Origin of the sequence: Bacillus salitolerans (assembly GCF_042680805.1) — a bacterium.
GTDB lineage: Bacteria > Bacillota > Bacilli > Bacillales > SA4 > Bacillus_CJ > Bacillus_CJ salitolerans.
The window spans coordinates 1-115,343 of record NZ_JBHUEM010000028.1; the positions used below are offsets into that span (position 1 = coordinate 1).

General features: G+C 37.5%; 116 protein-coding genes, 3 pseudogenes and 1 riboswitch (1 of these 120 running past the window's edge). Of the genes and pseudogenes, 79 read left to right on the forward strand and 40 right to left on the reverse strand.

The features are described 5' to 3' along the window. The first annotated feature begins 525 nt into the window (after positions 1 to 525). A riboswitch (TPP riboswitch) is annotated at positions 526 to 640 on the forward strand. A gap of 189 nt (positions 641 to 829) precedes the next feature. Beyond that, a complete protein-coding gene (gene thiC, locus ACFSCX_RS15575; RefSeq protein ID WP_377929176.1) occupies positions 830 to 2,608 on the forward strand; it encodes a phosphomethylpyrimidine synthase ThiC in 1,779 nt (592 codons plus the stop codon). A gap of 25 nt (positions 2,609 to 2,633) precedes the next feature. Next, complete coding sequence (locus ACFSCX_RS15580; RefSeq protein WP_377929177.1) at positions 2,634 to 2,804, forward strand: serine protease; 171 nt, start codon at positions 2,634 to 2,636, stop codon at positions 2,802 to 2,804. Between the two features lie 445 nt (positions 2,805 to 3,249). Here the strand turns inward: ACFSCX_RS15580 and ACFSCX_RS15585 are convergent, their stop codons facing one another. Then, positions 3,250 to 3,417: a hypothetical protein gene (locus ACFSCX_RS15585; RefSeq protein ID WP_377929178.1), complete on the reverse strand. Its 168-nt coding sequence runs from the start codon at positions 3,415 to 3,417 to the stop codon at positions 3,250 to 3,252. 180 nt (positions 3,418 to 3,597) lie between these two features. Between ACFSCX_RS15585 and ACFSCX_RS15590 the strand changes: the two genes are divergently transcribed. Then, complete coding sequence (locus ACFSCX_RS15590; RefSeq protein ID WP_377929179.1) at positions 3,598 to 4,044, forward strand: DUF6376 family protein; 447 nt, start codon at positions 3,598 to 3,600, stop codon at positions 4,042 to 4,044. Positions 4,045 to 4,251: 207 nt separating this feature from the next. Here the strand turns inward: ACFSCX_RS15590 and ACFSCX_RS15595 are convergent, their stop codons facing one another. After that, positions 4,252 to 4,743: a hypothetical protein gene (locus ACFSCX_RS15595; RefSeq protein WP_377929180.1), complete on the reverse strand. Its 492-nt coding sequence runs from the start codon at positions 4,741 to 4,743 to the stop codon at positions 4,252 to 4,254. Positions 4,744 to 5,159: 416 nt separating this feature from the next. On the opposite strand from ACFSCX_RS15595, the gene ACFSCX_RS15600 reads away from it, so the two are divergent. From ACFSCX_RS15600 to ACFSCX_RS15610, 3 genes are all read left to right on the forward strand, one after another. Further along, positions 5,160 to 5,483 carry a hypothetical protein gene (locus tag ACFSCX_RS15600; protein ID WP_377929181.1) on the forward strand — a complete coding sequence of 108 codons (324 nt, stop codon included), beginning with the start codon at positions 5,160 to 5,162 and terminating at the stop codon, positions 5,481 to 5,483. Between the two features lie 73 nt (positions 5,484 to 5,556). Continuing rightward, positions 5,557 to 6,099 (forward strand): hypothetical protein, encoded by a 543-nt coding sequence (locus tag ACFSCX_RS15605; protein WP_377929182.1) that lies wholly within the window; start codon positions 5,557 to 5,559, stop codon positions 6,097 to 6,099. Between the two features lie 37 nt (positions 6,100 to 6,136). Further along, entirely contained in the window at positions 6,137 to 7,264 is a 1,128-nt protein-coding gene (locus tag ACFSCX_RS15610) for an amidohydrolase family protein (RefSeq protein WP_377929297.1), read from the forward strand. A 71-nt stretch (positions 7,265 to 7,335) separates the two neighbouring features. On the opposite strand, the gene ACFSCX_RS15615 is transcribed toward ACFSCX_RS15610, so the two are convergent. Then, the gene (locus ACFSCX_RS15615; RefSeq protein ID WP_377929183.1) at positions 7,336 to 8,100 is read right to left on the reverse strand and encodes a YibE/F family protein; all 765 of its coding nucleotides are present in this window, start codon (positions 8,098 to 8,100) and stop codon (positions 7,336 to 7,338) included. After that, the gene (locus ACFSCX_RS15620) at positions 8,100 to 9,227 is read right to left on the reverse strand and encodes a YibE/F family protein (protein WP_377929184.1); all 1,128 of its coding nucleotides are present in this window, start codon (positions 9,225 to 9,227) and stop codon (positions 8,100 to 8,102) included. Before ACFSCX_RS15620 ends, ACFSCX_RS15615 begins: the two co-directional genes overlap by 1 nt. A 649-nt stretch (positions 9,228 to 9,876) precedes the next feature. On the opposite strand from ACFSCX_RS15620, the gene ACFSCX_RS15625 reads away from it, so the two are divergent. Then, complete coding sequence (locus ACFSCX_RS15625) at positions 9,877 to 11,169, forward strand: ATP-binding protein (RefSeq protein WP_377929185.1); 1,293 nt, start codon at positions 9,877 to 9,879, stop codon at positions 11,167 to 11,169. Positions 11,170 to 11,928: 759 nt separating this feature from the next. On the opposite strand, the gene ACFSCX_RS15630 is transcribed toward ACFSCX_RS15625, so the two are convergent. Then, positions 11,929 to 13,959 (reverse strand): molybdopterin-dependent oxidoreductase, encoded by a 2,031-nt coding sequence (locus ACFSCX_RS15630; RefSeq protein WP_377929186.1) that lies wholly within the window; start codon positions 13,957 to 13,959, stop codon positions 11,929 to 11,931. A 136-nt stretch (positions 13,960 to 14,095) separates the two neighbouring features. On the opposite strand from ACFSCX_RS15630, the gene ACFSCX_RS15635 reads away from it, so the two are divergent. From ACFSCX_RS15635 to ACFSCX_RS15670, 8 genes are all read left to right on the forward strand, one after another. Next, complete coding sequence (locus tag ACFSCX_RS15635) at positions 14,096 to 14,959, forward strand: SDR family oxidoreductase (RefSeq protein WP_377929187.1); 864 nt, start codon at positions 14,096 to 14,098, stop codon at positions 14,957 to 14,959. Positions 14,960 to 14,962: 3 nt separating this feature from the next. Beyond that, positions 14,963 to 15,784 (forward strand): arylamine N-acetyltransferase, encoded by an 822-nt coding sequence (locus ACFSCX_RS15640; RefSeq protein WP_377929188.1) that lies wholly within the window; start codon positions 14,963 to 14,965, stop codon positions 15,782 to 15,784. Positions 15,785 to 15,858: 74 nt separating this feature from the next. Beyond that, on the forward strand, positions 15,859 to 17,190 hold the full coding sequence (locus ACFSCX_RS15645) for a polysaccharide biosynthesis protein (RefSeq protein ID WP_377929189.1): 1,332 nt from the start codon (positions 15,859 to 15,861) through the stop codon (positions 17,188 to 17,190). Positions 17,191 to 17,744: 554 nt separating this feature from the next. Then, the gene (locus ACFSCX_RS15650; RefSeq protein WP_377929190.1) at positions 17,745 to 18,128 is read left to right on the forward strand and encodes an SDR family NAD(P)-dependent oxidoreductase; all 384 of its coding nucleotides are present in this window, start codon (positions 17,745 to 17,747) and stop codon (positions 18,126 to 18,128) included. Between the two features lie 89 nt (positions 18,129 to 18,217). Continuing rightward, entirely contained in the window at positions 18,218 to 19,720 is a 1,503-nt protein-coding gene (locus ACFSCX_RS15655) for a serine hydrolase domain-containing protein (protein WP_377929191.1), read from the forward strand. A gap of 90 nt (positions 19,721 to 19,810) precedes the next feature. Continuing rightward, complete coding sequence (locus tag ACFSCX_RS15660) at positions 19,811 to 20,380, forward strand: GNAT family N-acetyltransferase (RefSeq protein ID WP_377929192.1); 570 nt, start codon at positions 19,811 to 19,813, stop codon at positions 20,378 to 20,380. 399 nt (positions 20,381 to 20,779) lie between these two features. After that, positions 20,780 to 21,511: a 5-formyltetrahydrofolate cyclo-ligase gene (locus ACFSCX_RS15665; RefSeq protein ID WP_377929193.1), complete on the forward strand. Its 732-nt coding sequence runs from the start codon at positions 20,780 to 20,782 to the stop codon at positions 21,509 to 21,511. After that, a complete protein-coding gene (locus ACFSCX_RS15670; RefSeq protein ID WP_377929194.1) occupies positions 21,511 to 22,071 on the forward strand; it encodes a GNAT family N-acetyltransferase in 561 nt (186 codons plus the stop codon). Before ACFSCX_RS15665 ends, ACFSCX_RS15670 begins: the two co-directional genes overlap by 1 nt. Positions 22,072 to 22,089: 18 nt before the next feature. Here ACFSCX_RS15670 and ACFSCX_RS15675 read toward each other — a convergent pair whose 3' ends face one another. Together ACFSCX_RS15675 and ACFSCX_RS15680 are read right to left on the reverse strand one after the other, a co-directional pair. Continuing rightward, the gene (locus ACFSCX_RS15675) at positions 22,090 to 22,596 is read right to left on the reverse strand and encodes a CBO0543 family protein (protein WP_377929195.1); all 507 of its coding nucleotides are present in this window, start codon (positions 22,594 to 22,596) and stop codon (positions 22,090 to 22,092) included. Positions 22,597 to 22,992: 396 nt separating this feature from the next. After that, entirely contained in the window at positions 22,993 to 23,121 is a 129-nt protein-coding gene (locus ACFSCX_RS15680) for a YflJ family protein (protein ID WP_377929196.1), read from the reverse strand. Positions 23,122 to 23,250: 129 nt separating this feature from the next. Between ACFSCX_RS15680 and ACFSCX_RS15685 the strand changes: the two genes are divergently transcribed. Both ACFSCX_RS15685 and pyrH read left to right on the forward strand, forming a co-directional pair. Next, positions 23,251 to 23,661 carry a GNAT family N-acetyltransferase gene (locus ACFSCX_RS15685; RefSeq protein WP_377929197.1) on the forward strand — a complete coding sequence of 137 codons (411 nt, stop codon included), beginning with the start codon at positions 23,251 to 23,253 and terminating at the stop codon, positions 23,659 to 23,661. A 191-nt stretch (positions 23,662 to 23,852) separates the two neighbouring features. After that, positions 23,853 to 24,587 (forward strand): UMP kinase, encoded by a 735-nt coding sequence (pyrH, locus tag ACFSCX_RS15690; RefSeq protein ID WP_377929198.1) that lies wholly within the window; start codon positions 23,853 to 23,855, stop codon positions 24,585 to 24,587. 542 nt (positions 24,588 to 25,129) lie between these two features. On the opposite strand, the gene ACFSCX_RS15695 is transcribed toward pyrH, so the two are convergent. Beyond that, positions 25,130 to 25,597 (reverse strand): hypothetical protein, encoded by a 468-nt coding sequence (locus tag ACFSCX_RS15695; protein WP_377929199.1) that lies wholly within the window; start codon positions 25,595 to 25,597, stop codon positions 25,130 to 25,132. Positions 25,598 to 25,785: 188 nt separating this feature from the next. Between ACFSCX_RS15695 and ACFSCX_RS15700 the strand changes: the two genes are divergently transcribed. The 6 genes from ACFSCX_RS15700 (at position 25,786) to ACFSCX_RS15725 (ending at position 30,716) form a co-directional block, all read left to right on the forward strand. After that, positions 25,786 to 26,385 (forward strand): TetR/AcrR family transcriptional regulator, encoded by a 600-nt coding sequence (locus tag ACFSCX_RS15700; RefSeq protein ID WP_377929200.1) that lies wholly within the window; start codon positions 25,786 to 25,788, stop codon positions 26,383 to 26,385. A gap of 5 nt (positions 26,386 to 26,390) precedes the next feature. Beyond that, positions 26,391 to 27,245 (forward strand): ABC transporter ATP-binding protein, encoded by an 855-nt coding sequence (locus tag ACFSCX_RS15705; protein ID WP_377929201.1) that lies wholly within the window; start codon positions 26,391 to 26,393, stop codon positions 27,243 to 27,245. Beyond that, on the forward strand, positions 27,242 to 27,961 hold the full coding sequence (locus ACFSCX_RS15710) for a fluoroquinolone export ABC transporter permease subunit (protein WP_377929202.1): 720 nt from the start codon (positions 27,242 to 27,244) through the stop codon (positions 27,959 to 27,961). Before ACFSCX_RS15705 ends, ACFSCX_RS15710 begins: the two co-directional genes overlap by 4 nt. A 4-nt stretch (positions 27,962 to 27,965) precedes the next feature. Next, positions 27,966 to 28,685, forward strand: a complete 720-nt coding sequence (locus ACFSCX_RS15715; RefSeq protein WP_377929203.1) for an ABC transporter permease — start codon at positions 27,966 to 27,968, stop codon at positions 28,683 to 28,685. A 104-nt stretch (positions 28,686 to 28,789) separates the two neighbouring features. Next, positions 28,790 to 29,161, forward strand: a complete 372-nt coding sequence (locus ACFSCX_RS15720) for a DnaJ family domain-containing protein (protein WP_377929204.1) — start codon at positions 28,790 to 28,792, stop codon at positions 29,159 to 29,161. A gap of 451 nt (positions 29,162 to 29,612) precedes the next feature. Further along, the gene (locus ACFSCX_RS15725) at positions 29,613 to 30,716 is read left to right on the forward strand and encodes a nitric oxide synthase oxygenase (protein ID WP_377929205.1); all 1,104 of its coding nucleotides are present in this window, start codon (positions 29,613 to 29,615) and stop codon (positions 30,714 to 30,716) included. Between the two features lie 36 nt (positions 30,717 to 30,752). Here the strand turns inward: ACFSCX_RS15725 and ACFSCX_RS15730 are convergent, their stop codons facing one another. Next, positions 30,753 to 30,899 (reverse strand): hypothetical protein, encoded by a 147-nt coding sequence (locus ACFSCX_RS15730; RefSeq protein ID WP_377929206.1) that lies wholly within the window; start codon positions 30,897 to 30,899, stop codon positions 30,753 to 30,755. A 125-nt stretch (positions 30,900 to 31,024) separates the two neighbouring features. On the opposite strand from ACFSCX_RS15730, the gene ACFSCX_RS15735 reads away from it, so the two are divergent. After that, positions 31,025 to 31,801, forward strand: a complete 777-nt coding sequence (locus ACFSCX_RS15735; RefSeq protein WP_377929207.1) for a DUF4397 domain-containing protein — start codon at positions 31,025 to 31,027, stop codon at positions 31,799 to 31,801. A 575-nt stretch (positions 31,802 to 32,376) separates the two neighbouring features. Here the strand turns inward: ACFSCX_RS15735 and ACFSCX_RS15740 are convergent. Both ACFSCX_RS15740 and ACFSCX_RS15745 read right to left on the reverse strand, forming a co-directional pair. Next, positions 32,377 to 33,090 carry a nucleotidyltransferase domain-containing protein gene (locus tag ACFSCX_RS15740; protein ID WP_377929208.1) on the reverse strand — a complete coding sequence of 238 codons (714 nt, stop codon included), beginning with the start codon at positions 33,088 to 33,090 and terminating at the stop codon, positions 32,377 to 32,379. Positions 33,091 to 33,095: 5 nt separating this feature from the next. Beyond that, positions 33,096 to 33,641 carry a GNAT family N-acetyltransferase gene (locus ACFSCX_RS15745; RefSeq protein ID WP_377929209.1) on the reverse strand — a complete coding sequence of 182 codons (546 nt, stop codon included), beginning with the start codon at positions 33,639 to 33,641 and terminating at the stop codon, positions 33,096 to 33,098. A gap of 324 nt (positions 33,642 to 33,965) precedes the next feature. Here ACFSCX_RS15745 and ACFSCX_RS15750 point away from each other — a divergent pair, with 324 nt between their 5' ends. Continuing rightward, a complete protein-coding gene (locus tag ACFSCX_RS15750) occupies positions 33,966 to 34,565 on the forward strand; it encodes a DUF2087 domain-containing protein (protein WP_377929210.1) in 600 nt (199 codons plus the stop codon). A 197-nt stretch (positions 34,566 to 34,762) separates the two neighbouring features. Continuing rightward, complete coding sequence (locus tag ACFSCX_RS15755) at positions 34,763 to 35,749, forward strand: HD-GYP domain-containing protein (protein ID WP_377929211.1); 987 nt, start codon at positions 34,763 to 34,765, stop codon at positions 35,747 to 35,749. Positions 35,750 to 35,768: 19 nt separating this feature from the next. Here ACFSCX_RS15755 and ACFSCX_RS15760 read toward each other — a convergent pair whose 3' ends face one another. Beyond that, complete coding sequence (locus ACFSCX_RS15760; RefSeq protein WP_377929212.1) at positions 35,769 to 35,990, reverse strand: DUF1128 domain-containing protein; 222 nt, start codon at positions 35,988 to 35,990, stop codon at positions 35,769 to 35,771. Positions 35,991 to 36,223: 233 nt separating this feature from the next. On the opposite strand from ACFSCX_RS15760, the gene ACFSCX_RS15765 reads away from it, so the two are divergent. Both ACFSCX_RS15765 and ACFSCX_RS15770 read left to right on the forward strand, forming a co-directional pair. Beyond that, positions 36,224 to 37,045 (forward strand): YihY/virulence factor BrkB family protein, encoded by an 822-nt coding sequence (locus ACFSCX_RS15765; protein WP_377929213.1) that lies wholly within the window; start codon positions 36,224 to 36,226, stop codon positions 37,043 to 37,045. 241 nt (positions 37,046 to 37,286) lie between these two features. Then, the gene (locus ACFSCX_RS15770) at positions 37,287 to 37,523 is read left to right on the forward strand and encodes a hypothetical protein (protein ID WP_377929214.1); all 237 of its coding nucleotides are present in this window, start codon (positions 37,287 to 37,289) and stop codon (positions 37,521 to 37,523) included. Between the two features lie 32 nt (positions 37,524 to 37,555). Here ACFSCX_RS15770 and ACFSCX_RS15775 read toward each other — a convergent pair whose 3' ends face one another. Beyond that, positions 37,556 to 37,702 (reverse strand): BH0509 family protein, encoded by a 147-nt coding sequence (locus ACFSCX_RS15775; RefSeq protein WP_377929215.1) that lies wholly within the window; start codon positions 37,700 to 37,702, stop codon positions 37,556 to 37,558. A 136-nt stretch (positions 37,703 to 37,838) separates the two neighbouring features. Next, the gene (locus ACFSCX_RS15780) at positions 37,839 to 39,008 is read right to left on the reverse strand and encodes an MFS transporter (RefSeq protein WP_377929216.1); all 1,170 of its coding nucleotides are present in this window, start codon (positions 39,006 to 39,008) and stop codon (positions 37,839 to 37,841) included. A gap of 187 nt (positions 39,009 to 39,195) precedes the next feature. Between ACFSCX_RS15780 and ACFSCX_RS15785 the strand changes: the two genes are divergently transcribed. Next, the gene (locus ACFSCX_RS15785; RefSeq protein WP_377929217.1) at positions 39,196 to 39,579 is read left to right on the forward strand and encodes an OsmC family protein; all 384 of its coding nucleotides are present in this window, start codon (positions 39,196 to 39,198) and stop codon (positions 39,577 to 39,579) included. Between the two features lie 40 nt (positions 39,580 to 39,619). On the opposite strand, the gene ACFSCX_RS15790 is transcribed toward ACFSCX_RS15785, so the two are convergent. Together ACFSCX_RS15790 and ACFSCX_RS15795 are read right to left on the reverse strand one after the other, a co-directional pair. Next, positions 39,620 to 41,059, reverse strand: a complete 1,440-nt coding sequence (locus ACFSCX_RS15790; RefSeq protein ID WP_377929218.1) for an MDR family MFS transporter — start codon at positions 41,057 to 41,059, stop codon at positions 39,620 to 39,622. Between the two features lie 145 nt (positions 41,060 to 41,204). After that, the gene (locus ACFSCX_RS15795; protein ID WP_377929219.1) at positions 41,205 to 41,624 is read right to left on the reverse strand and encodes a pyridoxamine 5'-phosphate oxidase family protein; all 420 of its coding nucleotides are present in this window, start codon (positions 41,622 to 41,624) and stop codon (positions 41,205 to 41,207) included. A gap of 145 nt (positions 41,625 to 41,769) precedes the next feature. On the opposite strand from ACFSCX_RS15795, the gene ACFSCX_RS15800 reads away from it, so the two are divergent. The 3 genes from ACFSCX_RS15800 to ACFSCX_RS15810 all read left to right on the forward strand — a co-directional run bounded on the left by ACFSCX_RS15800 (position 41,770) and on the right by ACFSCX_RS15810 (position 45,921). Continuing rightward, entirely contained in the window at positions 41,770 to 44,169 is a 2,400-nt protein-coding gene (locus ACFSCX_RS15800; protein ID WP_377929220.1) for a S8 family serine peptidase, read from the forward strand. Between the two features lie 235 nt (positions 44,170 to 44,404). Beyond that, complete coding sequence (locus ACFSCX_RS15805) at positions 44,405 to 45,007, forward strand: YczE/YyaS/YitT family protein (protein ID WP_377929221.1); 603 nt, start codon at positions 44,405 to 44,407, stop codon at positions 45,005 to 45,007. Positions 45,008 to 45,102: 95 nt separating this feature from the next. Continuing rightward, positions 45,103 to 45,921, forward strand: coding sequence for a YfkD famly protein (locus tag ACFSCX_RS15810; protein ID WP_377929222.1), 819 nt, complete (start codon positions 45,103 to 45,105; stop codon positions 45,919 to 45,921). Between the two features lie 57 nt (positions 45,922 to 45,978). Here ACFSCX_RS15810 and ACFSCX_RS15815 read toward each other — a convergent pair whose 3' ends face one another. Together ACFSCX_RS15815 and ACFSCX_RS15820 are read right to left on the reverse strand one after the other, a co-directional pair. Then, complete coding sequence (locus ACFSCX_RS15815; protein WP_377929223.1) at positions 45,979 to 46,353, reverse strand: hypothetical protein; 375 nt, start codon at positions 46,351 to 46,353, stop codon at positions 45,979 to 45,981. Between the two features lie 59 nt (positions 46,354 to 46,412). After that, on the reverse strand, positions 46,413 to 46,781 hold the full coding sequence (locus ACFSCX_RS15820) for a CPBP family glutamic-type intramembrane protease (RefSeq protein WP_377929298.1): 369 nt from the start codon (positions 46,779 to 46,781) through the stop codon (positions 46,413 to 46,415). 226 nt (positions 46,782 to 47,007) lie between these two features. Here ACFSCX_RS15820 and ACFSCX_RS15825 point away from each other — a divergent pair, with 226 nt between their 5' ends. The 3 genes and pseudogenes from ACFSCX_RS15825 to ACFSCX_RS15835 form a co-directional block, all read left to right on the forward strand. Next, entirely contained in the window at positions 47,008 to 47,403 is a 396-nt protein-coding gene (locus tag ACFSCX_RS15825; RefSeq protein ID WP_377929299.1) for a thiamine phosphate synthase, read from the forward strand. A 215-nt stretch (positions 47,404 to 47,618) separates the two neighbouring features. Further along, complete coding sequence (locus ACFSCX_RS15830; RefSeq protein ID WP_377929224.1) at positions 47,619 to 48,068, forward strand: DUF6843 domain-containing protein; 450 nt, start codon at positions 47,619 to 47,621, stop codon at positions 48,066 to 48,068. A 421-nt stretch (positions 48,069 to 48,489) separates the two neighbouring features. Next, positions 48,490 to 48,775, forward strand: a pseudogene (locus ACFSCX_RS15835) (ABC transporter transmembrane domain-containing protein); the annotation flags it as partial. Here the strand turns inward: ACFSCX_RS15835 and ACFSCX_RS15840 are convergent. Together ACFSCX_RS15840 and yfkAB are read right to left on the reverse strand one after the other, a co-directional pair. Beyond that, positions 48,770 to 49,615, reverse strand: coding sequence for a mechanosensitive ion channel family protein (locus ACFSCX_RS15840; protein WP_377929225.1), 846 nt, complete (start codon positions 49,613 to 49,615; stop codon positions 48,770 to 48,772). The pseudogene ACFSCX_RS15835 and the gene ACFSCX_RS15840 overlap by 6 nt on opposite strands. A gap of 4 nt (positions 49,616 to 49,619) precedes the next feature. After that, the gene (yfkAB, locus tag ACFSCX_RS15845) at positions 49,620 to 50,750 is read right to left on the reverse strand and encodes a radical SAM/CxCxxxxC motif protein YfkAB (RefSeq protein ID WP_377929226.1); all 1,131 of its coding nucleotides are present in this window, start codon (positions 50,748 to 50,750) and stop codon (positions 49,620 to 49,622) included. An 82-nt stretch (positions 50,751 to 50,832) separates the two neighbouring features. On the opposite strand from yfkAB, the gene ACFSCX_RS15850 reads away from it, so the two are divergent. The 3 genes from ACFSCX_RS15850 to ACFSCX_RS15860 all read left to right on the forward strand — a co-directional run bounded on the left by ACFSCX_RS15850 (position 50,833) and on the right by ACFSCX_RS15860 (position 53,455). Beyond that, positions 50,833 to 51,027, forward strand: coding sequence for an SE1561 family protein (locus tag ACFSCX_RS15850; protein WP_377929227.1), 195 nt, complete (start codon positions 50,833 to 50,835; stop codon positions 51,025 to 51,027). 441 nt (positions 51,028 to 51,468) lie between these two features. After that, the gene (locus ACFSCX_RS15855) at positions 51,469 to 53,004 is read left to right on the forward strand and encodes a fumarate hydratase (protein WP_377929228.1); all 1,536 of its coding nucleotides are present in this window, start codon (positions 51,469 to 51,471) and stop codon (positions 53,002 to 53,004) included. A gap of 148 nt (positions 53,005 to 53,152) precedes the next feature. Further along, entirely contained in the window at positions 53,153 to 53,455 is a 303-nt protein-coding gene (locus ACFSCX_RS15860; protein ID WP_377929229.1) for a hypothetical protein, read from the forward strand. 119 nt (positions 53,456 to 53,574) lie between these two features. Here ACFSCX_RS15860 and ACFSCX_RS15865 read toward each other — a convergent pair whose 3' ends face one another. Then, on the reverse strand, positions 53,575 to 54,066 hold the full coding sequence (locus ACFSCX_RS15865; protein ID WP_377929230.1) for a hypothetical protein: 492 nt from the start codon (positions 54,064 to 54,066) through the stop codon (positions 53,575 to 53,577). Between the two features lie 189 nt (positions 54,067 to 54,255). Between ACFSCX_RS15865 and pdaA the strand changes: the two genes are divergently transcribed. The 3 genes from pdaA (at position 54,256) to rlmD (ending at position 57,490) form a co-directional block, all read left to right on the forward strand. Further along, on the forward strand, positions 54,256 to 55,062 hold the full coding sequence (gene pdaA, locus ACFSCX_RS15870) for a delta-lactam-biosynthetic de-N-acetylase (protein WP_377929231.1): 807 nt from the start codon (positions 54,256 to 54,258) through the stop codon (positions 55,060 to 55,062). 161 nt (positions 55,063 to 55,223) lie between these two features. Continuing rightward, entirely contained in the window at positions 55,224 to 56,093 is an 870-nt protein-coding gene (locus ACFSCX_RS15875) for a DNA-3-methyladenine glycosylase family protein (RefSeq protein ID WP_377929232.1), read from the forward strand. Between the two features lie 14 nt (positions 56,094 to 56,107). Then, positions 56,108 to 57,490, forward strand: coding sequence for a 23S rRNA (uracil(1939)-C(5))-methyltransferase RlmD (gene rlmD, locus ACFSCX_RS15880; RefSeq protein WP_377929233.1), 1,383 nt, complete (start codon positions 56,108 to 56,110; stop codon positions 57,488 to 57,490). A gap of 405 nt (positions 57,491 to 57,895) precedes the next feature. Here the strand turns inward: rlmD and ACFSCX_RS15885 are convergent, their stop codons facing one another. Then, entirely contained in the window at positions 57,896 to 58,474 is a 579-nt protein-coding gene (locus tag ACFSCX_RS15885) for a hypothetical protein (RefSeq protein ID WP_377929234.1), read from the reverse strand. Between the two features lie 273 nt (positions 58,475 to 58,747). On the opposite strand from ACFSCX_RS15885, the gene ACFSCX_RS15890 reads away from it, so the two are divergent. The 3 genes from ACFSCX_RS15890 to ACFSCX_RS15900 all read left to right on the forward strand — a co-directional run bounded on the left by ACFSCX_RS15890 (position 58,748) and on the right by ACFSCX_RS15900 (position 62,394). Beyond that, positions 58,748 to 60,778, forward strand: a complete 2,031-nt coding sequence (locus ACFSCX_RS15890; protein ID WP_377929235.1) for a sensor histidine kinase — start codon at positions 58,748 to 58,750, stop codon at positions 60,776 to 60,778. Further along, positions 60,779 to 61,426, forward strand: coding sequence for a response regulator transcription factor (locus ACFSCX_RS15895; RefSeq protein WP_377929236.1), 648 nt, complete (start codon positions 60,779 to 60,781; stop codon positions 61,424 to 61,426). It begins immediately after the preceding gene. 536 nt (positions 61,427 to 61,962) lie between these two features. Next, positions 61,963 to 62,394 (forward strand): hypothetical protein, encoded by a 432-nt coding sequence (locus ACFSCX_RS15900; RefSeq protein ID WP_377929237.1) that lies wholly within the window; start codon positions 61,963 to 61,965, stop codon positions 62,392 to 62,394. A 395-nt stretch (positions 62,395 to 62,789) separates the two neighbouring features. Here the strand turns inward: ACFSCX_RS15900 and ACFSCX_RS15905 are convergent, their stop codons facing one another. Further along, entirely contained in the window at positions 62,790 to 63,344 is a 555-nt protein-coding gene (locus ACFSCX_RS15905; protein ID WP_377929238.1) for a TetR/AcrR family transcriptional regulator, read from the reverse strand. 296 nt (positions 63,345 to 63,640) lie between these two features. Here ACFSCX_RS15905 and ACFSCX_RS15910 point away from each other — a divergent pair, with 296 nt between their 5' ends. From ACFSCX_RS15910 to ACFSCX_RS15945, 8 genes and pseudogenes are all read left to right on the forward strand, one after another. Further along, positions 63,641 to 65,584 (forward strand): efflux RND transporter permease subunit, encoded by a 1,944-nt coding sequence (locus tag ACFSCX_RS15910; protein ID WP_377929300.1) that lies wholly within the window; start codon positions 63,641 to 63,643, stop codon positions 65,582 to 65,584. Positions 65,585 to 65,586: 2 nt separating this feature from the next. Further along, a complete protein-coding gene (locus ACFSCX_RS15915; protein WP_377929239.1) occupies positions 65,587 to 67,389 on the forward strand; it encodes a YhgE/Pip domain-containing protein in 1,803 nt (600 codons plus the stop codon). A gap of 804 nt (positions 67,390 to 68,193) precedes the next feature. Beyond that, positions 68,194 to 68,484 carry a DUF6407 family protein gene (locus ACFSCX_RS15920; RefSeq protein ID WP_377929240.1) on the forward strand — a complete coding sequence of 97 codons (291 nt, stop codon included), beginning with the start codon at positions 68,194 to 68,196 and terminating at the stop codon, positions 68,482 to 68,484. Between the two features lie 81 nt (positions 68,485 to 68,565). After that, on the forward strand, positions 68,566 to 70,026 hold the full coding sequence (locus ACFSCX_RS15925) for an NADP-dependent isocitrate dehydrogenase (RefSeq protein ID WP_377929241.1): 1,461 nt from the start codon (positions 68,566 to 68,568) through the stop codon (positions 70,024 to 70,026). 1,013 nt (positions 70,027 to 71,039) lie between these two features. Then, positions 71,040 to 72,545 (forward strand): malate:quinone oxidoreductase, encoded by a 1,506-nt coding sequence (locus ACFSCX_RS15930; protein WP_377929242.1) that lies wholly within the window; start codon positions 71,040 to 71,042, stop codon positions 72,543 to 72,545. Between the two features lie 542 nt (positions 72,546 to 73,087). Then, a complete protein-coding gene (locus ACFSCX_RS15935) occupies positions 73,088 to 73,813 on the forward strand; it encodes a YwaF family protein (RefSeq protein ID WP_377929243.1) in 726 nt (241 codons plus the stop codon). Positions 73,814 to 73,977: 164 nt separating this feature from the next. Next, on the forward strand, positions 73,978 to 74,619 hold the full coding sequence (locus tag ACFSCX_RS15940; RefSeq protein WP_377929244.1) for a hypothetical protein: 642 nt from the start codon (positions 73,978 to 73,980) through the stop codon (positions 74,617 to 74,619). Positions 74,620 to 74,954: 335 nt separating this feature from the next. Next, positions 74,955 to 75,062: pseudogene (locus ACFSCX_RS15945) on the forward strand (catalase); the annotation flags it as partial. Between the two features lie 820 nt (positions 75,063 to 75,882). Here ACFSCX_RS15945 and ACFSCX_RS15950 read toward each other — a convergent pair. The 3 genes from ACFSCX_RS15950 to ACFSCX_RS15960 form a co-directional block, all read right to left on the reverse strand. After that, positions 75,883 to 76,371 carry an NUDIX hydrolase gene (locus ACFSCX_RS15950; RefSeq protein WP_377929245.1) on the reverse strand — a complete coding sequence of 163 codons (489 nt, stop codon included), beginning with the start codon at positions 76,369 to 76,371 and terminating at the stop codon, positions 75,883 to 75,885. 180 nt (positions 76,372 to 76,551) lie between these two features. Then, positions 76,552 to 77,040 carry an SRPBCC family protein gene (locus ACFSCX_RS15955; RefSeq protein WP_377929246.1) on the reverse strand — a complete coding sequence of 163 codons (489 nt, stop codon included), beginning with the start codon at positions 77,038 to 77,040 and terminating at the stop codon, positions 76,552 to 76,554. 2 nt (positions 77,041 to 77,042) lie between these two features. Then, positions 77,043 to 77,375, reverse strand: a complete 333-nt coding sequence (locus ACFSCX_RS15960; protein WP_377929247.1) for an ArsR/SmtB family transcription factor — start codon at positions 77,373 to 77,375, stop codon at positions 77,043 to 77,045. Positions 77,376 to 77,908: 533 nt separating this feature from the next. On the opposite strand from ACFSCX_RS15960, the gene ACFSCX_RS15965 reads away from it, so the two are divergent. The 10 genes from ACFSCX_RS15965 (at position 77,909) to ACFSCX_RS16010 (ending at position 88,570) form a co-directional block, all read left to right on the forward strand. After that, the gene (locus tag ACFSCX_RS15965; RefSeq protein WP_377929248.1) at positions 77,909 to 78,055 is read left to right on the forward strand and encodes a hypothetical protein; all 147 of its coding nucleotides are present in this window, start codon (positions 77,909 to 77,911) and stop codon (positions 78,053 to 78,055) included. Positions 78,056 to 78,251: 196 nt separating this feature from the next. Beyond that, complete coding sequence (locus tag ACFSCX_RS15970) at positions 78,252 to 78,971, forward strand: GntR family transcriptional regulator (protein ID WP_377929249.1); 720 nt, start codon at positions 78,252 to 78,254, stop codon at positions 78,969 to 78,971. Positions 78,972 to 79,034: 63 nt separating this feature from the next. Then, on the forward strand, positions 79,035 to 80,207 hold the full coding sequence (locus ACFSCX_RS15975; protein WP_377929250.1) for an iron-containing alcohol dehydrogenase family protein: 1,173 nt from the start codon (positions 79,035 to 79,037) through the stop codon (positions 80,205 to 80,207). Positions 80,208 to 80,326: 119 nt separating this feature from the next. After that, positions 80,327 to 82,072, forward strand: a complete 1,746-nt coding sequence (locus tag ACFSCX_RS15980) for a thiamine pyrophosphate-binding protein (RefSeq protein WP_377929251.1) — start codon at positions 80,327 to 80,329, stop codon at positions 82,070 to 82,072. Continuing rightward, the gene (locus tag ACFSCX_RS15985) at positions 82,072 to 82,998 is read left to right on the forward strand and encodes a bile acid:sodium symporter family protein (RefSeq protein WP_377929252.1); all 927 of its coding nucleotides are present in this window, start codon (positions 82,072 to 82,074) and stop codon (positions 82,996 to 82,998) included. Before ACFSCX_RS15980 ends, ACFSCX_RS15985 begins: the two co-directional genes overlap by 1 nt. After that, positions 82,995 to 83,951 (forward strand): SDR family oxidoreductase, encoded by a 957-nt coding sequence (locus ACFSCX_RS15990; protein ID WP_377929253.1) that lies wholly within the window; start codon positions 82,995 to 82,997, stop codon positions 83,949 to 83,951. Before ACFSCX_RS15985 ends, ACFSCX_RS15990 begins: the two co-directional genes overlap by 4 nt. A gap of 56 nt (positions 83,952 to 84,007) precedes the next feature. Beyond that, positions 84,008 to 84,826 carry an SDR family oxidoreductase gene (locus ACFSCX_RS15995; protein WP_377929254.1) on the forward strand — a complete coding sequence of 273 codons (819 nt, stop codon included), beginning with the start codon at positions 84,008 to 84,010 and terminating at the stop codon, positions 84,824 to 84,826. A 383-nt stretch (positions 84,827 to 85,209) separates the two neighbouring features. After that, entirely contained in the window at positions 85,210 to 85,386 is a 177-nt protein-coding gene (locus tag ACFSCX_RS16000) for a helix-hairpin-helix domain-containing protein (RefSeq protein ID WP_377929255.1), read from the forward strand. Between the two features lie 55 nt (positions 85,387 to 85,441). Next, the gene (locus ACFSCX_RS16005) at positions 85,442 to 86,149 is read left to right on the forward strand and encodes a DNA alkylation repair protein (RefSeq protein ID WP_377929256.1); all 708 of its coding nucleotides are present in this window, start codon (positions 85,442 to 85,444) and stop codon (positions 86,147 to 86,149) included. A 348-nt stretch (positions 86,150 to 86,497) separates the two neighbouring features. Beyond that, on the forward strand, positions 86,498 to 88,570 hold the full coding sequence (locus ACFSCX_RS16010; protein WP_377929257.1) for an ABC transporter permease subunit: 2,073 nt from the start codon (positions 86,498 to 86,500) through the stop codon (positions 88,568 to 88,570). Positions 88,571 to 88,791: 221 nt separating this feature from the next. Here the strand turns inward: ACFSCX_RS16010 and ACFSCX_RS16015 are convergent, their stop codons facing one another. Continuing rightward, a complete protein-coding gene (locus tag ACFSCX_RS16015) occupies positions 88,792 to 89,145 on the reverse strand; it encodes an ArsR/SmtB family transcription factor (protein WP_377929258.1) in 354 nt (117 codons plus the stop codon). Next, positions 89,145 to 89,564, reverse strand: coding sequence for an SRPBCC family protein (locus tag ACFSCX_RS16020; protein ID WP_377929259.1), 420 nt, complete (start codon positions 89,562 to 89,564; stop codon positions 89,145 to 89,147). The genes ACFSCX_RS16015 and ACFSCX_RS16020 overlap by 1 nt, the downstream gene beginning before the upstream one ends. 310 nt (positions 89,565 to 89,874) lie before the next feature. Between ACFSCX_RS16020 and ACFSCX_RS16025 the strand changes: the two genes are divergently transcribed. After that, on the forward strand, positions 89,875 to 90,270 hold the full coding sequence (locus tag ACFSCX_RS16025) for a VOC family protein (protein ID WP_377929260.1): 396 nt from the start codon (positions 89,875 to 89,877) through the stop codon (positions 90,268 to 90,270). A gap of 124 nt (positions 90,271 to 90,394) precedes the next feature. On the opposite strand, the pseudogene ACFSCX_RS16030 reads toward ACFSCX_RS16025, so the two are convergent. The 3 genes and pseudogenes from ACFSCX_RS16030 to ACFSCX_RS16040 all read right to left on the reverse strand — a co-directional run bounded on the left by ACFSCX_RS16030 (position 90,395) and on the right by ACFSCX_RS16040 (position 92,954). Then, a pseudogene (locus ACFSCX_RS16030) lies at positions 90,395 to 90,765 on the reverse strand (VOC family protein). Positions 90,766 to 90,997: 232 nt separating this feature from the next. Beyond that, entirely contained in the window at positions 90,998 to 92,251 is a 1,254-nt protein-coding gene (locus ACFSCX_RS16035) for an ATP-binding protein (RefSeq protein ID WP_377929261.1), read from the reverse strand. Positions 92,252 to 92,441: 190 nt separating this feature from the next. Beyond that, on the reverse strand, positions 92,442 to 92,954 hold the full coding sequence (locus ACFSCX_RS16040; RefSeq protein WP_377929301.1) for a DUF3231 family protein: 513 nt from the start codon (positions 92,952 to 92,954) through the stop codon (positions 92,442 to 92,444). 366 nt (positions 92,955 to 93,320) lie between these two features. On the opposite strand from ACFSCX_RS16040, the gene ACFSCX_RS16045 reads away from it, so the two are divergent. The 3 genes from ACFSCX_RS16045 (at position 93,321) to ACFSCX_RS16055 (ending at position 95,786) form a co-directional block, all read left to right on the forward strand. Then, positions 93,321 to 94,028, forward strand: a complete 708-nt coding sequence (locus ACFSCX_RS16045) for a M48 family metallopeptidase (RefSeq protein WP_377929262.1) — start codon at positions 93,321 to 93,323, stop codon at positions 94,026 to 94,028. A 331-nt stretch (positions 94,029 to 94,359) separates the two neighbouring features. Beyond that, positions 94,360 to 95,262 (forward strand): alpha/beta fold hydrolase, encoded by a 903-nt coding sequence (locus ACFSCX_RS16050; RefSeq protein ID WP_377929263.1) that lies wholly within the window; start codon positions 94,360 to 94,362, stop codon positions 95,260 to 95,262. A 71-nt stretch (positions 95,263 to 95,333) separates the two neighbouring features. Then, on the forward strand, positions 95,334 to 95,786 hold the full coding sequence (locus ACFSCX_RS16055) for an NUDIX hydrolase (RefSeq protein WP_377929264.1): 453 nt from the start codon (positions 95,334 to 95,336) through the stop codon (positions 95,784 to 95,786). Between the two features lie 818 nt (positions 95,787 to 96,604). Here the strand turns inward: ACFSCX_RS16055 and ACFSCX_RS16060 are convergent. The 3 genes from ACFSCX_RS16060 to ACFSCX_RS16070 all read right to left on the reverse strand — a co-directional run bounded on the left by ACFSCX_RS16060 (position 96,605) and on the right by ACFSCX_RS16070 (position 100,081). Next, positions 96,605 to 97,405 carry an HAD family hydrolase gene (locus tag ACFSCX_RS16060; protein WP_377929265.1) on the reverse strand — a complete coding sequence of 267 codons (801 nt, stop codon included), beginning with the start codon at positions 97,403 to 97,405 and terminating at the stop codon, positions 96,605 to 96,607. 418 nt (positions 97,406 to 97,823) lie between these two features. Next, positions 97,824 to 99,032: an MFS transporter gene (locus ACFSCX_RS16065; protein WP_377929266.1), complete on the reverse strand. Its 1,209-nt coding sequence runs from the start codon at positions 99,030 to 99,032 to the stop codon at positions 97,824 to 97,826. A gap of 176 nt (positions 99,033 to 99,208) precedes the next feature. Beyond that, the gene (locus ACFSCX_RS16070) at positions 99,209 to 100,081 is read right to left on the reverse strand and encodes an EamA family transporter (RefSeq protein ID WP_377929267.1); all 873 of its coding nucleotides are present in this window, start codon (positions 100,079 to 100,081) and stop codon (positions 99,209 to 99,211) included. Between the two features lie 418 nt (positions 100,082 to 100,499). Here ACFSCX_RS16070 and ACFSCX_RS16075 point away from each other — a divergent pair, with 418 nt between their 5' ends. Beyond that, positions 100,500 to 101,066 (forward strand): GNAT family N-acetyltransferase, encoded by a 567-nt coding sequence (locus ACFSCX_RS16075; RefSeq protein WP_377929268.1) that lies wholly within the window; start codon positions 100,500 to 100,502, stop codon positions 101,064 to 101,066. 263 nt (positions 101,067 to 101,329) lie between these two features. Here ACFSCX_RS16075 and ACFSCX_RS16080 read toward each other — a convergent pair whose 3' ends face one another. The 3 genes from ACFSCX_RS16080 to ACFSCX_RS16090 form a co-directional block, all read right to left on the reverse strand. Continuing rightward, positions 101,330 to 101,572 carry a hypothetical protein gene (locus ACFSCX_RS16080; protein ID WP_377929269.1) on the reverse strand — a complete coding sequence of 81 codons (243 nt, stop codon included), beginning with the start codon at positions 101,570 to 101,572 and terminating at the stop codon, positions 101,330 to 101,332. A gap of 116 nt (positions 101,573 to 101,688) precedes the next feature. Beyond that, positions 101,689 to 102,258, reverse strand: coding sequence for a hypothetical protein (locus ACFSCX_RS16085; protein WP_377929270.1), 570 nt, complete (start codon positions 102,256 to 102,258; stop codon positions 101,689 to 101,691). A 164-nt stretch (positions 102,259 to 102,422) separates the two neighbouring features. Then, the gene (locus tag ACFSCX_RS16090; RefSeq protein ID WP_377929271.1) at positions 102,423 to 103,157 is read right to left on the reverse strand and encodes a helix-turn-helix transcriptional regulator; all 735 of its coding nucleotides are present in this window, start codon (positions 103,155 to 103,157) and stop codon (positions 102,423 to 102,425) included. Between the two features lie 168 nt (positions 103,158 to 103,325). Between ACFSCX_RS16090 and ACFSCX_RS16095 the strand changes: the two genes are divergently transcribed. The 4 genes from ACFSCX_RS16095 (at position 103,326) to ACFSCX_RS16110 (ending at position 107,266) form a co-directional block, all read left to right on the forward strand. Continuing rightward, entirely contained in the window at positions 103,326 to 104,276 is a 951-nt protein-coding gene (locus ACFSCX_RS16095; protein WP_377929272.1) for a carbon-nitrogen hydrolase family protein, read from the forward strand. Between the two features lie 325 nt (positions 104,277 to 104,601). Beyond that, entirely contained in the window at positions 104,602 to 105,549 is a 948-nt protein-coding gene (locus ACFSCX_RS16100; RefSeq protein ID WP_377929273.1) for a sigma-70 family RNA polymerase sigma factor, read from the forward strand. A 177-nt stretch (positions 105,550 to 105,726) separates the two neighbouring features. Next, positions 105,727 to 106,161 carry a VOC family protein gene (locus ACFSCX_RS16105; RefSeq protein WP_377929274.1) on the forward strand — a complete coding sequence of 145 codons (435 nt, stop codon included), beginning with the start codon at positions 105,727 to 105,729 and terminating at the stop codon, positions 106,159 to 106,161. Positions 106,162 to 106,345: 184 nt separating this feature from the next. Then, complete coding sequence (locus ACFSCX_RS16110) at positions 106,346 to 107,266, forward strand: hypothetical protein (RefSeq protein ID WP_377929275.1); 921 nt, start codon at positions 106,346 to 106,348, stop codon at positions 107,264 to 107,266. Between the two features lie 53 nt (positions 107,267 to 107,319). Here the strand turns inward: ACFSCX_RS16110 and ACFSCX_RS16115 are convergent, their stop codons facing one another. Then, positions 107,320 to 107,466: a hypothetical protein gene (locus tag ACFSCX_RS16115; protein WP_377929276.1), complete on the reverse strand. Its 147-nt coding sequence runs from the start codon at positions 107,464 to 107,466 to the stop codon at positions 107,320 to 107,322. A 246-nt stretch (positions 107,467 to 107,712) separates the two neighbouring features. Here ACFSCX_RS16115 and ACFSCX_RS16120 point away from each other — a divergent pair, with 246 nt between their 5' ends. The 7 genes from ACFSCX_RS16120 (at position 107,713) to ACFSCX_RS16150 (ending at position 113,983) form a co-directional block, all read left to right on the forward strand. Next, the gene (locus tag ACFSCX_RS16120) at positions 107,713 to 108,474 is read left to right on the forward strand and encodes a TatD family hydrolase (RefSeq protein ID WP_377929277.1); all 762 of its coding nucleotides are present in this window, start codon (positions 107,713 to 107,715) and stop codon (positions 108,472 to 108,474) included. A gap of 17 nt (positions 108,475 to 108,491) precedes the next feature. Then, positions 108,492 to 108,665, forward strand: coding sequence for a hypothetical protein (locus ACFSCX_RS16125; protein WP_377929278.1), 174 nt, complete (start codon positions 108,492 to 108,494; stop codon positions 108,663 to 108,665). Between the two features lie 171 nt (positions 108,666 to 108,836). Beyond that, positions 108,837 to 109,565, forward strand: a complete 729-nt coding sequence (locus ACFSCX_RS16130) for a hypothetical protein (RefSeq protein WP_377929279.1) — start codon at positions 108,837 to 108,839, stop codon at positions 109,563 to 109,565. Between the two features lie 139 nt (positions 109,566 to 109,704). Then, the gene (locus ACFSCX_RS16135) at positions 109,705 to 111,375 is read left to right on the forward strand and encodes an SWIM zinc finger family protein (RefSeq protein WP_377929280.1); all 1,671 of its coding nucleotides are present in this window, start codon (positions 109,705 to 109,707) and stop codon (positions 111,373 to 111,375) included. A gap of 115 nt (positions 111,376 to 111,490) precedes the next feature. Next, on the forward strand, positions 111,491 to 111,700 hold the full coding sequence (locus tag ACFSCX_RS16140; RefSeq protein ID WP_377929281.1) for a hypothetical protein: 210 nt from the start codon (positions 111,491 to 111,493) through the stop codon (positions 111,698 to 111,700). Between the two features lie 87 nt (positions 111,701 to 111,787). Next, the gene (locus ACFSCX_RS16145; protein WP_377929282.1) at positions 111,788 to 112,006 is read left to right on the forward strand and encodes an FmdB family zinc ribbon protein; all 219 of its coding nucleotides are present in this window, start codon (positions 111,788 to 111,790) and stop codon (positions 112,004 to 112,006) included. Positions 112,007 to 112,483: 477 nt separating this feature from the next. Further along, a complete protein-coding gene (locus tag ACFSCX_RS16150; RefSeq protein WP_377929283.1) occupies positions 112,484 to 113,983 on the forward strand; it encodes a vWA domain-containing protein in 1,500 nt (499 codons plus the stop codon). Positions 113,984 to 114,207: 224 nt separating this feature from the next. Here ACFSCX_RS16150 and ACFSCX_RS16155 read toward each other — a convergent pair whose 3' ends face one another. Both ACFSCX_RS16155 and ACFSCX_RS16160 read right to left on the reverse strand, forming a co-directional pair. Next, positions 114,208 to 114,552 carry a hypothetical protein gene (locus ACFSCX_RS16155; protein WP_377929284.1) on the reverse strand — a complete coding sequence of 115 codons (345 nt, stop codon included), beginning with the start codon at positions 114,550 to 114,552 and terminating at the stop codon, positions 114,208 to 114,210. Positions 114,553 to 114,683: 131 nt separating this feature from the next. Then, complete coding sequence (locus tag ACFSCX_RS16160) at positions 114,684 to 114,968, reverse strand: hypothetical protein (RefSeq protein WP_377929285.1); 285 nt, start codon at positions 114,966 to 114,968, stop codon at positions 114,684 to 114,686. Positions 114,969 to 115,162: 194 nt separating this feature from the next. On the opposite strand from ACFSCX_RS16160, the gene ACFSCX_RS16165 reads away from it, so the two are divergent. Further along, positions 115,163 to 115,343, forward strand: the 5' portion of a protein-coding gene (locus tag ACFSCX_RS16165) for a transposase family protein (RefSeq protein WP_377929286.1). The gene runs 53 nt beyond the window's last position; the window shows 181 of its 234 coding nt (coding positions 1–181); it begins with the start codon at positions 115,163 to 115,165; its stop codon lies beyond the right edge, outside the window.

A 115,343-nucleotide genomic window follows, 5' to 3' on the forward strand; every position in this document is an offset into this window, starting at 1 on the left:
TCTTCTTCTTCACTCTAACCACCTCCTATTCACCAGAATCGACACTTTTAGTGTACTTTTATAACCTAGTTCGTGTCCAAATGAATAAGGGGGCTTAAAAGAAAGTTGCTGATAACCAAAAAAGTTGTTGATTAATACGAAAAGTTGCTGATAAAATCAGAAAGTTGCTGATAAATTTCAAGGAGTTGCTGATAAAATAACGGAAGTTGCTGGTAGACCTTAAAATGATAAAAAAGAAGATGTTTTTTTAATGGTACGAAAGCAAATTTTCCTCTATTGTGACTCTATCCTTCAATATAATTCTTTAAAATCGTAAAAAGTAACCCTTTTTCAGTAAAATAATTAATAGGTATAACCTTCCTAATGATATCAGGGAATGACATACATCAATTACACTTTCTGTTGATTGTCTGGCTTTCTAAGCAACTATGAGCAAGTGAGAAATGATCCATTTACCAGTCTATAAAATAAAGATTGGATAATTTAGTCATATATGCTATTTTAGAGTAGTAAAATTTAATAAAAGTAAATAACTAGGGGTGTCCATGAGCATGGACTGAGAATGAAACGCGTAAAAGTTTCTAAACCCTCTGGACCTGATCTGGATCATACCAGCGTGGGGAAGTTTTGGATACATACGATAACTAATAGTAAATTAGTGCTGTTTTGTTATAAAATCCAGGTCCGTATATTTATATGTGGCCTGGATTTTTTTGTATGTAAAAAGCATGTTCTCTATTTTGAAGTCTCATTTTCTATACTTTTTGAGGTTCTTCAAGAAAGCGTGGTACTAGGTCTTGTTCCAAATCAAAACAAGGGAGAGATCGTCATGCAGAAGAGTAATTTGAAAGAAATGAACATTGCATTAATGTCAAGTTTTCCAGGTAGTAAAAAGGTGTATGTAGAAGGGTCAAGACCTGATGTACGAGTACCAATGAGAGAGATAAGTTTATCTGCTACCACAGGGTCTTTTGGAGAAGTAGAGAATGAACCAATTCGAGTCTATGACACGAGTGGTCCTTATACTGACCAAAACTATAAGCTAGATATAAAAGAAGGACTTCCTCAAATAAAGAAAAACTGGATACTTGAACGTGAAGACGTAGAAGAATATGATGGTCGTGAAATAAGGCCAGAAGATAATGGGATGAAAGAAGACAAGAATCCAATGATGCAAGAGTTTCCTGGATTAAGAAGAACCCCAATACGAGCAAAACAAGGTGGAAATGTGACACAGCTTCATTATGCGAGAAAGGGTATCATTACCCCTGAAATGGAATACATAGCCATACGTGAAAACGTATCAGCAGAATTTGTTCGTGAGGAAGTAGCGATGGGTCGTGCAATTATTCCTTCCAATATTAATCATCCAGAAGCAGAACCAATGATCATCGGGCGTAATTTTCATGTAAAAATTAATGCAAACATCGGGAATTCCGCTGTAACCTCTTCGATTGAGGAAGAAGTGGAGAAAATGACGTGGGCAACACGTTGGGGTGCCGACACACTCATGGATCTTTCAACAGGTAAAAATATTCACACAACACGTGAATGGATAATTCGTAATTCTCCAGTACCAGTAGGGACTGTACCAATTTATCAAGCTCTTGAAAAGGTAAATGGAATTGCTGAAAACTTAACATGGGAAATCTATCGAGATACGTTGATTGAACAGGCCGAACAAGGAGTAGACTATTTTACAATTCATGCGGGTGTATTATTACGATACATACCGATGACCGCCAAGCGTATGACAGGGATCGTTTCACGAGGTGGATCGATTATGGCACAATGGTGCTTATACCATCATCAAGAGAATTTCCTCTATACACATTTTGAGGAAATTTGTGAAATTATGAAAGCCTATGATATTGCCTTTTCACTTGGTGATGGATTGCGTCCTGGTTCGATTGCGGATGCAAACGATGAAGCTCAGTTTGCCGAATTAGAAACATTAGGAGAACTAACGGATATTGCGTGGAAGCATGATGTTCAAGTGATGATTGAAGGACCTGGGCATGTTCCAATGCATAAAATTAAAGAAAATATGGATAAACAACTAGAGATTTGTAAGGAAGCTCCGTTCTATACGTTAGGTCCATTAACAACTGATATCGCACCTGGATATGATCATATAACATCTGCTATTGGAGCTGCCATGATTGCTTGGTATGGAACAGCCATGCTATGTTATGTAACACCAAAAGAACATCTAGGATTACCAAACAAAGATGATGTCCGTGAGGGTGTAATCACCTATAAAATTGCTGCACATGCAGCAGATCTTGCAAAGGGGCATCCAGGAGCACAAAAACGTGATGATGCCTTATCCAAAGCACGTTTTGAGTTCCGTTGGCGTGATCAATTTAATCTTTCATTAGATCCAGAAAGAGCCATTGAGTACCATGACGAGACATTGCCGGCAGAGGGCGCGAAAACAGCACATTTTTGCTCAATGTGTGGTCCAAAATTTTGTAGCATGAGAATTTCTCAGGACATCCGTGAGTATGCAAAAGAAAAAGGGTTGGATACCATAGAAGCAATTGATGAAGGAATGAAAGAAAAGGCAGAGGAATTCCAAAAGTCTAATGGGACAGTCTATCAGTGATAAAAACTAGAGGGGGCCTTGCATGATGAATAACGCCCAAATCATAATCAATGAAATTACTTGTTTAAAGAAAAAGATTCAAACGCTCGAGCAAGAATTGAAGAACATTCAACAGAAATGTGACCATGATTTTAACGGTGATTCCTATAGTCGGATTTGCAGTAAATGTTCGATTGTGGAGGTTCTATATTATTAAATTTGTAGACAACAATGTGATAATCATAGGAGTTTCTTTATCTATATAATAAATAATGACCATACATTTATTGAAAATATGTATGGTCATTTTTCTTATGTTTTATCCCGCTCCAACTGGCGCTAAGACCCCCACTTCAAAACTTTAGATGAATCGAGAAGTTTAAGTGGGGGATAAGCGCCAGTAAGAACCCGATTGGTTCAACTATCAATCAGTGTGGGATGAGGAAAACCCCCACTGATTGAAGTTTCACTTTATTGTGCCATAGTTACGTTATTCTTTAGTAGTCCGGCTCCATGGCCCAGCCAAAATGAAATGTCGGCGATCTTTGCCAGTTCATCCTACTCGAGGTCATGTTCCTAAATGAATAAAAGGGAAAAGCGCCCTATTTCTTATTTACGGAAAAAGAGTCAGTTAGTTTTCTAATCTGAATACCGAAAATAAACTAAAATCTCCAATTTAAGAATACATATCCAATAATTCCAATGATAAATGCGAGTAATCCAATAAATGTGAACAACCGATTATTCATTTTACTTTGGTTATTCTTTTTAAAGAAGATGCTAACAATGGCAACGACTACAAAAATAATTCCAATCCAAAATCCATCCATTATAATCACTCCTAAAAAACAATGAGGTTAATACTTCATACGAACATTTTAAGTAAACGTTTCACCTAATACAGTGTAATTTTAATCCATTACAATAATTCGGAAACTATTTACATGGATATACGTATATAGAAGGGCATAAGAAAGATTCTTGAAATGAAGATATTGGAGGGTGAGAAAGTGAAAAAGCAGGTAGTAGCTATTTCTATGGTACTCATGTTGTTTCTGGGAGGATGTTCTTTACTAGAGGGTGTAAATAACACAGTAAACTATGTGAATGAAGCAACAGATTATATTCAGGAAGTAAGTATTTTTGTGAAAGAAGTTCCGGCTCTAGCTGAGCAAGCTGTTAGTGATGAACAGGCATTAGTGGAGTTAGAAACAAAACTAGTTGAGATGAAGGATGATATGAAAGCATTTAATGAACTTCAAGCACCAGAGATTGCATCGAAACTTCATCAGCAAATAATGGAACATAACCAACAAGCAGTGGAAGGTATTGATTTGTACTTAAATAATATAAAAGATGGAAAGCTGGATCCATCGGTTCTAAAAAATAATCAAGTCTTTGAGTCCTTACAGGAAATAACAAACACACTTGACCAAATAAAGAAGTTAGGTCAATAAGAACAAAGGGGCATTACCTAAATATAACGTTTTCTCTTTTGGCGTGTTAAATGAAGGAACGATCAACAAATAACAGCTTACATCACATACAAAAACACAAGTAATGTAACATCGTAAAAAGGAGCAGGATATAATTTTCCTCGCTCCTTTACTTCTTCAACCAAAGCTGGTTTAAATTAAGTAAAGTTTATTCACATACAATAAAATCTACTTTTTTACTTCCTTAAGCCATTCCTCCGAGCCATCTGTTAAAACAACTTTTATATCCTCATTTTCGTTTACACTTAGGTGGTACCAGACCCGTTCAGCACCGACATCCACCTCTATCATTTTCGCTTCATTATCACCTACATAAACTTTTTCATGTCTGGGTTCCGTTAATGTTCCGCACCAAATATATGGTTTACTTTCTAATAAGGCTGACCACTTACCATTGCAACTAGTAGTTTTATCCCAAACCCAGTCATTATTCACTTTATTAAAATGCACAATTTGTAGATGGTTGTTGTTTTGTTCGTCGCCTTTAGTGTAAGAAGTAAAAAGAATGATATGATCTTCCTCTACTTCCTTAACTAACCTATAGTCATCAACATCTTTAAGTTCTTTCATTTCTTTATGAAAAACATCTTCCATCGTATTATCTTTGCTGCATCCTGTAATTAAAATAGCCAACAGAAAAATAAAAAGAGTTCTTTTCAATTTTTCAACCCCCTTCATACTACTATCTTAACATAATATTTTTAGACCTTATTAAACCTTACTGCAAAGGTTAGTTGAAGAAGGATTAGATTTTTACTTTTTTCAATTACTAATGGTTGTTCATATAAGTATTATATTTCACTCCTACTTTAGCAAATGAATTCGCAGGCTGAGAATTACTGTTCTAACTTTGTTAATTGAAATTCTATGTTGTTGATCATTCACTTGGAAATACAACCAAAAAAACATGACCCTAAATCATATGCGATTTAAGGGCCTATTTTAATTGTTATATCGTGTTTTGCATCTCAAATGAGAACTCGTTAACCTAAATATAGGTAGTTATTTATTTGGAACTTTTTGGTGGGTGAATCGTAAATACATATAACAAAGAATAAGGAAGGGGAATTTTCCATATGAAAAACATAGTAAGGATTCTTATAACATTATCGGCTTTACTGTTTGTAAATTACATTATTACGTTACTATTCTCTGTTAAATTTATTGATTTTGCATTTGTTGTTGGTTTACTAGGAATTATTTGCATTAAATTCTTTAGCTCAACTGGGGGATACACTAGTAGACAGATGGATGTTATGATTCAAGCGCAGACAGGCATCAAACAAGACGAACAGAAGCAGTCTTTTACACCATCTATTAGTTTTTACACCGCGATTATTTATACAGTGGTGTCTGCCGTTGCAACTGCCATTTACTATAAAGATTATTTTATTGGGTAGGTAGAAGAAATAATAGAAGGAATTAGTCGAAAAGGCTCGTATTACATGTATAAGGAAAACATGGAGGTACTAGATGAACAAGCCCTACAATATCATACTCCTCTTCGTGTTGTTAACAAACATCATGATGGGGTTCCTTTTATTTCAACAAAATTCACTACTTACTGAATATAAACAGAAGATTACGAGTCTAGAAGTACGTTTGGAAGACTTAGATGATGCAATAGAGGAACAAATGATTCCTAGTTTAAGGGAGCTTCAGCATAAAGATAATTGGGAAGTTCGGGATGTTTTTATAAAAAATGGAAAACGGATACTTGGTGTTATGCCAGACCCTGGTCTTAGGGCTGGGAAAGTGTTTGGCTATATTTTTAGCTTCAGCGAGCCATTTGAAACCTTTACAGGAAAAGAACTAGCGATTTATGCTTATCATAAGGAGACTGGTGATAGAATAATCGCTGTTGCACCTAAGATAATAACGGAATTATCCACAGGCTATCCAAGCTTAGAACGATTTACTGCAACGTTTGAAATTCCAATTGGTGGATTGTGGCGTTATGAAGTTGAAATTGACGGTGAATATTATGCAGATGTGGTCCTACAGATAAACGACTAGCCTCAATGTTTAAGGAGGAGGTAGAACCGTGAAGAGAATGGTTCAGGTAATAGCTTTCATAGTCATTATTATTGGATTATGGGCTCTATTACTTCTAAACAAGGGAGTGCAGATTATCCATGCTGTGGATTATCATCCAGATAGTGACATAGCAGAGAAAATCAAAAAACTACGGAAACAAGCAAATCTTGATGAACCTTTATATGAGGTATATCAAGATATACCTGTCATTGATGTGCATAATCATGATGTTAAGTATTTAGATATGACTGAAACACGGGGGCAAGAGTCAAGTGATTCTCTTATAGAAGTATGGAAGGAATATGGGATTGATAAAACTGTGTTATTTGGGGATGTATCTGAACCATCTGCAATCGTTACGGACAAGCTTTCTTGGAAATACTATCAAAAATATCCAGACCTTATCATCCCATCTTTTGCTGGCTTTCCGATTGCATCTAATGGAAACGGACCAGAAATGGTGGAGGAAATGTTAGAACAAGGGTACTTAGCAATCGGTGAGATCTATGCAGCATCTACTTATTCTGAAGCCGCCAATGTCATTTGGAAGGGGGAGCACCCATATTGGGGTGAGTTTCCCAAAATATATGAGCTTGCAGCAAGATATAAAGTGCCCATACTATTACATATTGATCCACCAAGCGGGACACCCATTTTGCATTTAAAAAAAGCGTTAACAAATCATCCAGACACCTTATTCGTATTTGCCCATGGGAATGTGTATACTTCTCCGCAACAACTCAAGAGTCTACTGGATGAATTTGAGAATTTGTATATTGACTTTTTTGCTGGTTTTACTCGTTTTAATCAGTCTAGCAATTATTCCCTAGAGGATTTTATCCCTGTCATTGAATCACATGCTGATAGGTTTTTTATGGGTACTGATTCAGGATTTGATATTGGCTTGGAAAATTCGTACCATGCTTTGTACGAAACATTACATATGCTTAGTCCCGAAACGGCTGCAGGTGTTGCCTACCAAAATTATGAGAGATTAATTGAAGAGCAAACGCCTTCGGAATATCAGGTGAATAGAATTAAAGAATTGTGTAAGAAGTTGGGGATAAATAATAAAACATACGAAATAAACAAGCGTGAGGCAAATGAGTTAATATTCCAGTTGGAAAAACTCTCCAAAGAATGACAGCGGTGAATAGCAAAAGAGGAGGTAAAATAAAGTGACCTCCTCTTCTTTCAATCTTTTACGGAACTAATCTACATTTTTTCTTTTATTTTCACTAAGTAAGTGGCAGTAATCCAGGAAGCAATAGGAATAACAAGAGCAACACCAATCCCAGCGCAAAGTATCGTGATCAACTCAGCACTAAATATTTTCGAATTAACAATTTCTCCTACGGAATAGGATAAATCCTTAAACCAGATAAGCAAGGCTAAGTAACTCCCAAAGAAAGCGAAGAATAAAGTATTCGTACTCGTACCTAATATATCTTTTCCAATTGATAATCCAAAAGTAAATAACTCTTTTCTGCTAATAGAGGGGTGATGATAAAAGGCTTCACGCATAGGTGATGTGATGGAAATGGCAATATCGATAATAGCACCAATTGTACTCATAATGATCATCGAGGTTGCAATTTTTACAAAATCGATTCCAATGGTAAGCGAATAAATGCTAATTTCCTCAATTTCCTCTTCTCCAAATCCTTGTATCATCATAGTTTCAGTAACAATCACAATAAAAAGTAATAGAATAGCTGTCGTAATGATACTGGAAATGAAAGCTGTTATGGTTTTATTATTCACTTTATTTATGTAAAAAAGATTAATGCAGCTAATGATCACACATGCAACCAATGTTAGAATAATCGGATTTGCCTTCGGATCGGTCATTTCAAGGATGGTCAGAAACAGAACACCAAAGTTTAAGAACAGTGCAATAAAAGAACGTGCCCCTTTTTTCCCACCAACAAGGACCATCAATATAAACAATATCGTTGTTAGTACTACTAATACATTCATTATCTTTCCCTCTTTTGATTAATGAAATAGATGGCAGTAAATAAACCAATTGGAATCGTTAATACAATGCCGATGCCCCCGGCTAGGGCCCGAGCTAATTCTAGTGTGAGGTTTATAGATAGGGTAAAGCCCAGTGGGGAGGCATTCTTCAAGTATAAAATAAGCATAGGAATGGAGCCGCTAATATAGACAAAAAATAAGATATTCGTCATCGTTCCCATTATATCTCGTCCAATATCTAACCCGGATTTTTTTAGTGCCCCGACAGATATGTTAGGATCCCTTTCATACAATCCAAATATCGAAGAAGACATGGTAATTGCAACATCCATGACAGCTCCTAAAGACCCAACCAATACGCCAGCCATAAACACGACTTGAGGAGCACGAGTGAGAAACTGCATCCCTTCATAGCGGAGCCCCATTTCGGACGATAAAGATAGCGAAAGATATGTAATCCCGAGCGAAGTAAACGTTCCGAGCAATGTCGCAATTACGGCTGCATATGTTTTTTCGTTAAAGCCGTTAACGAGTAACAATGATAGGACTGTGAATAATATGGCACTTATACTACATATCAAAAGTAAAGGGATGTTTGGTGTATGGATGTAAGTATCTAAGGCATAAGAGAGTATAAAAGCATTCATGACCAAACTGATGATTGAGAGCAGTCCTTGTTTTTTTCCAACCATGAGAAGGGTGAGAATAAAGATCCAGGCTATGATTAAAACATGTTTATCACGCTTAACGTCTGTTATTGTACCCGTTAATTCTGACTCCTTAAAAGAATTAGAATCAATCGAAACAAATAGCTCATGTCCTCGTTTATATTTATGGTCGTTAGCACCAGAGGCTGAATACTCATTTGTTAGCTTGATAAGCTGCCCCTCTTGTTCTCCATTTTTTAGAATTCCAATGAGATGCTGGGTGAATAGTTGATCTTGATTATCATGGATGTCAATGATTTCAATTGAATCAACTAAATTGATATGGATGACTTTTGCAATGGGCCTTTCATAGAAGGAATGATTGTTGTTTACAAAAATAATCGTAGAAAGTACGAAAACGATCGTAAGTGAGTAGTACAACAAGTGCTTTTTAGTACATTTTTTAAAGAAATCAAACAAAACAATCCCTCCTTTATTGGGATGAAAAAAAGAATGTCATAGAGAAACGAATCCACATCTTTGTTTTCTCCTCCTCTTTGAAATATTGAGTTTTTCAAAGGGGAAGAGGTCCAAATAATTCGATTGAAAATATATGGGTGTGAGAAGGATAAGTCTCCTCATAAAATATATTGTTAAACTAAAACAAGAGAGGAAAAAAGCTGTAATTAAGCTATGAATTTTTTGTTACCATGTTCATCACCTGGATCGAGAATATCCGAAGCAATTGAACTACCTACTAAACTAATTTCTTGTATAGCTTTGGTATAAGCATGGTCAGATATAAAATAACTTGAACAGAAGTAAATTATAATCAAAATCGAAAAGGCTACATACCTTTTCAAATAATCTCTTCCATCTAAGTTATATCTACATTATATACCGGATTTATCAACTAAATTAGTTTCTCTATAGAAAAGGAGATACATAAATAAATTACCGGAAAATATTCAATTTGAACATTCACTGATTAGGTGTAAAGATCTACATAAAAAATGCAGAAGGTGTCGAATATGGTCTAATACTTTCTAGTGCTCAAGACTTCTTTTTAACTAGAAAATATAGTAAAATTTTACTATATTTACTATCCTATTAAAGGTGGTGTTTTGAAATGCCATCAGATATAAAAGATTTGTTACTCAATTTATTTTTTGTGATCTCTTTACCGCTGATTTTTCATTTTTTGTTTGAAAAACGCTTTAGAGGAATTGCGAATAAACAACTTTTTACAGTGGTATGCGCGTTATCCATTATCACTGTCGTTTTTAATCCTGTGGAATTTGATGATGGGATTATGTATGATTTAAGACAAATTCCGATTTGGCTTGGAAGCTTATACGGTGGGCCGATTTCAAGTGCCATACTTATCACTACCTTACTTTTGGTCAGGTCATTTTTTGGTGGGGACGGGATTGTCATTGCGATGATAATTTCAGTCCTTCAGTTAGTCATTGTTTTCTTCTTTTGGAGAAGGTTTTTAAACCTAAATACATCTCAAAAGGTTTTGACTGCGACCGCGCTAACATTCATGTCTTCCACAGGCTCTATTCTACTATTGAAATTTTTATATGATTATGACACAGATATTTCGATTACTGTGAAATATGTACTAGTTCAAACGATCGGTATGACTGTCATGTCCTACTTATTTGAAACACTTACACAAAATATTTATCTACGAGAAGAGTTACTAAGGTCTGAGAAAATGAAGGTCGTCAGCCATTTAGCATCAAGTATTTCTCATGAAGTTCGTAATCCTTTAACCGTTGTCAGGGGATTTATTCAATTGCTGTACCAAGAGGAAGTTCCATGGGCAAAACAACGAGACTATTTAAAGGTGTCTATGGATGAGATTGATAGGGCGGACAAGATTATTCGAGATTATTTAACATTTGCAAAGCCAGCACCTGAACAATCAGCATGTCTAAATTTGGCTACAGAAATAGAGCATTCTGTTAATGTCGTCATGCCTTTAGCTAATTTACATGGTGTTAGTATTAACATGAAACTCTTCACGGAATATGTTGTTGGTGATTCGGCTCAGGTTCAACAGTGCATTATCAATATTTTGAAAAATAGTATTGAAGCAATGGCAAATGGTGGAACGCTTGATATTACGATGAATAGGTTGAATCTGTACCATTTTCAAATAGAAATTGCTGATACGGGTACGGGGATGAGTGAGGAACAAGTAAGGAGACTAGGGGAACCGTATTTTACAACTAAGGGTGTAAAAGGTACAGGTCTTGGGATGATGGTTGTGTTTCGAATCATCGAAGCATTAAATGGTTCTATTCACGTTGAGAGTGAACTGAACAAAGGAACCAAAATGATAATTACGTTTTCGAAAAATTACGCAGGCTCCATTTCCCATGAACAATTAACCAAACATGTTCAAATATAAAAAATGCCAAGAGCTGTATAAAAAGAAAATAGCTTGGCTATGATGGGGTTATAAGGTATTCCCCCTTATAATAATTTCTCCTTGATCTGCCGAATCGGTAGATCTTTTTTTTGTAAGTTTTGATCATTGATATTGAAAAGCGTCTTATTTAGCATGAAAAAGTTTCTATGTAAATTAAGAGAATTGTTTACTATTACACGAATCAAACTGTCCAATAGAACCCTGTTCAAAGACATTTCATTCGCAAATGGGCATCAAAATACCCAATAAAAGACATCTGAACGGACCGTATATCGAGATAAGGTAGGGGACATCCGACATATCCTTACTTATTACCATTGTGCAGTGTGTGGTAAAGTGAAAATGGCTGTCGAGATTTCTTGACAGCAAGGGACACATAACATACATGAAAATATATACTACTCCCAAGCTGCCACGTTAATGTTTTCCTCATTTCGAAAACCCCTTCTTCACTAGTTTCGAGTAGTATATCTGATCCTACTAGTACAGTATCATGATTGTGAACATTCGAACATCAAGGAATCCCATAAATCACTCTTAGAGGAGTGTTAGCTTTGAAGTGCAAGTATCTAACTATTGAAGAAGGAGATAGAATAATATGATCCGAATTAAGCTTCCTTCTTCAATGTGTTTTTACCAGTATTATCCAATAATACAAATGATTTCTTTGAAATAGATTGCTCTTTTTGAAGGATCACTTGTCTCACTTTCTTCTTATGAGCGTAGTGATAGTTTGGATCAGAACATCTTACGAACTTCAACCCATGCAGAAAAAAAGGTTGCCCCTCCACCCATATCAGACAATCGCTGTGAGGTTAAAAAGTTAACAGAGCTGATGCTATGTTCAGGGTCATCCCACCATAACCCTTGTGTAAGAGCCATTCCTGGTAATATTTCCTCTGTAATCTTTAATGTCATTGCAATAGAACCAAGGTCGTTATAAACAGTAACAGTCTCTCCATCGAGTAATTCCCTTTGACTTGCCTCATTTGGGTGGAGATAAAGGAGCGGTTTACCCTCCATTTTTTTTAACTCATCCAGATTTGAAAACGTTGAATTTATAAATTGGTGATTCGGACCAGAAATAAATTGAAGCTTGAATTTATCACTTTCTTGTATGGGTATATAGGTTGGAACCGGAGGAAGTCCATGTAATTTCATTCGCTCAGAATACAATTCTATTTTTCCAGAAGGTGTCGGAATGGTATGAGGGAACGTGCTAGCTTCAGGTATGGAAAGCTTGATGATTTTTTCCTTTTGAAGTCTCTCATACGTAATTCCCGATAAAAATGGACTGTTTTTATGATCGAGTGCTTCACGCAGCATTTCTTCCTCTGTGATTTGAAACTCTGGTCCTGTAAATCCCATGCGGTGAGCAAGCTCTTTAAATAAGGTGAAGTTTGATTTACTTTCAAAATAAGGCTGCATAATTGGCTCATTAAGCTGCAAATACAAATGCCAATAGGATTTATAGAGATCCAAGTTCTCGAAATGGCTCGTAGCTGGGAGGACGAGGTCCGCGTATTTACACGTATCTGTTAAAAACAGATCATGTACAACTGTAAATAAATCGTCTCTTACTAAGCCTTTTCGTACCTTTGTTTGATCAGGTGCAACCTGAGCAGGATTGCTGTTGTATACAAAGAGCCCGAAAATGGGTGGATCCTCATGAATCAATGCGTCACCTATCTGATTCATGTTCACCGTGCGAACATTTGGACTAGGACGTAGGTCAGGACGTTGTAGTTTTTCCATATTATATTGATAAAAAGAACCGTTCCCTTTCAAGGCGCCCCCGCCCCTTATTCCCCACTGACCAGTTAGGGCAGGGAGGCAAGTAATGGTTCGAATCATCATCCCACCATTTTCATGGTGCTGAAGTCCATTTCCGATACGAATAAAGGAAGGGGTAGTGTTCCCGTATAGTTTTGCGAGTTTCATAATGTCTTCTTCTGAGACGCCAGTAATGGCCGATACATATTCAGGTGTATATCGTTCCGATTCTTTTTGCAATTCATCAAAGCCGGTTGTAAATTGATTGACAAAGTCATAATTTACGAGGTTATGAGAAATTAGCACATTCATCATGCCAAGTGCTAACGCCGTATCAGTTCCTGGTTTTAGTTGAATAAACCAGTCTGCCCATTTTGCTGTCCGATTTTGATGCACATCAATGACGACAATTTTTGCTCCGTTTTTACGTGCTTGATTAAAATAAAGGACTTGGTGCATATTGGTGCTAAAAAGGTTACATCCCCATACAATAATTAGTTTTGCGTGTACCGTTTCCTCCGGGTCAATCCCAACCGGAAACCCCATCGTGTATTTATAGCCAGCACTTGCGGCAGAATTGCAGATCGTTCGATCAAGATGACTAGCTCCTAACCGGTGGAAATAGCGTCTGTCCATCCCATCACTATTTAACAACCCCATATTTCCATAAAAGCTGTATGGGAGAATACTCTCTGCTCCATGTAAATCGATGATAGAGGTAAACTTTTCTACTATGAGGTTATAGGCTTCGTCCCAAGAGATTCTTTCAAATGAATGATCCCCTTTGGCTCCTATTCGTTTAAGCGGGTATTTAAGCCGAGCGGGGTGATGAACCCTTTCTGGAAACTTTCGAGCCTTATGACAAATAACACCATTTGTGATAGGGTGGGCTTTGTCACCAGTCACAGAGGTGATGGTGTTGTCATCTATCGCTACGGTCAAACCGCATGTATCTGGACAGTCAAGCGGGCAAACAGATCGATGCTTTGTAACCATTGGTTTTCCATCCCCTTACTCATTATTATAAATTATCTCCATTTTACCATTATCTTCTATTGGAAGGATGATAGAAGGACTATTTACAATAAAAAAAGAATAGTATAAGGAAGCAAATATGAAGGACGGTGATAGTATGAGCAAAAAAGTAGCGATTATTACAGGGTGTTCAAGTGGATTTGGATTGATGAGTGCACTCGAATTAGCACAAAGTGGATTTCAGGTCGTTGCTACAATGAGGGATCCTAATAAATCGACAGAACTACTTACACAAGCGGAGAAAGAACATGTAAAAGAACATATTACAGTCTTTCCATTAGATGTAACTTCGAAGGAATCGATTGAAGGTTTGATGGAGTATATAAAGAGTCTTCCTTCTGTTGATGTGCTTGTGAACAATGCAGGATTTGCCGTTGGAGGATTTTGTGAAGAGTTAACGATCGAAGATTATCAGGAGCAGTTTGATACAAATTTCTTTGGAGTCATCTCGGTGACGAAAGCCGTTCTCCCTTATATGAGAGAGCAACAGAGCGGGAGAATGATCAATATTAGCAGTATTAGTGGACGAATCGGTTTTCCCGGTTTATCACCTTATGTGTCATCGAAATTTGCACTGGAGGGATTTAGTGAGGCATTAAGCTTTGAAGTTGCACCTTTTGGCATTGATGTTGTGCTTGTGGAGCCTGGCTCCTATGAGACTAGCATCTGGTCTACCGGTACGAAACTACGAACAGACCATTCATCAAGGGAAGACTCACCTTACTATTTTTACTTAAAAGCAATCCTAAAGAATTTACATAAGGCTAAGCCAAAATACGGAGATCCCCGTGAGGTTGCTAGATTAGTTGCTAGCATTGCTTCTCAAAAAACAAAGCCAGCTTTAAGATATCCAGTTGGAAAAGGGGTTAAAACTTCGATCAGGTTAAAACATATCCTTCCATCGAATCAAATGAAATCAATCGTTACAAAGAAACTATTAGGTTCAAAAGTGGGTGACTAAGTCATGGATTGGAAGAGAAAGTATCTATCCTTTTTGGAGGTGGAGGAAAAAGCTCCTACCTATGGATATTTAGTCGAGCTTATTCAAGCTCACATGCAAAAAGTGTCATTCGATTTATGCAGTAAAATTCATTACTTTCTCCATCAAGAGGAAAATGGATGGTTAACTCCACCAATCGAGGTATTTGTTCAAAACTTATATGAAAAAGGCTTTGGTGGAAATTGCTTTATTCTAAATCCGAGCTTTAAGCAATTAGTAGAAGCACTAGGTTACTCGGTTCATCTTGTAAGGATTCCGGCCGGTCATGTCGCGATGTGCGTAACGATTGAAAATAAGCAGTATTATGTGGATGTTGGCTACTCGGTACCCATTTTCGAACCAGTGAAGCTAGGGAAAAACTCTTCTTACCATGCATGTGGAGAGGACGTGTACATCACGAAGGAAAGTGAGAACAGCTACATAATCGATAGGCACCGAAACGGAGCAAGTTTTGTTAAAAAGACAATTGATCTTACTCCCATTGAAATGGATGATTTAGCAAGTGATATTGCTGATTCGTACAAGGATGTTAATGATAACCGGTTTATGAGAAGAGTGACAGCAACCGTTTTTAAGGAAGGTATAGCCTATTCGGTTGCCAATAATATTCTGTATGTAGCAAGTAATAAAGAATCGAAAGAATATGTTTTTGAAAGACGCGAAGATTGGATGAAAATGATGAAGGAAACTTATTCAATCAAAGAAAAATACATAAACGATGCACTAGCCTTTCTAGAGGATCGGGGAGTTCATTTGTTCAAGCAGTCATGTAAAAACTTTGGGTGAAAATTTTATAGATATTATCTCAACTTGTCTCATATATAAATAAAGTAATTATTTTAGAGACAGGGAGATAAGACATGAAGACATTTTTTAAAGGATTTCTCTTTCTTGCCGTGGCAGCGTTCATTGGGGAATGTTTGGAGTTTGTCATTAACCTCGTGCTTGCGAGACAGCTAGGTGAGCATGGGCTAGGTATATATATGACCATTTTACCTTCGTTGTTTTTAGTTGTTATCATTGCTAGCTTAGAATTGCCAATCTCGATTTCAAAGTTTATTGCTGAGAAGGAAGAGAGATTTCATCGAAGCTTGATGAAGCATGCGACGAATCTGGCTGTTAAATTCATGTTTGTCTTTATGGGTGTGGTCCTCATCATCCTGCCACATGTATCATTTTTTGATAACTACCATCCGCTTGTAAAATGGCTGTTTGTCATCATTATCCCGATTATTTCAATATCCTCTCTTGCAAGGGGATACTTTATGGGAAAACAGGATATGAGTAAAATCGCTATCTCCAATTTTCTCCGAAAAGTAGTGCAGCTCATTCTTTTAGTATTTTTATATCAGCTCTTTTCGTTTGACTTTGATACGTCCATTTTAATTGCCCTTTGTACTTTAATTGGAAGTGAGCTCATTGTATTTGTGTATTTGATCCATGCCTTTTTCATTAAATGGCAAACCATTAAACAAGAGAAGTACACGGTGATGACAAAGAAAGAGGCAAGGGGAAATCTACTAGCAGTTTCGATTCCGACAACTGGCATGAGAATCTTTCATTCTGTCACACATGCGATTCAGCCGTTCTTGATTAAGGCAGCTCTTTTGAAAGCAGGTCTATCAGAGGGAGTAGCGACAGAGCAATTCGGATTGATGGCTGGTGTTGCAATGAGTATCGGTTTCTTCCCAGCCTTCATTGCTCACTCCTTACTAATTGCCTTGATCCCGGCAGTCTCTGAAGCTTATGAACATAAAGATAGCTCAAAGCTCCAAAGGCTGCTCCAACAAGTGATGTTGATTACGTGTGCATACGGAATACCAGCAGTTATTCTCTTTTACTTTTTTGCAGAGCCTTTAACCCATATTTTCTTCGAATCTTCGTCGGCAACACTGTATCTAAAGCTACTCTGGCCGTATTTCTTATTACATTTTTTTGTGATTCCTTTGCAGGCATACTTAATTGGCTTAGGTCTTGTCAAGGATGCTTTATATCATGCAATGTGGGCAACCATGTTATCGTTTGTGGCCATGTACATATTAGGGTCTATGCCACATTTGCAAATGCAGGGAGTCATTGTTGGGATGAACTTCGGTGCGGTGCTCATGACGTTGCTGCATTATTTAACCATTTGCAAGAAAATTGGGTTATCGATCCATTTGCAGTTTCCAGTTGATAAAAAAGTAATCTAAGTGTGTAGGCCAAATCGGTTTGATTTGGTCTATTTAGTTGCTTAGGAAATGTTAAAAGCTCAGCATTTGTGGATAACTTAGTGATGTGCGTAGTAATCCGGCTCCAGCGCCCAGCCAAGATGAAATGGTGACGATCTTTGCCATTTCATCCTACTCGAGGGAAAAAGAAAAATCACTTTTTCCTTGGTCAAATGTTCCTTGAAGAGTAAAAGGGAAAGAGCGCCCTGAGCCTTTTGTTCCTCAAAGAAAAGTATAAAACTTATTACATAATATTGTGTATACATGGGACACCGCGTAACAAAACAAACCTATAAGGACTTGGTTCTAGACAAGTTCACTACCGTAATAGCCATTAATTGTTACAGTATTTATAACTATACGAACGACGTATAGACTAATTGGTAGAATTTAGTATACTCAAATTAGAACGTCCGTTCAGTTTAAGTAAGGAGTAACATTTTGATGAAGAGACGTTATGACAGAGAGAATGCAAAAAACGAAATAATAGAACATGCTTCCCTTCTATTTTCACAAAAAGGATATAATCAAACATCATGAAGGAACAAGGATTTGGCCATATTGTTAACACGTCATCTGCTGCAGGTCACGGTCCATCACCTGTGTCAGCAGCTTACTCAACTACAAAGCATGCTGTTGTTGGATTACTACATTATGAAGCAGAAGAATTCGGTATTAAAGTAAGTACGCTTTGCCCAGCATTCGTTGATACCCCTATCTTTGGTAAAGCAAAAGCCATTAATATCGATAAAAACGTCATACAAAAACAATTGAAAAAGCAAAAAATGATGACACCAGAGAAGCTCGTTAAAATTACGCTTGATGGCGTTCATAATAATAAACCAATCATCTGTCCTATGCCAATGCGTAAAACGATGGATATTGTGTTTGCAATGATTCCCCTTTACACTATGCTCTAATGAGACTAGTTTGTAAGGTTAGTAGAGAAGCATGAAAATCACCGTAATATGGTGTGCACTCGAAATGATAAAAAGGGGGGGAAGTACCTTTGAAACAGAAAATATATCTATTCCTTCTTCTAGTGTGGATAGGGAGCTTTTTACCTGAATCGCAGCTTCTTGAAACCTATGCAGCAACAGATACTATGCAAGAAAAGATTAGTCTTATCGAAGAAGAAATACAGAAGAACATGAATATACACGACATCCCAGGAATGGCATTTGCCCTAGTGGATAAGAATGGAACGATATTTGCTAATGGTTTTGGCATACTAGATGTAAGAGATGACTCTAGTAAAATAGATGAGTATACAAATTTTCAGCTAGGGTCTTTATCCAAAGTGTTTACATCATTAGCCATCATGCAGCTTCAAGAAAAAGGTGATATAAACATCGAAAAACCAGTAGTGGAATATCTCCCATGGTTTTCGATTAAAGATTCTTTCTTGTCTAATCAAATAACCATTAAACATTTACTCAACCATTCTAGTGGTCTACCAGGAAGACTAAATGTGCACGATGTAGACACGATAGACAGACAAGAAATTATACGTGCAGTCAAACAGAAACTTAATGGTGTTATATTGGTGGGCAAACCTGGAGAAGTCTATGAGTACACGAATATGAATACGGACTTATTACAGCTTGTTATCGAGGAAGTGACAGGTGAATCATTTGAAAATTATATGAATGAACAGATTTTCAAACCGCTTGAAATGAATCGAACGGGATATTTTACGTATCAAGATCGTCAATTAAATAATACAGCCACTGGACACCGTTATCACTGGGGAGATTTGCGCCCCTATAAGGAAGAGCTCGTATATGCAACATCTAATTCAGCTGGTTTGTCCTCCAATGTTCGAGACTTAGCTAATTTTATGATCATGCTATTAAATGATGGAAAACAGGATACAAAATCTCTGGCTAGTGCTAATAGTATAGCTGAAATGTTTCAACCGAATGATTGGGGAATTGGCTATAACTGGTATATTTACCCGCATAATGTGTATATGGAAGGCGGTCTACCTAGCTTTACATCTACAATGGTTCTTGCTGCAGATCAATCCTTTGGGTTTGTCCTACTATCTAATTCCAAACAAAATATAACTCTGCATACTGGCTTTAATCTATTTAAAATACTCAATGAACAAACACCAACAACTCTAGCAGTCTCTGATTTTCCAAAAATAGATTATGATGCCAAAATTATTCTGACAATCGTAATCATGATTGGCATAGTGCTAGTCTGGACAGTAACTTTATTAGTATATCAATTAATAAAAGGGTCTAAAAGAATTGCCTTTAGTAGGCCAGGGGGTAAAAAATCTATTTTTCTATTATTGATCCTTTCTCTGTTTTTAGGAATCATGACCTACATTTACGTCATACTGCCTTATTACATCGGAGTTCCCACGTTATATGACTTTAAAAAGGAACCTGATTTTATTATGGGAATATTGTTATTTACGATCATCTATTCAGTCTATTCCTTGTGTTTATGCTTCAGGATTCTTTTCGTGCGTAACGTTATAAATGATCATGTAGTATGAATTGTGAGGTAAGAAAATCTTATTTACGGAAATTTTGAAATAGACTACCATTTATAGGAATATATTGATAAAGAATGGTGGAAAACAATCATGAGTTTTTTCATTAGAAAAGGTACACGTATCGATCTACAAGGAATTGATGAACTAGTTAAGTTGGTTAAAGAGAACCTATTAGAGCAACATATTTTTCAATGGGATGATAATTATCCGAATAAAGAGTATTTAGAGCATTGCATTCATGAAGGAGATCTTTATGTTTTAGAGGATGATCAGGATATAAAAGGAATTGTTGTACTCAATGAGTGGCAGTCTCAAGAGTGGGAAAGCATCCATTGGACAGAAGGTAGCCCCCTTGTTATCCATACGCTTTGTATCCATCCGAAAGACCAGGGAAAAGGGATTGGCAAACAACTCCTTCTATTTTGTGAAGACTATGCTAAGAAGAATGAATATGACCATATTCGGTTAGATGCTTTCGCAGGGAATAAAACGGCATTAGGTTTATACGAAAAGTACGGCTATGAGTATAGGGGAGACGTACAATTTGACTTTAAGCCTGTTGGGCATGAAACATACCGTTGTTATGAAAAAGCGCTAGGTGGCAAGGTTTTTATAGGGAAAAGTTCTGATAAAACTGTGGAAGTAGCCGATAAAAAGTGACTAGTTGATGATAAAAGCTAGGAAGTTGCTGATAAGGAAAATAGTTGATGATAAACAGTAAAAGTTGCTGAAAAAATAAGGAAGTTGACGATAAAAAACAGCTAGTCGCTGATAAAATCAATAAAGCTGCTGATAACGATCAATTTCTGAAATAAATCAGTTGTTTTTTCCTGCGAATGAATTAATTATGCAATGAAATCTTGTCTAATGGATAAATATGAATAAATCTTTCAAACTATATTGATTAAATTCTGAATATTTGATACAATAAAACATATTTTTAATGAGCTATATTTTTATATAATATTGTTTACAAAATGCTGTGAGTGAATGCTAATGTTCATTTACGGCATTTTTTTAGCGTTAATGGCTCTATTTTCACATAAAGGTTGGATCGAGATGACAGTGAAAGATGAGATACGACATAAGGTTTGGAGTGTATTAACTGAGCAAAAATTAGGCCGATTTCCTTTTCCGCTAACGGGGCGGATTCCTAACTTTAAGGGAGCCGAGCAGGCAGCCCATCATGTTGTTCAATTAGACGTTTATAAAAGGGCAAAGGTGATCAAAGTAAACCCCGATTCACCACAGCTGCCACTTAGGGCACAAATCATTCGGGATGGTAAAACTCTATTAGTGCCGACACCAAGACTAAAAGCAGGATTTATTATGGTAAAACCTGAATGGGTTCCAAACGGGGAAGAGAGAAAAGCTGCAAGTTTAAGCCATATTCATGCATATGGAAAGGTGATCCCGTTAAAGGACATGCCTATGATTGATTTAATTGTAGTAGGATCTGTGGCTCTTCATAAGGATGGTCGTAGAATTGGCAAGGGAGAAGGCTATGCAGACCGGGAATATGCAATTATTCGGGAGCTAGGTAATCCTGAAGTACCCGTTATTGGAACGGTACATAGTGTACAAGTTGTCACAGATGACATTCCAAAGGATCCGTATGATTTAACCGTGGATTATATCGCCACAGAAGCCGTTATTTTCAAAACAGATAGCCCATATGAGAAACCGCCAGGGATTTTTTGGGAACGTGTTACGGATCAGGAAAAGGAAGAGATGCCGGTTCTCGAGGAAATCTATCAACTCATTGAAGAAAGAAAAAAGAGGGATTCTTGATGATACTATATGGTGAAAGAGTACAACTTCGGTTTCTTGAACGAAATGATGCAGAAGAGTTTTTAGAGCTTTTGTTGAAAAATAAAGACTACTGGGGAAGATATGAACCACTACGAGATGAAGCTTACTATACGTTAGAAAAGCGGGCAATTGAGATTGAGGAAAATTATAAAGATGCCAGTAATGGACGAGGCTACAGTTGGGGAATCTTCATTGATAAGGGTAACACGTTAATCGGTGATATATCTCTTTATGGAGTTAAACCAACTCCGTTTTCATCAGGCTCTGTTGGATATTCCATCGACTATGACCAAGCGGGAAATGGCTATGCGACAGAAGCATTACGTCTTGTCTTAGCCTTTGCCTTTGATTATGCTCAATTACACCGAGTCCAAGCCGGGGCAGCCCTGGATAATGAAGGATCCATTCGAGTGTTAGAGAAAGTCGGATTTATTCAAGAAGGGATTTCGAGGAAGAATTTAAAAATAAATGGGGAATGGAAAGACCATTATCAGTACGCAATAATTGATGAGGATTGGCAGCTACAAAAAGAAAAATGACCGTGTCAAAAGACTCGGTCATTTTACATTATACTCAAAAATGATCAACAAGGAGCATATGATTGGAATTGAAGTAAGAATGGCGAGGAATGGCTTTACATAATGAAGCCGTAGCATAATATACATGGTTGGGTAAAAGAAAAATTCCCATAAAAACGAATAACCCTCATAAAATTTGATATAGCCCCACTTGTAGGCAAACCATTCGATAATAATGGACCCTGCGACCCACTTTCCGATATAGTACAGTTGCTGCGTTTTATCTTTATGATCTGGATAATGGTGTAGAAATAGTAGGGAAATGGCGGGGAGCGTAATAAACGTATATAACGTATTATTAATGAAGTGACTAATGAATGGCTTTTCAAGTACCCAAAGCTTCTTTAAGCTATGTGCAATAAAGAGGTAGAATAGATTCATCATCGATATATAATACATGGTGGGCAAATAATCGTGAATTCTTTTGAAGCCTCTCGAAAATAGTGAGGCAATTACGAGTCCTGTTGCACATAACAAATGGTACATAAAGAAGCCCTTTCTTTTAATAAATTTGGTGGCGAATAGTACTATTATCATATTTTCCAAAAATAGGGGTTGTATTCACGAGGTTTGATACTGGGAATTATTTCCAAAGTATAAAACATACGTATTCAAAAAAAGAGAGCCCGACTAACAAGGTTTGCGAATCAGGCTTTTGTGCATATGCATTAATTGGTTGTCTTGAAAGGCTCATCGCCTTCAACAGGTTTGATCGATAATTCACTAGATGTTGATGACGATACTGACTTGAATAACACTTGCTGTATAAAGGGAATCACCTCTTATTTTTTGTTTTTAGTATATGAAATAGTAGAGGAGCCACGTGTCATGTATCGCACACTTTTTGTATTTGTCAAAATGGTGACGATTAGTAGGAGTCGATTATTTTTTCCTGTTTAAAAGGTTGATTAATACATGTGTTTTATAAAGCTCGAGCTTTTTGCCCTCGTAATAACGTATGCCTTCTTTTTTTAGTTCACAAATCAACCAACCTTTACTTCCGATGTGCATCCAACTCAATCCTTTCTTAGTAAAGTGTAGGAATGGACCTATCCTAATTTGAAGGGCTTTCATTGTATCAGTGAGACAATCTGTATGAAAAGTGATATGAACCACTTTTTGAAAAGAGGAGGGGATCTAATGAAATATATAACTGATATAACGAACATAAATGAAGGTATGCTTGAAGGGGGATTTTTTGATGGATGGCCTAATCCACCTTCTACACATACACATTATCGAATATTACAAAACAGCTTTCGGTTTATTGCGGCCATTGATGAAGATACAAATCAAGTCATCGGCTTTATAACGGCAATTAGTGACGGAGTGCTTTCAGCCTATATACCACTACTAGAGGTACTTCCTTTCTATAAGAATAGAGGTATTGGATCTAAGTTAGTGAAAATGATGTTAGATGAATTAAATAGCTTATATATGATCGATTTACTGTGTGATGCAGAATTACAACCGTACTATGAAAAACAAGGAATGAGTAAAGCACAAGGAATGATGAAGCGATATTATGAAAATCAACATGGTGAATTGTAAAAATGAGTTAATAACCTATTGCATTTGATAAGTAGAGTCATTATAATTTAATAGATTAATCATTACAGGTGGAAGGGGAGTGTTTTGAATGAAAAAAATTTCGTTAATTCGTTCACTCCTTTTTCTTTTTCATTGAAGCAAGGGCTGTTGCCTTTGCTTCTTTTTTTTACCCATTTTCGAAAGGAGAGAGAATGATGAAGTATAATAGGGTGTTAATTAAGCTAAGTGGTGGAGCATTAGGGGGAGAAGGAGAAAGCTTTGATCCGGACCGATTAAATCACATTGCTAATGAAGTTCTATCTATTGTCGAGATGGGAATTGAAGTCGCCATCGTAGTGGGTGGGGGGAACATTTTCAGAGGAAAGCAAGCCGAGATATGGGGGATCGATCGGGTTGAGGCTGATAATATTGGAACGCTTGGTACGATAATCAATAGTTTAATGTTAAGGGGCGTACTAAAAAGCCAGACGAAAAAGGAGGTACGCGTGATGACGTCGGTGCCTGTCTCATCTGTAGCGGAGCCATACATTAGACTACGAGCCATTCACCACCTAGATAAAGGATACGTTGTGATTTTTGCTGGAGGAAATGGGCAGCCATTTGTAACAACGGATTACCCGAGTGTGCAACGGGCGCTAGAAACAAACTGTGACGCGATTTTAGTTGCAAAGCAAGGGGTAAACGGTGTATTCACAAGTGATCCAAAACTGGATGTCCATGCTAAAATGTACGACCATCTTAATTATGAAGACGTGATTACCAACAATCTTCAAGTCATGGACCAATCTGCTTTTCTGTTGGCAAGAGATTATAACTTGCCGATTCATGTATTCAATTTTGATGACGCTGGTGTCATGAAGCAAATTTGTGAAGGGCTGCATGTCGGAACGCTGATAAGTCAAGAGAAGACGGTTCTTTCATCATAGATAAGAAGCAACGAAAAAAGAGATGAAAAAGTAATCTCAGGCTGTCGAGAAGGTCTCGGCAGCCATTTTTTACTTTCTAACACAATATATGGTGGTTGTGTAGTATGCCTCATTTATTCTAAAAAGGGAAAACATCCGACAATATTTCCATAAGAGATGTTCTCAAAGACATTTTGAGGGTCTAAGTCGAGTGAAATGTCTCAGAGAGGTGTTCTCAAAGACATTTTGATGGTTTAAGACGAGTGAAATGTCGGTTAGGAGGATCCTATTGGTTATTTTAAGGAGTTTTGATTGTGAAATCTATTTCGAATATTTTAGGTTTTCCCACAAGAAAAAGAGATGAAATAGTCATCTCCTTTTTCGCTGTACTATTAGGGAGTATAAGTTTCTAGTGTTTACCTTGTACGATGTTCTCGCGTAATCTCGCTCCAGCGCCCAAATGCTCGAGATCAATAAACTTAGAAGAAAATAAGGGAATATTAATGTCAATATTACACTTTTGCTCTGCCAAAGGATAAATGGGAATTTGCTCCTTTTGTTCCTTAAAACCCTCGTCCAAGTATATTGAAAAAGCTCGAATCATCATTCGGTTCTTGTAAATCCATTGCATTATGATAACGGCCTTGAATATTGGCTTTTGTCATAAGATTTAGAACGAGCGCCCAAAACTCTTGTTGTTCGTCTGCTTTTTCAACCAAATCTATTACCAATGGTGAAAGGGCACCATAAATATCACTTATTTTTTCTTGATGTAACGCTAATGTCTCCTTTGCCCCTTCTTCCATAAGGAGAGTTTTTATTTCAAGTGTTTCCATTAAGTTTTGAGATCGACCAATGTGAAAGGAGTGGCTACACAAATTTAATAGATTTGACCTAAGAGAAGCCTTTTGTTCAGCACTGATACCTAGTGAATCCATCTTTGAAATGATCTTATGACGTAGATCTTCTACCTCGCGATCTATTGCATCCTTTGCTATTTTTAAGATAGGAATATCTTTATATTGTTTCAACTTTTCTAACCTCGCTAACATCTGTCTTACAAACATTATAGCAATGGTAATAGAACAATTCGTATAGGAATTCCAACTTTTTATGACAGATTCGTGATGGTAATTGTTTACAGAGTCGAATAGAATGGTATATATTATTTATGAATAAAAAATAAAAATATTCATATGTTCAAAGAAGGAGATAGAAAATGGTTCGAGGATTTAGTGAAAAAGAGCGAGAGATGATCAAACAAAATTTAATCGACGAAGGAAAACTTTTATTTGACCAATATGGATTAAAGAAAACAAGTGTAAGTCAAATTACAAACAAAGTTGGAATTGCGCAAGGCTCCTTTTATCTTTTCTATTCATCAAAGGAGGAATTGTATTTTGATATTGTGGAGCAAGAGGAGCATGCGATAAAAGAACTGCTTATGGAGGATTTATTGGACCCAGCCATCAATTCCGAGAAATTTACAATCATCCTTATAAGGTCATTGAAGCTGATTGATGAAAATCCCATTCTTAGAAGATTATTTTTAGAGAAAGAGTTTGAACAAATGGTTCGAAAGCTTCCAGCAGAAAAGGTAGAGCAGCACATTCAAAATGATGGATTTCTATTAACTCCATTAATTGAAAAGTGGCAGTCGGAGGGACGGGTCATTAAACAAGACCCACATGTTATCGGAGCGATGTTTCGTGCCTTTATTTTGCTCGCTCTCCATAAGAAAGAAATTGGGGAAGAGATTTTCGATGAAACGATTTCACTAATTGCTGAAAGTTTAGCGAATCGAGTGTTTAAGGAGTGAACGAAATGATAAAGGTAGAAAACCTCTCCTATCGATATCCAAGTAAAAAGGAGGAAACGTTAAAGAATATATCCTTTCAGGTAAAGAAAGGAGAAATTTTTGGATTTCTAGGTCCTTCTGGTGCGGGAAAAAGTACAACCCAGAAAATCCTAATTGGTATTTTAAAGGATTACAAGGGAAGTGTATCAGTCTTTAACGAGGAGCTATCGACATTGGGCTCAAATTATTATGAAAAAATAGGCGTGGCTTTTGAGTTTCCTAATTTTTATGGGAAACTCACTGCCTATGAAAATTTGAAACTGTTTCAGCGATTATATGCAGGGAAAACGGCAGAACCAATGGGTCTTCTTAAAAAGATGGGGCTTCTACAAGATGCACATGTTAGATTTTCGAATTACTCGAAGGGGATGAAAATGAGACTGAATTTTTGCCGCGCCCTTCTCAATAATCCTGATCTCATCTTTTTAGATGAACCAACTTCTGGACTTGACCCGGTCAATTCTAAAATCATGAGGGAATCGATTCAAGAATTGAAAGAACAAGGTAAAACGATTGTACTAACGACACACAATATGCATGTAGCAGACGAGATTTGTGACAAAGTGGCATTTATGGTAGACGGACAAATTTCGTTAATAGAATCACCTAATGCCTTAAAGATACAAAAAGGAAAGAAGCAGCTTGAACTTATGTATTTACAAGACGGTTCTATGGAAAAGGCTGAGTTTAGCCTACAAGGAATTGGGGAAAACACTGAGTTTTTACAAACGATAAAAAGGCATGAAATCATCACGATGCATACACAGGAGGCGACACTTGAAGATATATTTATCGAAGTGACCGGGAGGAAGCTCCAATGAATCTATCATTACGCCGATTAGCTATTGGAATTTGGTCAGACATGATTTTTCAAGTGCGGCATGGCTTCTATGCGGCTTATATGGTCGTGAGTACATTGTATATTGTTCTACTAACCTTTATCCCTCATGGCTACCAAGAAATGGCAAGTGTACTGATTGTGTTTTCAGATCCATCTTTCATAGGCTGTTTTTTTATTGGAGCTATCATTCTGCTCGAAAAAGGTCAAGGAATCTATGACTCCTTGTTTGTAACTCCCTTTCAAATTGCCGAGTACTTACTCTCGAAGCTATTTTCGTTAACGTTTCTATCAATCATATCTAGCTTGGCTATTATAGGTTTTAGTATAAGCGGCATCGTAGTAGATTATAGACCGATCGTAATCGGAATTTTTCTTAGCTCTCTGTTTTTTACCTGCATAGGCATCATTCTTGCGGTTCGAGTCAAAACAGTGAATCAGTTTCTATTAAGTTCACCGCTCGTCTTAATCGTTTTCTTCATTCCAGTTCTAGAAACGACCATGAGTCTAAACCTTAAGTGGACATCGATTTTACCTAGTTATGCGGGGATTTTACTCATACAAGGCGGGTTTGAACCTCTATCAGTGAACGAATGGACATATGGAATCGGCAACTTGGTCGCTTGGATCCTAGTAGGTTTTTATCTGACGTATCATTCCTTTTATAAGTATATTGTTTTAAGAATAGGAAGTGGATAACGATATGCAGAGAATCTTAGCTTTATGGATGAGTGACATGAAGAACATTCTAAGAGATAGTATTTTACTAATTGGGCTAATTGGTCCAATCCTGTTTTCATTATTGGTTAAATTTGGACTACCGAGCTTAGAGGACTTTCTTTTTGATCAATATAACTGGGAGTTAGTGCCGCATTATCCATTTATTTTAAGTATCGTTTTACTAATGACACCATTAACAGTAGGTATGCTGATGGGATTCATGCTTCTTGAGGATCGGGATGAAAACATGCTGTTATATTATTCTGTAACACCTCTCACCAAATCGGGTTACTTGCTATATAAAACCGCATCAATTATGATGGTGACATTTCTCGTTTCTTTTATGGTGATTTACCTCTGTAACTTATTAGACATTGAGCTAGTTTGGTTGTTGCCTATAAACTTACTTATTTCTCTTGAAACCCCGATTATCGCGCTATTTATTGCGAGCTTTGCTAGCAATAAGGTAGAGGGACTTGCTCTATCGAAGGTCACGAGCGTTCTGTTGATCGTACCATTTGCGGTGTATTTTATGGATTCAAGCTGGGTGTATGTCGCAGGACTCTTACCTCCATATTGGATTACGTTTTCGATGCTCCGTATTGGAACAAGTGATTTTTGGATGCTAATTGTTGGAGGACTGCTCGTTCATCTCATTTATTTAGGCGTGTTGAACCGGATTTTTCAGCGGAAGATAGAATAAGCGTTGTGGAATTCAAAAAATTGTAATATTTTACAAGGTACAATGTGACTTTTTCCACTATACTATTAGTAGAGGTAAACCTACTTAGAAAGAGGTGGAGGAAGGTGGATTACGGGTACTTAGCTTCAGAGGATAAAATTAGAAGAGCGTATGAAGATGGTGATTTTAAAAACCTACCAGGGTACGGAAAGCCACTTGTATTAGAGGATTTATCTAGTATTCCACAAGAATTAAGAATGGCTTACAAAATGCTCAAAAATGGGGGTTATAACCCAGAGGAGCATAAGCTAAAGAGTGAAATCAAGACAATTGAGGATTTAATGGCAGTGAGTCAAGATGACCACCAAAAATCCATTTTTCAAAAGCAGCTTAATGAAAAAACGATTCGTTTAAACAGCCTTGTGAAAAAAAGACAAATCTCCAATTCCTCCGCTTTTAAGGATTATGGGAATAAGGTGTACAATAAATTTAAATAAAGAGATTGAAAAGTGTGGTAGATTACCACACTTTTTTTTATTAAGAGAGTATAAAAGTTTCAGCAAGAGAATGGGCCAATGACTTGGAATCCAGCTCCAGCGCTCAGCCAGGATGGAAAGGCGACGATCTTTGCCATTTCATCCTATTCGAGGTCAAAAACCTGTCATGAATATTAGGGAAAACCACCCTTTTTTCATGACAGGTTATTTGCTCTGCCTGAGGTTAAACGGGGCACCATGAGCCTTTTGTTCGCTCAATGAAATTCACATATAAATGGTAATTATGGTTATCGTTTTAAATAGGACAGCAAATCTTGGTACTAGCCAAGTTTTTCTAATGTTTGGGGAATATGTTGGAATCCATTTGTCCTTAGTTGTTCACATTCCTGACGTAACAGCTATTTAGTGGGATGCTATACTTAAGTCATTGCTTAGAGGTAGGTGAATACAATTGAAGTCTAATCCTTTACTTTTAAAGGCTGAAGAGTTTATTAGAGCGTGTTATAAGGAACTTGGTAAAAGTGAACAAGATATAAAAAGTCGTCTTTTTATGATAAAACAATCCATATTATCTACTGGAACGTATGAACAGACAACAGAAGAACTTACACATGGTGCAAGAATGGCATGGAGAAATAGTAATCGATGTATCGGAAGATTGTTTTGGAACTCCTTGCATGTAATCGATGAAAGAAAGCTAGACACTGAAGAAGAGGTTAGAGAAGCACTCTTTCATCATCTTGAGTATGCAACAAATAATGGGAAGATTCGACCGACGATTACTATCTTTAAACCATCAAGTGAGGAAACAGTACCTGCTATTCGGATATGGAACCACCAGCTTATCAGATATGCAGGCTACGAAACAGACAGCGGCATTCTTGGCGATCCCCACTCCTTATCGTTTACAAAGCAATGTCAGGAGCTTGGCTGGGTAGGGGAAGGAACCCATTTTGATATATTACCACTAGTTATTCAGATTGGGACGAGTGAACCAGTTTGGTATGACATTCCGAAAGAGCTTATAAAAGAGGTTCCAATTCGTCATCCGGAACGAACAGAATTTGAGGATCTTCAGCTAAAATGGTATGCCGTTCCCTTTATCTCGGAAATGAAGCTTGAAATTGGCGGTATTCACTACCCAGCTGCACCTTTTAATGGCTGGTACATGGAAACTGAGATTGGTGCTCGTAATTTGGCAGATACCAATCGGTACAACATGCTTCCGAAAGTAGCTACGATTATGGGGCTTGATACAACAACGAACGCAACGCTCTGGAAGGATAAAGCGCTGATCGAATTAAATATAGCCGTTCTTCATTCGTTTAAAGAAGCTGGAGTTAGCATGGTCGATCATCATACGGCTGCAGGGCAATTTCTTTTATTTGAGGAGAAGGAAGAACAGGCTGGCAGAGACGTGACCGGACGATGGAGCTGGTTACTTTCACCAATATCCCCAGCAACAAGTCATGTGTTTCATAAAAGATACAACGATGAAGTTAAAAACCCGAACTATTACTATCAAGCTTGTCCCTTTCACAGCCACAAATCATAAGAAAGCTACCAGTTCATAAAGAAGCTGGTAGCTTTTTCATTTCTTATTTTTCTCTTCAGGCAATGGATCTATCACATGTGCATCCTCTGGATCAACACCAGCCCGAACAGCGTAGAAAAACACTCCTAACCCCATGAGAAGTAAAAGGAATAAACCAATTAAAGTCACCCACCATTGAACCATTAACATTCCCCCTTACTCACGTATATGCTTGGTTTCAACCATCTATGTGTTCTTAAAAAAAATATGAAAGTTGTCAAGCAGACGAGAATATCTTTGTAGAAGAATGAATAAAAGGGGGGATGTGCATGTATCCTTACATGCAAAATCAAGCGGACTATTACTTACAGCAAGCGGCAAAATATGATTTGTTAGCCATGTATTACAAATACTCCGATCCAAACCGGCATATTTACTATTATAAGTGCCATTTACAAGCAATGAACCAGGCGCTCACGTGCATGCAGACGCAACATGGATATCGGGCAGAGGGAGCGGGCAATCCGAATGCAAAGGTGCGGATTCTACACACTTCGCCAAATGCTCCAGCGGTTGATATTTATGTAAATGGCGGACGCGTGGTGCAAAATGTGGCCTTTAAACAGGTGAGCCGATACTTAGATGTCCCTGGAGGCTCTCATACGCTTGAGATTTACCCTACCGGTCAAAAGAACAATCCCGTTTTACGTGAAAGTATAACGTTAATGCCTGGCGTATACTATACGGCTGCAGCAACTGGCCCATTAAACGAACTTGAACTTTTGGCGTTAGTGGATAAACCATTTGTAGAATATGGTCAAGCGAAGGTTAGGTTTGTTCACCTTTCACCAGATGTTAAAGCAGTAGATGTTGCAACAAAACGGGGAAATGTGTTGTTCTCAGGCGTCTCCTTTGGAGAGGCGAGTACGTATCAAAACGTCACACCAGGCAAAGTAGACCTGCAGGTTCTCGTAACTGGTACGAGTGATGTCGCCTTATCTGTACCGACGGCAAATATTAGACCGAATACCGCCTACACCGTGTATGCACTTGGATTAGCTACTGGCACACCTGCGTTAGAAGCTTTAGTATTGCAGGATTCATAAGGATATTGAAAACCAGCTCCAGTTTAGGGGGTTGGTTTTTTTGTGCCTTTGATAGTGCTAGGTTCTTGAGTAGGGAGTTGCTGATACATGGCTCGGGTGTGGCTATAAGAGAAGGATGTTTAGGGTAGAAAAATGCCCAAGGTTGTTTAGCTCGTTTAAGAGATCGTAGTCTTGCCGATAAATAGGGAAAAGTTGCCGATAAAAAGATTCGAGTTGCTGATAAAAGAATCGATGTTGCCGATAAACCGAAAAGTTGCTGATAAATTCAGAAAGTTGACGATAAAATAAAGAAGTTGCTGATAAATGGCAAAAGGTTGCTGATAAAAATCCAATAGTTGCTGATAACCTAGTAAAGGCAAGTAAGATTAGTAAATAAGGAGATCAATAATAGCAGTTTCTTGCATAAATAGGACCGTCACTATTAAAAAAGGTAGAAAAAGTAACGGGTTCCGTTTTGGGAGAGCATTACAATGTAAATAGCATTCCTAATTAGCAAAGAATTCAACAAGAAATTAGCAATACAAACAGCAAACAAAAACGCTCAGAGACATTCTGAGCGTTTTTAACGATTGTTTTTATTTTTTCCCTAAAGAGAAGCCTTCAAATAATCTTCCACCAAAGGGTTTAAGGACTTTATCAGTCAGGCTTACTATTTTATCAATACCATTTGTTTTATAAAACGTGTCAAATGCTTCAACGAATTCGTTTGCAAGTTCATTGTCGTGATGAACTAACGAACGAACAACCCATTTTGATGACCCAATCCATTTACGATTACTACGAAGAATGAACTCACTAACTAACTCACCAAGTTTATTTGCAATAAAAATTCCTTCGCCTCTATTTTGGCAACCGATTAAATCATCTAACGCATCAGTGATAAAATATCGCTTCATATCAATAGTTTCTTTTGACCACTCTTTTGGTCCTTGTTCTAATAAGTCTTTAGCTTCTTTTCTTATTTTTGACAACACACCTGTATCTTTTAAAATCTTCCCTTCGCTTACCATTCTTGGCATACAAGGTCTTGCTTCTTTACAATCACTTTCAAAAAAGAAGCGATAAGACGATAAATTATGTGCAAATAGTTCAATATTCCATCCAAATTCAATGAGTGATTCACGAAAAGAAGCAGATAGACTTTCATCAAAAACCACTATATCTAAATCAGATGTTTCCGTTGCTTGCCCACGAATAACACTTCCAGCTAAAATTGCTCCCTGACAATTCGGAAAATGTTTGTTTATATACTGATTGGCTGCTTCTATTGGTTCAGGTCTATTTTTCATTTTATCTACTCCTTTTGAAGAAACTCACCTTTCAACATACTCATACGAAGTCGGTCAACAAATTCTCCATTTCTTAATCTATCTTGTCTTAAAATACCTTCTTCAACATAGCCCATACGTTTATAAGATCTGATAGCTTTTTCATTGTCCACTTCAACTCTGAGCCAAATTTTATTTAGTCCTAATTCATTAAATCCCCATAAAAGCATTTCTTTCATCGCAGCAAGCCCAAAGCCTTTACCCCAATGGTTTTTATCTCCTATTGCAATCCCTAATTCAGCGTGTTTGTTTACCTTATCGATGTTTTTTAAATCAACCCAGCCAATATGTTTTCCCTCTTCTGTGACAATGGCTTTTTGTTCATATCCATTTGTTTTGTTTATGCACATTTCAATCCAATTTTTAGTTTCTTCTCTACTAAAAGGTGGATACCTTTCTGGCATATTTAAATGCTTTGTTACTTCCTTATCTAAACACCATTGATAACGGTCTTCAACGTCATAAAGAGTTAATTCTCTTAATTGGATTTTCGGCAATTCTCTTGTTTTCATCTCACTGACTCCCAATAGATATTTCTAATTACTCACAAACTCTATAACAATATTATCATATTTTTTCCATTTACCTTCAAAAAAATAAAGTTCGCTTCGTGGAACTGCTGACTCTTAAATGCATCAATGAGATATAAGTAAGCTAATGGCCAAATGGAACGGGTATCGTGCATCATAGCGTTACCCCATCGTTGTAAATCTGCTCTACCGTCTTTATACTCTTGATTACATTGTTTCAATGACTTCGATCTATGGTTGACTCCACCCATCTAATTATATTATTATCTAATTAGATACAAATTAAATTAACTAAAAGGTGAAAATATGCAGCTATCTCGGATCGTCAATTTTTATAAGGTATTAGCAGACCCTACTCGCATACGTATGATAATGCTTTTAGCGAAAGGACCATTGCACGGGCAGGAACTAGCAGAGAGGTTAAGTGTTTCGACGCCAACGATAACTCATCATGCGAATAAATTGAGAGAGGCTGGTCTACTCATTCAACGGAGGGAGAAGAATACAATATATTTCAGCTTAGATGAACGAACATTTCTGCGCACTAATGAGGCAATTATTAAAATGCTTGAGGGAGCAAAGAGGGAGGATAACGATATGTTACAAACCGAACACCAGAAAGTGAAGGATTCAGTCATCTCAAATTTTTATACAAAAGATGGAAAATTAAAGCACATTCCTTCACAGTTGAAGAAGAAACTTATTGTGCTTCAAGAAATGGTTGAAAAACTAGAGCCTGGCAAGAAATATCAGGAAAAAGAAATTAATGATTTTATTAAACAATTTCACGAAGATTTTGCTACAATAAGAAGAGAGTTCATTATGCATCAATTTATGTATCGCGAGAATTCAGTGTACGAATTAAATCCAACAGAACTATGGACTAGATGGGAAGAGCTATCTTAGGGATGACTAAGATTAATTAATGGACCAAAAGGTAAGGTTGACACTTTACTGACGGGTGAATTAACTAAAACCTCCAACTGGGCCTATTTTTTGTCTGCACGAGAATAGCATACATGATAAAGTGAGTGCACATTGATGGAAAATCAAGAGTGAACAGCTTATACTACAAGTAGAATTAGACAAAAAGGAGTCAGATCATGAGGTTAATAAGTATCTCTGACTATAACCATGCTACTATGCAATTAGGCAGACCAGTATATGACAATCAAAAGAGAATATTGCTAACAGCAGGTAGAACGATTGATCCTCGATATTTAAAGAGGCTAGAGGATATGGATATTCGCTATTTATTTGTAGAAGATTCGGTATCGGAAGGTATCACGATGGATGAAATGATGGATATGCCTACTTGGTTAGATGCGATAGAGGCTGTTCAGCAAGTGTACAAAGTAGCTGCAACCAATAAGCCGTTTGAATTGAAAGATATTCAGCAAATGACAAACAAATTGATTGATGAAGTCAACAAACGAAAAGCAATCGTGCTTATTCCAACTACATCCATCGCTGAAGATTTACGTCCTTATGCGCACTCGGTTAACGTTGCTTTACTAGCACTACAAGTGGGAAAAAAGCTATCGTCCATTAATAACTTACAAATGCGTGATCTTGCTCTAGGCGTACTTTTACATGATATTGGGAAAGCCATCACTTCAAATGATGAGAATCATCCACAAACTGGATTTGATTATTTGCGTAAGGTAAGAGGGCTAAGCTTACTATCAGCACACGTTGCTTTTCAGCATCATGAACAGTTCAATGGAACCGGTTTTCCAAGAGGAATTACCGGGAAGGAATTCCATGAATATGCTCAACTATGCGGGATCTGTAACCTGTATGATAATATGATTTCACGTGATCATATTCCTCCCCATATGGCGATGGAGATGATTATGACAAAGAGTAATGTTGGATTTAGTGAGGAAATTGTCCACGCGTTTATCCACAGTATCCCAAGCTATACACCAGGAACAAAAGTTGTTCTAAGTAACGGTGAGAAGGCCATCGTGACGAAGATTAAATCACACATGCAACGACCGGTAATACGAATCATCGAAAGCAATAAGGAAGTTTCCCTCGAGGAGGACCATACTTTACTTATCACTGGGACGTTCGATGAAAAATAGTGCAGCCACTTTGGCTGCACTATTTTTTTAGGTTTCCAAGCTCTTCTGCAATAGCTTGCATTTCGCTAATAGAAAAGTTTGTTTTATTTTTTATAAGCAAATAAATATCGCGCAGATCCTCGTAAGCCTCTTCGCTAAAATGTGATGGTTTCATAATCCCAACATTTAATACTTTAAGCTTTTGCTGAATTTCATTTACCATAAATTCAATATTTTGGACCGATTTTTCAGTTAAATCCATCTAAATTCACCCTTTCGACAGTTGTTTTTATCATTGTAACACTTGAAGCTTATTTTTGATATGTAGTACGAAAATGAAAGTGATGAAACACTACCTCAGTACATAGTTCAATGTATTTCACGTTCAGGTAAAACATGACTTTTTCAATATAGAAAAGTTTGTCCTCATCTGTTGATTAGTTATGCGGTTTCAAGGGAAAATAAGAGTAAATTCAATAACTGGAGAGATATGTAATGAATCGCTCATTTTTAAAGGATCTTTGGATTCAATTTCATGAAGATGAACTAGCGGGGCTTTCAGCCGAGCTAGCCTACTTTTTTTTATTGTCGTTATTTCCCTTTTTAATTTTTCTCATCACATTAATTGGCTTTTTACCTCTGTCTGAGGATAGTGTACTGGATTTTGTGGCTCAATATGCGCCAATTGAATCCTTACAAATCATCGAGCAAACGTTAGAAGGTGTGATACAAAAGCATAATGGTGGACTGTTGTCATTTGGGATTTTAGCAACATTATGGGCAGCCTCTAATGGATTAAATGCCGTGATCAGGGCGTTTAACAGGGCGTATGATGTAAAAGAAACACGCTCTTTTCTCGTTGCCAGGTTTATGAGTGTTTTATTAACGGTTGCGATGATAGTGGTTATTATCATTGCTCTATTACTGCCTGTTTTCGGAAAACAAATTGGCTTGTTTATTTTTTCCTCCTTTGGCTTATCCGAGTCGTTTTTAAGTGTTTGGAACGCGGGCAGATGGATAGTTAGCTTTATTGTCCTGTTTATTGTATTTAGCTGCTTGTATTATTTTGCCCCTAACGTGAAATTACACTGGAAGGAAATATTTAGCGGAGCGCTTTTTGCAACCATCGGGTGGATAATTGTTTCAACCGCGTTCTCATACTACGTTGGAAATTTTACTAACTATTCAGCTACTTATGGAAGCTTAGGGGGTATCATTGTGCTGTTAATTTGGTTCTACTTAACAGGGATGATTATTTTGATTGGTGGAGAAATTAATGCGATTCTTAATTGTTATAGGCGGAAAAAGGTTAGCTGATATTTCCTTAAGTAGGCGTAAGGAGTTGTGGGTAATCTAAAGACGTGGTGATATCCCACAGACATATAAAAGGGGGAACTATCATGAGTGAGAAAAAAAAGAATACAAAGCAGAAAAGTGGTAATCGCCCTAAACACAAAACAAGCGGAAGTGCAAACGGCCGTAACGGCTATCATTGATTAAACGACAACAGAGACCTCTAACGGGGTCTTTGTTACTTGTTTGAAAGGATCTGTTGCATGTGAAAAAGAAAGTTATCAGTATTGTCGTTTTCATCGTTTGGATAGCTTTTTTACAATTACTATTTTTTCGCTACGATGAAAAACTAGCTAGGCAGTTATTATCCCTCACAATAATAGGAATGGTCATTCGTCATGCCATTCAATTATATAAACAAAAAAAGATGTATTACTTTATATTCAATGTAATAGTCGTGATTGCTTTTATCATACTTTTTATAAGCTGGTATGTAGTATAAAAGAGGGACCTCCCACGAAAGGTCCCTTTTCGCTATTCCGCTTCAATTTCCAATTGGAAATAAGCAGAGCTGTAGATGTGTTCAATGTCGGCATCTGTCATATACAGAAGGTTCTCCTCTGAAATCCCCTTTGTTTTTTGGATAAAGTCAATCATGTTTTTCCGTTCTTGTCGACTCATCTTTTTCTCTCTCCTTTTACTGTTTTAGTACAGATAACATTTTGTAATATTATTATATAACAGAAGCGGGAATAGGTGCAATCAAAGTTTCAACAAAATTAAAAATAGGCAGTACTACAACGAGTACTACCCAGACTTATCCCTTACTAGGGCTTAGCACCATCTTTCTTCCGTAGCCAACGTTGGCGATTAAGATTATGAACAGGATGGAACTAATAATATGGAAATAATTGATTTGGTTAAACCATTGAAGGAATAATCCGCCGATGAACGGACCTGCTAAACTTCCTATGCTGAAAAACACGCCACAAAGCAGATTACCTGTTGGCAGAAGCGATTTCGGCATAAGGTCAGCCATAAAGCTAATTCCAAGTGAGAATGTGGAGCCAACCATCATTCCAGCTATGAAAAAGCAAATTAACAGACCAAGAGCGGAACTCTCCATCCAGCTAGCCAGAAGGAATGCGATACCACCAGATGAAAGTACAAGCGTTAATACTTTTTGTCGCCCTAATTTATCACTTAAGATTCCAAGTGGTAGCTGAGTAATGATTCCCCCAATCGCGAAAGCGGTCAGCATGATTGAAACGTTTGTTACATTAAGTCCGATTCGAAGACCGTAGACAGGGAATATACCATTTAATGAAGCTTCAAGAAATCCATAGCCTAATGGTGGTAAAAATGCTACCCATCCGTATTTCCAAGCTTTAGCGAAGCGTTTAAACGTATCAAAAAACGAGCTCAATTCCATTTCTTCACCTGGGTTTTCATTTTTTAAGAAGAAAATAAAGACCCATCCGATCAAACAAAGTAGTGAAGAGATGATAAATGGTAAGGCTTGATTAATGTTAACCAGTGGTGTCATTAACGGACCAGCGGCAAAACCAATTCCAAAAAATAATCCATAAAGGGAAATGTTTCGTCCGCGATTCTGTTCCGTCGAAAAGGATGTAATCCATGTTTGCGTCGAAAAGTGAAGTGCATGATCGCCAATTCCGATGAGTAAGCGCAAAACAAACCAAAACCAAAAGGATTGCCATACTGGGAATAAAGCTATTGAGACAATTACGGTTAACCCACCAAATAAAATAATCGGTTTAAACCCATATTTTCGCAATGGATTTTCCATAAATGGGGACGCTAATAAAATTCCGATGTAAAGGGCCGTTGCATTAAGCCCGTTTAAGGAGGATGATAGTCCTTCTTTTTCAAAAATAACGGCGATTAACGGTAAAAGCATGCCTTGTGAAAAGCCAGAAATCGCGACAATACTGACCAATATCCAAAATCGAAACCGATTGTTCATACTAATCTCCAATTCATTGAAATTTTCTTCCATAAAAGATGGTAACATCGATTTTCTAGACTGCCAACTATTTTAACTCCCTAGTAAAGTTAAAACCTTCCAGCATCTGTACATATCCAAATGTGATTCTATCAATTGTTCCTATGATATGATGAAGTTAAAAGATGAAACAAAAGGAAGTGTTCTTATGTTAACATTTGAAATGAAGGAAGTTGGTTTTAAGACAAAGCTGGAATATGGTGACCTGCATGTTTCTGGAAATGAGGAGTATGGGTTTCGCCCCTATCAGCTCATGACAGCTTCTATTGCTGTATGCAGTGGTGGGGTGCTTAGAACCATTTTATCGAAAAAGAAGCTGGAAGTTGAGGACATCACGATTCAAGCTGAAGTGGAACGAGATGAAAAAAAAGCAAATAAAATTGAAAAGATTATGATTCATTATCTCATAAAAGGTACAGGCCTTAAGGAAGACCAAATCGAAAAGGCAATTCATCTCGCTCGTAAAAACTGCCCAATGGTTCAGTCTGTTGAAGGTAGTATTGTCGTAGAGGAAACGTTTGAATTAGTCTAGTCATGAAAAAGAGCATTTCCTAAAAAGGAAATGCTCTTTATTAATCAGCTTGAGATTGCTGATCAAAATCTGGGGCAATAGCTTTTTTTATAGCTAAGGTAATAAAGAAAGCAACAATACATAAGCCTAAGGCAAACCAATATGCATGGTGGACACCAAGAGTCATTGCTTCATTCATCAACTTCTCTGTAATGGGTCCAGACTGTTCATTTAAGTAGTTAGTTTGGCCCTGACTCATAATACTAACGAAAATGGAAACCCCAAGTGCCCCGCCAATTGGTTGAAGTGTGTTTCCGATGGCTGTCCCGTGTGGATATAGCTTCTTCGGTAATTCGTTCAACGCATTTGTATGGGCAGGCATCATGATTGCTGAGATGGATAGCATCAATAAGATATACGCTAGGATAAATGACCAAATCGGTATGGAAGGACTAATGTTGCTGAAAAATATCATCACCCCTACTAATACAAACGTTCCTGGAATCATCAGCCTCCTAGGGCCAAACTTATCAAATAACGTCCCCATAACTGGTGACATCAATCCATTTAATAGTGCCCCTGGTAAAAGTAATAATCCTGCCAATTTCGCTGAATAACCGAGAGGGCCTTGTAAATACATAGGCATTACGATTTCGGAAGCGAACATCGCCATGATGACAATGACAAAGAGACTAACGCCGAGCGTATAGTTTTTATACTTAAACACACGCACATCTAATAGTGGCTCTTCTAGCTTCAATTGACGAAGCACAAATAAAAATAAGCTAAGCAAACTAATGAAAATAATCGAAAGAATTTTAATCGATGAAAAACCATCTGGATCTTCTCCGGCACTACTAAATCCATACACAATGCCCCCGATTCCAATGGAAGATAATATGATCGATAGAATATCGACTTTCGGACGGGTAACTTCCCCTACGTTTTGTAAAAATTTTAATGCGAATAAAATTGAAAACGCTGCAAAAGGAATGACGGAAATAAATAACCAACGCCAACCTAGTAAATCAACGATGACACCTGAAACAGTAGGGCCGATTGCAGGTGCAAACATGATGACTAGTCCAAATGTCCCCATCACTTTTCCGCGAACTTCAGGACGATACATAAATAATAATGCATTCATAATTACAGGGATTAACAGCCCTGTTCCCACTGCTTGGATCATACGCCCTGTTAAAAGCATTGGAAAATTCAAGGCACAGGCTGCTATTGCTGTTCCAATTAAAAATATCGTCATAACCCCGATGAACATTTGCCTTGTTGTAAACCATTGAATTAGCAAGGCAGAAATAGGCATCAAGACACCCATAACAAGCATGAATCCAGTCGCCATCCATTGGACAGTTGGTGCATCGACGTTAAACACATGCATCAGCTCCGTGAGTGCGATATTCAATAACGTTTCGTTCAGAATGGCAAAAAATGCCCCGATCATAAACGTAATCATAATTACTTTTGTATTAAGCTTTGAATCCATAAAGTTCCTCCATTATTTTACAATTTGAAAACATACTTATCTATCATACACTATTATCCATTTCATCTCATGTAATTCGCTCATCCATTTCAAAAAATAGAAAAGCCTAAATCACACTAGGTGACTTAGGCTTTTACGAGGATCGTTAAAGAGTGAATTCTTCAGGGTTTGAGCCAGCTTCCTCAAAAAATCGAACCTTTTCCGGAGTTAGTTTTAATACTACATAGTTAGGATCATTTGGTCCTTCTAACCATTCATGTAAATGGTTATTCCAGCATTTTTCTTTTAATGACACTTCATCCGTTATCTCTGCTTTTGCCTCAATTTCCATATAGGAGTGATCAAAGGAAATATCTTTATTCCCAAGCAGTATGTGGACTGAAGGATTTTGATTGATATCCTCGACTTTATGTGTGTGTTTGTCAGAAGCAGTGTAGAGAGTCAAGTCCTCATGAGAAAAGGTCATAAATCGTGTAAAAGGCTTTTGATCTCGTATTGTCGCAAGTGTTCCTACTTGATGTTGATCCATAAGCTTGTTTATTTTTTGCTTCACAGTCTGGTCCATCCGATTCAAATCCTTTCGATAATGAATTTACTACCTATAATGTGCCTTGTGGCTTCATTTTTATGATAGAAGTGTGAGAATGGAAGAAAGAGGACATAACCTATAACTTGTGGAGGAATCCTATACAAGGAAAGGGGGGCTTGCGGTGAAACAAGCCATTGTTTGGATGGTGGTGATGTGCTTATGTGGCTGCATGCCTACAGAGGATCGTTCAGAGAGCCACACCTATAATGAAATTACGTATCGAAATATCGATTATCCATCTAGTAATCAAGCTGAAAGCATGGGGTTTAACGAAACGAAAACCTTATATGAAACAAATGATATGGAAGAGATTATTTATGATAGGCAAATCCTCGTAAAGCTGAATGAGGGAACAAGATTAGATCTTGAACCATACCATTTACAGGAGATTGAGGCTTCCGAGCAAATGCAAAAGAGAAATATTACAATCTTGGCTGTGCCTTCGAATCAAAATTTTGACGAGGTACTATCGTATTTGAGAGGATTGGAGAATGTTATCTACGCTGAGCCTAATTTTGTACAGGAGCCAAATGCAGTTCAATTTGATTCAAGGCAATGGTATGTGGAGCCTATTCATCTAAAACAAGCCTTAAGTTCCTTCCAAAGTCTACCTGAAGTTGTGATTGCCGTTTTAGATACTGGTGTTAATAGCTATCACCGGGAGTTAAGTGGGCAGGTGCTCCCTGGCTATGATTTTTTTGATCATGACACAACGACGAATGATTTATATAGTCATGGAACAGAAGTTGCGGGTGTGATTGCGAGCAAAGCAGACGGTATTGGTATGACAGGAGTGAACCCGTATTCGAAAATTTTACCGGTAAAAATATCTGATGCAGAAGGATATATTCCGGATAGTGCTGTTATCGAAGGGATTTATTATGCAATCGAACAAGAGGTAGATGTAATTAACATGAGCTATGGTAGCCCAGAATATAGTGTGATTGAAGAGGATGCTCTTAAGGAAGCCTTTGAGGCGGGGATAGTACTAGTGTCCTCGGCAGGGAATGAACCAAGTGGAATACCTAGCTATCCAGCGGCTTATCCCTTTGTCATTGGAGTCGGCGCAATTGATCAAAATTTGGCATTAGCAAACTTTTCTAATTTCGGAAAATGGGTGGACGTAGTAGCACCTGGGGTTGATATATTAGCTCCAGATGCAACAGGCAGATATGTGTATGCGAGTGGAACTTCTTTTTCTGCACCAATAGTTAGTGCGGTGGCTGGGTTATTAAAGGCTATCTATCCAACCTGGACACCAACACAAATTGAATGGGCACTTGAACGCGGGGCAATCGATTCTATAAAGCTTATGTCAAATCACGTAGGATATGGATTGATTGATGTACAAAAAAGCACGACTATTAGTCAGCGGGCTTCAACAGATACATCATATAATGAGCGAACAGCTCGTTCCATTCCCCTAAATAGTAAAATAATTGACACAATGGAGCATCCTTATGATCAAGATTGGTTTACTTTTACGGTGCCTAATGCTTCAAATATTACTGTAGAAATTTGGTATCATTCAGCATTTGTCGGAGGTTTGAATACAAAAATATATTCCAATTCAGTAACGATCAATCACTCAGTTAAAAGTGATATGAGAAGTGAAGCTGCATTTTTTTCATCACCAAGGACTTATTTTATTTCTGTTAAGGATAAGTATGGATTTTGGTCAGATTTACCATATACCGTCCAAATTAATGCTGAACCAGTTGTTGTAGAAGACACGGACATTCCAGTTATTTATGAGATTGCACCAATCCTCCAAGGGGATACAACGGTAACTGGTAAAACAGAAGCGAATGCTTCCGTGTTTGTTAGTAGGAATGGACTATTTACGAATGAAGTGATGGCAGATTCATCTGGCAGGTTTAACTTGCTGATTCCTCCTCAGTTAGCTGGCTGGGAGCTCGATATTTGGGCGCAGGACGCAGAAGGGAATCAAAGTGAAGTCATTCAGCAAGTAGTACAGCCGAACGATGTTTCGACCTTTGCAGACGTTCAAATGTATGCCGAACAAATTAGTTTCTTAACCCAACTGGAATTATTCAAAGGCTATGAGAACAATACCTTCAAACCTACGCACCCGATAACTAGGTTGCAAGCTGTTCAGGTGATACTTAGACAAATGAAAATAGATACGTTAGATGTGGAATCAACGATTGAATTTACAGATATGAAAAAGGGTAACTACGGCTATGAAGCTGTTGCAAAGGCGGTAGAGTTAGGGATTGTAACAGGTAAGCCTGGAGGTGCGTTTGATCCGAACGGGATTCTGACTAGAGCTCAAATGGCGAAAATTATAACAGAAGCCTATAAACTTGAAAGTCAAGAAACCACTAATTTTTCAGATGTAGGAGAAGAACACTGGGCCTATCACTATATTAATCATTTAACGAATACTGGTATTTCTACGGGCTATGCGGATCAAACATTTCATCCAAATGAACCTATAACAAGACAGCATTTTGCCTTATTCATGACAAGACTATTTCAATATGGATTTGCGAAATGATGTAGACAATCAAAAACCTCTGCACCAGATAGGGCAGAGGTTTTTGATAGGACAAACTTAATGATTGCAGTTACAAAACTTAGGAATTAAGGAATGAAAAGCTTTTAGGGTTAATCTGATTATAGCATCTATTTTAAATAATGTAAATATTCAAATTAATTGTAATTTAAATTAATTTATAAACAACATTTATAATGGTATTCTATCATTATTTACATCAAAAGGAGATTGTCTTATGCACGTGAAACGATTGCTATTTTATTTAGTAGGGCTGACCATTCTTTCATTAGGGGTTAGTTTTACCATTAAGTCTGACTTAGGAGCGGGTCCTTGGGATGCGTTAAATGTCGGGCTCTCAACTACATTTGGATTGACGGTTGGGAGCTGGGTCATTATTGTTGGATTAGCTCTTATCGTCATTAATGCGATTTTACTCAAGGAGCGTCCAGATATTTTTGCAATTTTTACGATCGTAATTGTTGGAGGGTACATTGATTTCTGGTTAATTTATGTGTTAGCAAAGTGGGATCCAGCAAGCTTTGTTATGAAGCTTGTCGTATTAATGGTTGGTCTTTTGTTCCTTTCACTTGGAATTGCCATCTATCTTCAAGCAAAATATCCACTCATCCCTATTGACCGGTTCATGCTTGCCATTCAAGCAAGGATTAAAGTGAATCTAATGGTGGCAAAAACAATAGGAGAAGTGACTGCACTGCTTCTTGCCTTATTATTTAAGGGTCCAATTGGAATTGGCACGATTATCATCGCGCTTTCGGTTGGTCCTTTTGTTCAGATCTTTTTCCCGAGGATGGAGAGACTGAAGGAAAAGTGGAGTTGATTTTTTTTAAGGTTTCATGGATAAAGTCCTTTTGTTTAGAAAAAACTAGGGACAACTATAAGTAGTGTTATCCATGAAAGGAGCAAAACAAAAAAATGAAAAAAGTAATGGTTGCTATCGTTACATCTTTATTATTCATATCATTCTCAAGTGTTACATGTGCTGAACAGAAGAAGGCTGATGATAAAGTAAAAGCTGAGTCAAGTGTTAAAATCCCAAATTCGGTACTCAATATTTCAAAGGACAACACATATCCAAACCCTACGCAAGATTTACCTTACTTACAACCGAGTAGCTTAGCACAGCAGCTACTCGATACGTCAGATGTAAAAATTGAAAATCCTGATCTCATTCGCATGCTGAACGAGACTACGATTTCAGATGCACCTTTGGCGTTTGGATATAGAGCAACAATTTATATGGGGCAATGGCCTCTTAACTACGAATCGAATGAAACAAGTGTAAACTGGGAATATCAAAAGATAAATACAAACTATTCAGATAACCGTGGCGGAAAATCACCACAACAAATCTACTATAAGCAAGAAGCGGAAAAGCATGTAAAGGGTGGATTAACCGCGAAAATTTCCAATTCAGAAGACGTCAAAAAAATGATGATGTTAAAATCAATGCAAAAAACAAATCTTCCTCTATCCTTCCATACAGTCATTGGCTATGGTACGAAAAAGGATCAAGTATACAATGTGGCACCTAAGAAGATGGGTTATTTATATGCCTATGCACCTGCTGTAAACGAAAAAGGAAAAGTCACATTTGGTGAAGTATACCTTGTGTTAAAAGGAAATAAAAAAAGTATTGTCGTGAAAAATGTAACATCACAAGGAATTGGCGCATGGATTCCGATTCAAGACCACGTATCATTTGGGTATGTCGTGTCTGATCGACCTAGATAATGGAATAAAAAAATGCTGTTGACAGTACTGTCTCAACAGCATTTTTCTTTGAATCCTTTATTCTGTTTCCCATTCTCCGAAATCTTCTGCTTGTTCGCATTTCTTAGCGATTAATTCTGTGTGATACTGTATCCACTTAATCTCTTTTCCGTTTTCATCATAAAAGAAAAAGGTATATGCGCCCTTACACGTTCCAACAAAAGAAAGTTCGAAAAAAGGTAAATCTCCGTTATGTTCATAGATAATCGTATTTTCATTAACGGTTCCTTGGTAGGAATGTCTGACCGTTACGTTCCTTGAGTTTGTTAAATGAACATCAAATCTTACTTCGGTTGAGGTTGCTATTCCAGGTGAAACACTATTTGCATGTGCTTGGAATGGAACTGTACATACGATTAGAGCTATTATCATCATTTGAAAATATTTTTTCATTGTAAGCCTCCCATATTCTCAATCTAACTATTGCGATTATTTTCTCGTAGAAATACTAGCTAGTCAATAGCCTTTTCCTTTTTAAACCCATATTTTCGCTGAGCAAGGTATAGGAAAATCCCTAGTGTTATGACCGACCATAGTAAGGAATTTCCAGGATTAATGGAGGTTACAACGAAAAGGGATGGAATTTCGCCAAAGGCTGAGTTATCCATCGTAAGAAACCAGCCGTGCAGCATGTTGTTAGCCGTATGAGCACCGATTGTTAATTCAGCACTATTTGTTTTAGCGGAAATATAACACCAGATGATGCCAGCCAATACATAGTCCATCCCTACAAGTAAAGGGGAATAGCTCATTTCAGGATTCCAAAAATGAAGCGATCCAAATATTAAATTTATCCCGGAAGCAGAAGTTCTTACTGGGATGACGCACTGGGCCTACCGAAATAAGGAAGTGTGTGTTGGTTGAAAAAAGAATTATATTTTGTATTAGGTAGCCCTAATTTTACTAGAGATCCGCGGCATGTTCTAAGAAGCGATTAAGGGGGAGAATTACCCTTCTTCAATTTTGCGAAAAAGCTGAAGGAAGTTAGTAGATTCAGAGAGGCTTAATCTGGCTAGGGATCTACTAAGTATTTGTCGGGAACATCAGATACCTTTCATTTTAAATGATGATATTGATCTTGCGCTTGAAATAGATGCGGATGGTATTCATATTGGCCAAGAAGATGAATCGACGATGAGTGCTCGTGAAAGAATCGGTGATAAGATTCTTGGTGTGTCTGCTCATAATGTTGAAGAAGCACACGCTGCGGTGAAAGCTGGGGCAGACTACCTTGGTGTTGGCCCTATGTATGAAACATCGACAAAAACAGATATTAGAGAAGTACAAGGTCCTGAAGTGATTGAGTTAATTAGAGAAGCGGGAGTGATATTACCCATCGTAGGAATTGGTGGGATATCTCAAGGTAAGGTAGAAGCTGTTATAAAAGCTGGTCCAGATGGTGAAGATGTTATATCGGCGATTAGTAATGCAGTTTCACAATGAAACTTAAAAGAAATTGAAATGTTTCACGGGAAAAATAAGAGCCTTAGGTGAAGTCTAACTTTCTTACTATAAAAAATGCAAAAAAAAAGGTAAAGAATCATAGGGTAAAAAACAACACTTGTATTGTAAAATCTTTAAATAGTTGAATGTATAGTTTCTTCATATTGTAAAATACTAAAATAATTATTATGACAAAGAAAGGAATATTTTACTGTATGAAAAGGTACTGGGTAATATTCTTTATTTTATTTCTAATTTCAGGGTGTCAAGTACAAGAAAGAACGACAAATTTATTTTTGATACCAGAAGGACACATTGGTTGGGTGTTTGCAGGATTTAATCAATCAGAATATGAAGAGCTACAAAAAGAAGGCGATTTTTTAATATTTAAATTCGATAATAATGGTGAATTGAGGACCTCAACTATGTATCCAGAAACTGGAGTAGCTAGAGATCAATTTTATTATATGAATAAGAATGGAAAGAAAGGAAAGGAAATTGATCAAGAAACAATGATTCATGGGATGGCAATTGGTAATATTGGTGAAGTTAAAGAAAAAATTGAAACTTCGGCTACTCAAGTTTTGTTTTTTTTCGTTGGAACTGAAGAAGATTATAATAACGCTAAACCATTTGAGTTTCCTGAGGATTTAAAGGATTTTTGATACGAAATGATATTATACAGTTTTATCCATAGATATTTCCATTGGTGGGCCTGAGGAATATTGAGCTTGTCTAGTAAATTGTAAATCGTATTATGTGGGGCAGTATCAACCCTCTTATAAATCTCATAGCTTGGATATCCATCGTGTTTCCGAATATTCTTACTGTACCGTTTGGGAATATGTGTGCTTCGAAATCGAAATCGATACCAGGAGAACCTGTCAGTGCAAGAGGATTGCCACAAGTACAAGTAAGGCGAATTCTTACATAGTTTAGACCACTACCTAAAATATAGGAATTTAAACGTGACGCCTTCTTGAGCAATATAGTATATCCATTCGGAACCGTTCCATTTTCTTTGTTTAGTTATACCCACATATCTTTCTTGTGAAACACCTAACGTAGTTTAAAAATGACACCACCTTTTATGAGAAAAATAGGACTGGGGACTTAATGGCGCTTGCCCCCAATGATTTAAAAGCTAGTTCATTAACAACAGGATTTGGAATTCTTACCTTACTCGATTCAAGCGTGTTTATGCTAACCATCCTTTTTACATTGGGTATCTTGATTAGCTGGAGCATACATTTGCTGCATTAATTCCATTACCATTAATTGCTGTTTCCATTAGCATTTATAGCAAAAAGATTCACCAACGTTTCACAGAAGCACAGACGCATTTGGAACAATGAATGACCAAGTCTTAGATGATCGGTGTCTCTGTATTTGAAAAAAATGTTCTTTCTTCGGCCATTTGGATTTCTTGCGCGTACATTTCCTCAGCAATGGCTCTTCTTGTGCTTTTTGAAGCGTCCCAATAATAGCGGTCCTCAACAAGACCTGTAATTGTATATTCATAGCCCTTAAAATTCGCATTTAAAGAAGTCATCCCATACACTTGAAAGGGTTCAACGATACAATTCTCTACATCCTTTTTTAAGCAAAATGAAATATCTTCATTTAGCCGCTCGCACACCTTCTCTAGGACAGAAAATACAGTTGCAGGATTTTCACGATAGCTCACGACCACTCGTTCAATTACTCTCATTCGGTCGATATTGAAGTTCTGAATTTGTTTAATTTCACCATTACTAATGGTTAGGAGCTTTCCGCTCCATTCTCTTACCTTTAGAAAACGAAGCCCAATATCTTCGACTGTTCCATTGAACGTATTATTGACGGTAACGAAATCGCCTTTATGAAGCTGTTTTTCATAAATTAAGAAAATACCAGCTAAAATATCTCGGATTAAGCTTTGAGCACCAAAGCCGATGATAATTCCGACCACCCCAGCACCGGCAAGTACTTTTCCAAAATCATCAACAAAGAGGGACGTTGCATACAATCCAATTCCAATAATGGCTGTATACCTTGTAAAGGAACGAATCATGCTTTCAATCGTTTTTTCTTTTCGTTCTTCAAAAAATTCGGTTCGCAGAAAAAACTTGTGGACAGACTTATCCACAAATTTTATCGCGATAAGAGCAAGTAATATAACAACAACAAGCTGGGAGGCAGGGTGCCTCCAAAGTAGTTCCAAAGATTCCATTACCTTACCTCATTTTCTCAAGTTTTGCTTGGCGGGTCTGGAAGTCGGTATCTGTGTAGTAGCTATTTTTCACTAAAACATTCGGACCTAGACATTGAACTGCAGGGCAGTGACAATTTAACTCATTAGCTGTTTTAGAAGCCATCCATGTATCATATGCTTCCTGGAAGGTCGTATTTGTAATATTTCCGAGTGCTGGTGTGTCACCAAAATCCGTGACAATGATATCACCAGAAAAAATATTGACATTGAGCCTTGAACGACCATCTGGATCATTACGTACTGTTACGTTTTTACTTGAATAGAGTCGCTTTAGTAGGGCTAGATCTTCTTTATCATCACTACAAGGATAAAAAGGTAAGGTTCCAAACAGCATCCAAACGTTCTCATCCCGGAAATCAAGAAGGTGATGAATAGAGTCGCGAATTTCCTCCTTCGTAAGAATGTCTAACGTACTTGCAAAATCACTCGGATACATCGGGTGAACCTCATGCCTTTGACAGCCCATTTCCTCCACGATTTGCTTGTGAATGTCCTTTAAATAAGGGAGTGTGCGTTTGTTTAACATCGTTTCAGCCGAAACAATGACTCCAGCACTCGTCAATTCTTTCGTATTCTCAATCATTTTATCAAAGTACACCTTTCTTTGCTCGTGGCTAGGCTTTCGGTCCATCATCGCAAAGCCGCCTTCCATAAAGTCATCGAGCGTACCCCAGTTGTGGGAGATATGAAGGACATCTAAGTAAGGGATTATTTTTTTATAACGGTCAAGATCTAACGTTAAATTCGAATTAATTTGTGTTCGAACACCTCGTTCATGGGCATACTGTAACAAAGGAACCACATAGTTTTCAACGGATTTTAATGAAAGCATTGGTTCCCCACCCGTAATACTTAACGCACGTAAATGAGGAATCTCATCTAACCGTTTCAATAATAAATCAAGTGGAAGGGCATTTGGGTCCTTCGGCTGAAGCGTGTAACCGACTGCACAATGCTCACATCTCATATTGCATAGTGTAGTCGTTGTGAATTCAACGTTGGTTAGTGTCATCTTGCCATAATCTTGTATATCTAAATAAGCTTCCCACGGATCAAACGTAGGAGTAATTGGTTGTCTTGTAATTAGGGTCATAACAAACTTCCTTTCGAAAAAATACCGTTTCTATGATATCGTGTAAAAGGATAAATAACAATACGTAAGGAGAGAAACAAAATTGGGCAAAGCCGTAACAAATAATGACTCACAAATATCTTACTTAAAAAATCGCTTAGAAATGTTCATTGAAGTGATTGATCATTTAGACCCGGAGCATGCCGATCTAGAGGATATTGATCGTCTCATTCAAATGCTGGATGATATGGAAGTAAAAGTAGAACAGTTCAAGAAAGACGAGAGCACAGTCGAGTAGGTCGGCTGTGTTTTTTAGATACTAATTATGACTCATGTTGTAATCCGATTCTTTAGAGGGAAATCAAAGATCGTGCAAAATAAAGTGTTGTTAGCGATATCCAGAAAATTATTCGTTTTATCCAGAAAAAAAGTGTTATATCCAGAAAAAGTGTGCTTTTATCCAGAAAAATTTTCCTATATCCAGAAAAATAAAACATATATCCATAAAAGTATAAAAACGACAACCTTACCCGTTTCAGCTACCGCTGACGAAATCCTACTATTTATCAAAGAATGGTTGGTTCAACTAACAATCAGTGGTAAAAGCATCCACTGATTGAAGTTTCACTTTATGAAATAATTCTATCGTCGTATAATAGTAGAGGATAAAAATTTATACAAAAAGGCGTATTGCATACGTCACTACCATTTTGTTGGTAGCAGGGAAGGAGCCTTACAAATGGAAAAGCTTCAAGAAAGTATGTACAAGCTGATTGTTGAAACATCAACAAATTTACCGAAGGATGTCCGTCGTGCGATTAAAGCAGCAAAGGAAAGAGAAAGTGCTGGAACACGTGCTGCAATGTCACTTGCGACCATTACAAATAACATTACAATGGCGGATGACAATGTATCACCTATTTGCCAGGATACAGGACTTCCAACATTTAAAATTAAAGCGCCAGTAGGGGTCAACCAACTTAAAATTAAAGAAGCTATCAAGCATGCAATGGCCGAGGCAACAAAGAATGGAAAACTTCGTCCAAATTCTGTTGATTCATTAACAGGAGCAAACAGTGGAGATAACCTTGGAGACGGCTTACCAGTTATGAAGTTTGAGCAATGGGAAAATGATTATATCGACGTTCGATTAATTCTAAAGGGTGGCGGCTGTGAAAATAAGAACATTCAGTATAGCTTACCATGTGAGTTAGAAGGTCTTGGCAAGGCTGGTCGTGACCTTGACGGAATCCGTAAGTGTATCATGCACTCTATCTACCAAGCACAAGGGCAAGGCTGTAGTGCCGGCTTCATCGGTGTTGGAATCGGTGGAGATCGTTCAAGTGGATATGATTTAGCAAAGGAACAGCTTTTCCGTTCAAATGACGATGTAAATCCAAACGAAGATCTTCGCACGCTAGAAGAATATGTGATGGCAAATGCGAACGAGCTTGGAATTGGAACAATGGGCTTTGGGGGAGAAACGACTTTACTAGGCTGTAAAATCGGTGTGATGCATCGTATTCCAGCAAGCTTTTTCGTATCTGTAGCGTACAATTGCTGGGCATTCCGTCGTTTAGGAGTAAAGCTTGATCCTGAAACAGGTGAGATTCAAGACTGGATGTATCAAGAGGGAGAAAAAATCGACTTCTCGAAGGAAGTAGCAGCAGCAGTAGAAACAAGCGAAGAATCCAGAGAGGTTGTCCTTCAAGCTCCCATTACAGAAGAGCAAATCCGTGACCTGAAGGTTGGAGACGTTGTCATCATCAATGGAATGATGTACACAGGACGTGACGCAATCCATAAGCACCTTTCAACAAACGATGCACCAGTAGATTTAAATGGTCAGGTTATTTACCACTGCGGACCTGTTATGCTTAAGGATGACGAAGGCAAGTGGCATGTGAAAGCAGCCGGCCCAACAACAAGTATTCGTGAGGAGCCTTATCAAGGTGATATTATGAAGAAGTTTGGTCTTCGTGCAGTTATCGGTAAAGGTGGTATGGGAGCGAAGACGCTTGCCGCATTAAAAGATCACGGCGGTGTTTATTTAAACGCTATTGGCGGAGCTGCTCAATACTATGCAGACTGTATTAAATCGGTTGAAGGTGTTGACTTTATGGAGTTTGGAATTCCAGAAGCCATGTGGCACTTAAACGTTGAAGGCTTTAAAGCAGTTGTAACAATGGACTCACACGGAAATAGCTTACATGCGGATGTAGAAAAATCATCTCTTGAAAAGCTTGCCCAATTTAAAGAGCCAGTATTTAAATAATTTGAAAAGCTTGGGACTTAGTTCCAGTTTCAGACTGTCGAGAAAGATCTCGATAGTCTTTTTTACGTTCCACCTTAATGGTCCTATAGAATATGATGAGAATTGAAGTTTGGGTTCTAATAATCGAGCATTTGGAGTAGTTTGCGGAGTGAAAAGTCGGATAACAAGATTTAATCGACATTTGGAAGTGGTTTGCGGAGTGAAAAGTTGGATAACAGGATTTAATCGACATTTGGAAGTGGTTTGCGGAGTGAAAAGTTGGATAACAGGATTTAATCGACATTTGGAAGTGGTTTGCGGAGTGAAAAGTCGAATAACAGGATTTAATCGACATTTGGAAGTGGTTTGCGGAGTGAAAAGTCGAATAACAGGATTTAATCGATATTTCGAATTGGTTTGCGGAATGAAAAGTCAGATAACAGGATTTAATCGACATTTCAAAGTGGTTTGATCCTTGAACTATTCAATAGTAGGGGTCGCCTCTTTGTATATGTTACTTAGTCGGATATATCAATTTCCCGAATGAGGTCTTAAAACATGCTGAAAGCTTGGGACTTAGTCCCAAGCTTTTTACGTTTGCTCAATCATTCTAAATATCGCAAGTTTCAATACGTACATCATAATGACAAATAGAATAAAGTTTTTCCAATTAATCACGAGCCGGTTATTTTTAGGCTGGACAACTCCAAAAGCGACAATGTTCCAAAACCATTTTGAATCGGTCCATCGCTTTTTAGGCTGAACTTCCCCTTCTCGTTTCTTATTTTCATATCTAGCCCATAAGAGAATAAAGACAATATCAAAAATGGCTCCAAGTGTGACGGCAGTGACCGCGAACTCATTAGAAACCGTCCACTTTCCTTCATTTTCTTTTCGCTTCTCTTCTTGTTTCAATTCATATTTAGCCATGGCATCTGAAAAGAGAGCTTTCATTTCTTCTGTATGTGTTTGCTCGATAGGTGTGTGGGAATAATCCTTTGACCACAAAACGGCTGAAACTACTAATGAAATGATTAGGAAGAAGTACAACAGAAAGAATTTAACGGTATTCGACATCTTCATCAAATCAACCACCCCTTCACTTACAAGTTTACCAGTAATTTCTAACTGTAAATGGAAGGAATGTGACAATTTTGAAAAAGATAGCAGATGATGATTCGCGCTTGGAAAACCTTACACAGCATGAAATTCCCTTTACAACAGAAACTATCCATATACGAAATGTTTAAGTAAAAGAAAGGGGCTGAAGAAATGAAATGGAAAATGATTTTCAGCGTATTCGCGATAAGCTTATTGTTATTTCCGTCACTTCATATAGATGCATCAAACTACTCGAATGCTAAAACGCATTGGGGATTTAAAAAGAGTGTTAATCATGAGCCTGCCTCTGCAGGGAAGCAATTAGAAGAGTTACTTTCGCAGTATAATGGCTTTTACTTAGGCGATACATCCAAAAAGGAAATCTATTTAACCTTTGATAATGGATATGAAAATGGATATACACCACAAATCCTAGACGTATTAAAAAAGAAAAAGGTCCCAGCAACGTTCTTTGTGACAGGGTATTACTTGAAAAAGGAAGCAGACCTTGTCAAACGCATGGTCGCTGAAGGCCATATCGTTGGGAATCATTCCTGGCACCACCCTGACTTAACAGAGGTCAGTGATGTTAGGTTAAAGAAAGAGTTAGAGCTAGTCAGAGAAGAATACGAGCAGCTAACTGGGCAAAAAGGCATGAATTATCTGCGTCCACCAAGAGGTATATTTAGTGAACGAACGCTTGCCTTATCTGAAAAACTCGGCTATACAAATGTATTCTGGTCACTTGCATTCGTCGATTGGAATACCGATCAACAAAAGGGCTGGAAGCATTCGTATAACAATGTCATGAAGCAAATCCATCCTGGAGCAATCCTACTGTTACATACAGTATCGAAGGATAATGCTGATGCTCTTGAGAAAATCATTACCGACCTTCAAGCACAAGGCTACACCTTTAAAAGCCTAGATGATTTAATGATGGAAAAAACGATGCCACATCCGTGGTTATTTAGCTAATTTGAGATACCACAGTTGTTTTGCTGTGGTATTTTTGCTTTCTACGCGAAAATACAAGTTTTTGTTACCTAATCTAGCTTTTACTGCCATCATTTAGAATGACCATTTTTCATGATATAATACGGAAAAAATAAGAAATTGCTTGGAAGGGAAGTCTAAGTATGTGGACTGAAACGGTAATAACAGAAGGACCGTACCGGTTTGAAAGTGTTTTACATCGTCTTACATTAGATCCGTTAAATCAAATTGACCTAGAAGCAAACACAATTAGAATTCCGATGTACGTACATAATCACAAACAGGTCGTTACGATTAAAGGGGTTGGAACGATTGAGGCTCCTGAGTTTGAAGTCACCAGTGATCAGTACAAAGAAGAAACACTGAATGAAGTGGCAAGAATTTTTCAATGGAACGTATCGCTAAAAGAAATGGCTAAACATTTTGAGGCAACGAACATTGCCAAGCTTGCAAAGGATCACGAAGGGACACCGCTTGTTTTAGATATGAATCCGTATTTAAGTTTGCTAAAATGTATCATACACCAGCAGCTGAATATGTCATTTGCTTTTACGCTGACAAAAAGACTTGTTCAAACGTATGGAGAGGAAGTGGATGGTGTTTGGTTTTACCCACTTCCTGAAAAGGTTGCTTCCTTAGCTTATAGCGAGCTTCGAGACATGCAGTTTAGTCAACGAAAAGCAGAGTACGTTATTGATACATCAAGACTTCTTGCGGAAGGGCAGTTATCGTTAGATGAACTTGTGACAATGAATGACGAAGAAATTCAAGAAAAGTTAATGAAGATACGCGGGATTGGTCAGTGGACCATTCAAAACTTGCTCCTTTTTGGCTTTGGAAGGCAAAACCTATTTCCGAAGGCAGACATTGGGATCCAAAACGCAATAAAAAAGCATTTCAACCTAGACCAAAAACCTACATATGAACAAATGGATGAATTATCAAAAGGGTGGAGCCCTTACTTGAGCTATGCCTCCCTATATTTATGGCGTAGCCTTGAAACGAAACAATAATGGAGCGGATCACAGTGAAAAAGACACAAGAAGCAGTACTAGAAATAGGACAAACATTTCCCTTAACAATCAAACGGCTGGGCATTAATGGAGAAGGAGTGGGCTTTTTTAAGCGGAAGGTCGTTTTCGTCCCAGGGGCTCTTCCAGGTGAGGAAGTGGTGGCAGAAGCGACAAAGGTGTTACCAAACTTAATGGAAGCAAAGGTAAAGAAAATCCGCAAAAAGTCACCTGACCGTGTGGCACCGCCATGTCCAATCTATGATAAGTGCGGTGGCTGTCAGTTACAACACCTGAACTATGAAGGCCAATTACGCGAAAAGCGGGATATTGTCATTCAAGCCTTTGAACGATATTCAAAAATACCAATGGATCAGCTTGAGGTGCGTGAGACAATCGGCATGGAGGATCCGTGGAACTACCGGAATAAAAGCCAGCTTCAAGTTGGCTTGCAAAAACAAAAAGTAATTGCTGGACTTTATGGGATGAATTCACACGAGCTTGTTGACCTGTCGGATTGCATGATTCAGCATGAGAGTACGAATAAAGTGACTCAGGTGATCAAAAGAATGTTAGAGAAACTACAAATTCCTATTTACAATGAACGGACAAGAAAAGGAATCGTACGTACGATAGTCACGAGAGTTGGAATTCAAACAGGAGAGCTTCAAGTTATTCTCATTACAGCAAAAAAAGAAATCCCGAACCGCGACAAGCTCATTCGTGATATCCAATCAAAGCTACCAGAAGTCAAATCCATTATGCAAAACATCAACGGTGAAAAAACGTCGCTCATCTTTGGAAACCAAACTATGCATTTATCAGGCGAGGAAACGATTCAAGAAGTATTAGGGGACTTACAGTTTGAACTTTCAGCAAGAGCATTCTTTCAATTAAATCCAACCCAAACGGTCAAGCTATATGATGAAGTAAAAAAAGCAGCGGGACTAACAGGAAAAGAAAAAATCGTCGATGCTTACTGCGGAGTTGGAACAATCGGACTATGGCTGGCGAAAGACGCCGGTGAAATCAGAGGAATGGATGTCATTCCAGAATCGATCACAGACGCTAGAAAAAATGCTGCTAACCACAGCTTTAATAATGTAAAGTATGAAGTCGGCAAAGCAGAGGACGTCTTGCCAAAATGGGTGAAAGAAGGCTGGAAGCCGGATGTTGTCGTGGTGGATCCACCACGTACTGGCTGTGATGCAGGATTATTGAACACCCTGAAAAAAATAAAGCCGAAAAAGATCGTGTATGTGTCCTGTAACCCATCGACGTTAGCTAAGGATGTCGCTGAGCTTGGGAAGAACTACGAGGTGAAGTACTTGCAGCCGGTTGATATGTTTCCGCATACGGCACATGTCGAGTGTGTGACACAGTTATTATTAAAATTATAACGAACAAATTACCCTCTTATACCTTACAATAAAGATTTTCCACAGCCATCGGCAGTTAGAATCAAAATTTGTAAAAATGCGTGGAAAAGGCCAACAAATCGTGATGTTTTGAAGTTGAAAAGGAAGAAAGTGGAATTTGTCCGAAAGCTTTATTATGATAAAGAATGAAGGAATACAGGTTTGAGTGGAGCTTATTAAGATTAAAACGACTGTACAAAAATGTAATTGAATTAGCCCAATTCCTTAATAGGAAAGGGCTATTTTTTACAGAAAATAAAAGCGTGGCCGACTTATGATTTCGGCAAAATTAGCAGACTTCGAGGAGTGGCGGGATCTTTATGATTTTTTTTCAGAAAAAGGGATGCCAATTGTGTGATTAGTATCCCTTTTAACCTTCAGCATTTGTTAGACTGGTAAATAATCACTTTTAATAGTTTGACTCTTCGCATATTTCTCAGTTAACATTACATATCCCATACCTACATAGGATAATCCCCAGAAAAACGCACCCCATTTTTCCATCAATGGAAGCATTGGCACGATAAAGCTTAACAATAGAAGATAAATAATCCAGCGTGGGAATACCTTTGCACGGAATGTTGCATACGCAAATCCAGGCATACCAAGGAACATACCAGCCATAACAATGATTTTAGACACAAGAATAAACGAATTAGCGTTTGCTCTAAGTGCTTCTTCACCTGTCATTCCACTTGCTAAAAGCATCCAAACCATACAGCCAGTTATCGCATTAAATACGATGATAGCGATAGTCGATACAAATCCTAACGCTCCAGATTCTCTTTGTACTAAAAATAGACCAATTGATGAAGCTGCCATAAGGATACAAGCCGCAAATCCAAAAATTAACTCTTGAGTACTATCAGTACCCCAAATAAGTGAAGTAGGAGTCATCCCCATTCTAGTAAAACCAGCTAGTATTATTAGTACCCCAAACCATTTTCCTATTTTATCTAATGTCATCAATTATTCCCCCATTCAATTTGGTAAGCTAATCTTAGCAAGCACTTCATCAAATTGAATAGAGAATCAGATTCCTGTTTTTTTAGGAAAGTTTAGGAAACATTAGGAATATTACTGTGTAGTGCATCCACTTAATTCCTTGTTTGCTATAATGAGGAAAAGGGGGGTGTTGCAATTCATATGAGGTCATTGATACTAAATATACAGTCGCGAAAAATCCTTTTTCTCCAAGCAGTAGTTATAATATTTTGTATTATTTTCATGTTGACATTTATGAAAAGTGTTCCGAAATATTACGAAATGATGCGAACGACCTGCATATTTGAAGAATGTCAATTTGCCCCAATGCCTCCAACGACCACAGAGGAATTGAGTAAACTGAATATAACAGGGGACAACTATGCTTTCCTATTTGTCTTGATGGACACCCTATTAATCTTATACTTTTACATGACGGCGCTTATTGTTTTTTGGAAGTGTTTTTCAGAACCAATGGGTCTTTTTGCAGGTCTTATGCTTGTCAGCTTTGGAACGGCCTTTCCTTCGCTGGTAGGGGTAGCGGGGGAAAACATCAACTTCATCTTTGTCCTTGGCTGGACTGCATTTATTGTCTTTTTTATGATATTTCCAAATGGAAGGTTTTTCCCTAATTGGACAAGTATAATTGCTGGAACATACATTGGAATCCAAATACTTGGATTGCTCTTCCCGGAAAGTTTTTTCAATATATTAATGATGCCTATCTGGTTAAAATCTGTAATGTTGTTAATTCCTCTTCTAACCATGGGATTTTCACAAATATATCGTTTTATAAAGGTTTCAGATTCAACAGAGAGACAACAAACGAAGTGGGTTGTGTACGGATTTGCTCTTACACTAGTAGGATTCATTTTCATTAATTTCTTGTATGTACCAGGGATAATGAAAGGAGCTCTATCCTATTTATATTTAAATGCGTTTATCAATCTATGTATGGCTATAATACCGACTACTCTTACATTTGCGATTTTAAAACATCGACTTTGGGACATTGATCCGATTGTTAATCGAACGCTTGTGTATGGGGTGTTGTCTTTATGTGTCATTCTTATATATATAGTGCCAGTTTCTTATTTGAGTAGAATTTTTCAGACAAAGGATAATATGATCATTTCACTCATTGCAACGGCACTGGTTGCGATTGTATTTGCACCATTAAAAGCGCGATTACAAAGGTTAATCAATCGAATACTGTACGGAAAAAAGGATGAACCGTTTTCTGTGCTAGCCAATTTAAGTCAGCAATGGGAAAAACCAATGACTGTTGAGGCGACAATTGATGTTGTTGCAGCTACTATACGCGAGTCGCTTCGGTTACCTTATACAGCTATTTCATTTACAATAGATAGTCGCGACACAGTGGTCGCTGCTTCTGGAACAGCAATAGGTGATGTAAGTATGATTCCAATCATTTACCGCGGTGAGACATTAGGAAGTTTGTTAATATGTCCGCGTTCGCCTGGAGAAGAACTAGGAAAAGATGATCGTCAGCTTCTAGATGTTTTAATTCGCCAATCAGGTCCTATTATTCAAGGAATAAAAATGTCTGTCGGAATGAAACTTCTCGTTGAAGAGGTTCAAGAATCTCGAGGCAAGCTTGTGCTAGCGCGCGAAGAAGAGAGGCGTAAAATAAGACGAAATTTACATGATGATTTAGCACCTAGGTTAGCAGCACTCGCATTGAATGTAGCCACAGCTGAGCGCTTTGTTAGTAAGGATCCATCATTAACAGTAAATATTCTCACGGAATTAAAACAAACGATTCGCTCAACTGTGAATGATATACGGAAATGGGTTCATGATTTACGACCACCTGCACTTGATGAACTAGGTTTAATTGGTGCGATAGAGCAGCGAATTCAGGAGCTGACCAAAACCACCCATCAATTATCTGAATCGCTGACCATTCCAACTGTAAAGGTCGAATTTAAAATAGAAGGAAGAATTCCTATATTACCTGCTGCTGTTGAAGTGGCCATTTACCGTATCGTAACAGAGTCATTAGTAAATGTTGTCCGCCACTCATCAGCAAAGCATTGTACGATCAAGATAATATCAGAAGAAGATGCATATATTTGTATGGAGATTGTAGATGACGGAATTGGTCTCGGTGAACATCGAATGAGTTTTCCAAATGGTGGTATAGGAATGCAGTCCATGAGAGAGCAAGCGGTAGAGCTTGGTGGAACATGTACAATTGAAACAAGGATAGAAGGTGGGGTTCGTATTTTTACAATCCTTCCATATGAACGGAGAGAAATGTAAATGAGGATATTGCTGGCTGATGATCATACCCTTTTTAGGGCTGGATTAAAAAACTTATTAAGTACAGTCGATGAAATGCAAATTGTTGGGGAGGCTTCAACAGGAGAAGAAGCGATCGAACAGGCTTCGCTGTTGAATCCAGACATCATCCTAATGGATATTCGAATGCCAGGTCTAAATGGCATAGAGGCAACGAAGAAAATTAGAGAAACATTACCACATGTTCATATTCTAATCTTATCAATGTTCCAGGATGACCAGTCCGTCTTTACAGCAATGAAGGTAGGCGCTAAGGGGTATATACTAAAGGATGCAAATGAGGATGAACTATTACATGCAATTCGTATGATAGCGAGTGGTGGAGCTGTTTTTGGTTCGGTTATTGCAGCCCGAATGATGGATTATTTCGCTGTTTCCAGTCGTTACGAGCCAAATGATCCAGCCTATGCAGAATTAACTGCCCGAGAACGAGAGATTTTAATCCTCATTTCAAAAAATGCTACGAATTCACAAATCGCGTCGGAACTTCATCTTAGCTCGAAAACCGTGGCTAATTATGTAACGAATATATTAAATAAGCTTCAAGTATCTGACCGTCAAGAGGCTAAACGAATCGCTTTAAAGTGGAAATTAAATGATCATGTGTAGAAGGCATAAAGAGGGCATAAGTCTCTCCAGCCCCTTGTTTTTACTTACTATATTTTAGTGTAACAAAGGCAATGATATCATCACTAGATGGTTGAAAGGTCGGCTCGAATGGCAGGGATTGAGAATTCATGAATGTATGTTTATGGATTTTCAATTCTTTTTTGTTAAGAGATAAAAGAAATGCTCTTTTGAAAGGAGTTATCCCCATATTAGCAATGTTACTGTTACAAGAATAAATAGATGAATCCTACTTCGGGAAGGTAATTGTTTCCATATTATAAAATGTAGAGTAATAATATGTAAATGTCGTGAACAAAAGGCGCAGGCGCCCCGTTTAGTTAAAGGCTGAGCCGATGGCATAGCTACCGCACCACGCATATATCATTGCTTTCCCTCACTCTTTCATCAACTTCCTCAACCAAAATGCAGTTACTATATCCTTAATAGTAGCCCCCAAAAAATGGATATTAACCCTCTAAACTAGTTGATGTATAATTACAATATAAAAATTATTATAAGGAATAGCAGGTGATTACATGACTGTATGGTTGAAAGGTAGGCTTTTACAATTTATATCCTTCCTATTGTTTATTATGATAAATGTTATTACGTTAAAGATCCTTTTTACGGTTATTGAGTGGGTATATGTAGAGAAAATCGATATGTGGTACTTAGCAACCCTTCCATTAATAGGATTACTTTTACTAGTCTTTAGCTATCAATTCTGTAAAAAATTCTACTTTGGATACTGGAGATTTATTTTATATATCCCATTTATCAATGTGCTGATTTTTTTCATCCTCAATACGTACTTGATAGGTTTGGTTGGAGGACACCAAGGATTAGAGGATGACTATGCCTTTGGAATGATACTGCTAGTTGTTATTCCGATCGTTTGGCTACTATATGTAATTCCCACTGTGCTTGGTGTAAGGGCGAATAAGGTGTCTAGACCGGTTAAGATATGATTCCGTCACTATTAAATCATCTTATTTTTTCTGACTATCCTTTATTGTTTTCGCCATGGCTAAAAATACGATTATTACAAATATAATCGATACTAAAACGATAGTTAACAAACGAACACCTCAATTATTAATCCAAATTTTTTATCCTTCCACATGATGTTTTACACCTTGCCTTAACCTATTAACATGTAATGTGTGTGCTGAATAGCCTATAGAAATGTAACGCTAGATACCTTGATTATACAGTAGTTTTAATAAAATGGTAAAAATTTCTATGAAGGATTGTTTATGTTGCATAACATAGTCAACTTCTTCTAAGTACAAACAGCCCCTTGGCACCAAAGTTGCCAGGGGCTGTTTGTACTTAGAAAATCAATTTTTTCAAAGGGAAGAACCTATCGAATATCTGACAATCCCTTATTAATAAAATGATGTAGAATCTCTGCCATTTCCTTCGGTGTTTTGTTTTGTCCCTTTTCGAGCCAATTTTTGATTACATATAGGCTTCCACTAACTAAAAAAGGGTTGATGTATTCATATGTATCCGGATCGAGCGATTTGTCCGTAATCCAATTGTTGAAGATGAATTGCTGTGTGATTAACATTCCCTTCTTCTGAAAATGGACATCACTGTTCTCGCTTAGGAGAATTTGGCATACGTCACTTTTTTCAGCAAGAAGTTCAAATAATTTCTCGGTTATTTGCAAGGCTTCTTCTTCTTTTGAAAAATTGTATTGAGTAAGTGTGTTTCTTATATCTTCAATGAAGTCTTCCTCGATGGAATGGAGCAGGTCGTATTGGTTTGAATAATGAGCATAATAGGTGGAACGATTAATATCTGCCTGCTCACAAATTTCTTTTATGGTAATGCTTGAAATCTGCTTTTCCTTTAATAAGGCCATCAAACTTTCCTTTAAAACCATCTTCGTATATTTTTTTCGTCGGTCCATTTTAGAACTCAAAATCAACGATCCTTTCCTACTTTTTCTAGCTATTTTTTCAAGTTTTCCAACAAACTTTCATGATGTGTTGTGTATTAAACGTAATGTGCACAACTGTTTGTTGAATACCCAACACTGTGTTTATTATAATGATAAGGTGAAAAAGTGAAAGACACAAGAGAGGATGAAAAACGATAAATATTGCATCACGTATCATAAAGCATAAGAAAGCCGTTTTAATTGTATTTGTGCTTGCGACCATACTCTCAATAGCGGCGCAGTTTTTTGTGTCGGTCAATTACAATATGGTCGATTATTTACCAGACGATGCCCAGTCGACACAGGCGATGGATATTATGGAAGAGGAGTTTACAGGTGCTGTTCCGAACACGAGAGTCATGGTTACAGACGTATCCCTGCCAGAAGCCCTTGAATATAAAGAAAAGTTATCAGCCATTGACGGAGTCTCAGAAGTGATATGGCTCGATGATGTGATGGATGTAAAGACTCCCTTAGAAATAGCAGACGAAGAGACGGTAGAAACCTATTATAAAGAAGGGAATGCACTGTTTTCAATTAGCGTCCGTACAGGGGATGAGGTCGAAATCACCGATGCCATTTATGAACTGATTGGGGAAGCGGGTGCGATTGCGGGTGAGGCAATCAATACAGCAAGCTCTCAAAAAATGGCGGGTACCGAATCGTTATATGCGGGATTGTTACTAGTTCCGATTATTATATTTATTTTGGTGATCTCTACTACTTCGTGGATAGAACCATTGTTTTTCCTTACGGCTATCGGTGTTTCGGTACTGATAAACTTAGGGACTAATATTTTTATTGGAGAAGTTTCCTTTGTTACTCAGTCGGTTGCTCCGATTTTACAGTTAGCAGTTTCCTTGGATTATGCAGTGTTTCTCCTTCATAGTTTTTCCGATTACCGGAAGACGACCCATAATCCTGAAGAAGCGATGCAGCTTGCGATGAAAAAATCATTCCCAGCCATCACAGCAAGTGCAGCCACGACGTTTTTTGGATTTATCGCTCTTACTTTCATGAAATTTGAAATTGGTTCGGATCTTGGATTGAACTTGGTGAAGGGAATTGTCCTGAGTTTTATTAGTGTCATGGTATTCCTGCCAGCTTTAACTCTTTATTTTTATAAATGGATGGATAAGACGCAGCATAAAAGCTTTGTTCCGAGTTTCAAAGGTATCGGTAATAAGGTGATAAAATTTAAGATTCCTAGTTTACTCCTTGTTTTTGCCACCCTCGTTCCTGCCTTTTTGGCGCAAAGCAACACGGCCTTTACGTATGGACTTGGTGAACAGCCAGAGCATACGCGTGCAGGAAGTGATTATAAAAAGGTAGATGAAGCGTTTGGTGAAACGACACCGATTGTTTTGTTAGTCCCTAGAGGAGATGTGCCAAAAGAGGAAGGGCTCGTTTCTGAATTAGAAGAGCTAGACTACGTAACAAGCGTGATTGCCTATGTGAACAAGGTTGGTTCAGTAATCCCGCCCGAATACTTAGATAAATCGATTACAAATGAATTTTACTCTGAGAATTACAGTCGAATTGTGATCAATACGAATCAAGGGACAGAAGGAGATATTCCCTTTTCAATTGTAGAGAGGGTAGAACAAATAGCCGAGAACTATTATGGAGATCAGGCGTTTAGCCTAGGTGAAAGTGTCACACTGTATGATATTAAAAATACAGTTACAAAAGATAATCTCGTCGTGAACGTGTTGACCGTTGTTACCATTGCGATTGTACTGCTCATTAGCTTTAAATCCATATCGATTCCAGTTGTCCTACTTATCACGATTCAATCAGCTGTTTGGATTAATTTATCGATTCCATACTTTACAAATACCTCGCTCGTGTTTGTAGGGTATTTGATTATCAGTACGGTACAGCTTGCCGCAACGGTGGATTATGCCATTTTACTAACCGAGGATTATAATCATCGCCGAAAGGAAATGACAGCAAGAAAAGCCATCATCAAAACATTAGATGAAAAGACATTCTCCATTTCCATTTCTGCCGCGATTTTATCAAGTGTAGGGTTCATTTTATGGATTACCACTTCAAATCCAATCGTTGCATCCATCGGTTTATTACTAGGAAGGGGAGCACTACTTGCCTTTGTGATGGTTGTGTTGTTATTACCAGCCATGTTATTGGTGTTCGATAAACTAATTAAAAATACGACCCATAACGCAAATTTTAATGAGGAGAAGTGATGATGAGAAAAAACAAATACTTGTATGTAGCGCTTGCATTGGTGATCTTCTTGCCTTCATTTCTTAGTTACCCCGGTGTTGCAAAAACTGAAAAAATAGAAAGTAAAGTTACTTCAAAGGATGAAGTCGTGTATGCCACATTAAATGCCAGTGGAGAGTTGAATCATATTTATGTCGTGAATACACTTGAGGTGGCACGGGCAGGAGAGATCCTTGATTACGGGGAGTACAGCAGCGTCAAAAATTTAACTGATTTAACAAAACTGGTCCATGAGGAGCAAAAGGTAATAATGGAGGCTCCAGAAGGTAAGTTCTACTATCAAGGAAATATGAAAGTGGATAATGAATTACCGTGGAATATAAAAGTCTCATATTTACTGGATGGTCAAAAAGTGAAACCATCTGAATTAGCTGGAAAAACGGGTCATGTCGAAATCAACATAGAATTGGCTCAGAACCAGAATGGTAATTCCGTATTCTATGACAATTACTTATTACAGGTTTCCTTGATACTTCCGAATACGTATCAGAACATAGAAACTTCAGGTGGAATGATTGCAAATGCGGGGAAAAACAAGCAAATAACATTTACGGTCATGCCAGGACAAGAAGAAAGCCTTACCGTTCAGGCAGAAGTTGAAGATTTTGAATTTCAAGGAATTGAAATAGCTGCTGTTCCATCCTCATTACCAATCGATACATCAGAGATGGAGAATATGACAGAGGACATGTCAGCATTGTCCGATGCTATCGGAGAATTAAATAAGGGTGTTGCTGATCTGAAAAACGGTGTGACCCAATTAAACAACGGTACAGCAAGTCTTCGTGATGGATCAGGAGAATTTAAAGGTGGCATAAGCAGTATCAATCGTTCATCCCCTGAGATAGTGAAAGCATCTAGTTCCATTCGAGAGGCACTTGAAACTATCTATCAATCGCTTTCTAACGAGTCAGCTGACATGGATTTAACGAGTCTGAAGGAATTACCAGCAGGTCTAATCCAAGTAGCCAATGGGCTCACAGAAACAGCAAATGGTCTATCAGCCATGCAAAAGAACTACTCAAGTGCTTATGCTGCATTGGATGGAGCGATTAAGGAAATTCCAGCCGATCAGCTTTCAGAGGAGGAAATCGCTGGATTGTATCAAAGCGGTGCCAGTACCGAGGTACTTGATAAACTCGTTGCGTCCTATTCCGCTTCACAAAAAGTAAGACGGACTTACGATCATGTAAAGGAAGGTTTTGCTGCTGTTAAAACCTCATTAACACAGGCTAGTGAATCCATTAGATTGATGAGTGGACAGCTTACCTCAATCGCAACTAATCTGTCTGGATCTATTGAGGAGACGGATGGTAGTGGACTGAGTGAGTTGCAAAAAGGTCTGGCAGCATTATCGGCGAATTACCGTGATTTTCATTCAGGTTTAGTGGGTTATACAGAAGGGATCCATCAGGTTTCAGCTTCCTATGATCAGCTTCACTCTGGCATACTTAAACTGACGGGCGGAACAAGCGAATTAGAAGATGGAGCAAATCAGCTTCAAAGCGGAACTGAGGAATTGTACGAGGAAACGAAAGACTTGCCAAACCAAATGCAAGAGGAAATCAATCAAATGATTAAGGAGTATGATAAATCAGACTTTGAACCTGTCTCTTTCGTATCCTCTGAAAATGAAAAAATCTCTTCTGTCCAATTCGTCATCAAAACTGAGAGCATCCAAAAAGAAGAACCAGTAACGAAGAAAACAGAACCTGAGAAAGAAAAAGGCTTTTGGGAGTTGTTGATGGAGTTGTTTAAGGGATAATGTCCCAAAAAGTCGTGAAAGTTGTGTGTTCTGCGCCAAGGTGTAAGCTTTTACTTATAGGATTTTGAGCATTCACACGGGTGAGGGTTAAAAACTGGCGGCAATTAAAAGTGTCGTAGTGCTGATAAAATCGAGTTGCTGAAAAAATTGTCAGAGTTGCTGATAAACGCACCAAAGTTGACGGTAAAATCGAAAGTTGATGATAAATTCAAAAACTTGCTGATAAAATTAAATAGTTGCTGAAAAAATTCCAATAGTTGCCGATAAAATCGAACAAGTTGATGATAAATTCCCAGAGTCTATAAAAAGATCAAGATAACCGCCAAATTGACTTTGTAAAACTCGTAGGGAAGCTTATATGAGCAAAATTCCACGAGAAAATGCCCGAAACGAATAAAAAATTGCACAATTTTATAGAATACGCCGTATTTTTTGGGGTTATGGCTACGAGACGTTAGAAGAGATTGTAAATGATCCAATCGAACACATAAACTTAATTGTTGAGGTAAGTATCGAAATTATGCAAGACAATATCAGAGGGAAATAAAAGAGCAACAGGGGAATTTCATTACAATTTGGTTAGAAATAACCTATTAATTACCTCTGTGTGGCCAAAACAATAAAAAGGATTAGGGGAGTATCCAAAAATTATCCCCTGATCTTTTTAGTTTCTATGCAATAATTTTAAATGCTTATCTTTTCAGCAGTCTCCAATTATGCTCTCATTTTTATTGGGAACCTTTTAGATATTTCATTTTTGAGGATAAAATAGATATAGGAAATGACCGATAAAGGAGTATTTTAATGAACTCTAATTTCAAGGATTTTGTAAAGAAAACAACCGAAGAAATGGATTATTTTGATCATAACGATTTAGACTGTTTCAAAGAATTAGTTACAGAAGCAATTGGTTTTTATAAGCTAAAATCCTACGAAGAAACGGAAGATACCAAGGCAGGGAACATGAAATACTTATATGTGCATTCAATGGCAGAGGAGAACCTTTTATCTAAAATCATTGAATTGGCTATTACTAGTAATAAAAGCTTTGGTGTTGAAGATGTATATGAGGGAAGAATTATAAGAGAATATTAGGTAGAATAGGTAAGGGGCTTATTAATAAGAAAAAAGCAATTGAAGCTCTTAATCAAGTCTTAATACTGGAGGAGAAAATTCATGACACAACTACGTAAGATAACGATTGCTAGAGGAGACGGAATTGGACCTGAGATAATGGATGCCACTCTAAAAATCTTGGAGCATGCTGGAGCCAAGATTGATCCAGAGTTCATTGATATAGGAGAAAAAGTATATTTGGCAGGAAATTCTTCAGGAATCCCAGACGAGGCTTGGGAATCACTTAGACGGACAAAAATATTTTTTAAAGGACCTATTACAACACCTCAAGGTGGAGGGTATAAAAGTTTAAATGTTACAATTCGTAAAACGTTAGGTTTATATGCAAACGTAAGACCAAATGTATCCTATGCACCGTTTGTTGAAACGAAGCATCCGAATATGAATATTGTCATTATCCGTGAGAATGAAGAGGATTTATACGCAGGAATTGAGCACCAGCAAACACCAGAAGTTGTTCAATGTCTTAAATTAATAACCCGCCCTGGTTCGGAAAAGATTGTACGATATGCATTTGAGTATGCAAGAAAAAATAACCGAAAGAAAGTAACGTGCTTCACGAAAGATAACATCATGAAATTAACGGATGGTCTATTCCATAAAGTATTTAAAGAGGTTGCTAAAGAATATCCAGAAATAGAAACAGAACATTGGATTATTGATATTGGAATGGCCAAAATCGCAGATACTCCACAAGACTTTGATGTTGTAGTTATGCCAAATCTCTACGGGGATATTGCATCTGATGTGGCTGCTCAAGTAACGGGAAGTGTTGGACTTGCAGGCTCGGCAAACATTGGAGATCAAGTTGCGATGTTTGAAGCAATCCATGGTAGTGCGCCAGATATAGCAGGGAAGGGCATTGCCAATCCTTCAGGACTTATTCATGGTGCCATCATGATGCTCGTACATATTGGTCAACCTGAAGTAGCAGCTCGTATTCATAATGCTTGGTTAAAGACGTTAGAGGATGGTATTCATACGGGGGATATTTCAAAAGGAGGAAAATCAGTTGGAACAATGGAGTTCGCTGAGGCTGTTATTGAAAGATTAGGTCAAAACCCTTCTACATATAAACCGGTAGCATATAAACATGCAGAGCCAAATGAAAGTGCGACATTCCAACTTTCTCCAGCAGTAAAGGATCGTCCTAAACTAGATGTTGTCCGACAATTAGATGGAGTGGATGTTTTCCTCTTTAACAATGAATTGACACCTGATGAAATTGGTCAAAAGCTAGAGGCGTTAGCTGGTCCCCATTTCAAATTAGCTGTCATTACAAATCGAGGAGTAAAGGTATATCCACAAGGCTTCCCAGAAACGTTTACAACAGACCACTGGCGTTGCCGATTCGAATTTATTAATACGGAAAGTGCTACAAACAAGGAAATCATAGACCTTTTAAACAGAATCCAAGAAGCGGATTTAGACTTTATCAAAATCGAAAACCTATACAAATTTAATGGAGAAAGAGGCTATTCATTAGGTCAAGGTCAGTAAACACATCATGATTGTAGCTCGCAACTAGTTTGAAGAAAGGCAGCCCGCCCTTTCTTGAGTCGTACGATTCTTTTGAAGAAGCACTCTTTTGGGTGCTTTTTTAATGAATACGAAATTATAAGTTTATGATTATATCTTATTACGATGTGCTTAGTAATCCGGCTCCAGCGCCCAGCCAAGATGAAATGGCAACAGTCTTTGCCATTTCATCCTACTCGAGGTCAAATAACCTGTCATGAATAAAAAGGAAACCACCCTTTTTTTCGACAGAACCTTTCCTCTGCCTAAGGCTAAACGGGGTGCCGTGAGCCTTTTGGTCAAAGATAAGAAAGTATAAAATTTTGGTACTACCACAGTTGTTGAAACTGTGGTATTTTTCATGTATGTGAGGCTGTTGAGGTGTAGGTCAGATCTCTCGATTACGTAAAATATTCAATTGATATGCACGGCCAGAGTGAATATTGGTAGAAACAAGGTCAAATACGGCAGAGACTAGGTGAATAGTCCGCTCCCAGGCCAAATACCGGTCAAATCAAGCTGAATATCGGTCGAACTAGAGAAAATACCGGTGAACTGGCTTAAACATGTTCAGAAAAAGAAGTTCATCTAGTGCTTTACTCCATTTTAGAAACACTACACCCATTTCGAAGTAACGATCATAGAAAATCCTTTAAATTATGCTAAGAAAATATTAACAAATATTGGAATAATGAATGCGCTTTCACTTGTTTATATAAAGAAAAACCTTTATCCTTGCAAAAAACTAAGTTAAGAACTTGGTTTTGTGTGAAATTAGAGCGTTGTGGATGAAGTTCTCACTTTTTTACCGGCTTTAAATAGTTTATAATTATAAGATAATAGTAGATGTTTCAAACGTTAGATCATTATATTACACTATTGTTTAGATAAATGAGTCAGAAAAGGTGTGTAACTAGGTGGCGCCTTGTTTTTTGTGACACCTATCCAGAAATACCTACTCTTTTTTGCAAATATAGGAGATAAGGATGGTTATCATGAGCAACAAACAGACAAAAACAGACGTTATCTTAATTGGGGCTGGAGTTATGAGCGCGACTTTAGGAGCCCTATTGAAGGAATTAGTACCAGAATGGGAAATCAAAGTGTTTGAGAAACTCGCAAAGGCAGGAGAGGAAAGCTCTAACGAATGGAATAATGCAGGAACAGGGCATGCTGCACTGTGCGAGCTGAATTACACAAATGAAAAACCTGACGGATCTATAGATATTAGTAAAGCTATAAAAGTGAACGAACAGTTTCAGGTGTCAAAGCAGTTCTGGTCTTATCTTGTAAACAGTAAGTTAATCAGTAATCCGCAGGAATTTATCATGCCATTGCCTCATATGAGCTTAGTGCAAGGGGAAGAAAATGTATCGTTTTTAAAGAAACGCTATGAAGCGATGTCAAACAACCCTTTGTTCCGTCGAATGGAATTTTCTGATAATCCTGAAAAACTAAAAGAATGGCTTCCGCTTATAATGAAAGACCGTACATCTGATGAACCTATTGCGGCAACAAAAATTGACGCTGGAACAGATGTCAACTTCGGTGCTTTAACACGTATGTTATTTGACCACTTAAAGAGTAAAAACGTCGATATAAACTACAAGTCTAGTGTAGATGACATAAAACGTACGACGGATGGACGATGGGAATTAAAAATCCGGAATGTTGATAGTGGAAAGGTAGAACGTCATGCTGCAAAATTCGTCTTTATTGGCGGCGGCGGTGGAAGTATTCATTTACTACAAAAATCAGGAATTCCTGAAGGGAAAGGGATTGGCGGATTCCCGGTTAGTGGACTATTTATGGTATGTAACAAACCGGAGGTTGTAGAGCAGCATCATGCAAAAGTATACGGTAAAGCTAAGGTTGGTGCTCCACCAATGTCTGTTCCGCATCTTGACACACGATATATTGATAATAAAAAATCACTTTTATTTGGACCGTTTGCTGGCTTCACACCGAAGTTCTTAAAATATGGTTCAATGTTTGATTTGTTAACTTCTGTAAAACCTCATAACGTTTTAACGATGCTGGCTGCAGGTGCAAAAGAGATGGCATTGACTAAATACTTGATCGAGCAAGTGATGTTATCGAAAGAAAAGCGTATGGAAGAATTACGAGAATTTATCCCGACTGCAAAATTAGAGGATTGGGATCTAGTTGTAGCAGGCCAACGCGTTCAGGTTATTAAAGATACGCCTGAAGGCGGAAGGGGAACCCTTCAATTTGGTACAGAAGTGGTAAGTGCCGCTGATGGATCAATCGCAGCACTACTAGGTGCTTCTCCTGGTGCTTCAACTGCCGTTCATGTTATGCTTGAGGTATTGAATAAATGCTTCCCACAGCACATAAAAGAATGGGAACCAAAGCTACAAGAAATGATTCCTTCTTATGGAGTTTCACTGATGGAGAACCCTGAGCTTATAGAAGAGATTCATGATTCAACAGATCAAGCGTTAGGACTGAGTGAAAAAAAAGAATTGGTGTATAGTTAACTCTTTGGCTGTTATTTAATCATTGAACACATTGGACATTCAAGAAAGAACCTTTAATCTATTGATTGAAGGTTCTTTTTTATAAGTTGAAAAAGGATAAGTTTCTGGTGTCTAATTTATACAATGTTACGGCTCCAGCACCCAGCCAAGATGAAATGGCAACGATCTTTGCCATTGCATCCTACTCGAGGGAAAAAGAAAAATTCCTTTTTCCTTGGTTAAATAACCTGTCATGAATAAAAGGGAAAACCACCCTTTTTTTCATGACACACCATTTGCTCTTCCTTAGGCTAAACGGGGCGCACTTAACCTTTTGTTCTCCTTATGAAAATTGCCCATTCAAGAAATAAGTCGTTTGTTTCAGCCAGGAGCACTTCCAGGCGAAGGACTGCCACCGTATAAGATATTTTCACTAGCTTTTTTTTAAATTTTAAGGTGATAAAATTACTAACGGATAATTTTATGGTATGGTCTTAATCCCGATTCCAATCGAATAGACTATTCATGAACCACTTAATTCACTAAAGGATAGGGGTGGACTCATGTTTTCGGTTACGGAAATGCGTACGTTTGAGTTATTTTCTATTCAGCATATCGCTGTTCTAGTGATGTTCGTGGCGGTTTCAATTTTCCTTATTGTTTGTAGAATGAAGTTAAAGCCTCACCAGTCTATCATCAAGTGGACCTTATTTACTCTATTGGTATTAAGTGAGATATCCGCACAATTATGGGTAATAGCGACCGATCAATGGGAGATTGGGAGCCTGCCACTTCATCTCTGCTCAATAAGTACTTTTATTTCGATTTATTTATTCTTAAAGCCTAGTAAAAAAGCATTTTATTTATTGTTTTTTACTGGGACATTTCCTCCGATCTTAAGCATGGTGACACCCGAATTATTCTATCAATTTCCCCATTATCGTTTTCTGAAATATTTCCTACATCACTCAGCGATAACTTGGTCTGTCTTATATTTCATCGTATTTGAGGGATACCGTGTACCAAGGAAAGCTATCTGGACGGGGCTATTCCTACTCAACATTATCGCCATTCCTATCTTCATCCTAAATATCTTACTAGACACAAACTTTTTCTACTTAGCTACACCTACCGAATCTACAACGATATTATCCTTTTTCGGAACAGGTATTATGTATTATGTTAATCTGGAAATTGCAGCACTTATTGTATTTTTTATCACATATCTCCCGATGGGGATGTTGTTAAAGCGAGAGAGACGGAATGAGAGGACAGTAATTATCAAATAAAACATATATTTTTCATTCAGAGCGAACATAAATGTGTTCGTTTTTTTTATGAGTTTCAAGTTGAGTATAGGAAAGATGAAATTGTGGAACAAAATAGATGAAGAAGTAAACGTTTTTCGTATACTACCGTCATGTTATAAGAGATGAAAAGGAGGCACATATTCATGAGGAACTATTGCATCTTCTTACTGATTGTATTGCTCATTTTAGCGGGATGTGGAACAAATGATGCAGATAATGAATTAGGTACAGAAAACGAGCAAAATGATCAAGTAATTGAAGAAAACGACACACCTGAAGGGGGAGAGGAGCAAGCCGATGAACAAGCAGGTGATGGATCCCCATTACCGGATTTAGAAGAATCCAAAACGGTAAATATGGAAATTGAAGGGGAAACACAGGAAATAGTTGTTAACCTTCATCACCATGAACAGTTGGGATTATCTACATATGTACCAGAGGACATGGTAGTTGAATCAGATGATCAAACCTTTAATGTATACACTAATTTTCAAGGGAGTGTAAATAAAGATGCGAGATTCTTTATCAAGAATCAAACAGAAGAAAAGATCTCAACGTATCTTGAAGGAGAAGGATTTACATTAACTGAAGCTGGAGAAAAAGCTTATGATTTTTCCGATAAGGAATTTCTCCTTGAAAAAGAAGGATTTATAGGACGAGTTGCAACTTTGTCAGAGCATGATGAGACGTATAGTATTGGCTATTACTATCCGAGTGAATTTGCTGACGGCTTTACTCCACGCTCGCATATCATTGTGAATGAACTCGTATGGCATGGTCATTAACTTGAATATGTGTATGGAAGTACCTTTATTTGATCTTAAACAAACGTTTGTTTAAATTAATCGAAGGAGCAAAAAGTCTGGTTCCTTGTCATGGAGATAAAAAATCTTTGACAAGGAACCTCTTTTTTCTCCTCCTTGGAATATAGGTTGTTGGCATTCCTTTCGGTCGTGTTTCATAAACATTTATCGAAAGGAGGGGGTATGTTGAAAGACGACCGAAAGGTGAATGAAAACAGCAAAATAAGCAGCTGGATCTGTTTCGTGTCATGATAAAGGTAAAAAATTGACAACGAACCAAGGACTTAAAATGACAGATGATGAATAGGTTCACGTGTGGGTCTGCTGAGTCGGATCGAGATGTGCGCGGGTTTGCAACCAAAATCTACACGGAAGAGGGAAACTATGATCTAGTAGGTAACAATATTCCAGTGTTTTTATTCAAGATGCGTTCACCATGATTTAAGTAATAAGGATTCCGTCATTGAATAAAGTAAGTATATTCTTATGTTTCTGTTATAAAAATTTATAGAACCTACGTTCCTGTTTCTATGTGTGAATTCGACCAAAAAGTGGTATAATAAAAAGGATAGTAGACGGGTAAATGCGGTCAACTCTTTCTGTGGAGAAAGGGGGGCTGCGAATGGATCATGTTCAGATATTTATAAGTACAGGGTTACTTTTTATTGCTTTGTTCAATGTAATCATTGTACTAATAGATAAGATGAACAAAAAATAATCCACCCGTTTAAGCTGTCGCGGCTTAGGTGGATTATCTTCATCTTTACGCCCACAGTGACCGTAGGTACTGCGGTTGTACTATCAAAAGGGCTGAGAGTGCTACCAACACTCTTTAGTCCTCTTTTTAAATTATGTGATAACTACTAAAATTATAACATAAATAGGTAAATTTACACAAAAAAGTTTGAAATAATAGACCCTATAAGGTGTTTTTCAATATCCTCTGCTTCTTTTTGATTTGTACTGTGAGCTAAAAGGATATAACTACTCTTCTTTTGCTTTGGTGAACCTTATACGACGAATGGATGCATATCTAGAAAAGATACACTGATTAGCTGATGGTGGGCCTTTTTTTATAAGATGACCGTTTAAGAAGACTATATGAGAGCATGATCCATAAAGGAATCATGCTCAGTAGGGACAGAGATGGGATATAGAAAGGCAATAGAAAACAGAAATCAAGATATTAATGTAGATACAAATATCGAAAGCACAGCTGGCTAAGGATATCACCTTATAAACACTCTACTTCGATATATATGTTTGGTGTTTTATTTTGAACTGGGGGTTCGTTACATACTCCTTGTAATTTACATTTCCATTAAAATCTAAATAAGCCTGATAGCGAGTACGAATAGCTGGATGTTCAATGAAATCCAGTACTTTGTCTTTTGCCACCCAGCGACTATCGGTTGTTTCCTCAGAAACAGCCAACTCTCCACCAACAGGTTTACATACGAAATCAAATCCAACCTGCGTAGGAACATCAGTCACACCATCATACCATTTAAAAACTCCTGTATTCGAATAGACACCTACTAGGTAGCTTACTGTGGTGTCTATTCCGCTTTCCTCTTTGATTTCACGAACCAAAGCATCCATCAGATTTTCTCCAACTTCCACTTGTCCACCTGGATAAACCCAACCACCATCACGAGTTTTTACCAACAGAATATTTCCTTTCTCATCTTCTACGAAGCCACCTGCGGCTACAATATGCGTTGGAAATGACATCTTTTTGACCTCCTTATACAGCAAATTTGTATTTTTATTAAATCCACTTTTTTCTACAATCATAAGCCATATTCCTTGTTGAACTATACTGCACCAATAGTTTAATAAGAAAGGGAGATGCTGCAGCAACTCCTCTCGTTCTTAAATAAAAGCTCCTATTTGTTAAAGTAAGACATTTGTTTAAGTATAAAATTTTTTAACAGAAACAACGTATTTGGAATGCCATTTCTCCCAATTCTCTTTAGGAAATTCTGCGTGATAATACCCATTTAATAAATCAATCAATACATCAAGGCAAACATGCCATCCAGCCAAATCTTTCGAGGTATGGTCATTTATTGTATTGATAAACTCTTTTAAAACTAATAAACAGCCTTCAGGTTTAGCATGTAACTCAAAACGTACCCAACCATCACCCCATTCGTATTCAAGAACTTCATTTTCTTTAAAATCCCTTATTTTAATGTCAAAGGATTTTCCTGTTCCATCATTCATATTAAATTTAATAGTACCACCATTCCTAAGGTCTACTACTTGAAGATTAGGCATCCATTTACCTAACTTTTCATTTTGAGTGATAGCAGCCCATACCTTTTCTACTGAATGTTTTAGTGGACGATCATAACGAGCAATGTGACCACCTTCAACTTTTTCTATTACAGCTAACATTTTTACTCCTCCTCATCTAATAATTGTTCTAGTGCATCCAATTTTTTTGACCAATACTTTCGATATGGCTCAATCCAGTTATCAATTTCTTTTAAAGGAAGTCCTTGTAAATGGTAAATATGTTTTTGAGATTCTTTAATACTTTTAACTAAACCTGCTTCCCTCAGGACTTTTAGGTGTTTCGAAACACCAGGTTGGCTTAATTTTGAAAATTCAACAATTTCATTAACAGTTCTTGGACTAATTCTTAGAAAGTCAATAATTTTCCTACGATTTGGTTCCGCTATTACTTCAAACAAATTCATCTTTTCTTTTTTAGTTTGAGCAACATTCACATTTCAGCAACCTTTCAAATGTATATTTCCATGCAGTTATATTACCCGAAAGTTATATAAGGGGCAAGTTAAACTTCTGCTCTTCAATAAACCGATCCATTAGTGCATCAAACATAACACTATAAATGTGTATATATATTAGCTTTTATACATTTTTTCTTGAGTAGCAATTTTTATTAATCGCTAGAACAGCCATCTATTAATCTCTATGAAACAGCAAAACAAGAGGCTATCCTAAGAAAATGTACGTTTCTAAATGGAGAAGTGTTCCAGTTTATCAAGCATAAACTGTATCATCCTTTTAAGCGGTCCCAGCTGTTTTCCTAAAAGGTAATAACAATACAGGATGGGAAATTGTTAACCAAAATTTGCAATAAATAACAGAGATTCATTAACAATTGAAGATAGTAGGTTAACGTTTGAAGATATTTTCCATTTTTTAGGGTTAGTTAAAGGTTATGATACTCCTTTTGAAGAATTATATATTATCAAATGCTATATTTGAAAAACTGCAATGAGCAGGGGGAGATAGAATGGAAGCCTTTATGAGCATTGTTTTGGTGGTTGGGTTTATCGCTTTAGTGGTTACTTGCTTTTCAATCGAAAAGAAGTTTGATAAAACATTTGAACAAAATTCAGAAATCATTAACTTATTGAAACAGATAAAAGATAACAAATAAATACAGCTTCAAAATGAAAGGTACGTCTCGTCGGTCATTCTCTATTTTATTATTGGAATTTTCTAAAAAATATATTGTACTTCCAATTACTAGTTATTATAATAAACGTAAGTGTTTGTACATATTTTTGTATTAGTATATTCTAACTGGTACGTACGTCATGATGAGTGTGTGGATTAAAAAGGAGGAACGTTCATTGATTGATACAAATAATCCGATTCCTTTACATTTGCAGATTAAGAATGTCATAGCAAATGATATTAAAAAAGGAGTATATAAGGAAAAAATACCGAGTGAAAGAGATTTGATGGACCGATTTTCAGTCAGTCGGACGACAGTTCGTGAAGCGGTATCACACCTTGTCCAGGATGGAGTTTTAGAAAAAATTCATGGTAAGGGCACCTTTATTTCACAGACTCCTCCTGTACATGAATGGCTAGATTCTTTAAATAGCTTAACAGAAACAGTGAAGAGAATGGGGATGGTACCTGGGTCAAAACTATTAAACAACGGTATTATCCAAGAGAGTACTTATATCTCGGAGCTACTAAATGTAGATACGGTTTATACGATAGAACGACTTCGAACTGCTAATTCTACCCCAATCGCAATTGAACGTCATTTTTATTCAGAAGAGATTGGCTTGAAATTAGCAAAGTATGATTTGGATACAACGACCATCTATGATTTACTAGAAAATCATTTAGGGTTGGAACTGGTTGAAGCAGAGCAATTTATCTCATGCAAAGAAATTTCTTCAGAAGATGCGATCCATCTGGGAGTGCCAAAAGGTTCAAGTGTTCTAAGTGTGGAGCGGCGAATTACAGATGCTACAGGCGAGCCGATTGAGTATTATATAAGCTACTTTCGTCCAGATATGTATGTCTTTCGTATTAAAACGAAACGAAAAAAATAACTCATTTCGTCATGTAGAGACGCATCTTTGTCATCCGCAAACGAATTTGGGAGGAATCGAGAAGTGAGAAGTGAATTGTATTTACCTAATTCTCTTTTACTAGGTAGTGGAAGCATACAAGAAGTCGGTGAAAAAGCCACTTCTCTTCAAGCGACACATGTATTAATTGTCATTGGCTCTTTATTAACAGATGGTCCGTTCCGAACACAGCTTGATAATAGTATGAGGAAACGTGGATTAAAGGCTACATACTTCACGCACATAAACGAAGAGCCAACGAGTATGCATTTGAAAATGGCTCTAGCTCAAATAAACGAATGTAAAGCAGATTGCATTGTAGCGATTGGTGGCGGAAGTGTCATTGATCTGGCTAAAGCCATATCTGTTTTCGCTATGAATAAAGATTGTAGCTTAGATGACATATCTAACATGAAATCAATCAATAGACTTCCACTCATTGTCGTTCCAACAACAGCAGGAACAGGGTCGGAAGCAACGAAAGTAATGGTGATCACAGATGTTGTAAGTGGTGAGAAAAAGAATCCTGGGCATATAGGACTTATCCCAGATGTTGCGATTCTTGATCCACAGTTAACGGTCAGCTTGCCACCGCCTATTACAGCTTATACAGGTATGGATGCATTAGCACACGCCATTGAAGCGTATGTGTCAACTCGGGCTACCACGCTGAGTGATCATTATGCACTAGAAGCTATTCGGACCATTGTCGAAGCATTACCGAAAGCGTATGAAAATGGAAATGATATAGAGGCAAGGGAGAAAATGCTACTTGCAAGCTCCTACGCAGGTATTGCTTTTTCGAACTCATCTACGAATCTAGCTCATGCAATGGCAAGACCGCTTGGAGCAAGATACCACATTCCACATGGCTTATGTGTTGCGTTATTATTACCATTTGTCATCGAGTATGGATTGGAGGGATCCAAGGATCGATATGCCAAAATAGCCGAAGTAATGGGCTGTATTGGAGGAGCGAACAAAGCAGCAATGGCAAGGGAGCTTGTAAGAGTAGTAAAAGATTTCAATACTTCCTTTCATATTTGGGAGGATGGACTCTCGTATTTTGATACTGTCACTCATTTTGAAGATGTACTACCGATTTTAGTAAATGATGCTTTATCTGGAAATGGAATCACAACAAACCACTTGATTCCCACTGAAAAAGATGTAGAAAGAGTGTACAAAGAATTATGGGGTAAATTAACCAGTCTGTAGTTCTCGAGAAATGAATGCCTTACTTCTTTAGAGATAATACACACTCAAAAAATGCATTCCTAACTTCAAAATGAAAAAAATGTGCAAAACTAAACCGTTTAGGTGCTGGAGGGAAATAGATGGAATTGTCTGGTGGAGAAGTAGTCGCTAAAATGTTAAGTGTTGAAAATGTTGAGAAAGTATTCGGTATTATTGACGGAACCTACTTTGGGTTTTATTCGAATCTAAAAAACTACGGTATTGAATTGGTCACTCCACGAAATGAGGCTAGTGCTGCTCACATGGCGGGGGCATATGCGCGGGTAACGGGAAAACTTGGCGTTTGTATGGCAAGCAATGGTCCAGGAGTAGCCAATATTTTACCTGGTTTAGTTGTGGAGGAAGGCGAAGGAAATAGAGTACTAGTTATTACTAGTTCAAGAAGAACGGGCATTATGTATCCAGACCGTGGTGGTACGTATCAATGCTTTGACCAGGTTGGCGTTATCTCGAAAATCGCAAAATGGAGTCAAGCAGTACCTTCCTTTGATCGAATTCCAGAAATGCTACGAACAGCTTTACGAAAATGTTATGAAGGCAGACCTGGTGTCGTCCACATTGATATACCAGAAAACATCATCAATACAAAGGTGAAGTGTGACATCTCTTTTTGGGAACCACACCAATATCGCCTGACAGAAATGCCCGGTGCTTCTGATCAGCAATTGGCTCGTACAGTAGATTTGCTCATCAATGCAGAGTTTCCTCTTATTCATGCTGGTAGTGGAGTGGTTCATGCCCATGCATATGAAGAATTAGAGATGGTTGCTGAACTAATGCAATCGCTGGTCACCACGAGCTGGGCTGCAAGAGGGGTCATCCGTGAGAGTAATCCTTTGACGATTCCTATGATTCATATTCAAACCAATAATAAGGCAAGAAATGAAGCAGATGTTGTGCTTGTTCTCGGTTCAAGACTTGGTGAAACAGATTGGTGGGGGAAAGCCCCTTATTGGAATGCAAGTCAAAAAATGATCCAGGTTGACCTTGATCCAGGTATATTAGGAGCAAATAAGCCTGTAGATGTTGCGATTCAAGCAGATGTAAAAACCTTTCTAACACAGCTGTATACTAAGTTACTTGAGAGAAAAGACGAGATTTCCGTGCAAAATCGAAAAACGAAAATGGAGCGGATCCTTGCTGATAAAAAGAAAAATCGGACGAAGCTAGATCAGCAATTAGAGGAATATACAGTTCCAATGAACCCAGCCCATGTCCCTTCCATTTGTCAGGAGGTATTCCCAGAAGATACGATTAAAGTCTTAGATGGTGGAAATTCCGTTATTTGGGCTAATTTTTTCTCTGCTATTGAAAAGCCAGGTTCTGTTATCTCCACCTATAAGTTCGGTATGTTAGGGGCAGGGGTAGGTCAGGCGCTAGGAGCAGCGGCGGCAAATCCATATCGTCCAGTATGCTGCATTATCGGAGACGGAGCGATGGGTTTTCAAATGCAGGAAATTGAAACAGCTGTACGAAACAATCTACAAATTATTTATATTGTCATGTGTGATCGACAATGGGGAATGGTGAAAATGAACCAACAATTCTCCTTAAAGCCGATTAAAACGGTGCTGAAGAAATCATTAAGTTCTGAAGAGACAATCAATGCGGATCTAGGGGAAATCCAATTTGATAAATTAGCAGAGAGTATGGGCGCACATGGAGAATACGTGAATGACGCCAAAGATCTGAAGCCTGCATTAGAACGAGCTTTAGAAACGGGTAAATGTGCAGTGATCCATGTAGATGTTGATCCAGTCAAACATATGTGGGCTCCAGGATTAAAATACTTCAAAGATATGCATCAAGAGCCAAAGGGTAAATAATGACGATCGATCAAGTACAACTCAACTTTAATCCGACTACCCTGACTATCATGAATATTGCAATTGCCATTATTATGTTAGGTGTAGCACTAGATTTACGGATTACTGATTTCAAACGAACGTTTTCATCCCCTAAACCCATATTAATTGGTCTTACTGGTCAATTTCTTTTGTTACCTGCGTTTACGTATTTATTAGTAATGGCCATAAAGCCTGGGCCAAGTATTGCGTTAGGGTTATTTCTTATCGCAGCTTGTCCGGGTGGGAATTTATCCAATTTTTTAACCTATCTTTCAAAAGGGAATACGCCGTTATCCATCACGATGTCAGCAGTTTCGACGGTTATCGCGATTGTGATGACACCAATTAATGTCATGTTTTGGGGGTCACTATATCCAGGTACAAATGCGCTGTTACGATCATTTACCATCAGTCCAGTGGATATGCTTATTTCCATTTTCATGATGCTTGGTTTACCACTGATTATTGGGATGCTTATTAATTATAAATATCCTTTGTTTGCCAAAAAACTAAATAAAGGGATGAAGTATTTCTCGATCATCTTTTTTATCGTGTTTCTACTAGCGGCACTTGCAGCGAACTTTACTTACTTTATCCAATTTGTTGGCATGGTTGTGTTCGTTGTATTCCTGCAAAATCTTGTGGCGATTCTATCAGGCTATTTTATGGCACGGACGATGAAGCTACCTGAAGTAGACCGTCGTGCCATTGCGATCGAGATTGGTATTCAAAACTCAGGGCTTGGGTTAATTCTCATCTTTAACTTTTTCGATGGATTAGGCGGAATGGCAATCGTAGCAGCGTGGTGGGGAGTGTGGCATTTAGTATCAGGCTTAACTCTTGCTACTTTCTGGTCTCGCAAAAAGCCCAAAACACAGCCTATTGATGAGGGGTTACACGTATGAATGTATTAATTACCGGAGCATCGGGATATCTTGGCACCCATCTTTTAAAAAGATTGGTAGAGTTGAATCAGAATGAAGGATCTACATGGAATATTGTCGCGGCAGATATTCGGGAACCACGTATAAAGGACTCTAGTATTCAATTTGTTAACTTAGATGTACGTTCACCGCAAATAAACGAATTGATGAAACAATATCATATTGAAACGGTGGTTCACTTAGCGTCCATTGTGACACCAGGGAAGAAGAGTAATCGAGAATTTGAATATTCCGTAGACGTCATCGGAACAGAAAATGTAGTAAAGGCTTGTGTGGAGAATCATGTAAAACGAATCGTTCTAACATCAAGTGGAGCCGCGTATGGATATCACCCTGATAATGCGGAATGGATTAAAGAAGATCATCCAATTAGAGGAAACGAAGAGTTCTCGTATTCATATCATAAGCGCCTGGTGGAAGAGCTATTGTCTAAATTTCGAACCAATCATCCAGAGCTGGAACAAGTCATTTTTCGGGTGGGGACGATTCTTGGTGACACCACTAACAATCAAATTACTTCTTTGTTTGAGAAGAAAATGTTAATTGGTATATCAGGCTCTCAAAGTCCTTTTGTATTTATTTGGGATCAGGATGTTGTGGAATGTTTGATAAGAGGGATTACAGGAACAAAAACGGGGATATTCAATGTTGCGGGGGATGGTGTGGTCACGATTGATGAAGCTTCTAGCATTCTTGGAAAACGGGTATTGTGGCTCCCTGCTTGGTTCTTAAAAGCTATACTTTTTATTTTGAAAAGACTATCATTAACCCAGTATGGCGAAGAGCAGGTCAATTTCCTGCGATATCGTCCTGTTCTTGATAATCATAAATTGAAGGAAAGCTTCGGATACACACCACAGCAAACCTCAAAAGAAGTATTTCTATATTTCTTAGCAAATAGGAACTTGAATTAAACGTTATCAAAAAAGGTCAGTGTATACTGGCCTTTTTTAAAAAGGGTGGGTTTATTTTGAAAAGGGATGCATTAAATGGAAAAAACGTATTAATTACAGGAGCTGCAGGTGGACTTGGAACAGAGCTTTGTGTAGCATTCGGGACTAGAGGAGCAACGATTATTGCATTAGATCTAGACCTTGATAGACTCCAAGCTTTACAATTTCTTTTACAAGAAAAGGACATACAGTGTGGAATCTTTGTATTAGATATAACCAATAAAGAACAATGTAAAAAGACGATAGATGAGATTGAAAAAATTCACGATTCCATTGATGTTGTCGTGCATAATGCGGGAGTCTCTCATAGAAGTCCGTTCATTGATACGAAGCTTGATGTTCTTGAAAACGTACTAGCCGTAAATGTAAATGGACCAGTGAATGTAACCCACTATACGCTCCAGCAAATTATCAAAAATAAAGGAACATACGTTGCGATTTCAAGCGTTGCAGGTTTTGCACCCCTTTTTGGAAGAACAGGATATGCAGCAAGTAAGCATGCCTTGCATGGTTTTTTTGAAACATTGCGTTCAGAAGTCGAAGATTTAGGGGTAAAGGTTTTGCTTGTGTATCCATCCTTTATCCAAACAGGTTTAGTCCAAAATGCTTTAGGCGGAGACGGGAAAAAGGTATCCCAATCACTACAAACAATCGGGAATGTATTAACCCCTGCTTATGTATCAGAGTGTATTGTAAAAGGAGTATTAAAGCAGAAGAAAAGGCTTTATATTAGTCCCGTTTCTAAAGTATCTCTATGGATGAGTAGAATTGCTCCTAGTTGCTATATTAGGTTAATGAAGAAAAAGGTGAGGGCGGAGTTTGGGCAGAACCAGTAATGAGTTGAATGTAGTGCCTACCTTAAAATTAGGGTTAGGCACTTTTTTTCCTAGTTCCTGTAGTTTTTACTTTTGAGTGTAGCTAGTTTATATAAAGGTAGATCTAGAAAAACAAAAAAAGAATGAATTTGTAAGGATCGTAGAAAAAAATTGATTTGAAAAGGAAAACGGCACTCATGCATCAAATAATAATGTAAGAGAATTTCCAAAGAAATGGAATTGGAAGGATACTGATTTTATTGTTAGTAGAGTTTCCATTTTCATTAATCGTTGTTGGTTTTAAACAAACGTTTGTTTAAACAATAATCGAAAGGCTCAACCAGTTGAAAAAAGTAGGAAGGGGAAGTAAGTGAAAAATAGTACTAATACAAGACCAGAAAGTATTGCCCAATATTGGGAAGCCTACAACACATGCACTTGTAAATACTGGATATGATAAGCTTGACCAATTATCAGCTGTATCGGAAGCCGAAACATTACATAGTGTTGGACCGAAAGCAGTAAGACTATTAACTGAAGCACCAAAGGAGCGTGGTTTATCTTTTGCCAAAAAAGACTAGAGTAATAAGGTAGTTATACCATTTATTAAAGACAATTAATAAGGGGATGAATAGCGTGACATATGAAGAAATCATGCAACAGCTTGAAGAATTAGGTTCAGAACAAACGAAAAAAATCTATGACAACCATGGAGTGAAAGAACCCTTCTACGGGGTGAAGATTGGAGATTTAAAAAAACTAGTTAAGTATGTGAAAAAAAATCATGAACTAGCTTTGGATTTATATGACTCAGGGAATCATGATGCGATGTATTTAGCAGGTCTATCAGTTAATCCAAAATTAATGACAAAAGAGACGTTACTAGAATGGGCCAGAAAAGCTTACTGGTATATGGTGGCTGAATATACAGTGGCTCAGGTTGCAGCTGAAGGTGATTATGCACTTGAACTCGCAAGAGAGTGGATGAAATCTGACGATGAAATGCTAGCGGTGTGTGGTTGGAGTACATATGCTAATTATTTGTCTATCACTCCAGATGAAAAGCTAGATTTCGCAGAAATAAGAAGCTTGTTGAACGAAGTGAAAACCACCATTCATGAAGAAAGAAACCGAGTCAGATATGTAATGAATGGATTTGTAATCTCAGTGGGCACTTATGTTCCAGAACTAACTGATGAAGCAAAAAAAGTAGCAGATTCGATTGGAAAGGTCCAGGTAGATGTAGGAAATACGGCGTGTAAGGTACCCGTTGCTTCAGATTACATTAAAAAAGTAGAAGAGAAGAATAAAGTAGGGATGAAGCGAAAGACATGTATTTGCTAATGGTGAAAAGAAGCAACGACTCCTGCTTCTTTATATGTGCCGGACGTTAAAAATCGGACATTATAAGTTCGGATATACCCAATGTAAAAAAATGCCGTCCCGCATCAGCACATAATCGTCTACATCGCCAAATCCGGGTCAAACTCATCCATTTACCGGTCAAACCTGAACAAATCCGGTTCAAAACTTACCGCATTTCTAGTGAACGAAACCTAACCACACTGTTGTTTAGTTGACTATGACAAACTTATTTATGAATTTTTTCCACAGCAGTGAAGGAACCATTACACTATTGGTAGAAAATAGCATAAGTAATCACGATCACACTTTTAAGGTAGGAGTATCAAAATGAAACTGTTCAACTCAGTATGTCATTATGTAATAGGATTATTGGGTATACTTTTTATTAGTATTGTACCAGAGGTATTGCTTACCCATGGAGTGGTGTCACCAGCTTTATTTGCAAGTGAGTATGTCACATTTATAAGAAGTCTATTTGATGAAAATACGTGGGTCTATCAATATAAGGATTATGAAGTATCTGTCGTATCATTTCTATGGGAGCCTTACCTCTATTCTATGAAAATATTAGTAGGTGCCATTTTCTTCGGTTTTCTTGTGGCTTTTATCCTTGCGGTACTTACGATGAATATGCCTTCAGTTATAAAGCAGTTGATTAAACGGACACTTCAATTTCTAGAGGTTGTACCGGATATTTTGTTTTTATTCCTTGTGCAGCTTTTAATCGTACTTATTTACAAACAGACAGGTGCACTTTTAATGGAGTTTACTAGATTTGAAAAAGAGATCTATGTATTTCCCATCCTAGTGTTGTCCATATTACCTGCTATATCGTTTTACCGTGTAATGGTGATGTACATCGAGGAGGAAACATCGAAACCATATGTTGAATTCGCAAACAGTAAAGGACTTCAACACGTTCTCATCATTTTAAACCATATCATAAGAAACGTGGCACCAAGTGTATTCCATTATTCTAAGGTTATCATTTGGGGAGCACTGTCTTCATTATTTGTGATCGAGTGGCTGTTAGATATAAATGGAGTTTTTTATTTTGTCTTCCATGATTTTCGTCCTATCGTATCTGCTGTATCATTATGGTTTGTTTTTACGCCTTCTTACCTAATCTATTCGGTTGTGGAAACAATACTTCAAACTAAAAAAACAAATCCTATTACGAAAAAGGACTATAAGAATCGAACAATCAAGGGATCGTTAACCACCCTTTTTAAGGTTTTTATGACCCTTTTTAGCATAAAAAACATAAATACTTCTCGCATTTTAAAACGACTCAAACCAGTTATCATTGTTGCAAACTGTCTTCAATTAGGTAAGGAAACAGCTAAACAGATGATTCCATACTTTAAAAATGTAAAATTTGTGATTGGTTTTGTTTTTTTAAGTAGTCTAATTTTGTATAGCCTCATCTACTCGGTTCTCACCGATAGCTATATAGAACAGAAAATGTTTTTATATAATGAACAAGGTCAAATAGTATCCGTGTCCCCACATCCTCCGTCCCAAGATTTCTTACTTGGTACAACTGGCCTTGGCTACAATATATATGACATGATCGTCGTTGGTGCAAAATCAACCTTGTTATTTGGGGCTGGAATTGCTGGCCTCAGAATATTGCTTGGTCTGCTTCTTGCGATTCCATTTGGGTACTTCATCCATGGTAGATGGAGGGTATTTATTGAAAAGTGGGTGGAAAGTCTCCACTTCGTCCCTCTAACGATTGTTGCATACATGCTGCTTAAGCCCATTCTTTGGGGAGAAAAAGGCGAATGGGATTATTCATATGCAGAAAGAGTGTGGATCGAGGTTGCTATTTTGACACTGTTAGTGGCTCCGTTTCTTATGACGCAAATTGGAAGTGATATCAAGCTACTACTAAGAAATACCTATATCGATAGTGCACGATTACTAGGTGGTAGTCATTCACATATCCTTATAAAGCACATATTACCTCAACTCGGACCGAGATTAACGATACTCTTTGGCCAACAATTTATGCAGGTGATGTTACTTTTTATGCATTTAGGATTATTTCAGCTGTTTTTTGGTGGGACATATATTTACCTGCCGGATCCACCCAAATCTGTCTCAAATGAATGGTCAGGGATGATAGGTGATGCTAAAAATACACTTGCTACAGGTCCATGGTGGGTCATTATTCCGGTGTTAATAGCCTTTATCGTAGCAATTCTTGCAATGCAAACGATGCTTAAAGGGATGCAGGAGGTTATGCAGGCTAAAATTGGAGTGAAGATATTAGACCGGAAGAGTAAATGGAAGTCCCATTCAAAAAGAGAAGAAGAAACTGACCGTAGTCAGCCTCAGCAAGTGGGGTTCAATCTATTAACTCAGCAGCAAGTAAAAATGAATAAGAGCTTGTAAACAACTTGGCGATTCCTTTATAGTAAGGAATCGCTTTATTAAAATTTAGCATTTCAGAATCTTTCATTTAGAAATAATTGAAGCAGTAAATAAGGGAAGAAGCATGGAATCTAAGAAGGAGACCCAGAAAGAGGGTGAATACATAGCACGAGAGAGTGGGTTAAATCGGACGAAAAAAAACCGACATTAAATTGTCGGCTTTTATGTACAGTTATATATCATTATTCACGGTCTGTTTTCATGTCTTTAAATCTATGTTCATCATCATTTTCAACAACATGTTTAAGAATAGACAACTTGTTATTCCAAAATTGTTCGTAATAAGAAAGCCATTGTTTAACTTCTGTTAACGGTTCTGGTTGCAACTGATAAATTTTTTCTCTGCCTACTTTTTTTCCATAGACTAAATTTGCTTCTGAAAGTACGTGAAGATGTTTTGCTATGGCTGTACGACTAATTGGAAAATGAGCTGTTATTTCTGAGATAGCTAATTTGTCATTAGCAAGCAACCGAAGAACCTCTCGTCTAGTTGGATCAGCAATAGCTTGAAATACATCATGCTTTGCTGCTTCCATTATCCTTCAACAACCTGACGAAGTCGTTCATTCACAATACCTACCCAACCACCTTCCATTCTTTCACGGATCACTGAACTTTTCTCATTTGCTTTTGGAAGTACAGTATCAGGAGACTTCCAACCACTGTGTATAAGTGTAAACTCCGTTTTTTCACCCATGTCTTTTAGTATAAAAGAAACAACCCAACCATCAGTATCCCATGAAAATGAAATTTTATTTGGTTCATCCACTTCTAATACTTTGCATGGAGATGGACCGAATGGAGATTGAATATGAAATTCATGTCCTTCTGTAGGCTCAAAATCATTTGGCATGAACCATAATGCAATACCTTCCGATGTTGATACCTTATTCCAAACTTTTTGTAGGGGTGCTTCAAAAATAACGGTTTGTTTAATATCTTGTAATGTTTCCATCATTAACTTCTCCTTTTTCAAAATAGTACTAAAACCATTTAGCTTCATTTATGATGATATAACACCATTTGGTTTCATTTATGATAATATAACACCATTTGGTTTCGTGTCAACGTTATACTGCATAATTTTATGATTTTCAAGTTAGATATTTATTATTAGTACTTCCGCTACTTTAACTAACAAAAATGATTAAATTTCTAATATTATTCCTACAATGATGAAGGAATATCAATATGATGGGTTGAAAACTACATATGCAAAGATTGTAAAATAATCAAAATTCTTATCGAAGAAATAGGAGGCAATCATGGGAAGACTAGTTCATTTTGAAATTCATGTGGATGACATGGAACGTGCAAAAAAGTTCTATGGAGAAGTATTTGGGTGGACATTTGAAGACTGGAGTGAATATGCGGGGATGCCGTATTTTGGAGCAGTAACTGGTGATGCGAATCAGCCTGGAATTAACGGAGCGTTAATGAAGCGTCAAAGTCCTTCGCCAGAAGCAAACCAAGCTTTAAATGGATATGCTTGTACAATGGGAGTAGAAGATTACGATTCTACGGAAGCAAAAATTCTTGAACGTGGTGGAAAGGTAGCATTGCCGAAGTATGCCCTGCCTGGAATGGCATGGCAGGGTTATTATGTGGATACAGAAGGAAATATCTTTGGTATTCATCAGCCAGACGAGGATGCAAAATGATTTTTGTTCTGTAAGATTTAAGTTCTCAAAAATAATTCAGTACATAAAGTGCCTGAATCCAGAATAATAAGGGGACAGGCATTTTATTCTGTAGTAAGGTAAAGAGAATTAGTTTTTTTATCTATTATCTGTGCTGATCGACAAGAATTTGATTACCATCTGGATCTTCAATGGTAAAATAGGCAGATCCTTCATTTGATTCATCTGCTTCAGTCAGCATATGTATTCCTTTTTCTTTAAGCTGCTTTTGAAGTTCTCGAACGTCTGTAAACGAATCGAGATTTTCTGCATTTTGATTCCATCCTGGATTAAATGTTAGGATGTTCTTTTCAAACATTCCTTGGAATAGTCCAATAACGCAATTTTCGTTTTTCATAATAAGCCAATTTTGAGTAATATCCCCCCTAATGCTTGAAATCCTAGTTTTTCATAAAAAGATTTTGAGGCATGAATGTCTTTCACATTTAAACTTACAGAAAGTGCTCCTAGTTTCATTTTTTCTCCTCCAAATAATTAATTATAAATATTCTAGATCGATACTATTAGTTCACTCCAAAACTAGTATAAAAGAGGACTTATATTATTTTCAATATTTACCAAAAAGCTCTTAGAATCCAGCTCCAGCGCCTAGCCATTCGAGGTCAAATAACCCTAAATGAGTAAAAGGGGATAGGCACCCTTTTCTTATTTAGGGTTATTTGCTCTGCCTTAGGCTAAACGGGGCGCCCTAAGCCTTTTGTTCACTAGCAGGAAGACTAATCCGAAAGGTTGTCCCTTTCCCTTTTTCACTCATAATATCAATTTTCCCTTTTAATTTATAAACGGTACTGAACACGACGAGCATGCCAAGGCCTGTCCCTTCCTCTTTCGTTGAATAATAGGGTTTTCCCACTCTTTGAACCTCATCCTTGGACATCCCAACACCAGTGTCTTGGATGATTATCTGAATTTCACTTTTGTGTTCTGATACTGTAACGGTAAGGTTTCCACCCTTTTCTTTCATCGATTCAATGCCATTTTTAAATAGATTGATCAAAGACTGCTGGATTTGGCTTTTATCATATCGTAACTGTAACGAATTTGAAAATTCATATTGCATCTTCACATCATGAATGTTGGCATACGGTAGCATGATATTATGGACATAGTCAAATTCCTCTTTTAAGTCCGATTGAACCATATATTGTGCTTGAGGTTTGGCGAGAGACAGAAAGTCGCTGACGATATTTTCGGCCCTTTTCAGTTCTTGCATGGAAAAATCAACATATTTTTTTTCTTCTTCGGTAAGGGTTGTAGATTTATTGAGAAGCTGAAGGAAGCCACTCGTGACGGTAAGCGGGTTTCTAATTTCATGAGAAATACTTGCTGCTAGCTCGCTAATAACGCTTAATCTTTCCGTATCATTATATTTTTCACGTGTCTTGAGATTATGGATAATTTTTTGAATGAGAATCATCACAATGACTGTTCCACCAACATGGATTGTAATCACATTTGTAACGATGCTCCAAAAGTGACTTGTTAATGGTTGAAAATAGGAGCTAATATAGAACAAGTATGATGCCATTGCAAGAAAAGAAAGGAAACTTGCTGCGATAATTCTTTTTTTCGACTCAAGTTGTAGAAAAGCCTTGCTAGATAAAGATACAAGAATGAAAACAATAGATGAATAAATAAAGGAAGGGAAAATACCATCCCCACCAATATAGAAGCGATACACATTTAACACGATCCATAACGGGATTGCAATTCGATATCCACCAAAAAGTGAAGCAATGATGAAAGGAACAAAACGCAAATCAAATATAAACCCAATCTCTAGTTGGATAGGAAAGGACATACAAAGAACCATCGATAGAGCGGAGAGTATAAACAAATACCGATTATAGCTATATGGGCGCTTCTTATCTTCAAAAAATACTAAGTATGTTATAACTGGAATTAGCAAAAAAAGCAGATTAATTAACAGTGTTTCCGTCATAGAAAAAATCCTTTCGCTATTTTTGCTGAAAAAAGTAAACTTAGACAGCAAGATAGTAAACAGTGAATACCCCAAATTATAACAGATAACGGTTTGTACGACTATTTGATATTGGTATTAGGTATTAGGAAGTACGTTTTGAGTATTAAATCAAACAAAAAAAAGGGACAAATGTCCCCTAGATGATTACCTAACAGTTCTCAAGCTTGTTATGGTGTAACGGTGGAGGAATTAACCAGCCTTTTTCTTTATTCAGTCTTAATACCTTCCCGCCAAGTGTCGCTTTTTGTGTATGGAATTGTCCAAACATCATTGCGATATCTTCCCGTATAGACTGTCCAATCACTTGACTACATGTGACTAAACCAACTGAAATATTCATTGACAAGGAAGCGGCAATTTCAGGATCTTGGATTCTTGCACCTACAGGAATATCTTCTAAACAAGCTTTAGGTCTTTCTGGAGGAGCTGGTGGAAGCCCAACACCGTTTTCTTTAAGTATAGCTTCAACTTGTTTAATTTCTTGTTGGCACTGGTTAATGGATTCTTCTAATAACTTATGTAGGTCATCATCACCTGCATGATTCAAATGCGTTTGATAGCCTGCCACATAACCTTTTGATACTAGTAAGAACGACCAAAGTGAAAAAACTTCTCCATAATGCATTGGTTCATTTTGTGGATTTCCGCTTAAAATTCCCATAACTGCACTCCTTATTGTTGTTTTTAATTTCATAAAAATCTCCTTACATGAACAGTGTAGGAAGGACCATGAATTATTTTCTTCTCAAAAAGAATTTGTTATTCCTAAAATTTTGGGCTACTGCTTCCATTCAGTAGCCCTCTCTTAGGGCAATAGTTGAATAAATTCAACTACTTCTATTGTGTGACATAGAAAAAAAACTATTCAACAAAAAAACGTAGGCAATTAGAAGTACGTATGGATAGTTTGCTACCTATACGATTACACAGAAGGAACACGTACATTATAATAGAGAGGAAGGCTGAATAAAAAATCGGTGCGGAATTGATAAAAGGTAAAAAGTATTAATAGTAAGTGGTGAAGCAGATGATACATACGTACAAAGGTGAGACGATACGGTTAGAGATCAAGTATAAAAATCGAAAGACAATTGGCATTACGATGGACTATTACGGAAATATTGAGGTACACGCGCCAAAAGGTACTCCCGATGAGAAAGTGTTACACGTAGTAGAGGAAAAGTGGGACCTCATTTGTCAGAAGCTACATGAGCAGAAGGAGAGAATGCGCGGACCAAAGGAAAAGGTGTATGAGCAAGGGGAGAGTTTTCTTTATTTAGGGAACGTGTATCCCATCAAGATTATTTTGGATGAAAGTCTTGAACGTGACAACGTCGTGTTTAAGGGGGATTGTTTACATATAAAGGTGAAGCAGCTGGAGGATGAGAAAGTGAAACAAGCGTTAAGACGGTTCTACTATCAGAGTTGTAAAGCATTAGTAGAGAGAAGCGTCTCCCGTTTTCAATGTCATTTTAAAACAAAACCACGGAGCATTCGGATTACCGACAGCCAAACAACATGGGGGACATGTGATTCCAAGCTACAGCTCACCTTTAATTGGAAGCTGGCAATGGCTCCCCAGCAGGTGATTGACTACGTCGTGGTTCATGAGATGTGCCATATGGTCCATCTTAACCATGACCGCTCCTTTTGGCGACTTGTGGGCAAAATTATGCCTGACTATAAGGAACAGGAATATTGGTTAGCTATATCGAATTGGAAGATGACGGTTTAGGGTACTATAACACCGGATTCGAAGCGAATGTTGTTCAGGAACAGTGACAGACTTCGATAGAATCTCGAGGTGTGCCTAATTTAAATGAGATTGAAAATTAACCTTTTATTTATAGTGGTATGCCTTACGTTCGTTACATTACCCATTACAGAATTTATCTACTCTATGAAGTAAAATAATCACGTATTCTTCACAATTTTTGAAAAGCTCAGTTTTTTGGAGGATATCGTTTTCTTTTAGAGAATACCTTATATATTCGCTTCATCCTTACTTTCATAAAAGTAAGGTTTTTTTTATTTTATATATTCTTTTGAAGAAGAGGTGTAAGCTTGTGGATGGAACATTAATTCAGATCAGAGAAAAAGGTTTGTACGTTGAAGAATATGGCCAAAAAGATAAACCACCTGTACTTTATTTGCACGGTGGACCAGGAGAAAGCTGCTTTGATTTTACTTATCATCAAAGAGAGAGACTAGAAAATTATTTTCGAGTTATTGCTATAGATCAACGAGGTGTTTGCCGTTCGGAGATAATAGGGGAGGAGGAGAGTTTCTCATTAGACGACATTATTGAGGATTGTGAAGCCTTAAGGAAGCATCTAAAGATTAACAAATGGTCAATAATTGGACATTCCTTTGGGGGATTTCTCGCACTTCTCTATGCATCAAAATTCCCAAACTCAATTGATAAAATCATTTTTGAATGCCCAACCTTTGATTTTGCTCTTACATCAAGATTTTTACTAAAGAAGACAGCGATGCTTGCAAGGAAGTATGGAAATGAGGACCTAGCAAATAGATGTATGGATTTATCTAGGAACCAAGAAGTGACACCGAAGGAACTAACCGAGGGATATATGAACCTTAGTGATGAGCTTGGTGAAAATAGAATGGAAATATACAGATACATAAATGATAACCCAACAGATTATCATTCAGCCTATACCGACGAGGAATGGGACAAGTTCTATGATCGATCTGACATTCACTATAACCGATTACAGTCGGAAGGGAAAATATATGAATCATTATTAACTAAGATTAAAGAAGTGAAGCGACCAATGCTGTTAATGACAACTGAACATGATGCAGCAACGTGTGAGATCCATATCGATACGTTTAAAAAGGACGCTGCAATCGGGCAAGTATATCACTTTATGAACTGCGGGCATACACCGCATTACGAACAACCAGATGAATTTACGAAAGTCGTAGTAGATTTTTTAACCATGTAAGGTATTCCGACTACTTTAATGGAGCAAGGATGTTGACATACAATTTTTGATAGTAACATGGGGGAACATAGATGAGTTACGTAATGGAATTAAGAGAATTAGTGGGTCATAGACCCTTATTACTACCAGGTTCAGTTGTTATCATTTTAAATGAAGATCATCAAATACTATTACAACATAGACATGATGGAGATTGGGGATTACCTGGTGGTCTAATGGAATTAGGTGAAAGTTTAGAAGATACTGCAAGGAGAGAAGTGAAAGAAGAAACAGGTCTAGATATTGGCGAACTGGAATTACTAGGTGTTTTCTCTGGACCTGACTATTACTTAAAGCTACCTAATGGTGACGAATTATATTCAGTAACGGCTGTATATTTAGCTCATGAATCAAAAGGTACGATCAAAATGGATAGAAATGAGTCAATCGATTTACAGTACTTTACTTGTAATGAATTACCTGAAGGGTTAAATGAGGAAACCCGTAATTACCTAGAACCTTATCTTAAGAAGATTGCTAAGTAATGTAGCGATATGAAAAGAGTTTAAAAAACCTACTTTGAGCGAAAAGTAGGTTTTTTGGAAGAATATGAAATGATAAGTTTTGATTGTGCCATATTTTACACTGTGGTTTAGTAAACAGAATCCAGCGCTCAGCCAAGATTTTCATCTTACTTGAGGTCAGATAAAGTATGGATCTGTCCGTAACCCAAAAAGTTGATGATAAAATAGGATAGTTGCTGATAAATGCCTTGAAGTTGCTGATAAAAATGGCAAAGCTGCTGATAACCCAAAAAGTTGATGATAAATACGAAAAGTTGCTGATAAAATCAGAAAGTTGCTGATAAATTTCAAAGGGTTGCTGATAAAATGAATGAAGTTGCTGATAGACTTCTATAATGATAAGACAAGATCAATTTTTTAATGGTATGAAAGCAAATTTTCCTCTAAAGAGACGCTGTCCTTAACTAAAATTCTTTGAAATCGTAAAAAGTAACCCTATTTCATTAAAATAATTTAGTATAACTTTCCTAACATATTCACACTGGGTCCGGAGACTTGGTGCTAGCCAAGTTTTTCTAAATTATTTAGAAAGTATAAAAGTTTTCAGCAAGAGAATGGGCTAGTGACTTGGAATTCCAGTTCCAGCACCCAGCCAGGATGAAATGGTTACGATCTTTGCCATTTCATCCTACTCGAGGGAAAAGGAAAAATCACTTGTTCCATGGTTCATATAAGCTGTCATGAATAAAAGGGAAAACCACCTTTTTTCATGACAGTACATTTGCTATGCCTGAGGCTAAACGGGATGCCCTGAGCCTTTTGTTCCCTATTATCAGATGCTACTTCTGAAGAGCTTTATTTAGTATATCTACTATTGGCAATAATTCTTCAAGATGGTGGATTTCATAATCAGGGACTACGTGCGTTTTTTCTTTGTTGTCTCGATTAATCCAGACTGATTTCATTCCTGCTCGAGAAGCACCGAGGATGTCTGTCATTAAATTATCTCCGACCATGATTGCTTCATTACTTGATACCCTTATCGTCTGTAAGGCGTGCTCAAAAATCGAGGAATCTGGTTTTCCTATTCCGAAAGCTCCTGAGATGACAATATGATCAAAATAAGGAGCGAGTTCAGGGGTAATCGTAAGCTTTGTGTTTTGTAAGTCAGGGGAACCATTAGTTAATAATAAAAGCTTATAATTTCCTTTTAAATGCTCTAGAATCGTAAAGGTATCTTCATAAACAAACGGATGATTTCGGCGCTCGAGAGGAAATTGCTCAGCAAGCGTATAGCCAAACCCTTCATCATTAATTCCAAACTGCTTCAGTCCTCTTGTCCATGCCTCTTTCCGGTACGTAGGGATAATTTCTTTCAACTTCCGAAAGGACTCATGGTCATCTGAAAAATTCCCCCATAAGCCTTCGAACGGGTTAATTCCAATCATTCTCGTAAACTCATACGTTTCATAGGAGGCGTAAAGAAGAGTTGCTTCTTGTCTGACAGCCTTCTCAAGCTCATCTGTCGGTATTCCATACTTCTCCTCAGCCAATTGGCATGTAGCGGCAAAAGCTTCCTGAACACTCTTTTGATCCCATAATAACGTATCATCAAGATCGAAAAACACGGCTTTGATCAATTTCAACACTCCTTATAAATACGTATTTTGTTTCTGTTATCCTATTACATCTTGAAGTGGATTTATCCCGTTCCAACTGGCGCTAAGACCCCCACTTCAAAACTTTAGATGAATCGAGAAATTTAAGTGGGGGATAAGCGCGAGTAAGAACCCGATAATATGAACACAGACTAAGATCGCCACATCCTGTGGCAACGTCTGTGTGACCCACATCATGCGGGCCGGGGCTAACAATCAGTGGGGGATGAGGAAAACCGCCACTGATTGAAGTTTCACTTTATGGGTGAACTATTGGCAAGTTGCTTTCGATTGAACATTCTATGGTGGATTAACGTGTGTCGTTCCTTTCCGAAAAATAGGGATTTTTCGGAAAAAAGAGGGAATGCATAGATGCACTCCCTTTCATTTTATCATCTCGTTACTTGGCATGAACAACTTCCTTCTCCACAGAATGCTTATATTTTCTTGTATTCAAGTAGGCCGTTGTCAGTGCCACTAAGAGCAATAACCCTGTAAGAAAAAATAAGCTTTGCATAGGCACGAATCCACCGAGGAATCCTCCCATCATCGGACCGATCATAGCACCGATTTGAGTTGACGTTTGATTCAAGCTAAACGCTCTGCCCCGGAATTCTTCTGGAGTGGATTGCACAACTAATCCATTTAGTGCTGGGAAGACGGAGCAGAAGAAGATTCCATACACAAACCGAATAATGGAGAAGCCTATAATACCGCTAAATAAAATTTGGGCGAAGGTGCCTAATGCACCGCCGAGAAGACCAATAAACAGAACACGATGAAAACCGACCTTATCTGCCCACTTCCCCCAGTACGGGGCAAAGAAAGCACTAGCAATACCAGGGATTGAGATGACAAAGCCTGTAAGTAACGAGGCATATTCTGATGTTCCCCCTAATTTTGCTATATGTAAAGGTAGGATTGGCTCAAGTGTCATGATGGCACAGCTGGCTATCAGGGTTAGAATCAATACAAGAAAGAAGGGACGATTTTGCACGGCCAATTGAAAATCCTTTCGTATCGATCCTTTACCTTTACTTGGTGTAAAGTTTTCTTCTTTTACCCATAAGACGATCAAGATGGTCGCAAATCCAACAATGATACCAGCGCTAGCAAAGGCCCACCTGTTCCCGACGAGTTCTGCCATTCCGCCACCTAGTAAAGGTCCCATAATCATTCCTGTTGCAGTGGCAGAAGAGATAAGCGAAAGAGCATATCCAACCTTTTCTCTCGGTGTATTTGTACCGATCAACGTAATCGCTCCAGGAATAAATCCACTCAATAATCCTTGCATGATACGGAGGGCTAGTATTTGATACGGATTTGTAACAAAGGCCATTAATGTATAAACGAAAAAGAGGGCAATTCCTGCCCGAATAATCATAGGCTTTCTTCCATATTTGTCCGAAATATTGCCCCATATAGGTGTAGCAATCGCACCTGCAAAAAACGCTGAGCTATAGATAAGTCCTGACCACATTTCTGTATGTTCATGTACACCGATTTGTAAAAGAAAAATCGGTAAAAAAGGAATGACCATTGAAAAACTAGCTGCTGTAAAAAAGACACCAATCCAAAGAACATATAGATTCCGTTTCCATGTTTCCATGCTACTATACATCTCCTAGGGAAACTTCAAATTTTATTAGACCTATCGTACCACAGAAATTATTTATTTCATATATCGAAATATTCGGATTCGGAAATATTTTTTTCAACTTATTTGGGAAATTTTAAATAACAAGAAAAGGGAAGATTCTATCCGAAGTAGAATCTTCCCTTTGTTCATATAATCAAGCATGCGGTTCCAATGGTTATGAAGATTGCCCCTACAATTGTATGTTTCGTAGGCTTTTCTTTTAAGATGATAAAGCTCAAAATCATGGTTAGCACGACACTAAACTTGTCGATAGGATTGACGACACTCACCTTACCTAGGGCAAGGGCCCCAAAATAGCATAGCCATGATAATCCTGTTGCAGCACCTGACAGGATAAGAAACGTAAATGATTTTTTGGATATTTTTTTAAGCTCAGGTAAGGTTCCTTGAAACAGTACGATCCCCCAAGAAAAGATAATAATGACAACGGTTCGAATAAAGGTGGCCACATTAGAATCAACATCGTCAATTCCGATTTTCGCCAATATATTTGTAAGAGCTGCAAAGATAGCGGAAAGGATGGCGAGAAATAGATACGACTTCGTATTGAACACCTTGTTCTTCGCTTTCTTCTTCTTCTTATCTCTTCCAATTAACACGAAGGTTCCAATCGAGATAATGATTCCTCCCGTTATGACAAAGGGTGTAGCAGGCTCTTTTAGAATGATAAACGATAAGAGGATCGTTAAAACGACACTTGCTTTATCAATTGGGACTACTTTTGATACATCGCCAATTTGAATCGCTTTAAAAAAGCATAACCAAGATAAACCCGTTGTTAATCCGGATAGGACTAGGAATAATAACGAATACATAGAAACACTTGTAAGATTCTCAGTTTGTCCGGTGATGACAACCATTAAAAAAGCCATGAGTAAAACGACAACTGTTCGGACAGCTGTCGCCAAATTCGAATTCACCTTTTCGATTCCAATTTTCGCTAAGATGGCAGTAAATGAAGCAAATAAAGCCGCTAATAGTGCGAGGATGATACTCATATTACCTCTCCAAGTCTTTTTCTACTATCGATTAACTAGTATTCCATTTAGGGGTTATTTTATCATAGATACGTCGTATTTTGATGCTGAAAATCACCGATACGTCGTATTTTGATGCTGAAAATCACCAAAAATATTATTTTTGGCGCTCAAGAGTAATTTGTATTACTTTTAAGGGTGCGCTAAGTGGAAAAATAAAAATGTTTGGATTAGAAAAGAGCTGTTTACAGTAGCTATAACTCCCTCGGTCCCAACTACGTACCTACCGATATGACGACACAACGGGTAGCAAGCGGATGTTGAAAGTGGTCTGTTCTCGACTCCTGTGACCTATGATAAACTAACAAATGAGTGAAAAATGGCATATCAACTAAATCATAACAATTTAGGAATAAGTCTTTGCAGAGGAGATGTCACATTGAAATTGATAGAGGAAAAATTTGAATTTGTTTCAGAAACAGAAAGATTAGTTATCAGACCATTAAAGAAAGCCGACTATGCAAATTGGTTAAATGAATTTGAAAACCGATATCCATCTCAAAACCGCCACGATTTAGGAAAAATAGATATGAGTGAATGCACACAGGAGTGGTTTCATAATCTGGTAGATAAACATCAAGAGTTAGCACTTCAAGATACCGCTTACGTATTTGGTGTGTTTAGAAAAGAAGAAGGTACACATCTAGGTATGGTAGATTTCTCAACCTTAGCCAGAGACGATTTCCAATGGGGAAGGATTGGATATACGATCCATAATCAGTTTTGGAGAAAGGGTTACGGCCAAGAAGCGGTAAAAGGAGCTCTTCATCTTGCTTTTACACAGTTGAAATTCCATCGCATTGAAGCCCATATCAACCTTGATAATACATCTTCGATGAAGTTAGCTGAAGCAGTAGGGATGGAGTTCGAATGCATTCGCAAAGGGTTTATATACGAAAATGATGAATGGACGGACCATTTGGTTTATTACAAAAACTCAAAGTAATCTATAGTAATTGAACAAAACGGAGTTCCCAATCTTATTAAAAAATCAATTCTTATAGTTGAAAGAAAGCTTGTTCAAAAATAGCTCATAACCTGCTGAATTCTATATGAAAAGATTTCTTGGAATATTTTATAAAAACAAAAAGAAGGGATTACAATTTCATGAGCCCCTTCTTTTAATATCAGTAATAGGATTAACAGTTGGTAAAACGCATCATATACTAAATCCTGATCGAAAACATTTAATAAATTTAAATCTATTACTTATGCTAGACCAAAGCCAATTAAACCTAAAAATAATCCACTTGTAATTAGTATTATACCTACAAAGACTCCTATATCGATGCCAATGTTAATCGAAATTAGACAGATGAATCCGCCAGCAAGAATAAAAACAATGCCTAATCCTAGATAGGCAGAGAATGGCTTGGAGCTAAGAGAAGAGCGATAATAATAGGCAACTATTAAAAGTATAAAGAGAATAAAAAATAAAGTCGAAAGAACCATTTGTCTTGTTACCTCCTCTTACTCAATAATAAACTTTAGCGATTTTGTCATTCTACGATACTAGAAGTCGATTAGAAGATAAATAAGGGGGCAGTTTGCCCCGACTTTTCTTCACTTCAACGAACAACATAATACGTAATCCCCACCACTATAATAATCGATAACACAAAGCCAAGAATGACACCTAGAATGATGGAGTTTTGGGTGTACCCCTTAAATTCTTCTGGTGATTGGTGTTTATCCACCTTCCTAATATGAAGAAACATACCTAAATTTAATACGATTAGCAAAATAAATATGATAAATACGATAAATCCTAGTTCGAAGGGAAAAGCTGAATACGTGGATGCACGATTTAGATAAGCTTGGAAAAACATGATACCACTTAGAAACAACGTAGTATAGGCGTTTAGCTTTCGCTGTTTAAACCATTCAGGGCCCATCTTCTTCTTTTCATACACATTGACTTTTTCAAAAATCGGAAAAATAGATTTAGTCGAATTCCTTCTTACAAAGGCAACAATTGATTGTACTAAAATCATTGCACCAAGGATTAAGAATAGCTGAGTTTGCGTAATCTCTAAAACGCTAATGGCAGAAAAATAACAAAGTAAGACTAATAGAATAAGAGCGTTTGTTATCATGATTTGATGTATTCTCATTTTGAGGATGTCTTTTTGTTCCACTTGATCCTCTCCTTCTATTACAAGTGTTCATCCAAAATATTACATTTCTACTGTAACATAAACTAACATCAGTTAGAACCCTATATAGGAACACAGACTAAAGTCGCCACCTCCTGTGGCAACGTCTGTAACCCACAGTGTGGGGCGGGAAAAGCCCCCACTGATTAAAGTTTCACTTTATGCAGCAGTTTAGTTCGGCTCGATACTCCCATTTTTGTATACATATTTTGAAGGTGTTTTTTAATGGTGCTTGTACTTACAAATAATTGATCAGCCATTTGTTTATTCGTCAAACCCATTTTCAATAATGAACAAATCTCCTTTTCCTTTGGAGTAAAATGTGCGGGGAAATCTATAGGTAGAGTTGAATCTCTGTGAGTTTCATATTGAAGTAAATAATGTAGTTTACTAGAAATAAAACAAGACAATACGTCTAACAGTTCCGCTGATCGGTCACCAAAAGCAGAATGTTTTTTTCCCCCAACGAAGGAGATTCCAGCAATCAGTTGATTTCGGCTTATTAAATAGACCCCCATTTCGTGATAGCAATCATTTGGAACCATAAACTCATTAAAATACCTACTATTTTCGTAGTCTTTTGATGTGGTAATGTCATGGATTCGGAGCACTCTTGACTTAAGGAGTAAGTCCTTTACCTTATGAGGCAAGAGCATATCCTGTTCTTGATAACCATTTACATACTGACTAAATGCACCTTCCTTAATGTTTCGAATGACGGGAGCTGTAATTTCTCCACCTTCATTACAGAGCCAAAAAATGGAACGATCAAGGCCAAAGTGCCTATCTAGCAATGACAAGGTTTGATGGCGAAACTCATCTACTGAATCCTGTTCATCTAACTGTAGTAAGATTTCTTTAACTGCTACTAATGAGGACATCCCTCTCACCTACCTCATAATAAATAATGGTCTGCCTCTATTATAATAAAAATTCTGAATATTTTGTATGAAAACGGAATCATTTACGTGAATATTATCCTTTTGGCTACTATACAGAGAAAACTAGCTGGTATATAAATGAAGAAAGTGTGAAAGGAGATGAAGAGATTGAGTTATTTAAACATGGCGATGGTACAAATTGCTTCCCTTAGTGTCAGCCAAGATCCTGAGCAAAAAGTGAATGAAAATCTTGCAAAGATGATGGGGTATATTGATCAAGTGTGCTTTATAAACCCGACGATTGACTTAATTGCGTTTCCCGAGCTTTACATCAATGGAATTGATCCGATTAACTGGAGGAATATGGCGGAACCTATTCCAGGTGGACCTACGACAGAAAAGCTTTGTCAAAAGGCGCGAGAGGTACAAAAATGGCTTGTGCCTGGTTCCTATTTTGAACGAGGAGCCGATGGAGAAGTTTATAATACCGCTGTATTAATATCTCCAGAAGGTGAAGTCGTCATGAAGTATCGGAAGGTATTCATTCCTTATCCACTTGAACCTTCGACACCTGGTAGTGAATTCCCGGTTTATGAAATCCCGAATATCGGAAAAGTAGGATTCCTGATATGTGCGGATGGGCACTATCCAGAGGCTGCGAGAAATTTAGTGTTAAAAGGGGCAGAAGTCATTATTAAGCCAACTCTTCAAGGGGAATGGATTGGTGGAGTTCGTAATCATACTCCACTTGCCATCACTCGAGCTATCGAAAACCAATGCTACGTCGTGAGCATCAGCCAGCCATCACCAATGGGCATGGGGAATTCAGTCGCTGTTGATCCAGAAGGCCGGATTATAGAAGAGTTAGGTACGACCGAATCGTTTACTTTTGTTTCCTTAAACCTGCAAGAGGTTAGAAGAGTTAGAGAACATGGATCGCTCGGAATGTTCGGATTTCTTAAGCTGTTAAAGGAGTTTAAGGATTCTGGTCGAAATGTGGATGAGTGCTACCAAACAGGGATTGAAAATTCGGAGTTATATAAAACTCTCTCATTTCCACATCCTAAGACCCCAGATCAACTTGTGAATTATAAGAATAAAGAAGAAATAAAATCGTAAACAAGGAACGGGTTGCATTCAAACATCGAAATGCAACTCGTTCCTATTATTTAACATGAATCCTTCTGCTTGTTCATAAGGAACTTCGATAGTTACTTTAAAAATAATTACCCCTAGTTTCCAGCATGACTTTGAGCCTCTACTTAAGGGAGATCATGAAGAATTAGACCACTTGATATGCTAAATCTTCCATCTCTTTGATATTATTAAGTTACCTATTTTCCCCCAATAGACTTCAGTGATAAAAAAATTCCTCAAGCTTCGTACCTTTTTTAAGGAAGATTTCGTTATATGTATTGAATTATCTTCACTAGGAGGAATGAAAATGACCGTAACACCAGAACAGTCCATCCAAAATTTAGGAAACCCACTAAGGGATGTAAGAAAGCAATTTGATGAGATCGTGATTCCGTTTCGTCCGGAGCTGTGGAGATATTGCTACCGAATAACGGGTTCACCATGGGATGCGGAGGATTTAGTTCAAGAAACGTTGATAAAAGCGTTTTCTTCTTTAGCGCAGCTTTGGCAGCCTATCAATCCAAAAGGATACTTATTTAAAATCGCTTCGAACACGTGGATTGATCAATGCCGGAAGATGAAAGGGAAAATGGACTCGATCGAAATGACAAGTGAACCTGTTTACGTTGAGGAGTATGATTCCTTTGCTATAGAAGGAGCAATGGAGCATTTAGTCATCCATTTACCTCCCCGTCAAAGAGTTGTTTTATTATTAATTGATGTATTTCAGTTTAAAGCGAAAGAGGTTGGAGCGATTATTGGGACGACGGAGGGGGCAGTGAAATCATTGTTGAACCGTGGTAGAGGAAAATTAAAACAATTAAACGAGCAAACTCTAGAAGGTAGCCATGAGCCTCTTACGAATGAGGAAAAGGAGTTAATTAATAAGTATATTCAAGCCTTTAATAGACGAGATCCTGATGGAATTGCGAACCTATTAGATGAAAATATGAATCATGATATTGTACACATTGCCATGGAGTACGGACGAGATGTGGTTCGAAAATACTCGCTTGCTGATTGGGCTAAGGACCCAGTAGAAATGACAGCAGAAATGCACTATTTATGGGGGCGTCCAGCAGTCGTCCAGTTTGGCAAAATCAATGATGCTGTGGCGGTGTATGATGTCACTCTTCTCAAAATAGAAAACGGGAAAATCATAGAAATGAAAGACTACTATTTCTGTCCAGAATTACTATCGGAAGCAGCTGCCTTCTTGCAGATTGAAGCGTTTCCGAGGAACTATACTTTATAAGCCTCGGTCGAGTTAAACTATGAAAATAGAATAGACATGGAACAACAAAGAGACAATTATGCTGCTTTGAATCAGAAAGCAATGGAACGGTCTCTTTGGTTTTTTTATGTTGCGAACAAACGTTCTGTGTAATATAATGGAAATGGTTAGGTGATAAATAAAAAGGAGATGGAAAAAATGACAGTTAAGTTAATCCCGTATTTAGTCATGGATGGAAACGGAATGGAAGCGATTGAGTTTTACAAAGAAGCATTACAAGCGGAAGTGTTGTATACTCAAACCTTTGGTGAAATGCCTGAAAATCCGGAGTATCCCCTTCCAGAGGATGCAAAAGAACGAGTTTCACATGCAACGATAAAAATTGGAGAATCAGAATTAATGTTATCGGATACGTTCCCAGGTCAAGTCCATCAAAGTGGAAACCAACTAACAATTTGTATTACGACAAATGACCAAGCTCAAGCGAAAGCCATGTTTGAAGCATTAAGTGATGGTGGAACGGTAACAATGCCCCTGCAAGAAACATTTTTCAGCCCTGCCTATGGAACTGTAACAGATAAGTTTGGGGTAGGCTTTCAAATTCACACTGGAAAATCGCAAGAAGAGATGTAAAAAACTACATAGATAGTACTGATCACATTGCTCCTGGATGAACCCAGGGGCTTTTTATTTGAATTGTACATTCATTAGCATCTCTGACTTTTGGAACCTTCGTCAAAAATACGTGATATGATATAAATAACGAAAATATAGATAATTAAATGTAGATGAGAGTTCCATATATAGGGGGAATAAAATGGATCGTCATAAATGGGTTGGTGTTTTTAGGGGATTTATCGTGGTCGCATTAATTAGTAGTATGATCATGAATGTCAATTTATTATCGAAAATGGAGCAGCTTGAGAACCAAGTAAATAATTTATCGGGCAATCAACATACCATCATGAGTAACGTAAATAGTCAAACAAGCCAAATTCAAAGTGTATTGAATGACTTCGTAAACGAACAGAGCTGGATTAGCAGAATAAATGTGGAGGTCACCACAACGAAAGAAAAGAAAGCAGATGCGTTTTTTGAGTGGCAAGTAAAAGAACTTCAAAGCACTTCAAAGGTTGTGTTCCACTATGCTTATGGGAATCATGATGATTATACTACGATACCAGCAGAAGAAATACAACAAGGTTTATATCGCGTAAAGGTTCCTTTTGATTTGAAGATAGAACCGGAATGGGAAAATGGGATTTATATAAGCTCAGAAAACCATGAAGAGACGAAAACAGAGGAAGAACCTAATAAGATTGCAGAGTATAATCAACAAACGCTCAAATACTTTGTAACAGTATCATATGACAACTTGGTGAAGAGCAGTGAAATACAAACTGAGTATTTAGGCCATTACGGTAGTAGCTATTATGGGCTCATTCATTCAAATATCCATATCCATAACGAAACCTTGCACATCACCCTCGCCCACAACTATGCAAATGACCCATCTATGGTTGTAGAAAAGGCTTTTTTATTAAAGTATGAAGGTGAACAGCTGATAGGAGAAGAAGAATTTGAATATATCGTCGATAATGATGACGAAAATATCCCCCCTGAACATCAAGTAGGCTTTTTTCAAATAAATGAATTAAAGAAATATGAGAATATGCGTCTTGTTATCAGAGTTATCTATAGTAATGGAGAAACCTTTGATAAAGTAGTATACAACTAACATGAAAGGAGTGATTCCTAGAAATCACTCCTTTCATGTGTATGCGTTCTACCTTATTCTTTATTATTCATTACTCCATCATTACTTTTGTCCAATCCGGTCATATTATTGACGGTTTGTACAAATACGTTTAATCCATCATCAATCGAATGATTCATTTCCTCTGTTTCCTTTTGCTCGCTTTGTTCTTGCTTTTTCATATTGTCGCCTCCTAAGCGTAGGATTTGTAGTTATAATAAAAATATACGAACATGGATAAAGCCATACTATTTATTTAAATATGATTCTTCCAACAAATAAGGGTGTTTTATACACTTTACCTTCCGTATGATTTCGTGATATTGTTGCCACCGCGGGGATAATCGAACATGCATAAAGTAAACGGAATCCGATTTTTTGTTTAGCGATAGATATAAATATTTATAAGTTTGTGAGGTGGTTCAAACGTGATCGATGCCCATATTCATCTCGAACAATACTTTGAGATTGATCGTCAAATCGAAACTTGGAAGGAGAACGGGGTACAGGGTGTAGTCGCTGTATCAATTGACCTTAGATCCTCGTACCGTACGCTCGAGCTCCAACGAAAATACCCGGAATTTGTGTACGCAGCGATTGGGTTTCACCCGGAGTATCCATTACCGAATCCGCCAGACTTCGAAGAGTGGCAAACGCTACTTAAAACAGAACGACATCGTATAATAGCAGTTGGTGAGATTGGATTACCACACTATAATCTTGAGAAGCTTCAAGCCCCACTAGAAGCGTATCTCGACTTTTTATCGAATTGTTTAGTTATTGCAAATGCCGAGCAGCTCCCTGTTATTTTGCATGCTGTTCATGATAAGGCAGAAGTCGTCTGCAGCCTATTACAAGAAAAGCAAATCACGAACGCTCATTTTCATTGGCTAAAGGCGACACAGGATGTGCTTGAGACCATTTTGCAATTAGGTTACTTCGTATCCGTCACACCTGAAGTTTGTTACAGGGAAAGGGATCAAAAGCTAGCCTTACAAACGCCACTACAGCAGCTGTTGATTGAAACAGACGGACCATGGAATTTTGATGGACCTTTTCAGCATCTTGACACGTCTCCATTATTATTAGATCCGATCATCCAGACACTGAGCAGGCTAAAAGGACAGGATTATGAGAAAATAAGGGATATTACGTTACATAACACTAAAAGATGTTATCGTTTAAACTAAATAGGAAGGAGATAAATATGTACTTACGCCTCATCGCAATTGTTGCGATTCTATGTATCACCATTGGATTTCTATCATTTATCGTTGCTCTATTTACACAAAGCTATGATTTTGGCTTTTCAATTATCTTATTTGCGATTGGATTAGTATTCTTTTTTGTTGCGAAGATTGTGAAAGGTAGACAAGGCTGAGGGAAGCCTGCTGCCATTATGTGGGGTTCGGTTTAATTACTCATAATATAGCAAAGGGACAGGCACACTGTCCTTATTTTTTTACCCTTCTCTAATTATTAGTAAAATGGAGGAAATGGGAGGTGTTTGCCGAATACATAATGGAACTTAAATGAAAGGAAAGGTGAATGAATGAAACGAAGTAAAACGAAAGGGAAGGTAGTCAAATTTACTCAATCTGAAACAGTAGCCTCAACATTTCGCCACGATTATCCTGTTTCTGAAGACTTAAGGCAAGTAATGGTTAGCGAGGTTTTAGGTGATTTTTTGAGTTGGGCAATAGATAGGAAAGATGATGACGAATTCCTTACCGTAATAGAGGAATTTGTTCATGGACATGAGCCAAGAGACGAGAAAAGGGATGTATTGTTACACAATCTATTTTGGTGGCGTCTATTTTTTCATTCAAATAGTCGAAGTAGCAGTTTAAAAGAATACATGGCTCAAAACTACCACAAGCTTCGTAAAAGGCCATTGATCCTATCTTGGTTAAAGGAATGTGCGAAGGCCATACCAAAATTCTATCACATTGGGTACAAGTATAATGATCGCGTTCTAGTTGTTACGGATATGTTGGAAGCAAAGACATTAGATGTCATTGTGTACGATCCGCTAGCTATTCCACCTAAAAAAGGGGAAATTGTGATGGGAACATTGCTCCCTTTAGGTGATGGACTATATTTTCCCATTATTGATTTTTATCATTTTGATTATGATGCAAGACAAGATATTGCCAGCCACCTATTCCACTACTATGACAAGCATTTAAAAAACTCAACGATGCATGAAGCATTTATCCACGTACTATCCGTCATGTTACAAATCCAAAAACTCGTCCTTTCAGATACCCAGACTACTTAACATTTCCTTCTACTTATATTCTAAAAATAAACATGATAACTTAATTAATCAGATTCAAGTGTTACTTTATATTATAAAATCTTCTTCATTCGGTTATGATTGTACTATTCAATAGAATAATATTGCTAGGGTGATAACATTGAAGCTTTCAAATTTTGAAGAGTATATTGATGATACGATACTAAAGCGCGGCAAGGATTATTTTGTAAAGGGACGGGTGGAAGATGTTACAGTAGTTAGCCATGGCCATTATTCCGGACATGTTGTTGGAACAGAGGATTATCGAGTAGATGTTGTGGTTAGCGATGAAGGAAATATCATGGATTCTTATTGTGATTGTCCTTATAATATGAGCGAATTCTGCAAGCATCAGGTAGCTGTTTTTTACACTCTTAGTCATTCGGATTTGAACATACCGGAAACGAAGAAGAGCCAAAAAGGAAACAACAAGGTGAAACTACAAGATATATTAAAAGGGTTAAAGAAGGAGGAGTTAGTAGAGATTTTAGTAAAGTTTACAGAAGACGACTCCAATCTTGAAAAACAGCTCATCATGAAATATGGACCAGTCGAAGATGAAGTAAAAGCCTCCAAGAAAATAATAAAGGAAAACATAAACAGGGCTAAAAAGAGAGGATTTATCGAATGGAATAAGGCTGCCCAAGCGGTAAAGGGGGCAGAAATCGTTCTAGACAAAGCCTATACTCATTTAGAGAATCATCATCCTAAATTGTCCGTACAACTTGCCACTATCATTTTATCGGAAGTGGTACCTATGATCCAATTTTGTGATGATTCAAGCGGTCATGTCGGTGATGTCATTCATGGAAGCTTACGTCTCATAACGGACGCTACTGAACAGGGAAGGCTTTTGCCTCTTTCTGATCAGGAGGAATTGTTTCAGACCATCATGAAAGAAGCGAAACATCCTAGATATAATGGGTGGAGTGAGTGGAGCTATACTTTAGTAGAAGCCTGCGTTTCTCTATGTGATGATTCGAAGCTGCGAAAGAAGCTAGAAGTAGAAGTGCAAAAGATGTTAGACGATATAAAAGAAGAAGATTCATGGAATGCTCACTATGAAAAAGAAGAGTTGATGCTTATCCAGCTGAAGATTTTAGAACAGTATTATCTCCCTGAACAGGTGGATGAGTTCATCATGAACAATATTTCCAATCACAAGTTCAGAGAAAAAGCGATCTTGATGCTGTTTGAACGTAAAAGGTATGAGGACATTATCACTCTATGTCTAGAAGGGGAAGAAAAAGACGCCGAATATCGCGGGATTGTTCATAAATGGATGGAATACCGTTATCAAGCTTATGAAAAACAGGAAGATATCGAGCAACAAAGGAAGCTGGGAAAAGCACTGCTATTAAAAGGAGTATTCAACTATTACCAAAAAATAAAGGTCTTATACTCAGAAAATGAATGGCGGGAAGAATTAACCGATATATTGACCATCTTTGAGGAGACCAATCCATCCGAGACATATGTGAAAATCCTGATCGAAGAAAAGCTGACGGAAAAACTTTTAACCTATTGTAATAGGAAGTTATATGAAATAGAGCGATTATACCCTTATATCGCCAAAGATTATCCATCACAGGTTATCAAACTATTTAATGATTATATTCAGCAGTATTCAGAAAGAAGTACAAATCGGAGTGAATACAAGAAGGTATGTAAAGTAATTAAAACTTTTAAAAAGGCTTGTGGAAGTGAACCTGCTGGTCAGCTGATTGCAGAATTACAAGAAACATATGTTAGAAGGCCGGCGTTTTTGGATGAGCTTAGGAAGGTTAAATAGATATTGTGCGCAGAAGGCTTGAGGTAAATGCTTTTGGGGAGAAGTATTGCTTAATACAATCTATTAGTAATAGGTAATGCCTAAAAAGCAAAAGAGGAATGATGGGGGAGAAAAAATGCTTAACGACACGGTACAAATCATTAAAGATGAAAAGACAAATGGACATTATCTTCTAGAAGTAAACGGATTCATATTATCAGAAAAAGAAATGGTAGAAATAGCGAAGGGTATCCTTCGATTCCTCGAACAAAACAATCAATCTACGATTGATCAAATGAACGATGAAATTTTGTTGAAGTATGAAGAGTTGAGTTTTCGTAGGTGAATTTTCACTTTCATCATTACAAAACATTATTTTAATGATGAAAGTGTTGAGGGAGATTTGCAGAAACAATTTAAAAAGAGGGATCAAATGCCACCTAAGAAAAAGAGAACAAATAAACAGAACAATAGTTTAGAAGATTTCGGTACTACCACTTTTATTTGTAAAAGTTGTCAGCATGAGTTTGAAGTAGAGTGGGAGATAATTTGGGAGATACAAGAATATACTCATGGTTATGTTGGCTATGATACGACGGATGTATATATGGATTGTCCTAAATGTGGGAAAACCGTTGAGGGTAGTGAATAAGCTACTTGCAATAAACATTAGTAGAATTTATTTAGTTTTCTGGCTAGGCAAGATTATTAATTTATGAATGTCTTGTCGGCCTATTTTATTTGTTTTGAATGACTAAAGTACTCTATATAATAGATTGTTCCATCACTTGTTTTCCATAATCTTGAAAATTGACTCACCTACTCGGATTATTTCTCAGATAGCTTCGGCAGCCTATCCATCTAACCTTTTCATATATTTCTCTTTAAATTTCATATTTACTATATCTTTTATAATACTGGTTATATTTAGGTCCACACCAATGTTGAAATATCATTTCGAACCCAATGATAAAGAAACGGGAAAGGTGTAGTTCTTCGATTCCTGTAAGCATTATACTTTAAATAGCACTCGGTTTGTTACAAAGGAAACAGTATTTGTGAATTTTATGAAATATTTGTAACATTACTAGCCCCCTTTTCGACTAATTATGAAAAGGGGGTTTTTTTGATGAGAATGTTTGGTGTTGTATTACTTGGCATACTGTTACTATTCACAGCGGCTTGTGGTGGGAATGATCAGGCTGCTTCTAGAACGAGTGAAGCGAATGATTCTGCAGCAAAAACAGAAGAAATGGCGATGGAAGCAAAAAGTGATGCAGCGCCACCAAATGGAGTTGCATTCGATAATATGGTTTTCGAAGAATATGGAACAAACCCATTTGTTTCAACAGAGGATGATACGTTATCAACATTTGCGATGGATGTAGATACAGGTTCATATTCTGTGATGCGGAACTATATCAAAAGAGGAGAGCTTCCGCCGGATGAGGCCGTGCGTGCTGAGGAATTTGTCAATTACTTCAAGTCAAATGTTCCATCACCTAAGGATGATACGTTTGCGATTCATGTAGATGGTGGTGAGTCTCCCTTTGGTGAGGGCTATCATTTATTACGGATTAATATAAAGGGAAAAGAAATTGAAGCACAAGACAGAAAAAATGCCAACTTAGTATTTGTCATTGATGTTTCTGGTTCCATGGATCGAGAAAATCGATTAGAGCTGGTAAAGAAAAGTTTAAAAGTGTTAGTGGAGGAGCTTGAGCCTCAAGATCGAGTGGGGATTGTGGTGTACGGTTCAACTGGTCGAGTTGTATTAAAGCCAACAAGTATTGATGAGAAAGACCAAATTATCGAGGCGATTGAAGCATTACATCCAGAAGGCTCTACAAATGCTGAAGAAGGGCTTACATTAGGTTATGAAATGGCACGTGAATATTTTGAGGAAGGCGCGATTAATCGTGTGATTTTAGCTTCTGACGGTGTAGCCAATGTCGGTAAAACAGGGCACGAACAAATCTTGAAGAAAATTAAAGATTATGCAAGAAAGGATATTACATTAAGTACGTTTGGCTTTGGAATGGGAAATTACAATGATGTGTTAATGGAACAGCTTGCCAATGACGGTGATGGCAATTACGCATACATTGACAGCTTTTCGGAAGCGAGAAGAATCTTTATGGAGGAATTAACAGGTACACTTCAAACCATTGCCAAGGATGCTAAAATCCAAGTGGAATTTGACCCAGCTAAAGTAGACCGTTATCGCTTAATCGGGTATGAGAACCGTGATGTAAGAGATGAGGACTTCAGGAATGATTCAGTTGACGGCGGAGAAGTTGGTGCTGGCCATTCCGTAACAGCACTCTATGAAATAAAACTTAAAGAAGATGCAAACAACTTCGGAGAAGTAAGAATTAGATATCTAGATGAGGAAACTCAAGAAATAGAGGAAGTGAAAAAAGGGTTATCCTTTGAAGGAGAAAGACTACCAGAAGACCTCATGTTCTTAGCAGCTGTTGCTGAATTTGCGGAAATCTTACGAGAAAGCTATTGGGCGAAAGAAGGCAGCTTGGAATCGGTGTTAGAGCTTGCTCAAGAATCGGCACAAACTGAAGAGCAATATGCATTTATTGAGCTTGTGAAGGATGCGATGGCACTTCGAAAGTGAAGGGTTGACAGGGACAATGTCTCTGTCTTTTTTGTCATTGCTTAAGAAATTATAAATGCTCACTATTTGTGGATAACTGAGTGATGTGCGTAGTAATCCGGCAATAACGACTGTCAAAACACTGACGATACACCTGATAATATTTTTCAAATTACTATTTACACAACTTAGGACAAGATAATCGGTTTATACATGCATTAAAACGCCATTTATGGATACTTCTTTTATTTACGAATACCTGTACCTATAATTTTCTTTGATTCTTTATGAATATATATTGTAATTGGCCCTAGTGTTTCGTCATCAGTGGTTTTAAATATAATTCTTATAACTGGAGTATCTTTTATATCCACTAACTTATAATCATTGTCCATTATTTCTAAAGTTTCTGATGGTGTGTATTCTAATACTTCAGCTTTTTTCCAGTTTTTAATAGTTTCCTTATCATAAGAATTTAAAGAATCATATGCCAGGTTAATGTCTTGCATATACTTTTGATTTGAATTATTACAACTAGCTAAAATAAAAAGTACTAATGTTAGGCTTACTATAAAAAGATTTTTATTCATAACAGACCTCTCTTCAAAATAAGAATAACAGAATAACCCCTACTTTTTTAAAAAAATTCTGACTATTATTTTCAAATATAAACTACTTAAAGACAGACCCAATCCTCTTTTGGTATTCCTATAACCTAAGATTAGATAATGAATGAAATAATCAAAAGGGTCAGCATAATCATACCTAATACTGATAATATTTTAGCATTCAGCTTTGCTCTTTCAGATATATCTCCGTCTTTATACATCCATCTTTTCCACAACAAACTACTCTCAGGATCAAAGTATGTCCATAATAATATTATGTATATGGGAATAACCATGAAGAACATAAAAATAATATCAGCCAATTTTTCCAACTCCTTAATTATAAATATATTTAGCACTAGTATTATAGATATATTATTATTTTTATCAGTTCTCATTATATAGTAAACTCTTATTAATAATAATCATACTTTTCACACAATTCCTATCTATAACCCCCTCCTAATTCTCCATATACTGTTTATTTCGATTCATCACCAAATTTTGTGATTCAGGCAAAAAAATAAGAAAACACTTATGAAATCCTGGCAATAATGTTAGCGACCAAACTACACATTAGGAGGATCCATAAATGCTTTCCGTATCACTAGAATTACCAGAATTTGAAGTTGTTAAACAAGAAGATTTAGGTTATTGCTTTTTAGTTGTTGTTCAAAAGAAATCACTTGAAGAACGTTGTTCTTTTTGTGGATTTTTTTCATCATTTGTTCATGACAGAAGAACAAGAAAAGTAAGAGACCTTAATATTTTGA

Coding starts and splice junctions, on each gene's coding strand:
- ACFSCX_RS16155 (WP_377929284.1), bottom strand. CDS start 114,552: ATGAATAAAAATCTTTTTATAGTAAGCCTAACATTAGTACTTTTTATT.
- ACFSCX_RS15900 (WP_377929237.1), top strand. CDS start 61,963: ATGACTGTATGGTTGAAAGGTAGGCTTTTACAATTTATATCCTTCCTA.
- ACFSCX_RS15940 (WP_377929244.1), top strand. CDS start 73,978: ATGAGGAACTATTGCATCTTCTTACTGATTGTATTGCTCATTTTAGCG.
- ACFSCX_RS15875 (WP_377929232.1), top strand. CDS start 55,224: ATGTGGACTGAAACGGTAATAACAGAAGGACCGTACCGGTTTGAAAGT.
- ACFSCX_RS15965 (WP_377929248.1), top strand. CDS start 77,909: ATGGAAGCCTTTATGAGCATTGTTTTGGTGGTTGGGTTTATCGCTTTA.
- ACFSCX_RS15785 (WP_377929217.1), top strand. CDS start 39,196: ATGTTAACATTTGAAATGAAGGAAGTTGGTTTTAAGACAAAGCTGGAA.
- ACFSCX_RS16130 (WP_377929279.1), top strand. CDS start 108,837: ATGAAACGAAGTAAAACGAAAGGGAAGGTAGTCAAATTTACTCAATCT.
- ACFSCX_RS15640 (WP_377929188.1), top strand. CDS start 14,963: ATGGATTGGAAGAGAAAGTATCTATCCTTTTTGGAGGTGGAGGAAAAA.
- ACFSCX_RS16105 (WP_377929274.1), top strand. CDS start 105,727: ATGACAGTTAAGTTAATCCCGTATTTAGTCATGGATGGAAACGGAATG.
- ACFSCX_RS16025 (WP_377929260.1), top strand. CDS start 89,875: ATGGGAAGACTAGTTCATTTTGAAATTCATGTGGATGACATGGAACGT.
- thiC (WP_377929176.1), top strand. CDS start 830: ATGCAGAAGAGTAATTTGAAAGAAATGAACATTGCATTAATGTCAAGT.
- ACFSCX_RS15760 (WP_377929212.1), bottom strand. CDS start 35,990: ATGGATTTAACTGAAAAATCGGTCCAAAATATTGAATTTATGGTAAAT.
- ACFSCX_RS15935 (WP_377929243.1), top strand. CDS start 73,088: ATGTTTTCGGTTACGGAAATGCGTACGTTTGAGTTATTTTCTATTCAG.
- ACFSCX_RS15780 (WP_377929216.1), bottom strand. CDS start 39,008: ATGAACAATCGGTTTCGATTTTGGATATTGGTCAGTATTGTCGCGATT.
- ACFSCX_RS15885 (WP_377929234.1), bottom strand. CDS start 58,474: ATGACATTAGATAAAATAGGAAAATGGTTTGGGGTACTAATAATACTA.
- ACFSCX_RS15910 (WP_377929300.1), top strand. CDS start 63,641: ATGGTCGATTATTTACCAGACGATGCCCAGTCGACACAGGCGATGGAT.
- ACFSCX_RS15735 (WP_377929207.1), top strand. CDS start 31,025: ATGTATCCTTACATGCAAAATCAAGCGGACTATTACTTACAGCAAGCG.
- ACFSCX_RS15750 (WP_377929210.1), top strand. CDS start 33,966: ATGCAGCTATCTCGGATCGTCAATTTTTATAAGGTATTAGCAGACCCT.
- pyrH (WP_377929198.1), top strand. CDS start 23,853: ATGATGAAGTATAATAGGGTGTTAATTAAGCTAAGTGGTGGAGCATTA.
- ACFSCX_RS15665 (WP_377929193.1), top strand. CDS start 20,780: ATGACAGTGAAAGATGAGATACGACATAAGGTTTGGAGTGTATTAACT.
- ACFSCX_RS15740 (WP_377929208.1), bottom strand. CDS start 33,090: ATGAAAAATAGACCTGAACCAATAGAAGCAGCCAATCAGTATATAAAC.
- ACFSCX_RS15930 (WP_377929242.1), top strand. CDS start 71,040: ATGAGCAACAAACAGACAAAAACAGACGTTATCTTAATTGGGGCTGGA.
- ACFSCX_RS16070 (WP_377929267.1), bottom strand. CDS start 100,081: ATGAGTATCATCCTCGCACTATTAGCGGCTTTATTTGCTTCATTTACT.
- ACFSCX_RS15815 (WP_377929223.1), bottom strand. CDS start 46,353: ATGAAAAAATATTTTCAAATGATGATAATAGCTCTAATCGTATGTACA.
- ACFSCX_RS15775 (WP_377929215.1), bottom strand. CDS start 37,702: ATGAGTCGACAAGAACGGAAAAACATGATTGACTTTATCCAAAAAACA.
- ACFSCX_RS15580 (WP_377929177.1), top strand. CDS start 2,634: ATGAATAACGCCCAAATCATAATCAATGAAATTACTTGTTTAAAGAAA.
- ACFSCX_RS15830 (WP_377929224.1), top strand. CDS start 47,619: ATGAAAAGGTACTGGGTAATATTCTTTATTTTATTTCTAATTTCAGGG.
- ACFSCX_RS15855 (WP_377929228.1), top strand. CDS start 51,469: ATGGAAAAGCTTCAAGAAAGTATGTACAAGCTGATTGTTGAAACATCA.
- ACFSCX_RS15795 (WP_377929219.1), bottom strand. CDS start 41,624: ATGGACCAGACTGTGAAGCAAAAAATAAACAAGCTTATGGATCAACAT.
- ACFSCX_RS16160 (WP_377929285.1), bottom strand. CDS start 114,968: ATGAGAACTGATAAAAATAATAATATATCTATAATACTAGTGCTAAAT.
- ACFSCX_RS16015 (WP_377929258.1), bottom strand. CDS start 89,145: ATGGAAGCAGCAAAGCATGATGTATTTCAAGCTATTGCTGATCCAACT.
- ACFSCX_RS16100 (WP_377929273.1), top strand. CDS start 104,602: ATGACCGTAACACCAGAACAGTCCATCCAAAATTTAGGAAACCCACTA.
- ACFSCX_RS16010 (WP_377929257.1), top strand. CDS start 86,498: ATGAAACTGTTCAACTCAGTATGTCATTATGTAATAGGATTATTGGGT.
- ACFSCX_RS16040 (WP_377929301.1), bottom strand. CDS start 92,954: ATGGGAATTTTAAGCGGAAATCCACAAAATGAACCAATGCATTATGGA.
- pdaA (WP_377929231.1), top strand. CDS start 54,256: ATGAAATGGAAAATGATTTTCAGCGTATTCGCGATAAGCTTATTGTTA.
- ACFSCX_RS15680 (WP_377929196.1), bottom strand. CDS start 23,121: ATGCACATCGGAAGTAAAGGTTGGTTGATTTGTGAACTAAAAAAAGAA.
- ACFSCX_RS15700 (WP_377929200.1), top strand. CDS start 25,786: ATGGTTCGAGGATTTAGTGAAAAAGAGCGAGAGATGATCAAACAAAAT.
- ACFSCX_RS15915 (WP_377929239.1), top strand. CDS start 65,587: ATGAGAAAAAACAAATACTTGTATGTAGCGCTTGCATTGGTGATCTTC.
- ACFSCX_RS15925 (WP_377929241.1), top strand. CDS start 68,566: ATGACACAACTACGTAAGATAACGATTGCTAGAGGAGACGGAATTGGA.
- ACFSCX_RS15650 (WP_377929190.1), top strand. CDS start 17,745: ATGAAGGAACAAGGATTTGGCCATATTGTTAACACGTCATCTGCTGCA.
- ACFSCX_RS15685 (WP_377929197.1), top strand. CDS start 23,251: ATGAAATATATAACTGATATAACGAACATAAATGAAGGTATGCTTGAA.
- ACFSCX_RS16065 (WP_377929266.1), bottom strand. CDS start 99,032: ATGGAAACATGGAAACGGAATCTATATGTTCTTTGGATTGGTGTCTTT.
- ACFSCX_RS15670 (WP_377929194.1), top strand. CDS start 21,511: ATGATACTATATGGTGAAAGAGTACAACTTCGGTTTCTTGAACGAAAT.
- ACFSCX_RS16150 (WP_377929283.1), top strand. CDS start 112,484: ATGAGAATGTTTGGTGTTGTATTACTTGGCATACTGTTACTATTCACA.
- ACFSCX_RS16080 (WP_377929269.1), bottom strand. CDS start 101,572: ATGGTTCTTTCGACTTTATTTTTTATTCTCTTTATACTTTTAATAGTT.
- ACFSCX_RS16125 (WP_377929278.1), top strand. CDS start 108,492: ATGTACTTACGCCTCATCGCAATTGTTGCGATTCTATGTATCACCATT.
- ACFSCX_RS16045 (WP_377929262.1), top strand. CDS start 93,321: ATGATACATACGTACAAAGGTGAGACGATACGGTTAGAGATCAAGTAT.
- ACFSCX_RS15810 (WP_377929222.1), top strand. CDS start 45,103: ATGAAAAAAGTAATGGTTGCTATCGTTACATCTTTATTATTCATATCA.
- ACFSCX_RS16110 (WP_377929275.1), top strand. CDS start 106,346: ATGGATCGTCATAAATGGGTTGGTGTTTTTAGGGGATTTATCGTGGTC.
- ACFSCX_RS15985 (WP_377929252.1), top strand. CDS start 82,072: ATGACGATCGATCAAGTACAACTCAACTTTAATCCGACTACCCTGACT.
- ACFSCX_RS15745 (WP_377929209.1), bottom strand. CDS start 33,641: ATGAAAACAAGAGAATTGCCGAAAATCCAATTAAGAGAATTAACTCTT.
- ACFSCX_RS15600 (WP_377929181.1), top strand. CDS start 5,160: ATGAAAAACATAGTAAGGATTCTTATAACATTATCGGCTTTACTGTTT.
- ACFSCX_RS15955 (WP_377929246.1), bottom strand. CDS start 77,040: ATGTTAGCTGTAATAGAAAAAGTTGAAGGTGGTCACATTGCTCGTTAT.
- ACFSCX_RS15755 (WP_377929211.1), top strand. CDS start 34,763: ATGAGGTTAATAAGTATCTCTGACTATAACCATGCTACTATGCAATTA.
- ACFSCX_RS15605 (WP_377929182.1), top strand. CDS start 5,557: ATGAACAAGCCCTACAATATCATACTCCTCTTCGTGTTGTTAACAAAC.
- ACFSCX_RS15920 (WP_377929240.1), top strand. CDS start 68,194: ATGAACTCTAATTTCAAGGATTTTGTAAAGAAAACAACCGAAGAAATG.
- ACFSCX_RS16035 (WP_377929261.1), bottom strand. CDS start 92,251: ATGACGGAAACACTGTTAATTAATCTGCTTTTTTTGCTAATTCCAGTT.
- ACFSCX_RS15615 (WP_377929183.1), bottom strand. CDS start 8,100: ATGAATGTATTAGTAGTACTAACAACGATATTGTTTATATTGATGGTC.
- ACFSCX_RS15980 (WP_377929251.1), top strand. CDS start 80,327: ATGGAATTGTCTGGTGGAGAAGTAGTCGCTAAAATGTTAAGTGTTGAA.
- ACFSCX_RS16115 (WP_377929276.1), bottom strand. CDS start 107,466: ATGAAAAAGCAAGAACAAAGCGAGCAAAAGGAAACAGAGGAAATGAAT.
- ACFSCX_RS15765 (WP_377929213.1), top strand. CDS start 36,224: ATGAATCGCTCATTTTTAAAGGATCTTTGGATTCAATTTCATGAAGAT.
- yfkAB (WP_377929226.1), bottom strand. CDS start 50,750: ATGACCCTAATTACAAGACAACCAATTACTCCTACGTTTGATCCGTGG.
- ACFSCX_RS15790 (WP_377929218.1), bottom strand. CDS start 41,059: ATGGATTCAAAGCTTAATACAAAAGTAATTATGATTACGTTTATGATC.
- ACFSCX_RS16145 (WP_377929282.1), top strand. CDS start 111,788: ATGCCACCTAAGAAAAAGAGAACAAATAAACAGAACAATAGTTTAGAA.
- ACFSCX_RS16140 (WP_377929281.1), top strand. CDS start 111,491: ATGCTTAACGACACGGTACAAATCATTAAAGATGAAAAGACAAATGGA.
- ACFSCX_RS15645 (WP_377929189.1), top strand. CDS start 15,859: ATGAAGACATTTTTTAAAGGATTTCTCTTTCTTGCCGTGGCAGCGTTC.
- ACFSCX_RS15705 (WP_377929201.1), top strand. CDS start 26,391: ATGATAAAGGTAGAAAACCTCTCCTATCGATATCCAAGTAAAAAGGAG.
- ACFSCX_RS15905 (WP_377929238.1), bottom strand. CDS start 63,344: ATGGACCGACGAAAAAAATATACGAAGATGGTTTTAAAGGAAAGTTTG.
- ACFSCX_RS15890 (WP_377929235.1), top strand. CDS start 58,748: ATGAAAAGTGTTCCGAAATATTACGAAATGATGCGAACGACCTGCATA.
- ACFSCX_RS15840 (WP_377929225.1), bottom strand. CDS start 49,615: ATGGAATCTTTGGAACTACTTTGGAGGCACCCTGCCTCCCAGCTTGTT.
- ACFSCX_RS15715 (WP_377929203.1), top strand. CDS start 27,966: ATGCAGAGAATCTTAGCTTTATGGATGAGTGACATGAAGAACATTCTA.
- ACFSCX_RS15990 (WP_377929253.1), top strand. CDS start 82,995: ATGAATGTATTAATTACCGGAGCATCGGGATATCTTGGCACCCATCTT.
- ACFSCX_RS16020 (WP_377929259.1), bottom strand. CDS start 89,564: ATGGAAACATTACAAGATATTAAACAAACCGTTATTTTTGAAGCACCC.
- ACFSCX_RS15675 (WP_377929195.1), bottom strand. CDS start 22,596: ATGTACCATTTGTTATGTGCAACAGGACTCGTAATTGCCTCACTATTT.
- ACFSCX_RS16090 (WP_377929271.1), bottom strand. CDS start 103,157: ATGTCCTCATTAGTAGCAGTTAAAGAAATCTTACTACAGTTAGATGAA.
- ACFSCX_RS15865 (WP_377929230.1), bottom strand. CDS start 54,066: ATGAAGATGTCGAATACCGTTAAATTCTTTCTGTTGTACTTCTTCCTA.
- ACFSCX_RS15630 (WP_377929186.1), bottom strand. CDS start 13,959: ATGGTTACAAAGCATCGATCTGTTTGCCCGCTTGACTGTCCAGATACA.
- ACFSCX_RS15730 (WP_377929206.1), bottom strand. CDS start 30,899: ATGGTTCAATGGTGGGTGACTTTAATTGGTTTATTCCTTTTACTTCTC.
- ACFSCX_RS15610 (WP_377929297.1), top strand. CDS start 6,137: ATGGTTCAGGTAATAGCTTTCATAGTCATTATTATTGGATTATGGGCT.
- ACFSCX_RS15635 (WP_377929187.1), top strand. CDS start 14,096: ATGAGCAAAAAAGTAGCGATTATTACAGGGTGTTCAAGTGGATTTGGA.
- ACFSCX_RS15585 (WP_377929178.1), bottom strand. CDS start 3,417: ATGGATGGATTTTGGATTGGAATTATTTTTGTAGTCGTTGCCATTGTT.
- ACFSCX_RS15805 (WP_377929221.1), top strand. CDS start 44,405: ATGCACGTGAAACGATTGCTATTTTATTTAGTAGGGCTGACCATTCTT.
- ACFSCX_RS15950 (WP_377929245.1), bottom strand. CDS start 76,371: ATGTCATTTCCAACGCATATTGTAGCCGCAGGTGGCTTCGTAGAAGAT.
- ACFSCX_RS16055 (WP_377929264.1), top strand. CDS start 95,334: ATGAGTTACGTAATGGAATTAAGAGAATTAGTGGGTCATAGACCCTTA.
- ACFSCX_RS15895 (WP_377929236.1), top strand. CDS start 60,779: ATGAGGATATTGCTGGCTGATGATCATACCCTTTTTAGGGCTGGATTA.
- ACFSCX_RS15710 (WP_377929202.1), top strand. CDS start 27,242: ATGAATCTATCATTACGCCGATTAGCTATTGGAATTTGGTCAGACATG.
- ACFSCX_RS15625 (WP_377929185.1), top strand. CDS start 9,877: ATGCCATCAGATATAAAAGATTTGTTACTCAATTTATTTTTTGTGATC.
- ACFSCX_RS15660 (WP_377929192.1), top strand. CDS start 19,811: ATGAGTTTTTTCATTAGAAAAGGTACACGTATCGATCTACAAGGAATT.